Here is an 86,282-nt window from a genome sequence, read left to right on the forward strand (position 1 = left end):
GCAGAACAAAATGGCGTGGGGGCGGGGCGAAAGCGCGCAAAATGCTGCGCTCCACCTCTAGACTGTTATTCTGTCAGAAGCGGCATTGAGCGGATACCGGGATGGAAACGAGAAAAATCGACAATTTCGAGCTTCAGCTTGTTCCCATGCAGGAGGAACACATTCCCCGCCTGCACGAGCTGTCGATTGCAGTAAACTGGCCGCATCGGCCGGAAGACTGGGCCGTGGCGCTGGCTCTTGGCGAAGGTGTCATCGCCTTTGATGAAATCGGCCGTCCGGTCAGCTCTGCCATGATGTTTCCGCTTGGCGAAGGTGTTGCGAATATCGGCATGGTCATCACCTCGCCGCGCCTGCAGAACCATGGCGCCGCTCGTTGGCTGATGGATGAAATGCTGCAACGGACACAAGGCAAGGTCCGGCGGCTGAATGCCACCAAGGCGGCCTACAATCTCTATCTGTCCATGGGATTCCAGCCTTTTGCGCTGGTGCTGCAGCATCAGGGCACGGCCATTGCCCTTGCGGGGGAAGACGCCCGTGTGCGACTGATGACGGAGACGGATGCGGCCGGGATCATCGAGACGGACAAACGCGGTTTCGGCTCGGATCGAAGCCCGGTGATCGAACATCTGCTGACCCTCTCGGAAGCGATGGTTCTCGAGGAAAACGGCAGGATCAACGGTTACGCCCTGTGTCGCCGGTTTGGCCGGGGGCATGTCCTCGGCCCGGTCGTGGCGGCAAGCGAGGAAGATGCGGTCGCGCTCATCCGCCCGCTGATCGCCCTCCATGAGGGCAACTTCCTGCGCATGGACACCCGCCATCCGAACGGGCCGCTGCAGGCGGCACTCGAACAGGCAGGCCTTGCCCTGTTTGATCACGTGACGACGATGCAGCTGGAACCGATCGGCAAATCACCGCAACTGACTGTATTTGGCCTCGCCAATCAGGCGCTGGGATAGCGCAATCCGATCGGATCCGTCGAAAGGCTGCCATCTGCTTTTCTGCACTGGCTGGAACACAAACTGCCCGATACTATGCATGGGATGGCTCACCGGCCGGATAACGCAAGGGAACGCACGTGAAGCTTGACCGCATCGACATTCGGATTTTGCACGAGCTGCAGAAGAACGGCCGCCTGACCAATGTCGAACTTGCCGAACTCGTACATCTGTCGCCGAGCCCGTGCCTGATGCGGGTGAAAAAACTGCAGCAGGTGGGCTATATCACGGGCTATTCCGCCCATATCGATCTCACCAAACTAGGCCCGACCGTCACGGTCTTTACCGAAGTGACGCTGAGCAACCACCGCCAGAACGATTTTTCACGCTTCCAGCAGGCGATCGAAAAGGTGGAGGAAGCGATCGAGTGCCACCTGATTTCCGGAGGCTACGACTATCTTCTGAAATTCGTGACGGCCAGCATTTCCGATTATCAGGAACTGATGGAGCGCCTGCTCGAGGCGGAGATCGGCATCGACAAATATTTCAGCTTCATCGTGATGAAATCGCCCTTCGTGAAACATCACCTGCCGCTGCGTACGCTTTTCCCGGATAATTGACCCTCCAAGCCCGCCGGGTGACCCGGCAGGCGCAGTTGGTGGTGCAACAGGTCAGGCGATCCGCTCGCTGACCGCGTTGGTGATTTCATCCGTCGAATTCTGGCCCGGCGTGGTGCCGATGCCCGCTGCCGTCGTGGCTTCGATTGCGGCCATCACACGGACGGCTGAAGCCGTCTCGCCCAGATGTTCCAGCATCATTGCCGCCGACCAGATGGTGGCGATCGGATTGGCGATGCCGAGATCGGCGATATCCGGTGCCGAGCCATGCACCGGTTCGAACATCGACGGCGCACTGCGGTCCGGGTTGATGTTGGCGGAGGCCGCAAACCCAAGCCCACCCTGAATGGCCGCACCGAGATCGGTCAGAATGTCACCGAACAGGTTGGAGGCCACGACGACGTCAAGCGTTTCCGGCGCCATGACGAAACGGGCGGCAATCGCATCCACATGGTAACGCGACACCTCGACATCGGGATATTCGGCGGCAAGCTGGTCGGTGACCTCATCCCAGAACACCATCGAGTATTTTTGCGCATTCGACTTGGTGACGGAAGCCAGTTTGCCGCGACGCTTGCGGGCCTGTTCGAAACCGAAGCGCAGAATGCGTTCGACACCTGTGCGGGTGAAGATGGAGGTTTCGACCGCCACTTCATCGGCCGTTCCCTGATGCACGCGGCCACCGGCACCCGAATATTCGCCCTCGGTATTTTCGCGGATGCAGAGAATATCGAATTTTTCAGCCCGCAATGGCCCGACGACGCCGGGCAGAAGCCGGTGCGGCCGGATATTGGCATATTGGGTGAAATTTTTGCGGATCGGCAGAAGCAAACCGTGCAGCGAAACCGAATCCGGCACTTTCTGCGGCCAGCCGACGGCGCCGAGCAGGATGGCGTCGAAACCGCGCAATGTCTCAATGCCGTCTTCCGGCATCATCCGGCCGGTTTTCAAGAATGTGTCGCAGGACCAGTCGAACCACGTCGCTTCGAGCGCCGCACCATCCAGTGCGCAGGCCTCGGAAATGACCTGCCACGCCGCCTGCGTGACCGGAGTTCCGATCCCGTCGCCGGGGATTATTGCAATCTTGTGAGCGCCCATCCGTCTCTCCTCATGTCTTTGCGGCAAAGGTCGCAGACCTGCCCGTGATTTGCTGCCGGTCTTTTCTGAAAGCGCAGCATATTCTGCCCGGCATCGGAAAAGAACCGCAGGATCGTCCGCGCCCAACGTTGCACATATGGGAAAAGACGAAAGGGTGTTTTCATGCTTGGGCTTTCCGATGCCAACCTGTTTCGAACCGGCTGCCTGATCGGCGGCGAATGGCGTGATGCGTCGAATGGCGCGCGCATGGCGGTGGTCAATCCGGCCAACGGCGAGGTGATTGCGCAGGTGCCGGACAACACGGCCGACGATACGGCGCAGGCGATCGCCGCCGCCGAAAAGGCGCTACCCGAATGGCGTGCCCGTCCGGCAGCAGAGCGTGCCAAGCTTTTGGAGCGCTGGTCGGCCTTGTTGGCCGAACATACCGAAGATCTGGCCCGGATCCTGACATTGGAACAGGGCAAGCCGTTGTCCGAAGCGCGCGGCGAAATCGCCTATGGCAATGCCTTCATCAAATGGTTTGCCGAGGAGGCGCGCCGCATCGGCGGCAGCACCATTCCGTCGCCAACGGCTGGCCGCCGCATCATGGTGATGAAGGAGGCGGTCGGTGTCTGCGCCATCATCACGCCGTGGAATTTTCCCAATGCGATGATCACCCGTAAGGTGGCGCCGGCTCTGGCGGCCGGCTGCACGGTCGTCATCAAACCCTCTGATTTTACGCCACTTTCGGCGCTTGCTCTCGCCGTTCTGGCGGAGCGCGCAGGCATTCCGGCCGGCGTGATCAATGTGCTGACCGGCAAGCCGGAAGCAATCGGCGGCGTGCTGACCGCAAGCCCGGTCGTGCGAAAACTGTCCTTCACCGGCTCGACCCGCGTCGGTTCGCTTCTGATGCAGCAATGCGCCGGCACGGTGAAGCGCCTGTCGTTGGAACTCGGCGGCAATGCGCCTTTCATCGTGTTTGATGATGCCGATCTCGACCTTGCCGTCGAAGGCGCGCTGCAGTCGAAATTCCGCAATGGCGGCCAGACCTGCGTCTGCGCCAACCGCATCCTTGTTCAGTCCGGCGTCTACGATGCCTTTTCGGAAAAACTGGCGGCGCGGGTCTCGGCCATGAAGGTCGGTGATGGTTTGACGGATGGCATGGATATCGGCCCGATGATCAATTCGGCAGCGGTGGAGAAGATCAACCGCCATGTCGCCGATGCGCTGGCGAAGGGCGCGAAGGTCATTTCTTCGGCCGCTTCCGGGCCGGAAGGCGCGCAGTTCGTGACGCCCGTTGTCCTCAGCGGCGCCAATACGGACATGATGCTGGCGCAGGAGGAAACATTCGGGCCGGTGGCACCGCTTTTCCGCTTCGAAACGGAAGATGAGGCGATCCGCATCGCCAACGACACGCCATTCGGTCTGGCCTCGTATTTCTACACCCGCGATCTGGCACGCGCTTTCCGCGTCGGAGAAGCGCTCGAGACCGGCATGGTGGGCCTGAATACCGGCCTGATCTCCACGGAAGTGGCACCCTTCGGCGGCGTCAAGCAGTCGGGGCTGGGACGTGAAGGCTCGATGCTTGGTATCGACGAATATCTCGAAACCAAAACCTTCCATATCGGCGGGCTTTGAGAGGGGCGAGTGAACATGTCCGTTCAGGAAATTCTGGCTGATCTCGTTGCCATCCCCTCTCTACCGGGTACGCCTAATACGGTGATCACGGAGTGCCTGCGCTCACACCTTCAGTATGCCGGGGTAGAGGTGACCGTGTTGCCGGGACCTGAAGGTGACCGCGCCAACCTGTTCGTGACGATCGGCCCGCGTGACAGGCCGGGCTACATACTCTCCGGCCACAGCGATGTCGTTTCGGTCGACAATCAGGTCTGGACGACCGATCCGTTCCGCCTTGCCGTCGATGATGGCAGGCTGACTGGCCGTGGCACCACGGACATGAAGGGCTTTCTCGCCTGCATGCTGGCCATGGTGCCGGAATTTGCCGCCATGCCGTTGCGACGGCCGGTGCATCTGGCCTTCTCCTACGACGAGGAAATCGGCTGTCGCGGCGTCGGGAACATGATTTCCCGCCTGCCTGAGCTTTGCGCACCACCTGCCGGCGCCATCATCGGTGAGCCGAGCGGCATGCGGCCCGTCCTGTCGCACAAAGGCAAACAGTCGCTGGAACTGAGCTTCACCGGCAAGGCCGGCCATTCGTCCAATCCATCGCTTGGCGAAAATGCCATCTATGCCGCAGCCGACATGCTCATGCACATTCGCAGCATGGCCGAGAGCATGGAGCGCAACGGGCCGTTCGATGCACGTTTTGTGCCCGCGCATTCCACCTGTCAGGCCGGCGTGGTGCGCGGCGGTGCGGCGGTCAACATCATTCCCGACAGCGCCGAGATTCAGTACGAAGCGCGAGCGATCCCCGGCATTGATCCGCGTTCGCTGAGTTTGTCGATCATCGAGCGTATCGAGGTGCTGAATGCCGAGGCGCAGGCGGCGGGCCGTGCTCTCTCTGCCACATGGCGGGAGACCTCCAGCTATCCGGCCCTGCCACCGTGTGCCGATCGCGGTTTTGTCGAACTGATGGAAAATCTGAGCAGCAAGCCGTCGGTCCAGGCCGTCAGTTATGGCACCGAGGCCGGGCTTTATCATCAGGCCGGCATTGCCTCGATCATCTGCGGGCCGGGCGATATTGCCCGCGCGCATGGGCCGGATGAGTTCATTCTTCTGTCCGAACTCGAAGATTGCCTGGTTATGCTGCGCGGTCTCGGTGCAGAATTGTGCCGTGATGCCTGAACCTCAAAGGAAGCCGTTTTCATGACCAATGATGTTACCCAACGAGTCCTCGACCATGCCGGTTTCCGGCAGGCGCTCGACCATATCGACGCCGGCTATGACCGTTTTGTCGAAGAGCTGATCACGCTCACCGAAATCCCCGCACCGCCTTTCAAGGAAGAGCGCAAAGCGGCGACCTATCTGGAAATGATGCGGCAAGCCGGGCTGGAGGACGTCGCGAGCGACGAAATCGGCAATGTTTGTGGTCTCATCCGTGGCACCGGCAATGACGGTTATCTTGTCGTCGCTGCTCATCTCGACACGGTCTTCCCCGAAGGCACCGATGTCACCGTTCGCCGCGAAGGCACGAAGCTTTTTGCGCCCGGCATCGGCGACGATACGCGCGGCCTATCCGCCAATCTCACCCTGATGCGGGCGATCAAGCAGTCGGGCATCCGTCCGAAAAAGACCATCCTCTTCGTCGGTGATGTCGGCGAAGAAGGCAAGGGCGACCTGCGCGGCATCCGCCATCTGTTCGCAGAAGGAAAATATCGCGACCGTATCGATGCCTTCGTTTCCGTGGATGGGCCTGAGACGGCGCGTATCGTCAACCAGGCGGTCGGCTCGTATCGCTACCGCGTCACTTTCGATGGTCCGGGCGGCCACAGCTACGGCGCCTTCGGCACGGTCAACCCGGCTTATGCGATGGCGGAAGTGCTGACCGGTCTTTCGAAACTGCATCTGCCGAAGGAGCCGAAAACCACGGCAACGCCGTCCGTGTTCGGTGGTGGCACCTCGATCAATGCAACACCGGAAAACGTGTGGTTCGAGCTGGATCTGCGTTCCGTTTCCCAAACCGAACTGGACCGGATAGACGGTGAATTCCATGCCATGCTGGGAAAGGCGGTGGAGGCCGAAAACGCCCGCGCGGATACCACGGCCGGCGAGGTCACGGTGGAGGCCAAGCGCATCGGCCATCGCCCGGCAGGCGCTGTTGCCGCCAATGCGCCGATCATCACCTCCAGCATCGATGCGGTAAAGGCTTTCGGCTTCGAACCACGCCTGATGGCATCGTCGACCGACGCGAACATTCCAATCAGCCTCGGCGTCCCGGCCGTCTGCATCGGCTCGGGTGCCGGACCGCATACCGGTGGCCGTGTCCATTCGGTGGAAGAATGGATCGATGTGGAACGCGAAGGCCAGCTGAAGTCACTGCATGCGCTTCTGGCCGTCGTTCTCAGCATCACCGATCTGGAAGACTGACCGATATTTTCGCTCCGTCCGCCTGTTCGGGGCGGGCCTTATTTTGCAATGGAGAAGCCATGACCTTCCAGATCCTGTCCTATCCGGGCCGTGTCGAAACCTTTCGCAGGATTTTTGGCCGCGACATGCCGGAGGTCGGTTTTGCCGGTTCGGTGGAAGAGGCCGATCCGGCGGATGTCCGTTACCTGATGGCCTGGACCTTTCCGGATAATCTCGCCACGCGCTACCCCAATCTGGAACTGATCTTTTCGACCGGTGCCGGCATCGACCAGATAACCGGCGTGGACATCCCGCCGGGTGCAAAATTGGTGCGGATGATCGAGGAAGGTGTCACCACGCTGGTGCGTGATTATGTGGTCATGGGTGTGCTCGGCCTGCATCGCGATCTGCCGGCCTTTCTGGCGCAGCAGCGGCAGGAAGTCTGGAAGACGCGCGATTTCGTCTGGCCCGACCAGCGGCAGGTCGGCATTCTGGGCCTTGGTGAACTCGGCATGGCGACGGTCCATGCGCTGCGCCCCTTCGGTTTCAATCTGGCGGGCTGGAGCCGCACGCAAAAGACCATCGAAGGTGTCGATTGTTATCATGGTGCCGATGGCTTGGCGGCCATGCTGGCAAAGACCGATATTCTCGTCTGCCTGCTGCCGCTGACGGCGGAAACGCGGCATATCCTCAATGCCGAACTGTTTGCGCAACTGCCCAAGGGGGCCGGTCTCGTACACGCCGGGCGTGGCGGCCATCTCGATCAGGATGCGCTTCTCGATTCGCTCGACAGCGGTCACCTTTCCGGCGCCTTCGTGGATGTGACCGATCCCGAACCCTTGCCGACAGGTCATCGTCTCTGGTCGCATCCGCATGTGGTGCTGACGCCGCATATCGCCGGCCACAGCCGACCGGAAAGTGCAGCCGAAGCAACCATCGCCAACATTCGTCGGCACCTTGCCGGAGAACTGCCGAAGGGCGTGGTGGATATCCGGCACGGTTATTGATTTCGCGGGCGGCGGGCGGCGGGCGTGACTGCTTTTCTGGCAGCAAAGCCCGCCGCATTCGCCAATCTTGGCAGAATATGCGGCTGTAGCCGCCATCCCCAGTGACCTTCACTGGTCAAGCCATGTGACATTCGGGCTTCTCGCAGCGGAGGCATCATGAAGACCCTCAACCCTTCCGATATCACCATCGTCGATCTCGGCCCGGCTGACGCCGCCGAGGCACAGCGCCTGTCGCTGCAGGAAGCCTGGCCGCATCGTCTGGAGGACTGGCAGTTTCTGCTGGACATCAGCAAGGGTGTCGGCGCTATCTGCAACGGCAAGCTGGTCGGCACGGCACTTTTGACGCCCTATGGCGAAACCGGAGCCACCTGCAACATGATCATCGTCGATCCGGCCATGCGTGGCCTCGGATTGGGGAGGAAGCTGGTCGAGAGGCTGTTGGAAAAAGCCGGTGATCTCGAATGCCGGCTGATCGCCACGGAAGCGGGCCTGCCGCTTTATGAAAAGCTCGGTTTCGTCGCGACAGGCAAAATCCGCCAGCACCAGGGCGTGGTGACGGCCAAACTCTCCTTCGTCGGCGTCATCGATGCAACACCGGGCGATCTGGATGATCTGGTCGCGCTCGACAGGGTAGCGCTCGGTCTGGACCGCAGCGCGCTGGTGGCAAAGTTGATCGACAAACAACCGTTTCTGCTGTTGCGCGATAAAAACGGTCTGCGCGGTTTTGCCTCCTGCCGTCCGTTCGGGCGCGGTCATATTCTCGGGCCTCTGGTGGCGCGTGATGATGAAGCCTTCAAAATTCTCCTCACCGCCTCAATCGCGCGACATCACGGAAAATTCCTGCGCGTCGATCTGACCGATGCCGCGGCCGCTGAGGTTGCTGTGGTCGAAGCAGCTGGCCTTGCAAAAGTCGGCGGCGGTGTCGCCATGACGCGACCGGGCATTCGAAGCGCAGAGCCTGTCGGTGATGCACGCGTCTATGCGCTGGCGGCGCAGGCCCTGTGCTGATTTCTTCCTGATTTGAAAGCAAAAAAAGACCCGGAAACATCGGTGTTTCCGGGTCAAGTCGTTGGGGAGCTTGGGCTATGCGCCGACTTCAGCCGACGATGACGTAGATTTTTCGGACGGTCTCGATGGTCTTCCAGATGCCGACATAACCCGGCTTCATCATGAAGCTGTCACCCTTGCGGAAAATGCGCGGCTCCTGGCCCTGTTCGGTCAGCTCGACGACCCCTTCCAGCAGGTGGCAGAACTCGAATTTTTCGCCCTTGATGGAATGGTTGGAGCCGGGTGTGGCTTCCCAGATACCAGTGATGACTTCGCCGTTACGGGCATCGTCGAAGGCCCAGGTGCTGTAGGTCGGGTCGCCCTCAACCAGCTTTTCCGGGTCGCATTTGCGTGTGACCGGGGTTCCGAGCTTGGACTGGTCGAATTTGATGAGAAGGCTCATGTATCGCTCCTGAGATAAATTACTGGAAGCGGTCGAGCGCCTTGTAATAGGCGCCGACCAGAGGAAGAAACCAGGGCTTGCCGAAATGGCCGGGAACTGCGTTCCAGGCGAGGCCATCCCAGGGATTGCGGTTGATGCGGCCGGTCATCAGATCGGCCATGATCTCGCCCATATGGGTAGCAAGCTGTGCGCCGTGGCCGGAATAACCCATGGCGTAGTAAAGGCCCTCGGCCTCGCCGGCGCGCGGATAACGGTCCTTTGTCATGTCGACCATGCCGCCCCAGCAATAATCGATGTCGATATCGGCCAGATGCGGAAAGATTTTTGCCATGCTGTCGCGCAGGATAGCGCCAGCCTTGGCATCGGAGCGTTGATCGGAGGTCGCGGAAAATCGCGCCCGCCCGCCCCAGATCAGCCGGTTGTCCGGCGCCAGCCGGAAATAGTTGCCGACATTCATAGTGTTGACGTAGGTGCGCTGGCCCGGAACGGTGGCAGCGACTTCCGCATCCGTCAGCGGCCTTGTGGCAATGAGAAAACTGCCGACCGGGATGATGCGGCGGCGGAAGAATGGGAAGGCTGCGGTCGTATAGGCACCGGTTGCCAGCAGCACCTTGCCCGCAAGAATATCGCCGCGTGGTGTCTTTAGTCGCCAGGCATTGCCTTCGCGCTCGCGCGCCGTCACCGGTGTCTTTTCGTGAATGACGGCGCCATGGCGGGCGGCGGCGGTGCCAAGCCCGCTGACGAACCGCCCCATATGCATCATCGCGCTTTTGGTCTGCAGCATGCCGCCGTGAAACGCGTCCGAGCGGACCTCGTTGACGAGATCGGCGCGGCTGAGCATTGCCGTTTCGGGATCGGCATCCTTGTTCAGCGCTTCGAAATTGCGGGCAAGGCCTTCATAATGCGCTGGTTTGGACGCGAGCTTCAGCTTGCCGGAGTGGCGGAAACTGCAGTCGATATTTTCGTCCGCAATGATCCGCTCGATCGTGGCGATACCATCGTCGAAGGCTTTGTAGATTGCGCGCGCCTTGTCCGGGCCGAACGTTTCACGGGCATGGCCATAGCTGTGGGCGATGCCGTTGTTGAGATGTCCGCCATTGCGGCCGGATGCGCCGAAGCCTACGGTCTCAGCTTCGAGCACGACGACGGAATGCCCCTCCATGGCCAGTTTGCGTGCAGCACCCAGCCCGGTAAAACCTGCGCCGATGACGGCGTAATCGAAACAGCCGCCGACGGCATCTTTCGATGCCGCGGCGAAAGCGGGAGCCGTATCGTGCCAGTAGGAGAGGTATTTCATCTCACATCCTCAAAGGCCGAAGACGCCGGGCAGACCGCCGATGTCCTTGATCTCGGTATATTCGTAGAATGGATTGGCCGGCTCGTGTTTGCGGTTGACCCAGACCTTTGACTTGATGCCGAGGTCATGCGCGGTCATCAGGTCGTAGCGGAAGGACGAGGAGACATGGGTGATGTCTTCCGGGCCGCAACCGAGAACGTCGAACATGTACTCAAAACCGTTCATCTGCGGCTTGTAGCTGCCGGTCTCTTCAGCGGTGATCACCTTGAAGAAAGGCGCGCCGAGCTTTTCGACATTGGACATGATCTGGCTCTTCATCGCGTTGGAGAGGATGACGAGCGGGATTTCCTTGGCAACGGCTGCAAGACCTGCCGGAACATCCGCATGCGGGCCCCAGGTCGGTACCTCCTCGTAGATTCGGATTGCGTCTTCCGGCTTGAAGGTCACGCCGTGCTTTTTGCAGGTGCGTTCGACGGCATTGTGCACCACCTCGGCATATGGCTTCCATGCGCCAAGAACCTCGTCGAGGCGGTAGGCGGAAAAGCTCTTAATGAAAACGAGCATGTCCGGCTCGGACAGGTCATCGCCGTAGATGCGTCGCGCGGCGCCGGCCATGTCGAAATTGGTGAGCGTGCCGTAACAATCGAAAGTGACGAACTTCGGCCGAAAAGTCATGGCGGGAATTCCTGTGTTGCGAACATTGGCGAGCCTTGTCGGCTCCTGCACCAAATCCTATGGGGCGTCTCGAAGATGGACCCGCCGCATTGAGGGGCGGCCGAAGCACAAAACACCGTATGTCGTGGTCGCGGCGACACGATCTTGCGGGAAGGTGATGCGCTCGCCGCGGGTGCCGAAAGCCTTGCCGCCGCCGCGGCGGCATATCCTTCGGCGCGGTTGACGACGAACAGCGCAATCTTTCGTCGCGGCCGGTCAATCAACCGAACAGTGCGCGATCCGGGCCGGATAATCGGGGCAAATCAAAGGTCCTCAGTGCGTTCCTGAACAAAGCAGGCAGCGCCCAACAACCGGAAATGATCATGCTGTCCAATTCCCTCGTCGAACTCGATCGCCGTCACCTTATTCATCCGGTCGCCAGCTGGCGCGGTCATGAAGCAGCCGGCGTACGCGTGCTGACCTCGGGGCAGGGCGCCACGGTGCGCGATGCGTCTGGCAAGGAACTGATCGACGGATTTGCCGGGCTTTGGTGCGTCAACGCCGGTTACGGGCAGGAAAGCGTCGTTGAGGCGGCAATGAAGCAGATGCGTGAGCTACCTTATGCCACCGGCTATTTCGGCCTCGGTTCGGAGCCAGCCATCCGGTTGGCCGCGCGTCTGGCCGACCATGCGCCGGGTGACCTGAACCATATCTATTTCACGCTCGGCGGTTCGGATGCCGTCGATAGCACCGTGCGCTTTGTTCGTTATTTCTGGCACGCGCGCGGCCTGCCGCAAAAGGATCAGTTCGTGACGCTAGAATACGGTTATCACGGATCATCGACAGCCGGTGCCGGCCTCACCGCCATCCCCGCCTTCCATGCCGGTTTCGGCGTGCCTTATGACTGGCAGCACAAGATCCCATCGCCTTATCCCTATCGCAATCCGGTGGGTGAAAACCCGGCCGACATAATCGCGCAGTCGAAAGCGCAACTGCTGGCCAAGGTCGAGGAATTGGGTGGACCTGAGCGGGTCGCCGCATTTTATGCCGAACCTATCCAGGGCTCGGGTGGCGTCATCGTGCCGCCAAAAGGCTGGATGAAGGCGATGCGTGATCTTTGCGCCGAACTCGACATCCTGTTCGTTGTTGATGAGGTCATCACCGCCTTCGGTCGCACCGGTCCGCTGTTTGCCTGCAGCGAAGACGATATCGTGCCGGACATGATCACTACGGCAAAAGGTCTGACGTCGGCCTATGTGCCGATGGGCGCCGTCTTCATGTCGGAAAAAGTCTATCAGACGATTGCGGACGGTGCCGGTAAGGCGGCCGTTGGCCACGGTTATACCTATTCCGCCCATCCGGTTTCCGCCGCTGTCGGCCTCGCGGTGCTCGATCTCTACGAAGGTGGCCTGCTCGAAAATGGCCGGCGCATGGGCGAACGCCTGCAGGCGGGCCTGCATTCGCTCAAGGACCATCCGCTGGTCGGCGACGTGCGTGGCCGTGGCATGCTGGCGGCGATAGAACTGACCACCGACAAGGCCAAGAAGACACCGCTGCCGGCAGCTTCGGTGCCTTCGACGCGCATCTTCGATCGCGCCTGGGATGCCGGCCTCGTCATCCGTGCCTTCGCCTGGGGCGTCATCGGGTATGCGCCGCCCTTGTGCTGCACTGAGGCGGAGATTGACGCCATCATTGAGCGTACGCGCAATGTGCTCGATCTGACGCTCGAAGATCCGGATGTCCGCGTCGCGTTGCGCTGATCCCGTCGAGCCAATGATGCGGCAGTCCATTTGCCGTCTCAAAACCTTTTCCGCCGTGACCCTGTTCCCGTCATGTCCTAATCACACTGCCTGTATTCCTCGGAGAGCTTCATGCCCGCGCCACTGATGACGATTGCCACCGGAACAGATATGCCGGCCCGCGCTGATGTGGTGGTGATCGGAGGCGGTATCGTCGGCACGTCCATTGCCTATTATCTGGCGCGATCAGGCGTCAGCGTCGTGCTCCTGGAAAAGGGCCGGATTGGCGCCGAGCAATCGAGCCGCAATTGGGGTTGGTGCCGGCAGCAGAACCGCGATGCGCGCGAACTGCCGATGGCGACCAAGAGCCTTGAACTCTGGGATGCGCTGGCTGCCGAGATCGGCGAAGATGCCGGTTTTCGCCGCTGTGGCCTGACTTACCTTTCAGACAGCGAAAGCGAGATTGAAGGCTGGGCAAAGTGGCGTGAATTCGCCATCACCCAAGGTGTGCGCACTTTCATGCTCAGCCCTCAGGAAGCGTCGGAACGCGGCAGGGCAACGGCCAAAGCGTGGAAAGGCGGCGTCTTTTCGCAGGATGACGGCATTGCCGACCCTTCGCGCGCCGCCCCGGTTCTGGCGCTTGGTGTCATGAAATTCGGCGGTGTGGTGCTGCAGGAATGTGCGGCCCGTGGCATCGAGTTGTCGGCCGGCCGGGTCAGTGGCGTGGTGACGGAGAGGGGCACGATCGCCACCTCGCAGGTCGTCGTCGCCGGTGGCGCATGGGCCTCGTCGTTCTGCCATCAGATCGGTGTCGGCATGCCGCAGGCATCGACCCGCTCGACCATCCTCTCCGTCGGTCCGGGCAATGCGGGCGATATTCCGCCGGCGCTGCATACCAAGGAGGTTTCTGTGACGGCGCGTGGCGATGGCGGCTGGACACTCGCGGTGTCCGGTCGCGCACAGCTTGATCCGACACCGCAGAACATTCGTTATGCGAAGGCATTCCTGCCGATGTTCACCCGCCGCTGGGGCAATCTGTCGGCCGGCAGCCTGCAGGGCTGGGGGTGGGGTCACGAAACCCGCCGCATCTGGAAGCTCGACCGCCCGACGCCGATGGAGCAGGCCCGCATTCTCGATCCCAAACCGAACCGCGCGATTGCCGAGGACACGCTGGCGCGCGCCCGAAAACTGCTGCCGGGTCTTGGCCACAATCCGGTGCAGGCGACCTGGGCGGGTTATATCGACAGCACGCCGGATGGCGTGCCGGTCATCGGACCGGTGGAACATGTTCCGGGTTTCATGATTGCAGCCGGTTTTTCCGGCCATGGTTTTGGCATCGGCCCGGGCGCCGGTTTGCTGGTCGCTCAGATGCTGACCGGCCAGCAGACTTTTGTCGATCCTGCGCACTATCGGCTGGAGCGGTTTTCCCAGTCGTCATGGGGCAAGGTTTCAGAGTTCTAATCTGTTCTTGCCTCGACAAACTCCCGCGGTGGCTCCGCTCTAAAAGGTTGGAGCCATGAGGTAGTGACCAACACCCCACACGTCACCATCGTCATGACCGAAGAGGCCGGCCGTTGCCAGGAAGAACAGCCGCCAACGACGTATCCAGAGAGAAGCATCCTTGCCGTAAACCTGCTCGAAGATTGGCCTTATATGATCGATTTCGCGGTCGAAGTTTGCAAGCCAGTCGAGCGCTGTCCGGCGGTAATGCACACCAGACCAGCGCCATTCCTGGTCCACCTTGAAAAGATCGCCGAAGCGGTGCGGCAGGTCATGCGCGGGCATGATGCCGCCGGTAAAGAAATGATGGGCGATCCAGTCGGCCGGATCGTCGTGGTTGAAGCGATAGGAGCGGTTCTTGTGCGTGAAGACGTGCAGAAAAAGCCGACCATCCGGCTTCAGCCAGCCGCGCACGCGTTCAAGCAGGCCTCTCCAGTTCGACATGTGCTCGAACATTTCAACGGAGATGACGCGGTCGTAGCCTTCGGTCGTTGAAAAGTCGTTCATGTCCATGGTGAGGACCGTCAGGTTGGCAATCCCGCGCCGCTGCGCCTGCTGCAGAATGAATTCTCGCTGTGATGCCGAATTTGAAACAGAAGTGATATTCGCCTTGGGGAAATGTTCCGCCATGTGAAGTGACAGCGAACCCCATCCGCAGCCGAGTTCCAGAATGCGCATGCCATCCTCAATCGCCGCATGCGTAACGGTCTTGGCAAGCGCATGACTTTCAGCTTCGGCGAGTGTCGTGTCGGGCGTGGGATAGTAGCAGCACGAGTATTTTCGCTGTTGTCCCAGCACCAGCGAAAAGAACTCGGCCGGGACTTCGTAATGCTGGCGATTTGCCTCATCCGTGTGGGTGGCAATGGGGAAACTGCCCATGGTCTCCGCAAACGTCCTTTCGGCGTCGTCCGGTGTGGCGGCCAGTCGCCGTTTCGTGCGGCCACAGAGGAAATCGATGCCCGCTAGCGTCATGCTGTCGGAAAGCGGCGTGCGCTCGGCTGCGTTGATGGCAAAGGCCAGCATGTTCAATTGCGTATCTCCTCAAGGTCATGATGGTCGGATTTACGGGGGCCGGGAAAAAAGGCGTTGACGCGATGTTGCAGCGCCCGGAATTTTTCGCCACGGGAGCGCAGCATGTGCTCTTCCAACGGCGGAATGCCGGAGACATGCACCAGCAGCCAGTACATCATCATCGGCGCCAGCACTGCGATCCAGCTCCAAGCCGTGCCGGTCACCGCGATCGGCAACCAGCCGCACCAGAACAGCCATTCGAAGAAATAGTTGGGGTGGCGGGAATAGCGCCAGAGCCCGGTCTCGCAAACCTCGGTCTTTGCCTCTGGCGTCTTGCGGAATTGTGCAAGCTGGCGATCGGATATGGTCTCCCCGTAAAGAGCGATGGCTGCAATGCCAAGCCCTGCGAAATCGAGCGGACCGGGGAAGGGGGCATTGTTTGTTGCGGCCAGATAGACCGCAACAACAAGAATGAAAGCGGCAAGTGCCTGGATCTGCAAAAACAGAAAGAGCCTCAGAGCGGCCCTGTCGCCCCATTCCTCGGCAAGCTTCGCGTAACGCGGATCCTCGTCGTGACTGCGGGTTCGTGCGCCGATATGGCTGCCGAGCCTCAGCGACCATGCGGCAATCACCAGGAATACGGCCATGCGTCGGCCAAAATCGCCATCCGCCAACAGGGCGCCGGTCATGCCGCCGATCCCGACGGCAAAAGACCAGATCGTGTCGATCCAGCCGCTACGTCCTGTCCAGCGCTGAACGGTCCATGCGGCGGTCATGGCAAGTGACAATCCAACCGCAAGGCCGACAAGAAGAAGCATATCCATTCACTGCCTTATGTTTGGGCCGCATGTGTTTGGGCCGCATGCCTGGCGATTTTTCTCGCCCATGACCGCAACTACGCGGAACGGAGCCAAATGGTTTCGCGTTGGCGCACAAAATCTCTACTGAGCCGACAAAAACCGGGCCCGATGAAACTTATTGCGACCGATGCTCGTCAGTAATTGAAAGCAGGCGATGAATGACAGACGAAATCGGCGAGGGTTCTATGACATTTCACGAGACCGGCAGCGGTGGGGACCGCTTGAACATAGCGGTTGTCGGCAGCGGCATTTCAGGCCTTTCCGCGGCCTGGCTTCTTTCCCAGCGCCATGACGTCACCGTTTTCGAAGCCGCTGACCGCATCGGCGGCCACAGCAATACGGTTGAGTTTGAAACGGCTGCGGGACCGGTCGCGGTCGATACCGGCTTCATCGTTTATAACGAGGTTACCTATCCCAACCTGACGGCGATGTTCAGCTTGCTGGCGGTGCCCACCGCCGCCTCTAACATGTCCTTTGCCGTATCGCTCAACGAAGGCGATTTCGAATATTCCGGTGGTACCGGGCTTGGGCTTTTTGCGCAGCGCTCGAATATCGTCAGTCCGCGTTTTTGGTCGATGATGCGCGATCTTTTGCGCTTCTACCGCAATGCCCCGCGCGATCTCGAAACGATGAATGGCATTTCGCTGGATGATTATCTCGACCGCAACGGTTATGGCCGTGTCTTTCGCGAGGATCACCTTTATCCGATGGCCGCTGCGATCTGGTCGACGCCTGCGGTGAAGGTCGGCGAATATCCGGCGGCCAGTTTCGTTCGCTTTTGCCGTAACCACGGGCTTTTGGAACTGTGGGATCGTCCCGTCTGGCGCACTGTCAACGGCGGAAGCCGGGAATATGTGAAGCGGCTGACCCGGACATTCGCAGACCGGATTCTCCTTTCCACACCTGTCGCGGCCATTCGCCGTGGCGAGGGCAAGGTCGACATTCACGATATCCATGGCAGGCAGCATCAGTTCGATGATGTGGTGATCGCCACTCATGCGGATCAGGCCCTGCGGTTGTTGTCGGATGCCAGCGAGCGTGAAAAACGCATTCTCGGAGCCTTCCGTTATTCCCGCAACGAAGCGGTACTGCATGGCGATACCAGCCTGATGCCAAAACGGCGGGCCGCATGGTCAAGCTGGAACTACGTTGCCGATACGCGCAGGACGACGGGCGAGGACGGGCAACAGCCGTCGATCACCTATTGGATGAACCGATTGCAACCGTTGGGAACTGCCCCGCCGACCTTCGTCACGCTCAACCCTTCAAAGCAGCCGCGCGAGGACACCGTCATCCGCCGCGAGGTTTATGAACATCCGATCTTCGACCTCGAAACGGACAAGGCGCAGCAGGACATCTGGACGCTTCAGGGTGTACGTAACACTTGGTTTTGCGGCGCGCATTTCGGATCCGGTTTCCATGAGGATGGCATTCAGGCAGGTTTGGCGGTTGCCGAAGATCTGGGCGGCGTCAGGCGTCCTTGGCAGGTGGTGGAGGAAAGCGCCCGTATCGTTCGCAAACCCGTGACGAGGCCTTCGCGCCAGCCATTTGCTGAGGTGCCGGCCGAGGTGTCGGTATGAGCGCCGTGCTGAAATCGGCACTTTTCCCCGGCCATGTCACGCATGCGCGGCTTAAGCCGAAGGAGCACAAACTCGCCTATCGTATCTATTCGCTGCTTCTCGATCTCGACGAACTTGGTGAACTCGATCGAAAACTGAAACTGTTTTCGATCGATCGGTTTAATCTGTTCTCTTTTTGCCGGAAGGAGCGTGGCGACCGCTCGGGTTCCGATCTCAAGATTCAGGTCGAACGATCCATGCGCGCTGTCGGGGTGGAGCCGGACGGCGGACCGATCCGTCTCCTGACCATGCCGCGATTACTGGGCTGGGCCTTCAATCCGCTGAGTGTGTTCTTTTGTTACGGTCACGATGAAAACCTGCGGGCGATCCTTTGGGAAGTCGACAACACGTTTGGCGAACGCCATGGCTACATGATCCCGGTCGAGGGGGACGGTGGCGAAATCGTCCAGCATTGCAACAAGACTTTTTACGTGTCGCCCTTCATGGACATGGACCTTCGTTACACGTTTCGGGTTCAGCCTCCGACTGAAAAACTTTCCATCCGTATCGAGACATTTGATGCCGACGGTCCAGTGCTGACGGCACGGCATCTGGCCAAACGGACGGAGCTGACCGATGCCGCATTGCTGAAGGCATTTTTCGCAATTCCATTCCTGACGCTGCGTGTGGTCGGCGGCATTCATTGGGAAGCGCTGAAAATCTGGCTGAAGGGTGTGGGTCTGCGTATTCGCCCCAAACCTCCGGCGGTGCCGGTGTCCTACGTTCTCCGCGCGCCCTCCAACCGCAATTCATCTCCAAGCAAGGTCGAAATGAATGAGCCAGTCTGACGATTTTTCCGAGATGATGTTTGCCGCACAGGATGCGCCGGTCCCGCTGGGGCTGGGCGGGCGCGTGACGGAAAAGCTGATCCGCAATCTTCTTCACGGCCATCTCAAGGTGGTGTTGCCATCCGGCGCCGTGGTGCAAAAGACCGGGCCGGAACCCGGTCCCGACGCCACTATCGTCATGCGCCGCTGGCGTGCGCTGAGGCGGCTTGTGACCGCTGGCGATATCGGTTTTGCAGAAGGGTTCATTGATGGTGACTGGACGACGCCGGATTTGACGGAGCTGATCCGCCTTGCGGCCCGCAATGACGAGGCGCTGGCGCCGGCCATTGACGGCCATGTGTTCATGCGGCTCGCAAATCGCGTCAGCCATCTTTTGAATGCCAACACCAAGCGTGGAAGCCGCCGCAATATCGAGGCGCATTACGATCTCGGCAACGATTTCTACAAGGAATGGCTCGATCCCTCGATGCTTTATTCCTCCGGCATTTTTGATGAGAACACGACGACGCTTGAAGCCTCGCAGCGTAAAAAGCTTGATCGCATCCGCGAAAAGCTTGATCTCGAAGGTGGGGAAAGCGTGCTGGAAATCGGCTGCGGCTGGGGCGCGCTTGCCACCGATCTTGCTGCCCGTGCCGAAGCGAATGTGACCGGTATCACGCTTTCGCCATCGCAGCTGAACTGGGCAAGGACTGCAGTTGCCGACAGTGGAATGGCGTCACGGGTCGATTTGCGATTGCAGGATTACCGCGATGTTCGTGGACAGTTCGACCGGATTGTTTCTATCGAGATGTTCGAAGCCGTCGGAGAGGCCTACTGGCCGGGCTATTTCGACACGTTGAAACGCTGCATGAAATCCGATGGCCGTGCGGTATTGCAGATCATCTCGATCGAGCCAGCCCGGTATGAGGCTTATCGCGGCAAGGCCGATTTCATTCAGAAATACGTCTTTCCGGGCGGTTTTCTTCCCTCGGATGACGCCTTGGCGGCGGCTGTCAACACAGCGGGCCTGAAGCTTTGCGAAGTCGAGCATTTCGGCAAGTCCTATGCTCGCACGCTGATGGAATGGCGCATTCGTTTCCTCGCAGGCTGGCCAGCCATCGCGGCGCAGGGGTTTGACGAGCGCTTTCTCCGTTTGTGGCTTTATTACCTCTGCTACTGCGAGGCCGGTTTCGAGGAAGGCAGCATCAATGTCGGGCTTTATACGATCGAACACGCCTGAGCGTGTAGGGAGGAGGCTGAGATGAGAACTGTGATCATGATCTCCGTGCTTCTGGCATCCGGTTATGCCGGCATGGCTCATGCTGCCGACTATGATGGCGAATGGGCAAGAGGTGACGGAAAGGCGCGCGTTCTGGTCGCGCCATGCGGTTCGGATATCTGCGCCACCAATACCTGGATCAAACCCGGCACGCCGAAGGAGAAAAAGGGCGACAGACTGGTGATGACGATCAAGCGGGATGCCGATGGTGTGTATTCGGGTAGCGCTTTCGATCCGCAACGCGACATGACCTACAAGCTGACCTTGACCGTCAACGGCAACAGCATGACCACAAAAGGCTGCGTCGTTGCGGGGCTAATTTGCAAAGGCGTCGACTGGACGAAGATCGCCGATACAGCAAAAAACGGATTATGAGGAGAAAACGATGAAAACCTACGCCACCGCCTATATCGTTGCGGCAATCGTATTCCTCGTCGTCGATTCCGTCTGGTTGAGTACGATGGCGGACCGCCTGTACCGGCCAGTCATGGGCGACATGCTGGCGCCGAAATTCCGCCTTGCGCCGGCAATCGTGTTTTATGTGCTGTTTATCGCCGGCCTGACCTTTCTGGCCATCCGCCCGGGTCTTATGGCGCAATCGGTGTGGACGGGTGTCATCCACGGCGCGGTTCTCGGCTTCATTGCCTATGCGACCTATGATCTGACCAATCAGGCCACGCTGAAGAACTGGTCGACGTCCCTGACAATCGCTGACCTGATTTGGGGCACATTCGTTTCTGCCCTTGCTGCTGGAGCGGGCACTTGGGCCGCATTGCGGTTCATCGGCCCACCGAGCGCCTGACGGTGTCTTAAAGCGCGGGTTTAGCTGCCGCTTCCATGTGGTTTTGAGAGTAATCCGCCTGCTGCCCCGATAATCGCTGGCGATACCTTTCTTTTGCAGCGACCAGGTGCGCGCGCATGGCATCGCGCGCGGCATCGGCATCACCGGCTGAAATCGCCTGCAATATGCGCAGATGTTCGCGTTGCAGGCCGCCGAGATAATCGGGTGAAAGAACCTCCACTGAATACCAGGGAGAACTGCGGTCACACGGAATGGTCCGGTCGCCCAGCGCGTCGAGAATTTCGACGTAAAACTCGTTATTGGTGGCAGCGGCAATCTCTCGGTGAAAGGCAAAATCCGCCTTGCCTGTCGGTTCGCCCTGTTTCAGCAGCGCTTCGAATTCGAAAAACGCTTCCTGGATGCGGGCTTCCTGCGAGGGACTGCGGCGCTGGGCGGCAAGACCGGCGCTCTCGATTTCTATGCCCATGCGCACTTCCAGAACATTGACGGCGCGGCTGATGCGGTTTCCCATGTCTGCGGTGATCGCGCTGATCTTCAGCGTCGGGTTGTCGATGACGAAAACGCCTGCGCCGTGGCGCACTTCCACCATGCTGTCGGCTGCAAGCGCCGCCACGGCCTCGCGCACAACCGTGCGGCTGACGCCAAACAACTCGGTCATGCGGGTTTCCGTCGGCAGTTTCTCGCCGACGGGATAATCGCCGGCGAGAATTTGTGCGCGCAATTGCTGCGCAACATTTTCGAAGAGTTTTGGTCTTCGCTCCACACGCATATCCGCAGTGTTTGCAGGCATCGTTTCTCTCCCTATCGGAAGACGCTCGGCAGCCAGAGCGAGAGGGCGGGGATGTATGTCACGAGCATCAGCACCACGAGGCCAGCACCATAGAAAGGCCAGATCGAGCGCATGGCCTCCCACACGGATATCTTACCCACCGCGCAGGCAACGAATTGCACCCCTCCCACCGGTGGCGTATTGAGGCCGATGCCGTAGTTGAGGATCATGATCACACCGAAATGTACCGGGTCGATGCCATAGGCGACGGCGATCGGCAGGAAGATCGGCGTAGTGATGATGATCGTCGGGCCCATGTCCATGAACGTGCCGAGCACCAGCATGATCACGTTCAGGAGAAGCAGGATCATGATCGGGTTGTCGGACAGCGTCTGCATCCATGCGACCAGCGTTGCCGGCACGCGCAGGAAGGCCATCAGCCATGAGAAGGATGCCGCGCAACCGATGATCAGGAGAACCATGGCGGTGGTGCGCACCGCACCCATGGTGGCATGCACGAAATCCTTCCAGCTCAGCTGGCGGTAGATCAGGAGCGTGACTAGCAGCGCGTAGATGACGGCGATGCAGGAGCTTTCCGTGGCGGTGAAAATGCCGGAGCGCACGCCGCCGAAGATGATGGCGATCAGCAGCAGGCCCGGGATCGCGACCGCAAAAAGATGCAGCGCTACCATCAGGCCGGGAAACGGTTCGGTCGGATAACCGCGCTTGCTGGCAACGATATAGGCTGTCACCATCAGCACGGCGGCAAACAGCAGGCCGGGAATGACACCGGCGGTAAACAGGTCGGCGATGGAAATTTTTCCACCGGCCGAGATCGAGTAGATGATCATGTTATGCGATGGCGGCAGGAGCAGAGCAATCAGCGCCGCCATCGAGGTGACGTTGACGGCATAGTCGGCACCGTAACCACGCGCCTTCATTTGCGGGATCATTAGACCGCCAACGGCTGCGGCTTCAGCAACAGCCGAGCCGGAAATGCCGCCGAACAGGGTGGAGGTGAGGATGTTCACCTGTCCCAGTCCGCCGCGCAAATGTCCGACGATCGAGGCCGCGAAGGCGACGATACGCCCGGCAATGCCGCCACGCACCATCAGGTCACCGGAATAGATGAAGAAAGGAATGGCGAGCATGGAAAACACGCTCATGCCGGAATTCATGCGCTGGAAAACCACCAGCGGCGGCAGGCCCATATAAACGACGGTCGCGAGGCTGGAAATGCCGAGGCAAAACGCGATCGGCGTGCCGATCAGCATCAGCAGCGTGAATGTGCCGAAGAGGATCCAAAGTTCCATTCTATCATTCCCCCTTCGCCGAGCCGGGCAGGTTCAGCCGGGCCGCGTCCTTGCGAACGTCTTCGATATTTTCCAGTTCGACCGCGATTTCGGTCGGCGCCATTTCGTCCAGGGCCTCATCGATGGGGGCGCCGAGCGCGCGGGCGACAACGCGTTCCAGCGCAAACAGGGTGATCAGCACGCCACCGCCGACGATGGGCACGTAATCCCACGCGCCGGATATGCCGAGCGCCGGCATTGTGGTCGCCGCCGTGAGGCTGATGAGACTGCCGCCATACCAGACCATGCCGATGCCGAAGGCCAGGATGACGAGGTCGGAAATCATCCGCAGCCACTTCTTGCCGGCCGGCGGCAGCACATAGAGCAGCACGTCGAAACCCATGTGATTGTTCTCGCGCACGCCGACGGCTGCGCCGAGAAAGATGAACCAGCTCATCAGGATCACCGCGCCGGGTTCGGTCCAGCTGGGGGAATCGTTAAGCACGTAGCGGCAGAAAACCTGCCAGGCGACGATGGCCGTCATGGCGACGAGACCGATACCGGCAAGGTAAAGCACCAGCGTATTGAGCTTGGTGAGAATGGGCAGGCCAGTTCTTAGGTGGGCAGACATAGGTAAGCGTCTCCTGACCTTTCCGGCTGACGGAAGGGTTGGACAAAGGTCCGGCATTCGGTGTTGCGGAAACGGTGATCCCACCCCGTCCTGATGGACGGGGTGGGATCAGAAATTACTTGGTGGCCTGAACGTCGGCGACGAGCTTCTTCAGTACGTCATCCTTGACGTGCTTGTCGTAGACCGGCTTCATCGCGTCGATAAAGCCCTGCTTTTCGACCTCGTTGATCTGGGCGCCCGCCTTTTCGACGGTGGCACGTGATTCACCGGTTTTCTTGGCCCAGAGCTCACGCTGCTTGGCGACGCTGTCCTTGGCGGCCTGCTTGAACAAGGCCTGATCTTCCGGTGTCAGCTTGTCGAAGGCGGCTTTGTTCATGACGAACACTTCCGGCAGGATCGTATGCTGATCCTCGGAGAAATATTTGGCGACTTCGAAATGCTTGGCGGTGTCGTAGCTCGGATAATTGTTTTCCGCACCATCGATGACGCCGGTTTCGACCGAGGAATAGACCTCGCCGTAGGGCATCGGCGTGGCGTTGGCGCCGAGCGCTGCCGTCATGTCGACAAAGATGTCGGACTGGATGACGCGGAATTTCAAGCCCTTCATGTCGGCCACGGTCTTGATCGGCTTTTTCGAATTGTAGAAGGAGCGCGAACCGGCGTCATAAAAGGCCAGAGCGACAAGGCCTGCCGGCTCGAATGCCGCCTTGATCTGGTCGCCGATCGGGCCGTCCATCACCGTGTGCATGTGTTCTTCCGAGCGGAAGATATAGGGGAGCGCCGGCACGATGGTTTCCTTCACGGTGCCGTTGAACGGCGCCATGGAGACGCGGTTGAGTTCGATCACGCCGGAGCGAACCTGCTCGATCGTATCCTTCTCCTCGCCGAGCTGCGCCGAGTGATAAACCTCGACGGAATAACGACCGGCGGTGCGTTCCTTGATCAGTTCGCCGAAATATTTGACGCCTTCGACGGTCGGATAACCGTCCGGATGTGTGTCGGACGATTTCAGCACAGTCTGCGCCGCCGCCGTTCCCAGCATCAGCAGCGAAGCCACCGCAACGCCGGACAACAATTTGGTGATATGCAACATATTCTCCTCCCAGATCGCGGGCGCCGCCCGCTGTTGCGCTTCAGAAAAAATCACACGCCTATCCGGCATCACGACATGTCTATCGCAAAGCAGTTACGCATCGGCAGTGGATTTTTCAGCCGTTCCTCCTACGGTTGAAACATATTGGTAGAAGGCAAAATTGATCATGTCAACATATCAAAAAGTATCAGATGTATGATGACTTTTCGGTCGCACAGTCCCTGTTGCGTCGATAGTGTAAATCCGGACTGAAACGACGACAGGGAGGGTTCTCAGTGACTGTTTCCACCCGAATGCGCACCGCCATCATCGGTCTTGGCATGGCCTCGCCGCAGCATGCGCAGAGCCTGCTTGAACTCAAGGATGAGGTCGACGTGGTGGCAGCATTCAGCCCGAGCTCGAACCGGCGCAGCGCCTTTGCAGAACGGTTCGGCCTGCCGGTCGTGGAGAATGTCGATGTGATTTTCAATGATGCATCGATCGACTACATCATCATTCTCACACCGCCAAATACACATCTGGAACTGGTGCAAAGGGCAGCGGATGCCGGCAAACATGTGCTGCTGGAAAAACCGCTCGACGTGACGCTCGACCGCTCGCAACAGATCGTCGATATAGCCGCCAGAGCAAATATTAAGCTCGGCGTTGTGTTTCAGCGCCGTTTCCGCCGCACCTTTGCCGAGACAGCCAAACTCTTGGCCGAGGGAGAATTGGGCGAGATCGTTTCCGTTTCCATGCGGCTCAGCAACTGGCGGCCGCAAAGCTATTACGACGAACCGGGACGAGGTACGATTGCTCGTGATGGCGGCGGCGTGTTGCTGACGCAGGCAATCCACACCATTGATCAGATGATCACGCTTGCGGGCCTGCCAGCCGAGGTTGCCGGCTTCGCGGTCACGAGTGCCGTACATCGTATGGAAACAGAGGATCTTGCGCATGCCATCATGCGCTTTGAAAACGGCGCGATCGGCTCCCTCAGCGCCACGACCTCCGCCTATCCCGGATATCCGGACGAGATTGAAATACTAGGTACGAAAGGCTCAGCGCGGATGGGCAGCGATTCCGGGACGATAGCTTTGATGGACGGTCGCAAAATAGAGTTGACCGACAGCACCGATGGCGGAGGCACGGGTGCCGATCCCATGGCCTTTTCGCATCAAAACCACCTCGCTCTGCATCAAGCTTTTCTGGCTGCCTTGCGTGACAATCGCGAGCCGATAGCTTCCGCAACAGAGGCATTGAAGGCGCATCGCTTAATCGCGGCAATCCTGCAGGCTTCCAGCGAAGGAAAAACGGTGGCAGTCTGACCGGTTCGATCAGTCGGCAAACTCCGGTTCGGTGCGCATCAGCTGGCGACGAATGCTTTCCATGTGCAGACGTGCGCTTTCAGGGTCGCCTTCGCGCATTTCCAGATAGGTTTTCTGGGCGATGTCTGCCGGCACCGCCTTGAGTTCGCGGCCGGTCGACATGGCGAGCAACTGTACCTCGGCGGCACGCTCCAGATAATAGAGATCGTCATAGGCTTCGGCGATGGTCGGGCCGACCACCATGACGCCGTGGTTTTTCAGGAAAACGATATCGGCATCCCCCATAGCGCGGGCAATGCGCAGGCCTTCGCTGTCATCCAGCGCAAGGCCATTATAGTTTTCATCGATGGCCGTGCGGCCATAAAATTTCAGTGCGGTCTGACCGGCCCAGACAAGCGGTTCGCCTTCCAGCATGGAAAGCGCCGTTGCGTAGGGCATATGCGTGTGGAAGGCGGCGGTGGCGCGTGGCAGGGTCTTGTGAAGCTGGGCGTGGATGTAGAAGGCGGTTGCCTCCGGTTTGCCGCTGCCGGCAACCACATTGCCGTTGAAATCGCAGACGAGAAGCTGGGAGGCGGTGATTTCCGCAAATGCCCAGCCGTATGGGTTCACCAGAAACAGGTCTTCGTGGCCGGGCACGACGGCGGAGAAATGGTTGCAGATGCCTTCTTGCAATCCGAGTTTTGCCGCCATTCGGAAGGAGGCGGCGAGATCGATGCGCGCTTCGCGGATGGCATTGCTGTCCAGCGTGAGATTGCGCAGAACGGCTGGCGTGGAGACGGTTTTCAGTTCGTGAGCCATGGCATTCTCCTCGATCGAAATTACCGATGAACGGCGAGTGCGTTGTCGTAGAGGGAACAGAATTCGGCCGACACATCCGATGCGATGGACGCAATCAGCGGCGACAATCGCGAGGACGGATTGTCGAGATAAACGGCGAAATAATCGGTTGCTGGGAACGGGTGGCGGACATTGAGCACTTTCAATGTGCCGAGCCTGAGTTCGTTCTGGATGACGATGGGCGGCAGAACTGCGATGCCGATGCCGGCGGCGACCATGCTGATCGTCGTTGCCAGCGAATTGGAATAATGCACCACACCCTGGCCGAGCGAATTGGTCGGCAGATACTCGACCATGCGCTTGTAGGCCTGCGTGCCGACTTCATAGGAGATGATCGGGTTCAGCATCAGATCGGCGCGGGTCATCGCGTCGTCATCGGAGGGAAAGGCGCTGTTGGCGATCCAGAACATGCCGAGCGTACAGAGATCGACGATCCTGAATTTTTCCAGTGCAGGGCCGTGAAAACCCAGAATGATGTCGAGTTCGCGCTTTTCGAGTTTTGACAGGATGGTCTGTGAAGCGTCGGTGGTGACCGATACACGCACGCGCGGAAATCGCTGTTTCAGCGTTTCCATGATGCCGGGGAGAATGGCCAATGCCATCGAAGGAACGAGGCCGATGCGCACGGTGCCTTCGACCGTTTCGGGTGGCGCAACATCCGCGACAAGGCGATTGTAGCGGGCGATGATGTCGCGCGCGCCGGAGACGAAGGAGCGACCCTCGCGGGTCAGGTGCACATCACGCGTATCGCGTTCGAAAAGGCGGATGCCGAGTTCCTGCTCGATGGCCGATATGCGGTTGGAAATGGCAGCCGGGGTAATGTTCATGCGGTCGGCGGTAACGCGAAAACTTCTTAGTTCCGCAAGCCAGACCACGGTTTCAAGGAAACGAATATTCATCGCGTGAACGCGCCTCACCGTTTTATCGACCGATCATGCGCATTATTCGCGTCCAGATTGTCGTAAGCTGTTGTTTTACACAGACTATGTTCCCGGTCGCCACGTTACACCGTGAAGACGATATGGCAACGCCGGGTCGGTAGAGTTTGCTGTTTCATCGCAAAAAGAAGGCCCGGATTTTTGCCCGGACCTGGTTTGTCAAAAAGCTCAGGCGAGCTTGGCCAGAACCTTGGCGGTGGCGCCGGTCATGTCGCCGAGTTTCTGCACCTTGTCGCGGACGCTTGCCTCGCGTTTCTTGCCGGTGTCCTGACGTTTCAGCGCTTCTTCGGAAACGGCACGCACCTCATCACGCGGGATGACGAGAACGCCGCTTTCGTCGGCGAGAATGGCGTCACCCGGCATCACCACCGCACCGCCGCAGCTGACTGGAATGTTGAAGCCACCACCGAGATCGTAAAGCCGTGTCGTGATCGGCGAGAGGCCACGCGACCACATGGGGAAATCCGAATCCTGAATTTCCGTGAGGTCCGTGCAGGGGCCGTCGACGATACCGGCAACCGCGCCGGATGCTTTTGCCGCAACGGTGACACCGCCGCCCCAGCAGGCGTATTTGTCATCGCCCAGACGGTCGACGACAAGAATGTCGCCCGGTCGCAGCTGGCCGGTGGCGTGGTGCAGCAGGGTCGAGTCCGGTCCGGCGATGGCAAGCGTCACGGCGGTGCCGACAACACGGCGGCCGGGAAGCAGCGGCTGGATCTGCCGGTCCATGAAACCCATCAGCCGCCAATGGCCGACCGTTGCGGTTTCGACGCCGGAGAGAAGATCGAGATCCTCCTGGGGGACCTGCTCGGGCATGTCCTTGATGACGTACATGATCGAATTCTCCTTTATTTACGCGCAGGCGAGGCGGCGATGCTGGGTCATCGGGATGAGGTTGCGAACGCGCTTGATTTCTTTCGGCTCGATGCGGGCGGTGACATAACCGACCGGATCGGAGGCGCGGGCAATCGTGTGGCCCCATGGGTCGCAGACCAGCGAATGGCCGTAGCAGGCACGCTTTTCACCGTTGACGGTAACGCTACCGGTCTGGCCGCAGGCGGCGAAATAGGTCTGGGTTTCGATGGCGCGCGCGCGGGCCAGCACTTCCCAGTGGTCCTTGCCGGTCTGCAGGGTGAAGGCGGCGGGCAGCACGATGACGTCGCAGCCGGCCTTTTCGAGCTGCAGGAAAAGTTCGAAGAAACGGATATCGTAGCAGATGGCGCAACCGATCTTCATGCCGTCGATTTCATAGGTGACGATATCCTCGCCCGGCTTGACGGTGGCGGATTCCTTGTAGGCCGTGCCATCGGGTGCCACGATGTCGAACATGTGGATTTTTCGGTAGGCGGCCACTTCCTTACCTTCGCGGTCGAAGACGAAGGAGGTGTTGTAGATGCGGTTTTCGCCCTCGACCTTTTCCATGATCGTGCCGGCATGGACAAAAACCTTGTTATCGCGGGCAAAATCCTGCGCCATCGTGTAGGCTGCACCACCGGCCGGTTCGGCCAGTGCCAGTTTTTCTTCGGTCGTGGTGCCATAGACTTCGAAATATTCCGGCAGGACGATCAGGTCCGGCTGGTCGTTTTTCAGGGCTTCCGTCATCAGATCTTTGGTGATCTTCAGGTTGGCTGCGCGGTCCTGCTGCGGGTTGGTCTGGATCAGGCTGATTTTCATGGATAATTCCTCCAAATGCGATGTCGCTCAGGCGACGATCTTTTCCTGCTTGAGTGCGTTGATAGTGGACATGATGCCGGCGCGAAGAGTCATGTTCTGGGTGGCGACGACCAGCATTTCGGCGCCTTCTTCCAGCGCGAAGGTGCGCTCAGCAGGCGTCCAGGCAGGCATGATCCATTTTTTGCCAGCGTCGCGCGCGGCTTTGGCGATGCGGGAGAGGTCGCGGCGGTCTTCATCGTTGAAGGCGTAGGCGCCGCGGCCGCAGGCAAGTGCCAGATCGGACGGGCCGGGGAACAGGCCATCGACCGTTTCGAGCGCTGCGATCTTTTCGACATCGGCGAGGCTCTCGGCCGTTTCGATCATTGCGTAGCACTTGGTGCGCTTGTTTTCCTTCTCGAACGCGTCGGAAGACGGGCGGGCGTAACCGAACACGCGGCCACCGGCATAGGAGCGGATGCCGAGCAGCGGGTATTTGGCAGCCTTGGTCACTTCGCGAGCGTGATCGACGCCGAGAATATGCGGCAGGATGACGCCGTCGGAGCCGAAATCGAGGGCCTGCTGGATGGCTTCGGTGGTCGGCGCGATCACCTTGGTCAGGGCCGGGATGCCGAGCGATTTGGAAAAGGCCAGGAACTGGTCGAGTGTGGCGAGATCGAACGTGCCGTGCTCGAGTTCGATGACGAGTTGGCTGACGCCGCAGGTCTTGGCGATTTCCAGAAAGCCGAAATGCGGCTGCGACATCCAGAGCGCGATATTGTCCATTTCAGGTGTCTCCATTGCAATTTCAGTCACTTGCCGATGGTCTTCGACAGGCCAAGCGTACGTTCGATCAGGAAGATGATGAGAAGGGTGGCGGCGACGAGGACAACGGACACGGCGGCTGTCATCGGGTCGGTCTGGCTTTCGACATAGTCGAAGATCTCCACCGGCAGGGTGCGTAGGCGCGGCCCGGTGATGAACAGCGAGATCACAACTTCGTCGAAGGAGAGAAGGAAGGAAAGCGCGGCACTGGCGATGAAGCCAGGCATCATCAGCGGCAGAGTGATGCGGCGAACCACCGTGAAGGGCGAGGCGCCGAGCATGGTGGCCGCATCCTCCACCGATGGCGGCAGGGTGGAAAATGCCGTCAGCATGATGCGGATCACGTAAGGGGTAGTGATGATCAGATGCGCGATGATGAGGCCGGTATAGGTGCCGAGCAGGCGGGCCTGCACGAAGACCAGAAGGATGGCGAGGCCAAGCACGATCGAGGGTAGGAGAAGCGGTGCCGTGAACAGGTTCAGCAAAAACTCGCGGCCGATGAACTGGCGGCGGCGGATGGCAAACGCGGCGGGCACGCCGGCGGCAAGGCCGAGGATCGTCACCGTGACGGCGATTACAAAGCTGATCCACAGCGCCTGGGCAAAACCGGCATGAGAGAACATCGCGGCATACCAGCGAAGGCCCCAGCTTTCCGGCGGGAAAGTGATGTAGCTGTCATTGCTGAAAGACAGCGGCAGCACGATCAGGATGGGCGCGAGCAGGAAGAGATAGATGCAGGCGACGAGGAGCCTGAACGGAATGGTCAATTGGCCGATCATGTCAGGTTCCTCCTTAATCGAAGCGCTTGACGACGCGGGAATAGACCGCGAGCGCAAGGCCGAAGATGATGAGCACGATGACGGAGATTGCTGCAGCCGTCGGCCATTCCAGCTGGATCACGGCCTGGTCGTAGATTTCGGTCGCGAGCAGGAAGACGCGTCCGCCGCCGAGCAGCTTCGGCGTGATGAACGAGCTGATCGACAGCACGAAGCAGAGCAGGCAACCGAGCGCGATGCCGGGCGCAGTCAACGGCAGGATCACGCGGCGGAAGCGCGTCCAGCTGTTGGCGCCGAGCGAGGCGGCTGCCTCCTCATAGACGTTTTCGAGGCGACCGAAGCCTGCGATCAAAGACAGCGCCATATAGGGGATCAGCACCTCGACCATGCCGATGAAGACACCGAGCGTGTTGTTGGTGAGGCGCAGCGGGCTATCGATGATGCCGGATGACATCAGGATGCCGTTGAACACGCCCTGATCACCCAGAATGACCATCCAGCCATAGGTGCGCACGACGCTGCTGACGAGAAGCGGCGAGACGGTGATGACGAACAGCATGTTGCGCCATTTTGGCGAGACGCGGTGCAGGAAAAGCGCGATCGGATAGGCGCAGCACAGCGTGATCAGCGTGACGCCGAAACCGAGCAGCAGCGAGTTCGAGACAAGCTCGATGCTGAAACTGTCGGTGAAGAAATCGGCGTAGTTTTCCAGCGTGTAATTGTTGGTCAACACGCCGCCGCTGCGGCTTTCGATGAAGGAAATCATGCCGAGCCGGATGACCGGCAGGACGAAGGCGACAAAGTTGATGATCGCCATGGGAAGAAGCAGCGCGATCAGCAGAAAGGGAAATTTTCTGCGGGATGCGGGCGCTTCGGCAATCGGGACGGATGAGGTGATCGCTGCCATCATTCAGCTCCCGAACACCTGCATGTCCTGCGGCTTCCACTCACAGAGAAGCTTTTCGCCGCTCTGAAAGCTGTGGCCGGCACTGGCGGTGTGAACTTCGGTGGTGAGCGTATTGCCGCCGATATCGATGTCGTATTGCACGACGTCGCCGATATAAGTCACGCGGGTCACCTTGCCGTGGGCGGCATTGGTGGCCATGCTGACCAGCGAGCGGTCGCGGCTTGGCGTCAGGCTGATGCGGTGCGGGCGGATGGCGGCTTTCGCCTTGCCGGCGGTGAGGCCGCGGGTGTTGCAGGGGTAAACCGATGCGCCGATGCGCACCCGGTCGAGCGCTTCGATCTCGCCGTCAAGAATGTTTGTGCGGCCTACAAAGTCGGCGACGAACAGATCTTCGGGGCGCTCATAGATGTCTTCCGGCGTGCCGAGCTGGGCAAGTTTTCCGCGATGCATGACACCGACGAGATCGCACATGGTTAGCGCCTCCACCTGATCGTGGGTGACGAAGACGGTGGTGATCTGCAGGCGCTGCTGGATCTCGCGGATTTCGATGCGCATGTCGTCGCGCAGTTTTGCGTCGAGGTTGGACAGCGGTTCGTCGAGGAGGAGAAGACGCGGGCGGATGACGAGGGCGCGGGCAAGCGCCACGCGCTGCTGCTGGCCGCCGGACATTTCCTTCGGTTTGCGCTCGCCGTAGCCGGGAAGTCGCACCATTTCCAGCGCTTCCTCGACACGGTCGCGTGCTTCAGTGCGGCCGACACCGCGCATTTCGAGGCCGAAGGCGACGTTCTGCGCTACCGTCATATGCGGAAACAGCGCGTAGTTCTGGAACACGAGGCCGATATCGCGCTTGTGCGGCGGCTTGTGGGAAATGTCGTCACCGTCGATGGTGATCTTGCCTCTGGTGATGTCGAGAAGGCCGGCGATCATGCGCAGAGTCGTCGTCTTGCCGCAGCCGGAAGGACCGAGAAGGCCGAGCAGCTTGCCTTTCGGCACGTCGATATCGAGATCGTCGACGGCCATGTAATCGGCGCCGTAGCGCTTGGTGATGCCCTTCAGCTTGAGAAAGGCCTGATCGCCGGTGTTGGTTTCGGCGGCCGGTGTTTCCTGGCGCAGTTCCTGAGTTTGCATGTCTTCACCATTTGCGGATTTGAGGTCGTCTAGGGTGAGGAGAACAAGGCCCCCTCACGATGGCGTGCGTGCTCGATCACGCGTGGGAGGACGCGTGCCGCAGGGTCTTTTCTGGAGGAGGACGGAGTCCGGGCCATGAGCGGCCCGGACTGTCTTGCTTAGCGCCCGGCCGGGATGATCTTGCGGCGCCAGGGCTGCAGAATGTCGTCGCGCATGTCGCCGATCGTCATCCAGTCGACGGGGATCAGCTTTTCACGCTGGGCCGGGTCCATCATCGGAATGCGCTTGGCGGTGGCTTCATCCACCTGCGTCTTGGTGTTCACCGGTGCGTAGAACATCGCCTTGGCGAATGCCGCCTGTGCTTCCGGGCCGATCGCATAGTTAATGAAGGTCTGCGTTGCCTCGGACTCCGATGCCTTCTCGATGGCGCTGACGACGTTGATCTGCGAGGCCGTGCCTTCGCTTGGGCCGACGGAGCCCATGCGGCCCTCGGTCTGGTCGAAATAGAACTGCGAACGGGCATTCCAGCCGATTGAAACCGTGGCGGTGCCATTCGCGACCAGCGTGTAGGCGTCCGGCTTCGGCTCCCAGGTTTGAACGCGCGGTGCCAGTTCCACCAGCTTGTCGACGCCGGGATCGATCGTGTTCTTGTAGTCCTGCTCACCGGCAAGACGGTTGGAAATGATCGTCAGCAGGATCGCCTGAATGTCGCCACCACCCTGCGCCGGCAGTACGACTTTACCGGCCTGTGCCTTGTCCCACAGTGTTTCCCAGCTGGCCGGCGCGGTCGGGAAAGCCTTGGAATTGTAGATCAGCGTCAGCGTGTCATAGGTCAGCGGAATGGCGGCGCCGCCCAGATCCTTGCCGATGTCGGAGACGTCGGCGTAGTTCGGCAGTTTAGAGGTATCGAGATCGGCGACGAGGCCTTCCTCCTTGGCGATCTTGGCGACCGACAAGTCGTAGATCACGGCGTTCACCTGCGGCGCATCACGCTGGGCGCGCATGTTGCCAAGCGAGGTGGCGGCGTTCTGGACGCCGTAATAGGTCACCTTGATGTCGGGATGGGCTTTCATAAAGGGCTCGATGACAGCTTTCTTGTAATTGTCTTCGAACGGACCGCGGTACCCCATGACGGTAATATCGGCGGCGTTCGCATAAGCTCCCGACAGCATTGTCGCTGCGAAAAGCGTAGCGGAAAGGACATGTGTGGAAATGCGTTTCATATCGGTATTCCCCTTGTCAGCTTTTGGCCTTGCTTGTTGTTGAGGGAACGATAGGCAGCGTGCCGGGAGGGGTCCAACGACTAAAATCTACCGAGTGATTAGAAATTCTTTCTGAAAAGCAGCCTGCATTTTGAGGCAATAAATCGCCATTTAATCCATTTAGGAAATAATTATTTTCTATAAATACGCGTTTTTGATGTGATTGTTGGGATGGTTTTCTTATCTGCCGGCAGCGGTCGCATGTAACTGAATGCTCGCACTGGTGTTTTTATCGCGATGCAAAACCCTTTTTGATTGTATTTCTTCGCAGTCGCATCAAGAAATACCTTGAGAAGGAAAGCCCGCACGATAGCATGCAGACATCGCAGTTAAACTGCACGCAATGCGGAGTGCCCCATGACCACCCAATATATGCTTCTCACCGGCGCCAGCCGCGGTATCGGGCACGCTACGGTGAAGCTTTTCATGGAGCATGGCTGGCGGATCCTGACCGTGTCGCGGCAACCGTTTTCGGAAGAATGCCGTTGGCCTTCCGCCCGCGAAAGCCACATCCAGGCGGATCTCGAGGATCTCGACAGCATTGACGCACTGGCGGCGATTGTCCGTGAGCGCCTGCCTTCAGGCAAGCTGGCGGCGCTGGTCAACAATGCCGGCATCTCTCCCAAGGGGCCGGGCGGATCACGCCTTGGTGTGACCGATACGGATGCCGCCACATGGTCCCGCGTGCTCAACGTCAACCTGATCTCGACGGCGCTTCTCGCCCGCGCGCTGATGCCGGAACTGAAGGCCGCGCAGGGATCGATCGTCAATGTCACCTCGATTGTCGGATCGCGCGTACATCCGTTCGCGGGCGTCGCTTATGCGGCATCGAAGGCGGGCCTTGCAGCCCTGACCCGTGAAATGGCGCATGAATTCGGCCCGATGGGCGTTCGCGCCAATGCCATCGCACCGGGTGAGATCGACACCGCCATCCTGTCTCCCGGCACGGCGGATCTCGTCAGCGCGCAGGTGCCGATGAACCGGCTGGGCACGACGCGCGAAGTGGCGCAGACCATCTATTTCCTCTGCACAGAGGCGTCCTCCTACATCAATGGCGCGGAAATCCACATCAACGGCGGCCAGCACGTCTGATTGCTGGCAAGTGCACTGGCAGGACAAGCGGGAGCAATGACCATGATAAACAACGCCGCCGCACGCGTGCTGGGTGCTGAACTGGAAACCGGCGCCATTGCCGTACCGCCGGATCAGGCGGAACGGATTGCGCTTGATCATTATGGTCTCACCGGCAAGGTCGAATGGCTGTGGGGCGAAAAGGACAGCAATTATCGGCTGACGCTCGAGGATGGCACGGGCTACCTGCTGAAAATCCTCAACCCGGCCGAAGATCCGAACGTCACTTCGATGCACAGCAAGGCGCTTTTGCATGTGGAGGCGATGGATCCCGGCATTCCTGTTCAGCGCATTATCCGCACAAAGGAAGGCGCTGCCGATTTCCGTTTCGTCGCCGATGATGGTGGCGAGCGCGGTGTGCGCATGGTGACGTTTGTGCCCGGCATGGCGCAGCGCACGGCATCGCATTCGCCGCTTCAACGCGAGAAGATTGGCGTGTTGCTGGGGCGCATGCAGAAGGCGCTCAAGAGTTTTTCGCATGAGGCGGCATCTCATCGCATCACCTGGGACATGACCCATGCGATGGGCATGCGCGATCTTTTGCCGGCCTTCACCGATGCTCGTGAACGCGCAAGGCTGGAAAAGGCGATCAATGATTTCGAGGCGGAGATCGTGCCGGTGATTGGGGCATTGCCGGCGCAGGTGATTCATAACGATTTCAACATGGAAAACATTCTGGTCGATCCCGACAGACCGGATGATGTTACCGGCATCATCGATTTCGGTGACATGGTGTTTGCGCCTAATCTCTTCGATGTCGGCGTGGCGGCCGCCTATCAGATCGGTGCCGAGGCTGAACCGGTCGAAGCGATGTGCGATCTCATCAGAGGGTATCGCAGCCAATGCACCCTGTCCGATGCCGAAATCGATCTCGTTTATACCGCCGCCGTGATGCGGTTGGTCATGCGTCTAGCCATTCCGCAATGGCGGGCAAAACTGTTTCCCGAGGATGCGGAGCGTTTTACCATCCGCAGCGCCAGCGTTTGGGAACAGTTGGCAAGGCTTGACGCCATTCCGAAGTCGCAGGCAATCGATCGATTGCGCGCGGCGGACCGATAAGGACAGACACGATGAACAAGCCCGTTTCGGATAAGCCAGCCGCCACCATGGTCAACGGTTTTGATGCCGCCCGGCTCGGCAGCCTGCCGGAGCGTGAGCGCAAGCTGATCGAACGGCGGCAGGCGCTGCTCGGGCCGTCCTATCGGCTGTTTTACGAAACGCCGGTGCATGTCACACGCGCCGAAGGTGTGTGGCTGTATGGGCCGGATGGCGAAGCCTATCTCGATGCCTATAACAATGTGCCCTCGGTCGGTCATTGCCACCCGCATGTGACCCAGGCAATCGCGCGGCAGGCGGCGGAACTGAACACCCATACGCGTTATCTCGGCGAACAGATTCTTGATTATTCCGAACGGCTGCTGGCGACATTTCCGGCCGGGCTCGACCGAGTGATGTATACCTGCACCGGTAGCGAGGCGGTCGATCTGGCGCTCAGGCTGGCGCGCTATTACACCGGCGGCACCGGCATCATCATCACGGAAAACGCCTATCACGGCGTCACCACTTCGGCGGCCGAAATCTCGCCGTCGCTGGGCTCCAACATGCCGCTTGGCCAGCATGTGCTGACCGTGTCGGCGCCGGATACCTATCGCGCCGAGGGGCGCGATGTCGGCGTGGCGTTGGCAGAGGATGTGGCCAACGCGATCGCGCATTTTCGCCGTCGCGGCATCACGCCGGCGGCCTTTATCGCCGATGGCATCTTTTCCACCGACGGCATTTTTGCCGATCCGGCCGGTTTCCTGAAACCCGTCGCAGGCCTGCTGAAGGACGAAGGCGTGCTTTACATAGCCGACGAAGTGCAGCCGGGTTTCGGACGTCTGGGTTCGCATATGTGGGGTTTCATGCGCCATGGCATCACGCCGGATATCGTGGTGATGGGCAAGCCGATGGGCAATGGCATGCCGATTGCGGCCGTTGTAATGACATCGGAAATCCAGGAGCGGTTCGGGCAGGATATCCGCTATTTCAATACGTTCGGCGCCAATAATGTTTCGATTGCCGCCGCTTCCGCCGTGCTGGATGTGATCGAGACCGAAGGTCTGATGCAGAATGCGCGAGCGACCGGTGATTACATGTTGGAGGGCATGCGCAAACTGCAGGAAAAATTCCCTGTGATCGGCGATGTCAGGGGGGCGGGCCTGTTTCTCGGGCTGGAATTCGTGACGGACCCCGCCAGCAGGACGGCGGATGGGGCACTTGCGTTGAAGGTCGTTAATGCGCTGCGTGATCGGCGGGTGCTGATCAGTGCATCGGGCGGCCAAGGCAATGTGCTGAAAATCCGTCCGCCACTGCCGTTTACCCGAGACAATGCCGATGTGTTTCTCGGGGCGCTGGAAGACGTGCTTTCGGAGATCGACTAGAGCTTTTCACGAGATATGCAAAGGCTCTGGTAATAAGGCAGAATCCACCCTTGGTGATCTTCGATTTTCAAAAAACGCCCGCACTCTGCGGGATATGTGGTCGGGGCACTGAAAGCTGCCTCGTAATTTAGTTAGTAATTGACACCTCTCAGTGCCCCGTTCGACGGTTTTTGTCCGCGACTTCGGTTCCTCTGCAAACGCCATCCCGGTGTTTCCACCGACCGGCGATCATGTGTGCCGCACAGGCACGCCCGGCGCGCTCTTTCGGGCTTCAGAAACGGTTCGGGTTTTGACCAGCTTGCCGTTTCCCCCGTGTCGCCGGAGGGGAACCAGTTTCCGCGAACCCCAATGATGGAGACTTACGTCTTTTCTCCACCACCAGCGCCGGCTCCAACTCGCCGGGACGCCTTCCGGTGTATCCACGATGGAGCGGGAGAATTGTAGGCATGGGTTTTGGGAGGGTGGACGAAGTCGCTGCCAACTATTTTACAAGTGTTTGATTCGGTTTGAATATATTTTTAGGAAGAGCAGTTTTTTCTTCGAAAATGTTCTGTTTGCGACATCTTGATTGCTTATGGGATGGGCAAGGCTGATATCGGCCCTATGCGGTCGTTTGACGCGCGGACAATCGCCCATCTGACCTGATCGTCAGAACCGGGTGGGCGACGTTTTCGTTATTAAAAATGACGGCGGGTGGCATATTCTGCGACCCTCCAAAACTTGGTCGCAGAATTGAAATCTCAATTGGGAGATTTTTGAAACCGCAGATAGGTAACCGAAGCGGCCGCCCACATCATAATTGAATAACAGATTACGGCTACTGATCGTTTGCGATCGACAAATATTCTTCCAGAACATTGGCGCGCTCGCAGAGACGAAAAAGTTCTTTCTGCATGACTTGAAAACTACTCACCGTTTCGCTGCCATAGAGTGATGACTCAACAGTTTTGCTGGTGTTGTGGAAATCGAGCCAGGCGCGCTCGGCGCGGATCAGATTGTCCTTGGCCGTGCCACGCTGCTGACTGAGCAGTGAATTATAAGCAGCGTTCAATCGCGCGTCTTGTCGTTTCGTCTCCGCAGATTGACATGCAGCGAGAGCGATGTTGTCTGATTCCGCCTTTTCAACGCATCCATAGAACACATTGCTAATGCCTGTGGGCGCTTGACGTTTGATGACCTGAGCGGTGCTTTCATACGCCAGCGCGCCAGAGCCATACGCAGATAGGGCGAGGCTGAGGATGAACATCGTGTTTGCTGTTTTCATGCGATACAAACCTGGATGGGCCAAAAGGGTTGAAACAAAGTTTTTTCTCAGGCGCACGAGTAGCGTCACCGGTACTGCGATAAGCGATAGCGATTTCACCCGTATCGACTCGCTGGTAGGGCGTTGCCTGAAAGAAAGCAACCAAAACAGTAATTAAAAATTGCTCTTATTGGGTGCCAAGCGGAAGACCGCAGTCGGCCCAAAGCAGCCATTGGGCGCTGACTCTATTTGCCAAGCGGTAAGGGACGGTTTTGAACGACCGTTTTCATGACAAGTGTTGAGTTCAGCCGAAGTATGGACGGGAGGGCGGTAAGCTTGTCGTCGTAGAGCATTTGAAATGTCTCCAGACTTTGGCTCACCACATGCAGCATGTAGTCGGTGTCGCCGAACAGGCGCTGCGCCAGAACAATTTCATGAATAGCAGAGACCGCTTGTTCGAATACTTCTACGGAATCTCGGTTCACTTCACGCAAGGTGACAAACACAATTGCCGAAAAATCCAGTCCAACTTTTGCTGAATCCAAGTGTGCGCTGTAGCCTTGGATCACCCCGGACTGCTCAAGCGCCCGCACACGTCTATGGCACGGCGATAGGCTAAGGCTGACCTTCGTCGCTAGGTCGGTCAGCGATAATCGGCCGTCGACTTGTAGCTCGGCAAGAATCTTCCTATCGAATTCATCCAACGCCAAAATTCTTTCCTCCAATCGCAAATCCAAAGAAGATATAGGAAGTTCATTTCTCGATCCAGCTGATATCTTCCAATCAAGGAGATCAGGATGGAAGTTTCTACCGTTGCAGCCTTCTGGGCGATATCAATGTTGTTTGTTATCACCCCAGGAGCAGATTGGGCCTATGCAATAACGGCCGGATTGAGTAACCGTGCCGCCACTCCCGCCGTTGGCGGACTGCTGACAGGTCATCTGGTTGCCACTATCGCTGTCTCTGCTGGCGCTGGAGTGCTCATTAGCAGCATACCGCACGCGATGGCGACCCTGACGATAGCTGGTGCAGCCTATCTGCTCTGGTTGGGGATAGGCATGCTTCGTCATCCCCCAGTACCTGGCACTGGGAATGCACAAGTTCAGACTACGTCAGCGAGTTGGGCCTTGAAAGGCTTTGGTGTCAGCGGCTTGAACCCAAAAGTTTTTCTGCTTTTCCTGGCAGTTTTACCGCAATTCTCTGAGCCGTCTGCTGTCTTGCCTGTCTCTGTGCAGATGGCTGTTTTGGGGCTTGTTCACGTGTTCAACTGCGCCGTCGCCTACACATTAGTGGCTGCATTCGCAAATGCAGTCCTGCGATCACGCCCCGAAGCTGCCCGCGTCGTTAGTCGATTGTCTGGAGCGGCCATGGTTGGCATCGCCGTTCTTTTGACCTTCGAGCAAATGCACTGACGATCTGGCTTGTGCACGCCATGTCTTACAATTCAAACCTAAGGAAATCACGATGCTCGAGAACATTCTCAACTCCGAAATCGCCGCTGAAGCGGAATTAGGCATGAAAATCGCCATTGTCCTCAGGGACGACCTGGAAGCCTGGCAGAGGCTTAACGTGGCGGCATTTACAATCAGCGGTGTTGGAGCGCTGGATGGGGCCACGGGCAAGAATTACAACGATGCTTCCGGAAACACCTATCTTCCCATGTTCAAAGACCCTGTTCTGGTTTTTGGAGCCGATGCCTCAGAGATGCTACGTACAGCCGACCGAGCAAGATCGAGACAGGTGAGCTTTTCGATATTTACGCGTGATCTCTTCGGCACTTTCAACGATGACGACAACCGCGCCGCTGTTGCCCGTGTTGCCGGACCTGAACTGGATATCGTCGGCCTCGCGTTCAGGTGCGAGCGTAAGACCGCCGATAAAGTCCTGAAAGGCTTGAAGCTGCTTAAATAGCCCTCAAACAATCTCTGCATTGAGGCTGGTTTCGGATTCTCCGTATTGGACGGATATCTGATCGACGTCCGCTATTGGCGCGAAGCGGAACGCGGCAGTCGCCCCGGAGCGGCCGTTCAAGATGGATCACTGTATAACCGAAATAGAACGAGAGGCGACGCAGAGGTTTTGGAACGGTTTTCGCAAGAAGCACCAGTGCTGCGATTGGGCTGTTGCAAGGACACTGCATAATCTGGGTACATTCGCTGTTTTCCTGTAATCGCACCTAGAACTCCAGCCGGCAGGCTTCTTCTTCCCTTGGTTGCATGTCCCAATAATCGTGGCCATCCTTGTCTTCGTTCTCAAAAAGACCCTCGATGAAGGCGCGGAATGAAGGGGCCTGCCGGCAGAGATAGTCATTCTCGGAAGACGACCAAGCTCCGCCGAGATTGTGCACCCAGCTATAGACGTGGCCATGATCGTCCGGTCGGAGCGACAGGATCAGTTCGATAAGACCGGGGTCTCTACCGATGACTAGGCATTGCTTCGGAAGCCGGTCACCAAGTTCTGCGCGCCAGGTCACGACCCGGTCCCAATCATTGATGGGGTCAACGAAATGCTCTGTCGGATTTGGCGCGTCGCCTGGCTCACGCGCCGTATGCGTGAACATGAGTGGGTAGACCCGACCGCCATTGTATCGCGTCATGAAGGCGCGATAATCTTCTGGGAGGCGGATGCCACTCGACTCTTCCCAAGCCTCTATGGCGTCGCAAACGGTCTTATCTGCCCACCCGCCTCGAAGCGGCTTGATCCATCGTTCAGTCATTGAAATCCCATAGCTTGTCCGACGCCAAGCTCGCGAGCGTCCTAAGCGAAAACTCCCGCTCTCAACCACGCGAACAAAAAATTGAAGTGCCACCAGCCGATCTATTCCATGAAAGGATAGGGTGGCTGCTGACTATCGCAACCATCCGAACCGGAAAATCAGCGTGTAGAATGTTCGGAGCGACTATATGTCCGCTTGTGGTGCATTGCTGCCCACGCGGCGGGATCAGGCAGGTTTTAACGTCCCCGTCTTTTCTATTTAACGGAAGCCGGCGGAGCGACCGCGAGCCGGATAAGAAACATTTTGCGGCGTGCTCCGACGGACGCAACCGGATGAGCCGCAAACCTACCGCATCCCCGCCGGGGCGCTGACAGATCGCCGCTCCACCACATGACAGGCAAGCTCGATGCGGCGTGACAGCGCCGGCACGCCGGAACAGAGATCGCGCAGCAGATCGACCGACGTCATGCCGATTTCGCGCATGGGAATATGCACGGTGCTGAGTGGCGGATTGAGGAAGGCCGCCTGCGGCAGGTCGTCCATGCCCATCACCGACACATCGTCCGGCACGCTGTAACCCGCCTGTTGCACAGCCATCATCGCGCCGGCCGCAAGGCTGTCGCCGGCGGTGAGGATGGCGGTGAAATCAAGGCCATTGGCTGCGATGCGGTCGGTGATTGCCTGTGTGGCCAGTTCCGGCAGCCAGTCATCGACGGTGACGGTCATGTCCGGTGTCGGGGTGATGCCGCGATGGCGAAGCGCATCCCAAAAACCTTCCTGGCGGCGTTCGATCGTGCGGCGGCCGGGGCGCATCAGGAAGAGGATGCGGCGGTGGCCAAGATCGAGCAGCCGGTCGGTGGCAAGCTGTGCTGCCGAGCGGTTGCAGGGGGTGACGCTCGAAAGCCGCATATGCGGATCGTCGCCATTGATCAGCACGACAGGTTTGTCGAAGGCGCGGGTGGCGGCCAGCATGCGTTCGTCATCGACCGTCAGGAACAGAAGGCCCGTCACGTCGGGGTCGCTGCCGGCCTCGTCGAGCACGGAGCGTTCGTCGCTGGCATCGGCAATCGGGCGGGTGATGATGTCGAGGCCGAGCATTTTTGCGCGGTCGCGCGCGCCTTCCAGAACATGCAGGGTGAACTGGTTGCGCACGTAATCGATCATCGCCGCACTGGAGGCGGCGATCATGATCTTTTTGCCGGGAACGGGCGCGGGCATTGGATAGTTGGCGTCTTTTGCGGCTTCGAGAATGCGCTGGCGGATATCGTCGCGCACGCCTTTTTCGCCGGTGAGGGCACGCGACACCGTGCTCAGCGAAACGCCGACTTTTTCAGCGATATCTTCCAGCCGCACACGCCGGCTTTTCTTGCCGCGCTTGTTGGGAATTGCTGCGTCCGCCATCGGTTCTCTCCGGTAATCGTCACCAGACTGCAAAAAATTTTCAGATTGCGCAATCGTAAATCCGGTGTTTACATCCGATCACCGCTCGGGAGAAGCGGATTGGAGGACTGCCTTCGCAAGAGGGTGGAAGGAGGAGTGACGATGGGCCTTTCAGCCCGGCATATCCGTGAAAAACTCGATCTGCTCGTCACCGGCATGACCGGTCTGCGCGATGACGGTCGTTTTCACGAACCCAATCTCGATGGCTCGGCCGGCGATTACATTTCCTTCGATAGCTGGGAATGGCCGCAGGGCGTCGGCCTTTATGGCCTGATCCGGATGTGGCAGTTCACCGGCCGCGACGACCTGAAGGTGCTGATCGAGAATTGGTATGCCGCCCGTATCGAGGCTGGCCTTCCCAAACTCAATGTGAATACGACGGCGCCGATGCTGGGTCTTTCGGTTCTGTGGCGCGAAACCCGCGATCCGCGCTGGAAGCCGGTGCTGGATGCGTGGGCGAACCGCGCCGTCACCGAAATGGGCCGCACGCGCGAAGGCGCTTTTGCGCATCACGTGTCCGACAAGGTCAATGACGACGAGCTTTGGGACGACACGCTTTATATGGTGGCGCTGTTTCTGGCCTCCTATGGTCAGGCCAGCGGCCGGACCGAACTGGTCGATGAGGCGGTCAAACAGTTTCTCGTCCATACCCGCTATCTCGCCGACAGGAAGACGGGCCTGTGGTTCCATGGCTGGACCTTCCAGGGACACCACAATTTTGCGGAAGCCCGCTGGGCACGCGGCAATGCCTGGATCACCGCCGGCATGCTGGATCTTTTCGATCTGGCCGACTTGCCCGTGGCGGTGAAAGACTTTTTGACCGGCGTTCTGGTGGCGCAGGTGGATGCGCTTCTCGCCCTGCAGACCGGATCGGGCGCATGGCGCACCTTGCTGGACGACCCGACTTCCTATGAGGAAATTTCCGCGACGGCCGGTTTCGGTTATGGCCTGCTCAAGGGGCATCGGCTGGGGATTGGAACACGGGAATGGCGAGAAGCCGGTTTGCGAGCCGTCGAGGCGCTTCTCGCCAATATCGATGACACAGGCACCGTGCTGAACGTTTCCTACGGCACCCGCATGGGCCATGACCTGCAGTTTTATCGCGACATCCCGATCCAGCCCACCGGTTATGGGCAGGCGCTGGCGATCCTCTGCCTGTCCGAGGCGCTGCGCCATGTCGAAGGAGACGCTACATGACGATGAAGGTTCTGTATGGCGCCGGCCCGGATGACATCAAGACATTCGATACCGCACGGCTGCGCAAGGAATTTCTGGTCGAGGACCTTTTTCGTCCGGGTGAGGTGAGCTTTACCTATACCCATGTCGACCGGCTGATCCTCGGCGGTGCTGTGCCGGGTTTGACGGCGCTGACCTTCGGTTCGGGCGAGGAGATCGGCACGCCTTATCTCCTGTCGGCGCGTGAAATGGGCATTGCCAATCTCGGCGGTACCGGCACGATCACGGTGGATGGCCAGAATTTCGAGCTGGAAAACCGAGACATTCTGTATATCGGTCGTGGTGCGCAAAAAATTTCGGTCGCCAGCCATTCGGCGGAGACGCCGGCGCGGTTCTACATGAACTCGGTTCCGGCCGGTGCCGATATCCCGCATCGGCTGATCAAACGGGCAGAATCCAAGCCGCTTGATCTCGGCGAGGCAAAGCGTTCCAACAAGCGGAATTTGCGGATGTATATCCATCCGCAGGTGGCGCCCTCCTGCCTGCTTTTGATGGGTATTACCGATCTGGCCGAAGGTTCGGTCTGGAACACCATGCCGCCGCATCTGCATGAGCGGCGCATGGAAGCCTATTGCTACTTCGATCTCGCGCCGGAAGAGCGTGTCATCCACCTGATGGGGCGTCCGGACGAAACCCGGCATCTGCTGGTCAAGGATCTTGATGCGGTGCTGTCGCCGGCATGGTCCATCCATATGGGCGCCGGCACGGATGCCTATGCTTTCGTCTGGGGCATGACCGGCGAAAACCAGGAATATAACGACGTGGCCCCGGTGGCCCTCAGCGAACTCAGATAAGGCGGCAGGCGAGCATGAACCCGCAACAGAACTGGATGCGCAAGACATTGAGGCCGGGCGACGCCCTGCGTTACTGGCAGCTTGGCCGCATCGCCGAGGAACGGTTCGACGTGGCCGACGCGCCGATGAAGGGCGAGATGGATCCGTTCTTCTTCCTCACCAAAGTGAAGAATTTCATTCCGCACGAATATCCCTGCCGCACGATCTTTGCACAAACCTATCGCGGCAAACGGCCGGATGTGCGCGGCGAATTCGAGGCGTCGCGCTGGTGGCTGCCTTTCGGTTCGCCACGGCTCGATCTCTCCGGTTTCTGGTTCCGCCCGACGCGGCTCGCCACATGGACGCGCACCTATATCGAGGCTGAAACGGCGGGGACCGCAAAGATCCGGCTCGGCACCTGCGGCGGCGCGGTTCTGTGGCTGAACGGTTCGGAAGTGGGCTGGATGGCGCCCTATAGCCGCAATCTCGAAGCCAAGCAGGAATTCGAGCTGGAGCTGACCGCCGGTCTGAACGAGATCGTGCTGTTCTTCGATGATCTTGCCGAACGTGACGCCCGTTATTTCTACCAGTTCGATTATCTCTCCGGTCCCGTCGCCAATGTCGCCCTGCCGGTTCCCGTGGAAGGCTCGGTTGCGGACAGTCTGGAAGGGGCGCTGGATGGCATGCATCTCGACCGCCAGCATTATTTTGGCGGCGATATTACCGTGAAGTTTGCCAAGGCGCTGCCGATTGAGGCCAAGGTGAATGTCGCCATCGAAGGCGATTTCATGTCGCGCGAGCGTTTCGATTACGATTTCGAACTGGCCGCCGGTGTCGCCACGCTCAATGTTGGCGCATCCGAAAATGCGCCGGCGGACTTTCGCCATCTGCGTGTGACGCTGGATGCCGGTGGTTTTGTTGCCTCGCGCTCCGTCGGCGTGGAAATCTGCCATGCGGCGCGTCAGGGTGATGCCTCGGCTTCGCTGGAGCAGCGTATCACCGACACGCTGACCGAAGTGTCCGATTATTCCGAGCGCGATACGGTGCGCGCTTTTGCCCGGTTGGCCAGCGGTCGTGGTGGTGCCGATACCGACGCGATGATCGAGGAAATCCTGCCGTCGATCGAGGATTGCCACGACTGCGCCGATTTTTCGCTGGTGCCGCTGATCTGGTCGCGAACCACATGGGGCGGCGATATCAACGAAAAGACGCGCGCCCGCATCGATGCCGCCATTCTCAACTATCGTTACTGGATGGATGAGCCGGGCAATGATGTGCAGTGGTATTTTTCGGAAAACCATGCGCTGCTGTTCCACACCTCGGCTTATCTCGCCGGTCATCTTCTGCCCGACGCCACGTTCGTTCGTTCCGGTCGCAAGGGTTCGGAGCAGGCGAAAGTAGGTGCTGCGAGAGTGCGGGCATGGCTCGATCATTTCGAACACTGGGAAATGGCGGAGTTCAATTCCGCACCGTATTTCCCGATCGACCTCAAGGGCCTGACGGCGCTGGCGGCACTGTCTCCGGACAAGGATATCGCCGATCGCGCCAAGACCGGCATCGTGCGGCTTGCGGAGATCATCGCGCGTTCTGCCCATCATGGTATGGTGACGGCGGCGCAGGGGCGTTCCTACGAACACACGCTGTGTGCAGGTCGTTCGCTGGAACTGTCAGCCGTTTCCCGTCTGCTCTGGGGCAAGGGTTTTTACGGTCGCCGCGTGCATTGCCTGCCGCAGATGGCTGTATGCCTGCGCGACCATGGACTGGTCATCCCGGAAGAATTTGCAGCGATTGCCGATCATCAGGGCGATCAGCATCAGGAATGGCGCTTTGCGCAGGGCGAAAAATCCTTTGCCGCGCTCTATCACTACAAGGGCAAAAATTTCGCCATGGGCTCGACGGTGCATTACCGCTGGGACGAATGGGGTTATCAGGAGACCGTGCTGCACCTGCGCATCGGGAACAAGCCGGAAGCCGCGATTTGGATCAACCATCCGGGCGAGACGATCCAGTTCGGTTACGGGCGTCCGTCATACTGGGGCGGTTGCGGCACCATTCCGCGCGTGCAGCAATATCGCGGGCTGGCCGTTCTGGAGTTCACCACATACGAGGAACAGCCGGACTTTACCCATGCCTGGTTCCCGGTGGCCGAGTTCGATGAAAGTCGCGTTTCGGGCAGTCTGGCACTCGCCCGCTCGGGTAACGGCGCGGTGCTTTTGCGCGCCGGATCCGAGCTTCATGCGACGACGGAAGGCCCATCTGCCGGTGCCGAACTGCGGCAATACGGGCAGAAAACCCGCTGGATCGTGCGCGTCTGCGAGGCAGGTGACCTCACTTCCGTGGAAAACCGGTTCGGCGACCTTGCGGCCAAGCATGCAACCGATGGTACGATCGTTGTCGAAGATCCGGAATATGGTAGCGTGCGCTTCCTGTCCGATGGCAGCGTCGAGGCGGAAGGCCGCGTCATCGCGCGGTCGGACTATAGTGTAAAGGGCGAGGCAGAACTGCTTCAGGCCTGAGGCGCCGAAACTGGCGTCAAAGTCGAGAGCGCATCGCAAGCCTGAATGTCGGGCCGGTGCTTGGGTGGTGAACGGACGGGTTGGGAGGCCTTAGTCCATCAGAGGAGGAAAATGCGCATGAAGACCAGATCGCTTCTTACGGGCCTCGCGCTCGCACTTCTTGCCTCGACGTCGGCCCATGCCGGTGACGTGCGCATCATGTGGTATTCCGATGGCGTCGAAGGCGAGGTGATGAAAGACCTTGTCGGGCGTTTCATGAAGGAAAACCCCGGCATCAACGTCATCCTCGACAATGTCGCCTATAGCGTCATCAAGGAACAGCTGCCGGTGCAGCTGGAAGCCGGCAATGGCCCGGATATCGCCCGCGTCACCGCCATCAAGGAACTGTCCAAACATTGGCTGGACCTGCGCCCGCTGGTGAAGGACGCCAAATATTGGGACGACAATTTTGGTCTGCAGGCCGACTGGATGCGCCCGGATGGGTCCAACCAGATTTCCGGTTTCATGACGCAGATCACGCTGACCGGCGGTTATGCCAACAAGACGCTGTTCGATCAGGCCGGCGTGCCGATCCCCGGCCCGAAGGCGACCTGGGAAGATTGGGCTGCGGCATCCAAGAAGGTACAGGAAAGCCAGCAAGTGCCGTTCGCCATGGCGATCGACCGCTCCGGCCATCGCATCACCGCACCGCTTCTCTCCTATGGCGCCAACTATATCGGCTCTGACGGCAAGCCTGCGCCGCTCGACAAGGGCGCTCGGGATTATCTGACGAAATTCGTTGGCTGGGCTGAAGACGGCACCGTCAGCAAGGACGTCTGGGTATCCGCCGCCGGCAGCACCTATCGTGCGGCCGCTGACGATTTCATCAACGGACAGCTCGCTTTCTATTATTCCGGTTCCTGGCAGGTGGCGAACCTTGCTACCAAGATAGGCAACAATTTTGACTGGGTGGCTGTCGGCAGCCCCTGCGGCCCGGCCGCCTGCACCGGCATGCCGGGTGGCGCAGCGCTGGTTGCGGTGAAATACACCAAGAACCAGAAGGACGTGGCTGTCGTCATGGACTGGTTCGCGCAGGAAAAGATCGTCAAGGAATTTTCCGAGCGCACGCTGTTCCTGCCCGGTCACAAGGGTGTGGTCGACAAGGGCGGTCTCGACTTCAAGTCGGACAATGCGCAGGCGAAAACCGCGCTCAACGTGTTCGTCGACTCCACCAAGACGACATCGGAAGCCGCGCTGAAACTGCCGGGCTGGCGCTGGTCCGACACGGTTTATGCGGCAATCGTTACCCGTATCGGCCAGACGCTGGCGGGCGAAATGAAGATCGATGATGCGTTCACGAGGATCGATTCGGATATCGCCCAGAAGGTGAAGGATGCGGGTAGGTAACCGCATCATCTACGGCTAAGAAGCTGCCCCTCACCCAAAGCGCAGCTTGCTGCGCTCCACCTCTCCCCGCATGCGGGGAGAGGGGACGTGCCCCGCTTACTGTCCGGAAATTGGGGCACAAAGGTGCCACAACGCCCTTCTCCCCGTCAGAACGGGGAGAAGGTGGCGGTAGCCGGATGAGGGGCCAATCACGAAACGCGAAGTCGGCGGGAGATCAAGCAAAGCATGACAACACCATCTCTCTCCAGCCTCATCATGGCACCCATCAATGCCGTCATGCGCATCATCGATGCGCCGCTGCGTCGCCTGCAGAAGGCGACCGGTATCGGTGGCATGGCGGCGTTTTTCCTGGCGCCGAACATGCTGATCTTCGGCATCTTTGTGCTGCTGCCTCTCGTCATCAACTTCGTCTACTCGATGACCGGTGGCACCGCGTTTTTCCTCTCCGAGCGCGATTTTATCGGTGGGGCGCAATATTCCCGGCTGTTCGAGTGCCAGAACTATCTCGATCCGATGTCGTGCCAGGAAGATGCCTTCTGGACTGCGGTCGGCAACACGTTCTGGTTTGTGGTTCTACAAGTCTCGCTGATGATCCTGACGGCGCTGATCACGGCGCTCATCCTCAATCGCGAGCTTGCCGCGCGGTCCTTCTGGCGTGCGGTGTTCTTCTTCCCCGTGCTTCTGTCGCCGGTGGTTGTCGGCCTGATCTGGAAATGGATCCTGCAACGGCAGGGCCTGCTCAATTTCGGTCTCTACCAGTTCGGCATGGACCCCTATACCTGGCTGACCGACCGCGACTGGACCTTTGCCGCGACGATCGGGGTTTCGATCTGGGCGCATATGGGTTTTTACGCGCTGATCATTCTGGCCGGCCTTCAGGCGATCCCCAAGGATCTCTATGAGGCGGCGGAAATGGACGGCACCAGACCGGCCCGCGTTTTCTGGCGTATCACCCTGCCGCTTCTGGCGCCGAACCTTCTGGTCGTCGTGGTGCTGGCGCTGATCAAGTCGGTTCAGGTGTTCGATGAAATCTACGTGCTGACCGGCGGCGGACCGGGTACCAGCACGCTTTTCCTGACCCAATATATCTATGAAACCGGCTTTGCTTCGGCACTGCGCAATCCGGGTCTGGCGGCGGCCGCTTCCATCCTCATGGGCACTGTTCTGGTGGTGCTGACGCTGATCCAGCTCGGCATCGGCAAACGCGGCGAAAACAAGGGGAAACGCTGATGGGAAATGTTGCGCGTTTCATCCTGCGCCGGCGAGGCGCCCATGGTAGCGGCAAGGGCTGGCATTGGACCGATATCTTTACCTGGGTCTGGCTGATCGGCGGGTTGATCATCATGTTCGGTCCGGCCGTCTGGCTGATGTTTTCCTCGCTGAAGACACCGGCGGCGCTCGCCGAATTTCCGCCGTCGATCTTGCCCTATGTCACCAGCCAGGCGACGGTGGAAGGCTATGACAAGCCGTTGATGCTCTACGACGCCAAGATGCCGGACGGTTCGACGCGGGTTCTCGCTGAAGTACGACGCATCGGGCTGGTGGCGCAGATGGTCGATCCCAAGGCGCCGGGAGACATCGTCAAGGTCAATATCAACGACCGTTCGCCGGTGCGGATCATGTCGTTTGCCACCAACAACTATACCGAACCCTTCGTGCATTTCGATTTCCTGCGTTATCTCTGGAACTCGGTTTTCGTGACGGTGGTGGCGACGGTGATCACGCTCGTGGTCAATTCCATGGCCGCATTCGCGCTGTCGAAATACGAGTTCAAGGGGCGGTCGGTCGCCATGCTGGTGATCCTCGCGACGCTGATGGTGCCGCTGTCGGTGATCATGGTGCCGCTTTATTCGATCATCTCGACGCTTGGCCTGTTCAACAGTCTCTGGGGTGTGATCCTGCCGACGGTGGCGACACCGACTGGGGTGTTCATCCTGCGGCAATACATGCTGACCATTCCCGATGAATTGCTCGATGCGGCGCGCATGGACAAGGCGTCGGAATGGCAGATCTACTGGCGCATCGTGCTGCCGTTGACCGCGCCCGCTCTTGCGGTGCTGGCGATTTTCTCGGTCGTATGGCGCTGGAACGACTTTTTGTGGCCTCTGATCGTGCTGTCGCGGCGTGAGCTTTACACCCTGCAGGTGGGTCTCAGCATCTATTCCGGCGAACTCAATGTGCAATGGCACTTCATTCTGGCGATGACCGTCGTCACCATGATTCCGGTCGTGCTGGTCTTCATCTTTCTGCAGCGTTTCATCACCACCGGCATTGCCGGCACCGGCCTGAAGTAAGGGACAACGATGGGCGAAATCAAACTCACCGACGTCAAGAAATCGTTTGGCGCACTCGCGGTCCTCAAGGATATCGACCTGCATATCAAGGATGGCGAATTCGTCGTTTTTGTCGGCCCGTCCGGCTGCGGAAAATCGACGCTTCTGCGCACCATTGCGGGCCTTGAAAAGGTTTCCGGCGGCGAGATCCAAATCGACGGCAAACGCGTCAACGAAGTCACGGCAGCCGATCGCGGCCTTGCCATGGTGTTCCAGTCCTATGCGCTCTATCCGCATATGAGCGTGCGCCAAAACTTGGCTTTCGGGCTGGAAAATTCCAATATGCCGAAGGCCGAGATTACCGAGCGTATCAATGAAGCGGCGCGCATGCTGGAGATCGAGGCCTATATGGATCGACGTCCCGGCCAGCTTTCCGGCGGCCAGCGGCAGCGCGTCGCCATCGGCCGTGCCATCGTGCGCCGCCCGACGGCTTTTTTGCTGGACGAGCCTCTGTCCAACCTCGATGCCGAATTGCGTGTTTCCACCCGTGCGGAACTGGCGGCGCTGCATGGCCGGCTGGGGTCCACGATGATCTATGTCACCCACGATCAGGTGGAGGCGATGACGCTTGCGCATCGCATCGTGGTGATGCGCGCCGGTCAGATCGAACAGGTCGGCACGCCGCTCGAGCTTTACAACGAGCCGGCCAACCGGTTCGTCGCCGGTTTTATCGGCGCGCCGCACATGAACTTCTTGAAGGCCGATGTGGTGGAGGTTTCAGGCGAGTTGGCGTCCCTGTCCGTCGCCGGGGGATATCGTGTTCAGGTCCGGCTTGGCCAGGCAAAGCTTAATTCCGGTCAGAAGGTGACCGTGGGTGTGCGGCCGCAGCATCTGGTTGTCAGCAATGATCCGCTGAGCCCGTCGGTCAAGGTGCGTCTGGTCGAGGCGCTCGGTTCCGAGACCGTCATCCATGGCGATATCGCGGGCGAAAAAATGCTTGCGGTCCTGCCGGGACAACAGCGTCTCAATGCTGGCGACGAGGTCCGTTTCGATCTGACGACACCGCCATTGCATGTCTTCGATGACAACGGTTTCCGTTTGTTGACGTATGCAGGTCAGCTGACCTGAGACGGGCGGGCTGAAAAAATCAGGATGTTCGGGTGAAATGTCCGAACATGCCGCGCGAAAAGCAGAGTGGATCGCCCTCGCGCTCTGTCACCTGCAGCACCTCGCCGATGATGATGGTGTGATCGCCTGCGTCATGTGCTGCCGAGCGGCGGCAATCGAGCCGGACGAGAACCTGCTGCAGGATCGGAACGCCGTTTTGTGAGCGTGACCACGGCATGGCGTCAAAACCGCTGCCGCCGCGCGTAAACGCGGAGCAGAGGTGAACCTGTTCGGCCGCCAGCACATGGACTGCAAAATGATCGGCCTGCAGGAAGAGGGGATGTTTGGAAGCGCTTTTTGCCGGCGACCACATGACGAGCGGCGGATCGAGCGAGATCGAGGCAAAGCTGTTCACCGTCATGCCGATCGGCATGTTACCTGCCATGGCTGTCACCACCGTGACGCCGGTGGTAAAGGCGCCCAGCGCATGTCGGTAGGCGCGCTGGTTCGAAGGATCGGGAACAAGCACGGTTTCCGCGGGGCTCGGGGCGGTGAAGGCCATGTTCATCGACGTTCTCCGATGCCGAGCGGTGTTGCTGGCGTTTCGGACGGCACGCGTCCATAAGCGTGTGGCAGCGAACAGGTTTTCAGCTGTGGCAGGACCTTGGTTCCAAAATGCTCGGCTTCGTCCAGATGCGGGTAACCGGAAAAGATGAAGGCGTGGATGCCCATCCTTTTGTAGGCCTCGATTTCGGACAGAACCTGATCCGTTGAGCCGACGATGGCGGCACCACAGCCGGAGCGGGCGCGGCCGATGCCGGTCCAGAGGTGGCGTTCTACATAACCGAACTGGTCCGCCAGTTCGCGCGCCTGCGCCTGATGCGATACGCCGAGCGAGATGCTGTCATGCGCGCGTTCGCGGATCAGTTTTCCGTATTCGTCATCCAGTTTCGAGACGAGATGGTCGGCGTATTCGCGGGCTTCCTGCTCGGTATCGCGCACGATCATGTGGACGCGCAGACCGTAATCCAGCACCCGTCCGTGTGCTTCGGCGCGGGCATGCACGGCGCGCATGCGCTCCGCCAGCTGTTCCTTCGGCTCCGGCCACATCAGGTAGACGTCGCATTGCGCCCCGCAAAGCTCCAGCGCATCCGGCGAATAACCGCCGAAATAGAGCAGCGGCCCGCCATTCTGCTGGTAGGGGCGGGCAGGTTCGGTGGAAACGCCCTTGAACTGGTAGATCTCGCCGTCGTGATCGATCGTGTCGCGGGTCCAGGCCTGTCGCAGGATCTGCACGACCTCATGGCTGCGGCGATAACGATAGGCGCTGTCGGCCACTTCGCCGGGAAAATCCGAGCTGATGACATTGAGCGTCAGGCGGCCTTTCAGCATGTGGTCGAGCGTGGCGACGGTGCGGGCAAGCATGATCGGCTGCATTTCGCCGCAGCGGATCGCCGCCAGCATGTTGATGTTCTGCGTGATCGGCGCGCAGGCAGCCACAAAGCTCAGCGTGTCCTGCCCGACCTGATAGGAGGAGGGGCAGAGAATGTTGCGAAAGCCCAGTGTTTCCGCTTTTTTCACGATAGCGGAACAGTGTTCGAAGCTGGAGCGCAGGGTGCCATCGGGCACGCCGAGAAAGGCGTAATCGTCCGAGCAGAGCGCGGAAAACCAAGAAATTTCGGAGGCGTCGAGATCGGCGGATCGGACTGGCACAACGGTCATCGGAATTCTCCTCCCCGAGACGATTGCCTATTGCGTAACATCGCGGTTGATGTAAATCAATAGTGTATCAATTTGGCTGCGCGTGGATGGGAGAAGGCATGCAGCAGACATCCGGCAGCTTGCCGATCTATCTGCAGATCACCGAACTTCTGATCCGCGACATCGCCAGCGGCCGACTGATCGATGGCGAAAAGCTGCCGCCGGAACGGGAGATGTCGGAGAAGCTCGGTATCGCCACTGGCACCTTGCGCAAGGCGCTGGCGGAGTTGCAATCGCGCGGAATGCTGGAGCGGGTGCAGGGCTCGGGCAATTATGTGCGCGCCGTCAGCGATCCGAAAAGCGTCTATGCGATGTTCCGGCTGGAATTGCTGGAAGGTGGCGGGCTGCCGACGGCAGACATTCTGGATGTGAAGCGTCTGCCAAAACCTGCGGAACTGCCGGAGTTCGGCGCGTCACCCGAAGGCCATCGTATCCGCCGTGTCCGCCGGTTGTCCGGCAAAGTGGCGGCGCTGGAGGAAATCTGGCTGGACGGCGATTACGTCGAAACCATCAGCGCGCAAGACCTGTCTGAATCGCTTTACCTCTATTACCGCGGCGTGCTCGGGCTGTGGATCATGCGGGCGGAGGACAAGATCGGTCTCGATCCGGTGCCGGATTGGGCGCCTGAAATTTTTGGACGCCGGGCGGGAGAGCCGGCGGTGCAGGTTTTGCGCATCAGCGAAGCGCAGGATGGAAAACGGGCGGAGGTTTCGCGCACATGGATCGACCATTCGGTCGCCCGTTATGTGTCGCGGCTGAAATGAGGATGGAGGAGAAATGGCAGTGCATTACGGCGTGATCGGCTGCGGCATGATGGGGCAGGAGCATTTGCGCAATCTGGCGCTGCTGCCGGATGCGGAGGTGGTGGCGATTTTCGAACCGGATGCGGTCATGCGGGCCAAGGCCGCCGACGTCGTTCCGAATGCGCGTTTGGTCGGGTCGGTTAAGGAGCTTCTGGCCATCGAGGTTATTGATTGCCTGCTGATCGCCAGTCCCAATCATTTTCATCTCGGCCAGCTGGAGGAAATCGCTGCGATCCGGCCGTTGCCGGTTCTGGTCGAAAAACCGCTGTTTACCGGTGCCGACGACATGGCCCGTATCGAAGCCTTGCGCGAAAAATATCCGGCGCCAATCTGGGTGGCGATGGAATATCGTTACATGCCGCCGGTGGCTCGGTTGATTGCCGAGGCGGAAGCAGCGACGGGTGGCATTCGTATGCTGACCATTCGCGAGCACCGTTTTCCCTTTCTGAAAAAGGTTGGCGACTGGAACCGGTTCAACAGCCGGACAGGCGGAACGATGGTGGAAAAATGCTGCCATTTTTTCGATCTGATGCGGCTGATCCTGAAATCCGATCCGGTGCGCATCATGGCGTCGGGCGGGCAGGCGGTGAACCATGCCGACGAGCGATATGATGGTCTGCAGCCGGATATCTGGGACCATGGTTACGCGATGGTCGATTTTGCCTCCGGTGCGCGCGCCATGCTGGAACTCTGCATGTTCGCCGAAGGATCGCGGTATCAGGAGGAGATTTCGGCCATTGGACCGAACGGCAAGATAGAATGCAAGGTGCCGGGGCCGGGACGGTTCTGGCCGGAGCATCTCGGGGCACCGCCGGTTGCCAAGGTGATTGTTTCGCCACGCGAGCCTCAGGGGCCACGTGCCATCGACATCCCGGTCGATCCGGCTTTGCTGGATGCCGGCGACCATAACGGCTCTACCTTCTACCAGCATCAGCGCTTCTTGCGCGCCGTGAGAGGCGAAGGCCCGGTGGAGGTGACCGTGGAAGATGGAAAATGGGCGGTGCTGATGGGACTGGCCGCCCAGCAATCTTCAGAGACCGGGCAGGCCGTCACATTTCGGGCGACACAGGCCTAGAAAAACCTGCGATTCACCTCTGCGGAAATCATCGGCACGGCAACCGCCGCGGCCGGGGGCAGACGCAGCATCTGCATGATTTTTCCAAGCGCGAAAGTCACGCCGACCGTTGCCGCGATCTTCAGCCATGGCTGAAGATTATCCGGCGAGGGAATGGATGCCGCCGTGGATTGCTGGGATTCCAGACGCCGTTTCAACTCGGCAACCTCCTGACGCAGGGCGCGAATATCGTCCAGCGGGTTTGAGGCAGCCGGTTTCCTGGACATTACGGTCTTGCGCGGCGTCGCGGCCTTGGCTGCTCGCGCCTTCGGACGCGACTGTGGCTTAACAGCGGTGGGCGGAGCGGTTTCCTGCGGTCTTTTCATATCGTCCTCTTTGTCATTCAGTGCTGGCAAGCCTGACGACGAGCAATCAACCCGAACCCGGCGTCGTGCTGTCTTCGCTGTCGTCGGAAAGCGAACCGGTGCCGGGCGTCTTTTCTTTGTCGGTCAGGTGCGGCTTGGCATGCGGGCCGGCCGGCGGGCTGTCGGCCTCCGGCACCTTGCGGTCGGTTTCCTCGATGGCCTTGCGGGCGCGTTCGTCCTTGCTCATCGTCTAATCCTCCTGATGCGACTGCGAACCAACAGTCGTGTTCCAATTGCGGTCCGCGAAATAGTTTTCTCAATGAAAACGCAAGCCCGACGGTCGGGTTCCCTGCCTTCTCGAAGAGCGACATCAACGGCGATCGGGATGCAGGAGCGCTATTAAACATTATTAAGAGTGGGATATCCATTCTGAGTTGTAGTCATGTTTGGTTGGAGTATTCCCTAGAGTGCACTCAGCGGATTGCTTTTGCTGTGATGGGTTGCCGAAATCCCCGGCGTTTTGCGGGGGTCGGCGGAGCAGTCCGTGGAGCGGGCGGTTGTGCGTCAGGTTCGTTTCGTGAGGGCAATTCACCAACCGAACAAAGGGGAGAAGACCAATGACTTCAAAAAATTGCTGCTGGATTATCGTGGCGACCACGGGCTGCACGACGGACAATGTTGCCGCCGTGGCTGCCCCGTCCGAAAGCTGCTGCTGGATCGTACTCGCGACGACCGGCTGCTCGACGGACGATGTGACCGTATCGAATGCAATCACTGCGCATACAAGCGTCGAGGATGACTGCTGCTGGATCGTTCTTGCCACCACAGGTTGCTCGACGGACGCATCAACGGTCAATGCGCTCCAGGGCTCACGCAAGTCCGTTGCGGGCGATTGCTGCTGGATCGTGCTTGCCACGACCGGTTGCTCCACCTGACCGGCATCAAAACCTGCAGAGGGCGCCGAAAAGCGCCCTCTTTCACCATGGTCTGAGATGATCGGCGGCGGTTCTGGTTCGTACAATGTATACAATTGACAACATTCACGAATTCTTGCGCGAGCAGCGGCTCGTTTCGAATGCCAGTTTCATGAACGGCGATTACGAAGCCACGTCGGTGACCCGGCGCAATCGCAATATCCAGGTAACGACCCTTGCCGAGGGAAACTATCTCATCAAGCAGGCTCTGGATCCCAATTCGGAAAATGGCAAAACGCTGTGGACCGAAATCCTGTTCTACAACTATCTTTCCGAAAACCCTTCGGAATTTTCCGGTTACGCCGTGTCGTCACGGTCGATCGAAGGGGACGGGCGGCTGCTTGTGCTCGATTTTCTCAAAGACGCAAAGCCGCTGTGGCAGCATTACAGATCGCGTGGACCGGACAATCTGCCCTTCGCCACGATTGGCGCGCTGGGAAAGCTGCTTGCCGTTTTCCACCGGACATTCTCGCTGGAGGGTGATCGGCCAGTCATTCCGCCGGCCTTCCTGTCCCGCGCTTTGCCTTTCGGCCTGCAGGTCAACCGCCCGAAGCCGCAGGTCACCGGACATATTCGCCAGGGCGGGCTGCAATACCTGAGAAGCCTGCAGGCCGACCATGACGTGATGCAGCAGTGGGAAAAGACCGCCGCCATGTGGAGGCACGACGCCATCATTCATGGGGATGTGAAACTCGACAACATTCTCGTTGTCGGTGCGTCCGGGGACGGCGAGGGCAAGGGATCCACGGATATCCGCCTGGTTGATTGGGAACTGGTGCAGATTGGTGACCGGGCATGGGATGTCGCCGGCGTCTTTCAGGATTTCGTTTTCTGGTGGGCGATTTCCATGCCCGAGGGCTTATCCGCAAAGGAGATGGTGCAACAGGCGGCATTTCCGATCGCCAAGCTGAGGCCGGGCATGCGCTGCTTCTGGAACGCCTATCGGGAAAACCTGCCGCAACTGCCTTCGGATCAGGTGTCCTTTCTGCAGAAAACCGTCCTTCTATCGGGCATACGCATATTGCAGACGGCCTATGAGGTCGCATCGAAGTTCGAAAACCTGCCGCCAATTGCAGAAGTGCTGATGGGAATAGGCAAAAGCGTCCTGCGCAAGCCGGAAGAAGCCGCGGAAAGCCTTTTTGGGATCGAACCGGAGGTCTCGTCATGAATGCCCTGATCGATCCTCGTGACGACGTGGCAAAGGTCATGAATGCCGTCGAAATCCTGTCGCATGGTTTCTACCGGATCGACGGCATAGAGCGTGATCTTGCAAAGATAAAAGTTCTCGATCCCTCCAAAAACGCGGCTTTGGCAACCTCGGGAAACGACGCGCCTGAAGAACTGCTGCGCAAGGTCCTGACAACCGACATCTATAACCGGCTCTACAACAGGGCGGAGGCCAAGTTTCCGCGTCTTGACGCTGACATGCTCGGAGATTTTGTAAATCATCTGTCGCAGGCCAATTGCGGGGAGGGCGCCTGGCAGGATGGATGGAGCCTGTTGGGAGAAGATCCGCAGACGAAAGAAATGGTCCTCCGATTTGATGGGGTGATGTTCTGGGCGCAGAAGGAGGCCGTTCGACTTTCTGCCGACGGTGAAGGCTGCCGGGTGAGGGCCGGCAAGGAACACAGGTTCCTCAATGCGCATTTCTACATGGCGCTGGGTGATACCTGCGTTGACGCCCTTGGTTCGCAACCGGGGCCCTTGTTGCGCTTTTTCTGGCACCTGACGGCCGAAGCCGCGATCGACTATATCGCCGCGATCACGAAGGTACTCAATCAAGCCGGTATCTGTTTCCGGACCAAGGTGCTTTCTTCCCCGCACGAATACAATCGTTCGGATGCGGGCGTGCTTTATATCCATGCAGCATAGCTTGGCCAGGCCATGCCGCTTGTCCTTTGCGTTTATGAAAAAATCGCCTCTCGCATGTCGGCAAGCGTACCGCTGTTCACGCGCGCCATCGCACCGGGCCTGGCTTTTGCGGAGGATCCCGGAAGTGGCGACAGTTTCGGGATTTCGAGATCCATGCTGATGGCCGATATCCTGATCGCAAATGCCTTCGTCTCCCGTGAGGCTGACCCTGACCGATTGATGCTCGATGCCTTTCGCGCTGCAGGCCTGCTGCCCAGACGACCCTATGCGCCCGAAGCGCATCTGGAACACTATGAAACGCTGATCATTGGAGCCCTGAAGGAATGGAGCGGCCATGAAAATCGACAGGCTTGAGGCATTCCTGCCCGCCAATGCGAGCAAGGGTTTGCTCGATGAGGCCATCCGCATCGGTGACCACCTCGTGGAAACGGCAATTCGGCAGGATCACGCCTTGCCTTGCAACTGGATGGGCCGGCGTGACATCGAAGATGCCGAGATTGCACGGTATTCGAAACGAACCGTAGCCTTGAGCCCCGAACTTTATAGTGGCTCTGCCGGAATAGCGTTGTTCCTGGGTGAGCTTTATGCCGCCACCGGAAAGGCGGCTTATGCGCAGGCCGCGTTCGGTGCCTGGCTGCGCTCGTGCCACTACATGAAGACAAACGATTTTCCGGCCTCTCCGATTTCCTTTTACGCAGGCGATCTCGGGCTGATTTACATCGGTGCCCGCCTGATCGACCAAGGGGCGGCCCCGATGGGGATCGCCATGGGTGAGATCACAGCAATGGAAACGCGGCTGTGGGAGGGGCTTTGTGTCAAGCATTCGCTGGATCTGATCGGCGGCAATGCTGGTGCCATTCCCGTGCTCCTTTATTTGCAGAAACGTTTTCAGCGCGCGGCTTACGGTGAGCTCGCCCGGAAATGTGCGGAGGAGATCGTCGAGAGAAGCCAGTGGCATGACGGGATGTGCTTTTGGACGTCGGAAAAGATTCATGGTGTCGAGTTGCAAAACCCGCCGCTGACCGGATTTTCGCATGGGGCGACCGGGCTTGCGATCGGTCTGCTGGAGGCGTTCCGGGCTTTCGGCGAGGAAACCTTCCTTCACCACGCGCGCGGCGCTTTCAATTTCGAGGACAGCCTCTTCAACGCTGATGTCGGCAACTGGGTCGATACTCGCCAGCCGCATGCCAAGAAGGATGGCAAGATTGTCGGTACGTTTCGACATGCATGGTGTCATGGGGCGCCGGGCATAGGGCTTGCCCATCGCAGGGCAGCCGAGCTGGATACGGTGCGGGCGGACTATCACGAAGCCCTGTCCAATGCCGCGGTAGAGGCAACATTGACGGCGCTGGAGGCACGGTCGCAATCGGTCGAGGCCGACGTTACGCTTTGCCATGGGAGCCTAGGGCTTTCGGATATCATTCTGGAGCACGGACTGCGCAGGCGCGACGAGGCGCTGATTGTGGCGGCCCGCACGGCGAGCCTGCGTATCCTCTCAAACCGGTTTTCGCTGAAGTCGATGCCTTCCGGCCTTCAGGCTGGAGGGTATAGCCCATGCCTGATGGTGGGGCTTGCCGGTATCGGCCTACATTGTCTTCGTCTTGAAGATCCGGCCATCGGATCCATCTTGCTGCCAACCTCGGAAACCTGCGAGGTCAGGAAGGCGCGTCATGTCTAGCTGCCGGTATCAGGGACGCGGCACGACTTTGGGCCGTCCTCCAGATGCCGGATAATCTCGCCAAGTCCGTCCTCGCCGCCGATCATCTCGACCGGACGACAGCCGAGCGCGTCATTGTCACCATGCAGCCAGTCGCGCGCTAGCGCCTCGTCGCCGGCATGTCTGAGCGTGCGAAAAAGCCGGATGAGCAGAAGCGCGCGGTCGCAAGGGCCTGTACCCTTGCGCAGGAGCTGATCCAGTCGCGTCATGTCGATGGCATGCGTTTCGCTGACACCGATCGTGGCGGCAAATGTCGCGGTATCGAGACCGAGCCTTTCGGCCGCGATCACCGCCGCCTGTGTCATGATCTGCGCTTCCGAAATGATTGGTGCGCGTTTGCGACTATCCAAAATCCGTCTCCCTGCCCGCGTTCTGAATGGCGCAAATGCGAGTGTGATTCAATGTTTTCGCACGCATCAGAGGGCTCGCATGAAAGCCGTTGACTTCATCCGTAATCGGGCGCATGCCACCGCCATGGCGGAGCCCGACCGGGCGCCGTTCTTTCAAAGGACAACCGAGATGAACCCCGACAGTCGAAGTTCGACGTCACCATACCGACCCGTCTCTCTGGTTCCCTGACCTCCTGCGGTCATGGCTCCCGGGGAACCGATGGTCCCCGATAGGAGCTGACATGCTGCGCATCCATGCCCACGACCTTGATCGCCTCGTCACCGTCGCCACCGATCCGGTGGAACTGCCGGTTGCCGATGCTCTTACCAATGCCGTCTGGTACGATCTGGTCGAACCGACTGCCGAAGAAGAGCGCCTTGTCGGGGAGCTGCTCGGTATCGCCGTGCCGACTGCCGACGAGATGGAGGATATCGAACTTTCCGCCCGTCTCTATCAGGAGAGCGGCGCCGAGTTCATGACCATGACCGTGCTGACCCGCCCCGATGCAGGCGCACCGCGAAAAGTGCCGGTCACCTTCATCATCAAGGGCCAGGTCCTCGTCACCGTGCGCTATTCCGAGCCGCGGCCGTTCGATGCCTTCATGGCGCGCGCCCGCCGTGGCGGCGGTGGCGGTGTCCATTGTGGTTACGGCGAACTGGTGATGACCGGTCTCGTCGAAGCCATCATCGACCGCATGGCCGATACGCTGGAGCGGCTGGGCAACGATATCGACCAGATTTCCCGCGATGTTTTCGAGACCAAAACCGCCAAGGCCGACAAGAAGACCCGTGACCTGCAGGAACTGATGCGCGAAATCGGCCTGAAGGGCGAGTTCATCACCGTCGTGCGCGAAAGCCTCGTCAGTGTTTCGCGTGTTGTTGCCTATTATTCGGCGATCGATGGCGTGGATCGCAAACTGCCGAAGGAAGTGCGTCAGCGCCTGAAACTGCTGCAGCGGGATGCGGCTTCGCTGGGAGATCATTCCGCCTTCCTGTCGGGCAAGATCAATTTCCTGCTGGATGCGACGCTTGGCCTGATCAATCTCGAGCAGAACCAGATCATCAAGATCTTTTCGGTGGCGTCCGTGGTGTTTCTGCCGCCGACGCTGGTTGCTTCGGTCTATGGCATGAACTTCGCTTTCCAGCCGGAACTGCAGTGGCATTACGGGTATCACATGGCGTTGGCGATGATGGTTGTCTCGATGGCGCTGCCCTTCCTGTATTTCAAGCGCAAGGGCTGGCTGTGATGCCATGAACAGGATGCGAGGGGACTTGTTGCCGCCAAGCAACGCCCTTCGCGCCTTCTTGGCTGTACTTGACCATATAAGTCTCCGACCTGACTTGACCTTGGCGCTATAAGCGCCAAATGCGCCGGTATTTGAATAATCCGTATATCAGGGGTCAAAATCCATGCGGTCTTTTCTGTCGAAGGCGCTTGCCACGGCTGCCATTGCCATTCTCATGCAGGGGCCGCTTGCGGCGCCGATCCTGCTGCCCGCGACCGCTTTTGCGCAATCTGCGACCGCGGCCGAAGACGTCGCGTCCGACGAGGCGATCGACAAGATGAACACCTATGTCGATTTTCTCAACCGCTCGCTGCGCGCATCGGAATCGCTGCAGCGTTACGAAAGCTGGGTCGACATGAAAAAGGGCCCGACCGGCAAGGAGCGCAACGTCTACGGGCTTTATTCGCTCTATGACGTTCGCGACAAGATCGCTGCCGTCGAGGAGGCCGCCAAGGCCGAGCCGAAACTGCCGGAACTCGATGCCGCCATGCTGGCCTATGCGCAGACTTACCAGCAACTGGCGCCGGTGATCGAGAAGGCCAACAAATATTACGAGCGACAGGACTACAAGTCCGACAAGATGGAAGGGGCCAAGGCTTTCCACAAGGAGATCGCGGCGCTTGCCCCCGTCTTCGAGGAGCACCGCGAGGCTGCCGATGCGGCGCTGCGCGTGGAAAAGGTCAAGGTCGATCTCGCTTCGCTGAACGCGCTGGAAAAGGCGGAAGGCAAGAAGTCGCGCTGGCATGTGCGCAATGTCATGCTGCGCGCCGAAGCGATCATGGAACTGCTGCCCAGCAACGAAAAGCCTGTGGTCGACATGGTCGCCTTCAAGCCGGTGCTGGATGCCTATGCGAGTGCCGTGCGCGAATTCGATGATTACGCCATCGAGCATCCGGACAGTTTTCACGTGTTCGAATCCGCTCCGGCTTCGCTTCTGTCGAAACTGCGCGACATCGATGAAAAACTGCAAAAGGCAAAGGGTGACGCCCGCAAGGGCGCCAGCCGCGATCTCGACTGGCTGGTCAACGACTACAACATGATGGTGACCACCTCGCAGTCCGCGACGACGTTTGCCAAGGATTGATATCGACGGCCACACGGCGGCACGTTTTTGTGCTGCCGTGTCCTGTCACGGTCGTCAGGGGCAACGCTTCACAACCCGGAAGATCGAAAACTCACCTTTTGACAGGTCGTAATCGAACTTTCCGTAAGATGTCATGTTGGTTTCGTCGGTAAAACGGGTGAAGCTTTTTCCATCTTCCCATTCGGGTTTGAATATACCCTTGACCAGTTCGATGCCGACCTTGCTGCCGCGTACATAGGTTATGCGCCAGCATGTGCCTGCATAATCAGGCGGCGGCTTTCTCACCACGACATCCCGGTCAGTATCGAAATCGCGGAAAGGCACGATAAAAGCGCCTGATACAACAATGCCTTCGGCATGAACCGGCCCGGCCAGCGTCATGCAAGACAGGGAAATGCCAAATCCCGCCGCAAGTGCCGACCATGGCATGCTTCGCTGTCCAAGTGAACGGTGAGATCTCTGGTTCTCCATGGAAAAATCTGCCCCTTCTATCTTCCGTCGATGGATAGATGGAGCAGGCTTTTGCGGATGCCAGTAAGGCGATGTGGTTGCCTGGTCTTCAGTTGCTGCCGACTGTCGGCTCGAAATCCGGCAACAGCTTGCACGCCTCGTCATAGGTTTTGCGCTTTTCCTCGCAAAGCGCCGCCACCGATTGTTTGGTCGGCTTTTCACCTTTGTCGATCCAGTTCAGCATGGATGAAAATAGTGCCGCATATTGCGGTGTCGACAGTTTTGAGTGTTCGGCCTCGTCGGAAAAATTCTGGACAAGCAGATCACCATTGCCGGCGCGTTCGACCGTCTGGCGATAGATCGCCTCATGATCGACGAAAACGGTTGGATCGTCCTTGGCGTGGAGCGTGATGGTCGGGGCGACGATCTGTCCGGTGAGATCGGCATCATAGGCCATGGCCCGACGCGCCTCCAGATCGGCGGTGAAACGTTCGACGCCCTTGTTCAGTGCCGCGTCGTCGTCGGATCCCTTGTATTCAACCTTGGAATTGTCGAACGGTTTTTTGCCGTCGAGACGGCGCCAGACGATGTCCGAGAAAAGGCCGGTCGCCCAGGAGAGATGCGCAACAAAAGTCTTTTCCGGCACATGCGTGACGGCGAGAATGTTTTTCAGGTTTTTTGTCTGTTCCTGCGTGCGTTTGTCGGGGCTAAGCGACAGGCCGGTGCATTCGTCGACGCGTTTTTCCAGCTCCTTGCGTTTCATCGTTTCGCCTTTTGGCAGACCCTGCCAGACGGGATATTGCGCCTCATCGGCACGCGGATGGTTTTTGCAATAATACTGGTAGACGGCGCGCAGATCTGCCCGGAAATCATAACCACGGCTGCCGCCGGCCAGCAGGCCGCTGGTCAGCACGATGCCGTCGTAGTTTTTGGCGCCGCGCCAGTCGAGCGCGTAAAGCTCGGCGGTCTTGGCCGCGACATTGCCGCCCCAGGACTGGCCGTGAAGAAGCACGTGTTTTGGCTTGCCAAGCAGCCGGATGGCGATGCGGCGGACATTGTCGGTATCGGCTGCCGCCATGCGCACGCCATAGCCTTGGCGGCGATAGTTGGAGCCGGCCCAGGCGTAACCTTCCTGAACGGTGACGGCGAAACGTTCCAGATCTTCCACCGGATCATCCGGTTTCGGCTTGGCCGTGCGTGGGCCGCCATGGGCATGCACGACCAGCGTGCCGTTCCAGTTCTTTGGTTTGGCAATCCAGTAATAGGCGCCGCGCGCGTCTTGGCCGGCAAAACATTCGGTGCCCGCCGGGAGTACTTCCGGGCAGTCTTTTGATGTCGGTTCTGTGCCGCGACGTTGCTGGGCCTCGGCCGGCAGGGCGTTGACGGCGCCGAGCACGAGCGACGGTAAAAGCAGTGTGGTGAAACGCATGAAAAACTCCTCCTGACCCAGCCCACGGATGAAATTATGGCGATGGGCAGGGGAGGCAACGGGCGGTGGGTCGCGAAACTAAGCGAACAAGCGAGCCTTGGCGCGAGTGGGTCATTTCCTTCCCAAACACAAAACGGGACGGGTGGTTTCCCACCCATCCCGCCTTGAAAAGCATTGAGATCGGGGAATTACTTGTCCCAATCCGGAGCCAGATGGCCGGGATTGACGATGCGGCCGTCGGCGCGGGCGAGCTTGTGCACGGCCGCCATTTCCTCTTCCGACAGGGCGAAATCGAAAATCTCGAAATTTTCCGGTAGTCGGCTTTCGGTGGCGGTCTTGGAAAGCGCGATCACGTCCTTCTGCTGCACTGCCCAGCGCAGCACCACCTGTGCAGCGGTCTTGCCATGCTTTGCGCCGATATCCTTCAACGCCTCATCCTTCGGCACGGCGCCATCGGCCATCAGGTAATAGGCGGTTAGCGACATGCCGGTCTTGGCGGCCTCGGCCAGCACCTTGGACTGGTCGAGATAGGGGTGGTATTCGACCTGATTGTTGACGATGGGCGCGTCGGAAAGTTTTACGGCTTCCGCCATCAGTGCCGTCGAAAAGTTCGACACTCCGATGTTTTTTACCTTGCCGGCTTTGCGCAATTCGTTAAGCGCGCCGATGCGCTCAGTCAGCGGCATTTCGCTCTGCGGCCAATGCAGAAGAAGCAGATCGACATAATCGGTCTTAAGCTTCTTGAGGCTTTCGTCGACCGAGGCGATGAAGGCGTCGTGGCCGACACGGTCGACCCAGACTTTTGTAGTCAGAAAAATATCCTGGCGCGGGATGCCGGAATTGGCCAGAACATCGCCGACCGCCTGTTCGTTCTTGTAGATCTGGGCTGTATCGACATGGCGGAAACCAAGTTTTAAGGCCTGCGGCAGGATGCGGTGAACGTCGTCATCCGGCATGCGGAAGGTGCCGAAACCGAGGGCGGGGATGTTGGCGCCGTTTGCGCTGACACTGTGCATAAAAAACTCCTTTGAAAAGGAAGCCCGGCAGGACGCCGGGCTGGATGAGACCCTTTTTACATGGGTCTTTTGACCTGTGGTTCAACCGCAATCTTTTGCGGTTCAGCCTGATATCGGCGGGTTGAGGCGGGCAAAACCCTCCTGCCGGTGGTAGGGAAAATGCGGATAGGGCGGGGTGACGGCGCTTGCCGCATCGAGCCGGGTGATCTGCTCCGTCGTCAGCGTCCAGCCGACGGCGCCGAGGTTTTGACGCAACTGTTCCTCGTTGCGCGCGCCGATGATGACCGACGAGACTGTCGGTCGGGAGATCAGCCAGTTAAGCGCCACCTGCGGCACGCTCTTGTTCGTTTCAGCGGCAATCTCTTCCAGCACATCGACAACGCGGTAGAGATGTTCGTCATCCACCGGCGGGCCAAAACTGGCGGTCTCGTGCAGGCGGCTTTCTGCCGGAATGGGTTTCGAACGGCTGATCTTTCCCGTCAGCCGGCCCCAGCCGAGCGGGCTCCAGACCAGTGCGCCAAGACCCTGATCCTTACCGAGCGGCATCAGGTCCCATTCGTAATCGCGACCGATCAGCGAATAATAGACCTGATTGGCGACATAGCGCGTCCAGCCGTGTTTTTCGGCCGCGGCCAGCGATTTCATGATCTGCCAGCCGGAAAAGTTCGAGACGCCGATGTAACGCAGCTTGCCGTCCTGCACGAGGCGGTCGAGCGTCGAGACGACTTCCTCCACCGGTGTCGAGGCGTCGAACGCGTGCAGTTGAAAAATGTCGATATGGTCGGTGCCGAGCCGTTTCAGCGATGCGTCCACGGCGCCGATCAGGCGGGAGCGTGACGAACCCCAGTCATTCGGCCCGTCGCCGGTCGGCAGGCTGGCTTTTGTCGAGATCAGCACCTCGCCGCGCCGGCCCTTGATTGCCTGTCCCAGCACTTCTTCGGAAGCGCCGCTGGAATAGACGTCGGCGGTATCGAACAGACTGACGCCGGCTTCGAGGCAGATATCGACAAGGCGGCGGGCTTCTTCCACGTCTGTATTGCCCCAGGCACTGAAGAGCGGGCCGGAACCGCCGAACGTGCCGGCGCCGAAGGAGAGGACCGGCACTTTCAGGCCGGATTTGCCGAGATTACGGTATTCCATGACGGTGATCCTTTCTGAATTTATTCGGCCGGTGAAAGCCGGGTGGCATTGCCGTCGGTGCGGCGGTCGAGGCGCATGGCGGCAAGTGCCACGGCAAGAGCGACGATCGGCACGAGACCGGCGACCAGAGTCACGGAGCCGAGGCCCGGCCCGTGGTCGATGACGGCGCCGCCAAGCCATGCACCGATGGCGTTTCCGAGGTTGAAGGCGGCGATGTTGAAGGAGGAGGCAAGGCCTTGGCCGGCGCCTTCCGCCTGTTTCAGAACCCACATCTGCAGCGGTGCGACGGTGGCAAAAGCGGCTGCACCGAACAGGCCGATGGCGATCACCACCAGAACCGGCTGATGAAGTGCGGCCGTCATCGCCATCAGCACGGCGGCAAGCGCCACGAGGCTGCCGATAATGGTCGGGCCGAGATGTCGGTCAGCCAGCCAGCCGCCGAAAAGGTTGCCGATCACGAGGCCGCCGCCGAAAACGAGGAGGATAGGCGAGACGGCGCTTTCCGAAAAACCGGTGATCTCGGTCAGGATAGGCGCGATATAGGTGAAGGCGGCAAACACGCCGACCCAGGAGAGGACGGTGGTCAGAAGACCGAGAATGACACCACGGCGGCCGAGCACGGCAGCGACGCCCTGCGAGGTTTCTTCTGCTGTATCCGAAGGTTTATCCTTGGGCACCAGAAGCGCGATCACGGCAAGGGCGAGAATACCGATGAGGGTGACGGCCCAGAAGGTGGCGCGCCAGCCATAGGCCTGGCCGAGCCATGTGCCGAAAGGCACGCCAAGAATGTTGGCGACGGTGAGGCCGGTGAACATGATGGCGATGGCGGATGCCTTCTTGTTGGGTGCGACAAGGCCGGTGGCAACCACCGAACCGACACCGAAGAAGGAGGCGTGTGCGAAGGCGGTGAGCACGCGGGCGGCCATCAGCGTCCAGTAATCGGGCGCGAGCGCACAGGCGAGATTGCCGATCGTGAAGACCACCATCAGCGCCAGCAGCAAGGTTTTTCGCGGCATCTTGCCGGAGATGGCGGCGAGAACAGGGGCGCCGATGACGACACCAAGTGCATAACCGGAGATCAGAAGGCCGGCGGCGGAGATGGAGACACCGAGATCCTTGCTGACATCGATCAGCAATCCCATGATGACGAATTCCGTGACGCCGATGCCGAAGGCACCGGCCGTCAGGGCGTAAAGAGCGAGAGGCATTTTTCATGTTCCTTGGGAGGAGGGCTGTTTGATGCGTCGCAATATCGTCGCGAAGGACTTGCACCGGTAGCGGCACAGGCGGATAATCATTTGTGAATTGAAGTCACAGGTGATGCGATGGACAACCGTGCCGGCGAAATGGAAGTGTTTGTTCTCGCGGCCGAGCTGAAAAGCTTTTCTGCGGCCGGACGGAGGCTGAAGCTGTCGCCATCGGCGGTCAGCAAGCTGGTGACACGGCTGGAGGATCGGCTCGGCACCCGTCTCGTCGTGCGCTCCACCCGTTTGCTGCAATTGACGCCGGAGGGGGAGACCTATCTTGCCCGTGCTTCCCGCATTCTTGCCGAAATCGCGGATACGGAAGCGGTAGTGGCCGGTGGCGGGCGCATGCGGCCACGTGGACCTTTGTCGGTCAATGCTTCCGTCGGTTTCGGCGAACATCAAATTCTGCCGATGATACGCGATTTCCAGATGCAGTTTCCGGAAGTACAGCTGGATATTACCCTGACCGACGACACCGTGGACCTCATCCGCGAACGTGTCGATATTGCCATCCGCCATGGACCCTTGCGCGATTCATCGCTGATGGCACGGAAACTCGGACAGAGCCGGCAGGTGGTGATCGCCTCGCCGGATTATGTGCGTGAACACGGTGCCCCGAAAACCCCCGACGATCTGCTGCACCACAATTGCATCAACTTCAATTTCCGGCGTGCCGTCGAAGGCTGGCCGTTCCGCGATCCCAAAACAGGCAAGGTGGACGTGCGCCCGGTGGCCGGCGGCCTGAAGGCGTCGACCGGGTCGATCATCCGGCAACTCTGCCTTGATGGTCTGGGTATCGGTCGCGTCGGGCGTTTTCATGTCGAGCCGGATATCGAGAACGGGCGGCTGGTCGTGCTGCTTGAGGATTTCAATCCCGAGGATATCGAGGAAATCCACGCGGTTTATGCCGGCCACGAACATCTGGCCGTGCGTATTCGCGCATTCATCGATTTTCTGGCGAGAAGACTGCAGGGCTGACGTCCTGCAGTCTTCTCGATGCGGAATCTCAGCCGGCCTTCTGCGACCTGTCTTTCGAAAACAGCAGGATTCCCTTCTGCATGGCGACGAAGGAAAAGAGCAGGATGCCGATCAGGATCTTTGTCCACCAGCTGGAAAGCGTGCCGTCGAAGGTGATGTAAGTCTGGATCAGGCCCTGGATGGCAATGCCGATAAAAGTTCCGGCCACGAAACCGACACCGCCCGACAGAAGCGTGCCGCCGATTACCACGGCCGCGATCGCATCCAGTTCCACGCCGACTGTCGCCAGCGAATAACCGGCGGAGGTATAGATCGAATAAACGATACCCGACAGACCGGCGAGAAGACCGGACACCGCATAGATGGCGATCGTCGTGCGGGCGACATCCACGCCCATCAGTTTTGCGGTCGCAACACCGCCGCCGAGTGCGTACACGTTTGCGCCGAAGCGGGTGCGATGAGCGATGACGATGCAGACCAGAAAGGTGACGATCATGGCCGCGCCGATCAGCGTAAAGCGACCGCCGCCGGGAAGCCGCAGATACCAGTCCTGCAAGGTTTCATAGAATGGATGTTTGATCGGGATGGAATCGATCGACACCACGAATGCGAGACCGCGCGCCAAAAACATGCCGGCCAGCGTGACGATGAAGGCCGGCATGTCGAGATAGTGGATGATCGCGCCCATGAGTGCGCCGAAGGCGGTGGTCATCACCAGCACGATCGCGAAGGCCAGCAGCGGATGGATCGATGTCGTTGCGAGGATCATCGCCAGAAAGATGCTGGTAAAGGCGATGACGGAACCGATGGAAAGGTCGATGCCGCCCGACAGGATGACAAAAGTCATGCCGACGGCCGCGATGCCGAGAAACGCATTGTCCGTCAGCAGATTGCCGATGACACGCGTGGAAAACATGGGCGGAAACTGAAAGGTGCTGGCGATATAGGCGATGATGAAGATCGCGAGCGTCGCAAGAAGCGGCAGGTAACGCTGGCTCATTGTTGCGCTCCTTTCGGGGCTGCGACGGGGGCCGGGCGCGTTCTGTTGACGAAGCTCAAAAGCGTTTTGGCTTCCGGTGACTGGATGATGAGGATCACCACTACGATCGCGGCCTTGATGATCAGGTTGAACTGCGGCGGAAAGCCGGAGAGCAGGATGCCGGTGTTTATCGCCTGAATGATCATCGCGCCGAGCAGCGAGCCGATAATGCTGAAGCGGCCGCCGAGCAGTGACGTGCCGCCGACCACGACGGCGAGGATCGCATCCAGTTCCAGCCAGAGCCCGGCATTGTTGGCATCGGCACCACGGATATCGGCCGCAATGGCAACGCCTGCGATCGAGGCGCAGATGCCGGAGAGGATATAGGCGGCGATCAGCAGGACCGGCGCGTTGACGCCGGCCAGCATGCTGGCGCGCCGGTTGATGCCGACCGCTTCGATCAGCATGCCGAGCGCCGACCGGCGTAGAACGAGGGTGACGAGAGTTGCAAACACCACCCAGATGACGATGGGCACCGGCAGGCCGAGGAAGGCGCCGCTGCCCACGAATGCCAGTGAGGGATCGTCGAAAGTCAGGATGGCGCCCTCGGTGATCAACTGGGCGATACCGCGTCCCGCCACCATCAGGATCAGGGTTGCGATGATCGGCTGGATATTGAGAAAGGCGACAAGCACGCCGTTCCACAGTCCGCAGATCACGCCGACACTGAGGGCCAGGAAGAGCGTGGTGGCGATTGGCTGTCCCTGTACACTGGCGGAAGCCGCGACTGCGCCGCAGATTGCCATGACAGCGCCGACCGAAAGGTCGATACCCTTGGTGGCGATCACCACCGTCATACCTATGGACAGGAGTGCGACGGGTGCGCCGCGGTTGAGGACGTCGATAAGGCTGCCATAGGCGCGGCCGTTCTGGAATGTCAGGCTGAAAAAGGCGGGAAAGACAAGCCAGATCAGAAAGAGGATCGCGCCGAGCGCAATCAGCTGGGGCGCCAGTCGGCGTAAAAGAGAAACCCTGTCACTCATGCGACCTGTGACCTCTCTGGTTGTGATGGCCGGGCTGCGATGGCGTTGATGATGTGGGTGGTGGTGATCTCCTCGTCGCTCAGTTCCGCCACATGCTGGCGGTCGCGCAGCACGAGAACGCGCGAGGAATAGGTGACCAGCTCGTCGAGTTCCGAGGAGATGACCAGTAGCGACATGCCATCCGCGCAGAGGTTTTCGATTAGACGGATGATCTCTCCATGCGCACCGACATCAATGCCGCGCGTGGGTTCGTCGAGGATCAGGAATTCGGGATTGGTGGCGAGCCAGCGGGCGAGAATGGCTTTTTGCTGGTTGCCGCCGGAGAGCAGGCGGATGGATTTTTCACGATCGGTGGTGCGGATGTCGAGCGCCTTGATGTATTGATCGGCCAGCGCGTTCTGCTGCGTGCGGGAAACCGGCTTCCACCAGCCTTGGCGGGCTTGCAGGGCGAGCGCGATGTTTTCACGTATCGAAAGGTCTCCGACGATACCATCGACCTTGCGGTCTTCGGGGCAAAAGCCGAACCGCCTTGCGATGGCGGCGCGTGGGGAGTTTACCGAAACCACCGAGCCATCGATTGTGGCTTTCGAGCCGCTATCCGGTGCCTTCAGCCCGAACAGCAGTTCTGCGGTTTCGGTCCGACCCGAGCCGAGAAGCCCTGCAATGCCGACCACTTCGCCGCGATGGACTAAGAGGTCGAAGGGTTTGATCGTGCCCGCCTTGCCGTAGTTTTCGAACCGGTATCGCGGCTCGGAAAGCTGTTCGGATTTCCGGTGCGAGGATTTCGAGAGTTCCTGTAATTCGTGCCCCAGCATCAGGGTCACGAGTTCCTGTCTCGGCAGCGTTGCCGTTTCGCGCGTGGCCACCAGCCGGCCATTGCGCAGAACGGTGATGCGATCGGAAAGCGTATAAACCTGTTCAAGGAAATGGGTGATGAAGATGATGCCGAGACCCTTGGCTTTCAGGTCGCGAACGATGGCGAACAGCATCTCAACTTCCCTGGCATCGAGGCTGGCCGTCGGTTCGTCCAGGATCAGCACCTTGCCGGACAGATCGACTGCACGGGCTATGGCGATCACCTGCTGCACGGCCACCGAATAGCTGTCGAGGCTGGCGGAGACATTGATGTCGAGCCCGTATTTCGCCAGCAGCGCGCGGGCATTCTCCTTCATCGCGCTCGACCGGATGAGGCCGAAGCGGCGCGGCTGACGTCCCAGAAAGAGATTTTCGGCCACCGACAGGTTCGGCAGCAGGTTCACTTCCTGATAGACCGTGCCGATGCCGAGTGCCTGCGCGCAGAGCGGGTTTTTCGGGTCGATCGGCTCGCCGTCAAGCGTCACCGTGCCGCCATCGCGGCGATAGGCGCCGGTCAGGCATTTGATCAGAGTCGATTTGCCGGCGCCGTTTTCACCCAGCAGCGCGTGAACCTCTCCCCGCCGCAGGGAAAAATTCACGCCATCGAGAGCCTTGGCGCCCGGAAAGATCTTGGTGATCCCGGTTGCCGATAGAATTGCGTTGTCGTCCATACGAAATGCCTCCTCCCCGAGTTCCGTCGATCTGCTTTGGTGCAATCGTTCAGGTCGGTGGCGGCTTCTGGCCGTAATAGGCGTTCGGGCCGTGTTTGCGCTGAAAGTGTTTGGTCAGCAGTTCCGTCTCGATCTGCGGCAGGGATGGCGCCAGTTGCAGCGACATGATCGCCATCTGTGCGATACATTCCACCGCAACGGCGACTTCGACGGCTTTCGCGACGCTCACACCCCAGGTGAAGGGTGCATGCCTATTCACCAGCACGCCGGGCAGATCGAGCGGATCGATATTGCCGATACATTCGACGATGACATTGCCGGTTTCCCATTCATAGGCGGTGGAAATTTCCTGCGGCGTCATCTTGCGGGTTACCGGAACGTCGCCGTTGAAATAGTCGGCATGCGTGGTGCCGAAGATCGGGATGGCGCGACCGGCCTGCGCAAAGGCGGTGGCGTGCGAGGAATGGGTGTGCACCACGCCGCCGATCTGTGGATATGCTGTCAGCAGCCGCCGATGTGTCGGCGTGTCGGAGGAGGGATTGAGTTTGCCCTCCACTCGTTCGCCCTCGAAATCGACGATCACCATGTCTTCCGGGCGCAGATCGTCATAACCGACCCCACTCGGCTTGATGGCGAACACGCCACGCTTGCGATCCACCGCACTGGCATTGCCGAAGGTGAGGTTGATCAGTCCTTTGGCGGGAAGCGCGATATTGGCCTCGTAGGCTTCCCGTTTGAGTTCCTTGTAATGCGCCATGGTCTCAAGCCCGGATGCCGCGTGCGAAGTGGTAATAGACTTCGTTGTTGCGCAGATCCTGCTTGAAGGCGGACAGAGTCGTATCGTCGTTGATCACCGCCAGTTCGATGCCGGCAATGGTGGCGAAATCCTCCAGCATCTCGGTGGTGACGTCGTAGCTGTAGGCGGTGTGATGCGCGCCGCCGGCGAGTATCCAGGCGGCAAGCGCCGTCTTGAAATCCGGTTTGCATTGCCAGACGGCGCGCGCCACCGGCAGTTTCGGCAGGTCGGGATGGTCGATCGATTGCACCTCGTTGACGAGCAGGCGGAAGCGATTGCCGAGATCGATCAGCGTCGCATTGAGGGCCGCACCCTTCACCGAATTAAAGACCAGACGGACCGGGTCATCCTTGCCGCCGATGCCGAGTGCGTGGATCTCGACGCTTGGTTTTCCCGCCGCGATCGTCGGGCAAACTTCCAGCATGTGCGAGCCAAGCACCGCTTCCTCGCCTTCTGCGAGATTATAGGTGTAATCCTCCATGAAGGAGGTGGCGCCGCTCATGCCTTCACCCATCACTTTCAGGGCGCGAACGAGGGCGGAGGTTTTCCAGTCGCCTTCGCCAGCAAAACCGTAACCCGATGCCATCAGACGCTGCGGCGCCATGCCCGGCAACTGGGTGAGGCCATGCAGGTCCTCGAATGTGGTCGTGAAACCCTTGAAGCCACCGGCTTCGAGAAAACGGCGAAGCCCGAGTTCCTGACGTGCATTGTAGAGCAGCGCGTCGTGCTTCGGACCGGCCTTGCGCAGTGCCGGGACAACCGAATAGAGCGTTTCATAGTCTGCGGCGAGAGCGGCGACATCGGACTGGCTGACGGCGTTGATCGCGGCGACAAGGTCTCCAATACCAAAACCATTGACCGAAAAACCGAAGGCCATTTCGGCGGACACCTTGTCGCCATCGGTGACAGCCACATACCGCATGTTGTCGCCAAAGCGGCAAAAGCGGCCGCCCTGCCAGTCATGCCAGGCGCGCACGGCCCGCATCCAGGCATCGATCCGCGTATGGACTTCCGGATCGGACCAATGACCGACCACGACCTTGCGACCGAGGCGCAGGCGCGTGTGCAGGAAGCCGGCTTCCCGGTCGCCGTGGGCGGCCTGATGCAGGTTCATGTAATCCATGTCGATGGTCGACCACGGGAGATCGCGTTCGAACTGGGTGTGGAGATGCATGAACGGCTTGTTGAGCTGCGTCAGGCCTCTGATCCACATCTTCGCGGGCGAGAATGTGTGCATCCATAAAATCAAACCGGCGCATTCTGGATCGGCATTGGCCTTGATGCACAAATCGGCGATTTCGTCCGTCGTCTTCACGATCGGCATCGAAACGATCGGCAGAGGGAACTTACCCGCCGCATCCAGCTCCGAGGCGATTTTCTGCGCATTGTCGGCGACCTGCTCCAGCGTTTCAGGCCCGTATAGATGCTGGGAACCGCAGACAAACCAGATCTTTGCCGGTTTCAAACCAATGATTGTCATTTCTTGCTCCATATGTCTTGTGGCGCAGCGCGCCTTATCTGTTTGCCGCGTGTTTCAGGTCGATCAGGTCCTTCATCAGGCGGGTCAGATCCGCCGATGGTTCAAGCCCGCCAAAGCTGTCGTGAAGTTGCCGGTAGAGCGCGTAGAGCCGGTCATAGGTCTCGCGGTTTTCGGCGATCGGCACATATTGCGCTTCCCGAACCGAGGTCATCGCCTCCTGCGCGACGGTAAAGCTGGGATGGAATTGCGCCATCACGGATGCGGCGACGGCCGCACCGAGCGCGCAGGTCTGGCTGGATGTCGCAACCTGCATGACGCAGCCCGTCACATCGGCATAGATCTGCATCAGCATCGGGTTCTTTTCGGCAATGCCGCCGGTGCAGACGACGCGATCGATCTTCACCCCGTTTTCGCGAATACGCTCGATAATGGCGCGGGCGCCAAACGCGGTCGCCTCCACCAGCGCGCGATAGATTTCCGCTTTCGATGTATGCAGCGTCTGGCCGAGAATGAGACCCGACAGTCGCTGATCGACCAGAATCGTGCGGTTGCCGTTGTTCCAGTCGAGCGCGAGCAGTCCCGACTGGCCCGGCTTCAAGTCCTGCGCTTCGCGGGTGAGTTCCGCATGCAGGTCCTTGGAACCATCGCAGATTTCCTCGACCCACCATTTGAACAGGTCGCCGACTGCGGATTGCCCGGCCTCGATGCCGTAAAACCGTGGCAGGATGGAGCCCTCGACAATGCCGCATATGCCCGGAATTTCGGCCACACCGTGATCGACGGGAACCATGGCACAGTCGCAGGTGGACGTGCCGATGACCTTGACCAGCGTGCCTTCCCTGATGCCGCTGCCGATCGCACCGTAATGCACGTCGAAGGCGCCAATCGCGATCGGAATGCCCTCCGGCAAGCCGAACTCCGCCGCCCACTCGCCGCAGAGCCAGCCTGCAGGGCTTGAGGCATCCTGCGCCCAGTCATAGAGCCTGTCCCGCAACGCTCCAATCTTCGGGTCGAGCATGGACAGGAATTCCCTGTCGGGCAGGCCGCCCCATTTCCGGTTGTAAAGCGCTTTGTGGCCGGCCGCGCACATGCCGCGCTTGATGCGCTGCGCGTCCTTCTTGCCGGCCAGAATCGAGGGTATCCAGTCCGCCAGTTCCACCCATGAATAGGCGGCATCGAAGACATCGGGCGCGACATTGAGGCAATGCCAGATCTTTGCCCACCACCATTCGGAGGAATAGGTCGAGCCGCATATCGCGATGTAGTGCGGGCGATGTTCGGCAGCGATGCGGGTGAAATCTTCCGCTTCCTGCCAGCTGGTGTGATCCCGCCAGAGCCAGCAATGCGCGTTGAGATTGTCGCTGAAGCGCGGATCGAACGCGAGCGGTACATTGTGTTCGTCGATCGGCAGCGGGCTGGAGCCTGTCGTGTCGACGCCGATTCCAACGATCTGATCCCGGCTGAATGCGGGATCGCGCTCCGCTTCCACGAGCGCCTGTGAAACCGATTGGCGCAGGCCGAGAAGGTAATCCCGCGGGTTCTGCCGGGCGAGAAGATCATTGCCCTCATCGAGCAGAATTCCCTGCCTGCCGCTCGGATAATCGACGACGCCCAACCCGAATTCCTTGCCGTCAGAGCAGCGAACCACGATTGCGCGGACGGAATTCGTCCCAAAGTCTATGCCGATAGAAAACATCTGAAACCGTCTCGAATTTGAAAATTGAAGTCAGCCGAAAACCGGGCGGCTCGACGAGGAGCCACCGCGAATGTTTTGATGTGAGAGAAGCGCTGGAGCGCTGGCCAGGGTCATCGGTCCCGGGAGGTGGCCGATGACCCTCGTTTGGAGCGTGTTTAGTACCCGAGGCCCTTTTTCAGCTCGTAGACCTTCAACGGTTCATCCTGCTGGGTGAAAAGCTTGGATTCCGTCTGGATCCATTTTGCCGGTTCTTTCTTGCCCTTGAGGAAGGCATCGAGTGCGTCGAAGGCCGGCCCCGCCATGTTCGGCGTCAGTTCGACGGTGGCGTTGGCCTCACCGGCAGCAAGCGCCTTGAAAATGTCCGGAACGGCGTCGATGGAGACGACAAGGATGTCCTTGCCCGGTTTGAGCCCTGCTTCCTTGATCGCCTGAATGGCGCCGACGGCCATGTCGTCGTTATGAGCATAAAGCGCGCAGATGTTCTTGCCGCCGTTTTCGGCCTTCAGGAAACTTTCCATGACTTCCTTGCCCTTGGCGCGGGTGAAGTCTCCGGTCTGGCTGCGAACGATCTTGAAATTGCCATGCGCCTTGATCGCGTCGTCAAACCCCTTCTTGCGATCGATCGCCGGGGACGAGCCGGTCGTGCCTTGCAGTTCAACGACATTGCAGGGCTTGTCGCCAACGGTTTTGACAAGCCAATCGCCGGCCACCTTGCCTTCGTAGACGGTGTCAGACGTGACGGCGGTGAAATAAAGCGACTTGTCGCTATCGACCGTGCGGTCCAGAAGCACGACAGGAATTTCGGCTTCCTTGGCTTCGGAAAGTACCGCATCCCAGCCCGTTGCGACGACTGGCGCAATCAGGATCGCATCGACGCCCTGCGCGATAAACGAGCGCACGGCCTTGATCTGGTTTTCCTGCTTTTGCTGGGCATCGGAGAATTTCAGGTCAATGCCGCGCTTTTCGGCTTCCTGCCTGGTCACGGTCGTTTCGGCGGCACGCCAGCCGGATTCCGAGCCGATCTGTGAAAAGCCAACCGTTAGTCCGGCAGCCTGCGCACTTCCAAGCGCGGTGCCGGCCAGAAGCGCGACACAAGCGAAGCTGGTCCAGTATTTCATCGTCCTCTCCTCCATAATTGCCGATCCCTTCGGTAATTATGGAGAAATAATCATACTATTCGTTCGCCAAATAGTAGATCTGTCAATTCACTCATCGTTAAAGTTGCGACATTTTGTCTACGTTTCTCATGCCATGGCGTGAGTGACTTTTGAGGTTTGCGGCGGACGTGGGAAAAAAATCGCCCGGCTGGGATCGACATCGTAATGCGGTTCGAATGTTGTTGCGTCCGCAGCAAGTTGCGCAACGGATTCGAGAATGAAACGCACCTTTTCGTCGGGCAGAAGCACACTGAAGTTGAGACGGATGAAGCCTGGCTTGCTGATTTCGTCACCGGAGAGAATTGCCTGTCTTATTGCCTCCGATTGCTCGGTGTCGATTGACAGGAGGCGATGGACATAGGGGCCTGCGCACGCGCAACCGCCGCGCGCCTGGATGCCGAAGCGATCGCTGAGCATTCGGGTAACCAGTTGCTGATGAACATAGCCTCCGATGCCGTTTCTGACCCGGAAGGAAAAGATCGGCAGCCTTTCGGCATCAGCGGATCCAAGAATCTCGATCTGCGGGATATCTTTCCACGCGTGGCGGGCACGATCAACGAGTTCACGATTGCGCGAAGCCATGCGTGCGGCACCGATCGCATCCTTGACGATGAAGGCAAGGGCGGCGCGAATGTCGCCAACGACATTGGGCGTCCCGGCCTCCTCGCGGGCTTCGACATTGTCGCTGTAATCATGGGCCAGCGGAGACACGAATTTCACGGTTCCACCGCCCGGCCATGATGGCTTTTGCGTCGCAAGCGCATCACGACGCAGGATCAGCACGCCGGAGGCCCCCGGGCCACCAATAAACTTATGCGGCGATACGACGATTGCATCGATCTGCTTGTCAGGGGCAGGAGACATGGCGATCGGTAAATAGGGGCCGCCGCCTGCGTAATCCCAGATCATTTTTGCACCGGCCGCCTTCACCATGGCCGTGATCCTGGCCACGTCGCTGACGATGCCGGTAATGTTCGATGCTGCCGACATGGCACAGATCGTCAACGCGGCAGTATTGTCTTGAAGCGCCTTGGCGAGCAATTCCAGGTCGGGGCCGCCTGCGGCATGCTCATCGATCTCGATGAGTTCCGCGCCACTTTCCCGCCAAGGCAGAATGTTGGAATGATGTTCATAAGGCCCGACGATCACCCGGACATGACGACCCGCCGCCACAGCATCGGAAACGCCAAAGAGCTTGACGAGCCGATTGATGCCCGAAGTGGCGCCCGACCCGGTGAATATCACTGCGTGTTCATTTTTGGCGCCGCAGGATTTGCCGATCACCGCACGGGCTTCCCGCCGCAGACGGGTCATGAACCCTCCGCAATAGGAGGCTTCCGTATGGCTGTTGGCGTAATACGGCAGGACTTCATCAAGGATAAAGCGTTCGACCTGATGCAGCGCGCGTCCGGAAGCAACATAATCCGCATAAACCAGCAGCTTCTCACCATAGGGGCCGGCGATCTTTGCCTTTGAGCCGACGAGCCCGTCATTCAGCGACACGATCACATCGCCTCTACCAAGGCTTTGGCGAAAGTTTTCCAGAGGTGTTGCTGTCAATGCGGTCACTGGGCTGGCGGCGTCCACGGTCAATCTCCTCAATACCGAAATTGACAGCAATCATATCCCGGTTCAGGATCAAACGCGGTCTTATTTATAACGAATCTTCCGGGAAATTGGGTCATATGAACGATGCTAATGTCAAAATAGATGATTTTGATATGAAGATTCTGAGTTTTCTTCAAAAGGATGCCAGTCTGTCCCAGCGTGAACTGGCCGAGAGGATAGGTCTCTCGCAAAATGCATGCTGGAGGCGATTGCAGCGGCTACAGGAACTCGGCTTGATCGGCGAGGCGCATAGTACGATCGACCTCAAGGCATTGGGTTTCGATCTCACGGTCTTCGTGATGATCCGCACACGCCATCATTCCAAGGAGTGGAGTGAGGGTTTCCGTGCCCATGTTGAGCGTTTGCCGGAGGTGATCGATTTTTATCGCATCGGCGGCGACTGGGATTATCTGATCAAAGTCGTGACCAAGGGCATGTCAGGTTACGATGCCTTCTACCAAAAGCTTATCACCGACTTCGATCTGGCGACCGTGACCGGCTTCTTCTCCATGGAGGCGATCATCAACAATCGCCCGGTCGATCTGATGCGATTGAGATAGTTCGCCGGACGGCTACGGACGGATTTTTCTCCGCCCCAACAAAAAGTTGCCACCTGACAATTCCTGCTTTTACGGATTTCCCCGAAGATCATGTTTCGATCGTAAAATCCTATCGATACGATCGATAAATACGAATTAAGCCGATCGATCTCGTGCGCTAGGAACGTTGTCGGGAAGAGATTGCCACCTGCCAGCCGGACCATACATTGCATGGATGACCCGGCTTACCCATCGCTCCGCTTTAAACCGGAAACGATGGGGCCGGCGCTGCGTTTCCCCCATAGTGCTTGTCCGAGCAACCAAGGAGAATGTCATGGACACGAAAACAGACACCACGGGCCAGTGTCCCGTCGCACATGGTGCCACCCCGCGTGGCCACTCCAACCGCGACTGGTGGCCGAACCAACTGAACGTGCAAATTCTCCATACCCATTCCTCGCTCTCCGATCCGCTCGGTGAAGCATTTGATTACGCGGAAGAATTCAAGAAGCTAGATCTCGAGGCTGTGAAGCAGGATCTGCATGCCCTGATGACCGACAGCCAGGATTGGTGGCCGGCGGATTTCGGCCATTATGGCGGCCTTTTTATCCGCATGGCATGGCATTCGGCCGGCACCTATCGCATTACCGATGGACGCGGCGGCGCCGGCATGGGCCAGCAGCGTTTTGCACCGCTCAACAGCTGGCCGGATAACGTCAATCTTGACAAGGCTCGCCGCCTTCTGTGGCCGATCAAACAGAAATACGGCAACAGCATTTCCTGGGCCGATCTTCTGATCCTCACCGGCAATGTCGCTCTGGAATCCATGGGCTTCAAAACCTTCGGTTTTGCCGGCGGTCGTGCCGATGTCTGGGAACCTGAAGAGCTCTATTGGGGACCGGAAGGTACCTGGCTGGGTGACGAGCGCTACAGTGGCGAGCGTGAGCTTTCCGAACCACTCGGCGCCGTGCAGATGGGTCTCATCTACGTCAACCCGGAAGGCCCGAGCGGCAATCCTGATCCGCTTGCATCCGCCCGCGATATCCGTGCCACCTTTGCCCGTATGGCGATGAATGACGAGGAAACCGTGGCGCTGGTGGCCGGTGGCCATACGTTCGGCAAGACGCATGGTGCCGGCGATCCGTCCTTTGTCGGCATCGATCCGGAAGGCGATGAACTGGAAGCGCAGGGCCTCGGCTGGAGCAGCAAGTTTAACAGCGGCGTCGGCCGTGATGCCATCGGCAGTGGCCTCGAAGTCACCTGGACGCAGACACCGACCCAGTGGAGCAATTACTTTTTCGAAAACCTCTTCGCTTTCGAATGGGAACTGACGAAAAGCCCGGGCGGCGCGCATCAGTGGGTGGCCAAGAACGCCGAAGCCTCGATCCCGGACGCTTTCGATCCGTCAAAAAAGCAGCTGCCGACCATGCTGACCTCTGACCTGGCGCTGCGTGTCGACCCGATCTACAAAAAGATCTCGCGCCGTTTCCTCGAAAATCCGGCGGAATTCGCGGACGCCTTCGCCCGCGCCTGGTTCAAGTTGACCCACCGCGACATGGGGCCGAAAGCGCGTTATCTCGGGCCTGAAGTGCCGGCTGAAGATCTGATCTGGCAGGATGTCGTGCCGGCCGTCGATCATCCTTTAGTCGATGAAGTCGATATCGCTTCGCTGAAGGAAAAGGTGCTTGCGTCCGGTCTTTCCGTGCAGGAACTGGTGTCGACCGCATGGGCTTCGGCCTCCAGCTTCCGCGGTTCCGACAAGCGCGGCGGCGCCAATGGCGCGCGTATCCGCCTTGCGCCGCAGAAGGACTGGGAAGTCAACCAGCCGGCGCAGCTTGCCAAGGTTCTGGGCGTGCTCGAAGGCATTCAGCAGGCGTTCAACGCGGTACAGACCGGCGGCAAGAAGATTTCGCTGGCTGACCTGATCGTGCTGGCCGGTGCCGCCGGCGTCGAAAAGGCGGCAAAGGCCGGTGGTCACGACATCGTCGTGCCGGTCACGCCGGGGCGCGCCGATGCATCCGATGCGCAGACGGATGTGGAGTCTTTTGCGGCCCTTGAGCCGCGTGTCGATGGTTTCCGCAACTATGCGAACGAAAAACGCATCCAGTTCATGAAGGCCGAAGAAGCGCTCGTCGACCGCGCGCAACTGTTGACGCTGACGGCACCGGAAATGTCAGTGCTTATCGGTGGCCTGCGCGTGCTCACCGTCGGTCAACCGAAACACGGCGTGTTCACAAATCGGCCGGAAGCCCTGACAAACGATTTCTTTGTCAACCTGCTCGACATGGGCACCGTCTGGAGCCCGCTTGCCGGGTCAAACGGTCTTTATGAAGGCCGTGATCGCAAAAGCCACGAGCTGAAATGGACCGGCACGCGCGTCGATCTGATCTTCGGTTCGCACTCGCAGTTGCGTGCCATTGCCGAAGTTTATGGCCAGTCGGATACGAAGGGAAAGTTCGTTCGTGACTTCGTGTCGGCCTGGAACAAGGTGATGAACGCAGACCGTTTCGATCTTCTCTGATCGATAACCCCGCCCGGACGCGCACCCCTGGCGTCCGGGCATTTCTTCATCGCTCATCTGATATTCTTGTATTTCAGTCTGGACGATAGTTTTCTCATTCGTCATATTCGCCCCGCGTCCTACAAGGAGGGGGTTCGAGCAGGCGCTTGTACGCGCGCCGCTTTTCGTTTCTTCCTCGCGTGCCCTTTGCAAAGCGATTCGGAGACGAGATGTCCGCTTACCCAGCATACCGGTTCCATCGGCGCGCTTTTGCGAATACGTCGTCTTCCGGACAGGTCGCGACCATATGACCACCAATCGTACTGGTCTTGCCATTGCCATCATGGTTCTGGCGGCATGCCTCAACAGTCTCGATGCGGTGATCGTTCGCCTTCTGGCAGGCCAGGTGCATCCGTTGATGATAGGCTTTTTCCGCTCGTTTTTCGGCCTCATCGCGGTGATGCCGTGGATCATCCGTGGCATCGATCTCAAGGCATCACCCTTCCGCACCCTGCATGCTCTACGCGCCGGCTTGAAACTGCTGGCCTTGGTCTGTCTTTTCGTGGCTTTTGCCCATGCTCCGCTTGCCGATGCGACGGCCATCAACTTTACCATGCCTATCTTTCTGGTTCTGGGCGCATGGCTGTTTCTTGGAGAAAAGGTCGGTCGCGGAAGCATTTTTGGTGTCATTGCCGGGTTCGTCGGTGTGATGATCATCATCCGGCCAAGCGGCGATCAGGGCTTTGATCCCTGGCTGCTGTTTGCGCTGGCCGGCGCCGTCCTGACCGCTTCAAGCCAATTGCTTCTGCGCCGCATGGCTTTGCGAGACACGACCGACCGGCTGGTGGCATGGAATCTCATCACCATGGTGCCGCTGGGACTGATTATCATGTTGCCGGTCTGGTCCATGCCTACATGGACTCAACTAGGGCTGCTTGCGCTGCAAGGCGTGCTTGGAGCTTTCAATATGGCCATCATCACCCGGGCCTTCGCCATGGCCAATGCCAGCGTGCTGGCGCCTCTGGATTTTCTTCGCCTGCCCGTTGTGGCGCTAATGGCGTTTCTGATCTTTTCAGAAATTCCAATCATTCAGATGTGGATCGGCGCTGCCGTGATCATTGGTGCGACCATTGTCGCAACCGGCGGGGGGGCGCGGCGTCGCAGTCGATAACGATGCGGCGATGGCGTCCACCATCGCCGCATCATCGGGTTTACCTTAAGCAGCTTGATGGGCTTTTTCGGGATTGAACCCGTCGGCATTGTCAAACACGCCCATGAAGCCCGGAACCGTTGCTTCGCGCGCCCAGTCGCGCTGGAGTTCGCAATACATCTGAACGCGGCTGATCAACTTGGCTCCAGCTTGTTCGACGCGGCGCAACGCTGCCTCGTGTGCAGCCAGCGAAGTGCCGCCGACCGCATCCACGGGAACATAGACCTCGTAGCCTTCTTGCATTGCGTCAAGCGCTGGAAAGGTCAGGCAGGCTTCTGTCCAAAGCGCCGTCATGATGAGTTTGCGGCGACCGGCCGCCTTGACGGCCTGCTTGAACTCGGTGTCCTCCCAGCTGTTGATCGAGGTTCTGTCATAGGTAGGCAGGTGGCCGATCACCTCCTGCAGTTCCTGGATCGGGGGCTTGTTGCGGCCGGTTTTGACATTCACGGTCGAGTGGATGATCGGCAGATTGTAATTCACTGCTGCCTTGACCGTGCTGACGATATTGAAAACCAGTTCGTCGCGTGGAATTGAACGGATCGACGAGACCTGGATCGGTTGATAGTCAATGATGATGAGTGCGGAATTTTCCGGTGTCAGAAGGATATCGGTGTTCGGGTTGCGGATTGTTTCACTCGTCATGATAGGTCCTCCTTTTATATATTCGCGCTGAAAATGGGCGAGATGCATCATCAAGTGAAAAGGGCAGCGCGTAGCTTTGGCAGGCAACGACGCTGCCGTATTGGCGGTCAGTCCTTGATGATGCTGGGCCGGCTTTGCGCTGGAAACGTTAGCGCGGCATCAACGGTCGCTGTAGTCGCGATATTTGGAAAACTGTGTCACGTGAAGAGGAACGCGGATGTAGCGTCGCTGCCCTTGACAAGTCGGGCCTGCACACCGGTCGATATGACGCCGCAAGAGTCACCGACAACACAACAACTGGGCATGTATCGATACCGGTTCGGTGTTCCCCGATGCGGGACACACTGTTCCCGCCGTCCACGCTAGCGGTGCCTGGACGGGGATGGCAGTCTCGATTTTTCAAGTAATCGCGGTCGATCATCTATCGGCCAGCTGAAAAACCACGGAGGAATTGGCATGGAAAGCAAGACCGAAGAACAACATGTCGAGCGGGAAGATGGCCCAGCGAAGGGGCGATATCGTGTTGCGATCGGCCAGGACGAAGCCGAGATGACCTATAGTCGTGCAGGCAAAGGCCGCATCATTATAGATCATACCTTCGTTCCCGCCGCTCTACGTGGCCAGAAGGTCGGAGAACGGCTGGTTCGCCAGGCGGTGGAGGATGCCCGGAGCGAGGGGATTGCCATCATCCCCTTGTGCCCATTTGCGAAGGCGCAAATGGAGCGCCATCCGGAATGGCAGGACGTTCTTTCGCGATAACTGCGGTCTGTTTGGTATCGCGCAGACGCACTGCCGTCCTATGTCGTCGCGAAACGGCAAGCACAGGATTTCCATCCTCGACCCAATCGGTGCTTAGCGTTTGTCCGCGGTTTGAAAACAGTTTGCGCAATCCATGGTTGCGGTGATAATTTTCGCGTATTGTCGTGAAAGCCGGCTCGAATGATGATGTGGTGGGAGAGGACGTCAGTATTTGGATACCGATGATCTGCGAACGTTTCTCGAAGTCGCCGATGCAGGTGGCGTTGCGCCCGCAGCACAGCGGCTCGGCATCTCAAAATCGATGGTGAGCCGTGGATTGGGCCGGCTCGAAACGGCACTCGGCGCGCCGCTTCTGGTGCGCACCACGCGGGGCATGTCGCTAACCGAAGCCGGTATGACATTCTACCAACACGCAACCAAGGTTTGCTACGAGATTCATGTCGCCAAACAAACGATCCTGCCCGCCGGGGAATTGCGCGGGCTTTT

General features: G+C 59.3%; 82 protein-coding genes and 1 pseudogene. 41 read left to right on the forward strand and 42 right to left on the reverse strand.

Going from position 1 to position 86,282, the window contains the following annotated elements:
• The first annotated feature begins 101 nt into the window (after positions 1–101).
• Both GAO09_RS13380 and GAO09_RS13385 read left to right on the forward strand, forming a co-directional pair.
• Positions 102–956: a GNAT family N-acetyltransferase gene (locus tag GAO09_RS13380; protein ID WP_153354500.1), complete on the forward strand. Its 855-nt coding sequence runs from the start codon at positions 102–104 to the stop codon at positions 954–956.
• 119 nt (positions 957–1,075) lie between these two features.
• On the forward strand, positions 1,076–1,555 hold the full coding sequence (locus GAO09_RS13385) for an Lrp/AsnC family transcriptional regulator (RefSeq protein WP_324184898.1): 480 nt from the start codon (positions 1,076–1,078) through the stop codon (positions 1,553–1,555).
• Between the two features lie 51 nt (positions 1,556–1,606).
• On the opposite strand, the gene GAO09_RS13390 is transcribed toward GAO09_RS13385, so the two are convergent.
• A complete protein-coding gene (locus tag GAO09_RS13390; RefSeq protein ID WP_153354501.1) occupies positions 1,607–2,650 on the reverse strand; it encodes a tartrate dehydrogenase in 1,044 nt (347 codons plus the stop codon).
• A 162-nt stretch (positions 2,651–2,812) separates the two neighbouring features.
• Between GAO09_RS13390 and GAO09_RS13395 the strand changes: the two genes are divergently transcribed.
• The 5 genes from GAO09_RS13395 (at position 2,813) to GAO09_RS13415 (ending at position 8,670) form a co-directional block, all read left to right on the forward strand.
• Positions 2,813–4,267, forward strand: coding sequence for an NAD-dependent succinate-semialdehyde dehydrogenase (locus tag GAO09_RS13395; protein WP_153354502.1), 1,455 nt, complete (start codon positions 2,813–2,815; stop codon positions 4,265–4,267).
• Positions 4,268–4,282: 15 nt separating this feature from the next.
• The gene (argE, locus tag GAO09_RS13400) at positions 4,283–5,434 is read left to right on the forward strand and encodes an acetylornithine deacetylase (protein WP_153354503.1); all 1,152 of its coding nucleotides are present in this window, start codon (positions 4,283–4,285) and stop codon (positions 5,432–5,434) included.
• Positions 5,435–5,455: 21 nt separating this feature from the next.
• Positions 5,456–6,676 carry a M20/M25/M40 family metallo-hydrolase gene (locus GAO09_RS13405; protein ID WP_153354504.1) on the forward strand — a complete coding sequence of 407 codons (1,221 nt, stop codon included), beginning with the start codon at positions 5,456–5,458 and terminating at the stop codon, positions 6,674–6,676.
• 59 nt (positions 6,677–6,735) lie between these two features.
• On the forward strand, positions 6,736–7,662 hold the full coding sequence (locus GAO09_RS13410; RefSeq protein WP_153354505.1) for a 2-hydroxyacid dehydrogenase: 927 nt from the start codon (positions 6,736–6,738) through the stop codon (positions 7,660–7,662).
• Between the two features lie 156 nt (positions 7,663–7,818).
• Entirely contained in the window at positions 7,819–8,670 is an 852-nt protein-coding gene (locus GAO09_RS13415) for a GNAT family N-acetyltransferase (RefSeq protein ID WP_153354506.1), read from the forward strand.
• 88 nt (positions 8,671–8,758) lie between these two features.
• Here GAO09_RS13415 and GAO09_RS13420 read toward each other — a convergent pair whose 3' ends face one another.
• Genes GAO09_RS13420 through GAO09_RS13430 form a run of 3 tightly spaced genes read right to left on the reverse strand, consistent with a single transcriptional unit; the run spans position 8,759 to position 11,084 of the window.
• The gene (locus GAO09_RS13420; RefSeq protein ID WP_153354507.1) at positions 8,759–9,112 is read right to left on the reverse strand and encodes a cupin domain-containing protein; all 354 of its coding nucleotides are present in this window, start codon (positions 9,110–9,112) and stop codon (positions 8,759–8,761) included.
• Between the two features lie 19 nt (positions 9,113–9,131).
• The gene (locus GAO09_RS13425) at positions 9,132–10,409 is read right to left on the reverse strand and encodes an NAD(P)/FAD-dependent oxidoreductase (RefSeq protein WP_153354508.1); all 1,278 of its coding nucleotides are present in this window, start codon (positions 10,407–10,409) and stop codon (positions 9,132–9,134) included.
• 9 nt (positions 10,410–10,418) lie between these two features.
• Positions 10,419–11,084 carry a haloacid dehalogenase type II gene (locus tag GAO09_RS13430; protein ID WP_153354509.1) on the reverse strand — a complete coding sequence of 222 codons (666 nt, stop codon included), beginning with the start codon at positions 11,082–11,084 and terminating at the stop codon, positions 10,419–10,421.
• Between the two features lie 362 nt (positions 11,085–11,446).
• On the opposite strand from GAO09_RS13430, the gene GAO09_RS13435 reads away from it, so the two are divergent.
• Both GAO09_RS13435 and GAO09_RS13440 read left to right on the forward strand, forming a co-directional pair.
• Positions 11,447–12,823, forward strand: a complete 1,377-nt coding sequence (locus tag GAO09_RS13435) for an aspartate aminotransferase family protein (protein ID WP_153354510.1) — start codon at positions 11,447–11,449, stop codon at positions 12,821–12,823.
• A gap of 111 nt (positions 12,824–12,934) precedes the next feature.
• Positions 12,935–14,263 carry an NAD(P)/FAD-dependent oxidoreductase gene (locus GAO09_RS13440; protein WP_153354511.1) on the forward strand — a complete coding sequence of 443 codons (1,329 nt, stop codon included), beginning with the start codon at positions 12,935–12,937 and terminating at the stop codon, positions 14,261–14,263.
• Between the two features lie 39 nt (positions 14,264–14,302).
• Here GAO09_RS13440 and GAO09_RS13445 read toward each other — a convergent pair whose 3' ends face one another.
• Both GAO09_RS13445 and GAO09_RS13450 read right to left on the reverse strand, forming a co-directional pair.
• On the reverse strand, positions 14,303–15,331 hold the full coding sequence (locus GAO09_RS13445; RefSeq protein ID WP_153354512.1) for an SAM-dependent methyltransferase: 1,029 nt from the start codon (positions 15,329–15,331) through the stop codon (positions 14,303–14,305).
• Positions 15,328–16,137 (reverse strand): DUF1295 domain-containing protein, encoded by an 810-nt coding sequence (locus GAO09_RS13450; protein ID WP_153354513.1) that lies wholly within the window; start codon positions 16,135–16,137, stop codon positions 15,328–15,330. The genes GAO09_RS13445 and GAO09_RS13450 overlap by 4 nt, the downstream gene beginning before the upstream one ends.
• Positions 16,138–16,358: 221 nt before the next feature.
• Here GAO09_RS13450 and GAO09_RS13455 point away from each other — a divergent pair, with 221 nt between their 5' ends.
• From GAO09_RS13455 to GAO09_RS13475, 5 genes are read left to right on the forward strand one after another with little or no spacing between them, the layout of a single operon-like run.
• Entirely contained in the window at positions 16,359–17,753 is a 1,395-nt protein-coding gene (locus GAO09_RS13455; protein WP_153354588.1) for an NAD(P)/FAD-dependent oxidoreductase, read from the forward strand.
• A complete protein-coding gene (locus GAO09_RS13460; RefSeq protein ID WP_153354514.1) occupies positions 17,750–18,580 on the forward strand; it encodes a DUF1365 domain-containing protein in 831 nt (276 codons plus the stop codon). The genes GAO09_RS13455 and GAO09_RS13460 overlap by 4 nt, the downstream gene beginning before the upstream one ends.
• 16 nt (positions 18,581–18,596) lie before the next feature.
• A complete protein-coding gene (locus GAO09_RS13465) occupies positions 18,597–19,799 on the forward strand; it encodes a class I SAM-dependent methyltransferase (RefSeq protein ID WP_410767906.1) in 1,203 nt (400 codons plus the stop codon).
• 21 nt (positions 19,800–19,820) lie between these two features.
• Positions 19,821–20,213: a DUF2147 domain-containing protein gene (locus GAO09_RS13470; protein WP_235938113.1), complete on the forward strand. Its 393-nt coding sequence runs from the start codon at positions 19,821–19,823 to the stop codon at positions 20,211–20,213.
• Between the two features lie 10 nt (positions 20,214–20,223).
• Complete coding sequence (locus GAO09_RS13475; RefSeq protein ID WP_153354516.1) at positions 20,224–20,640, forward strand: DUF2177 family protein; 417 nt, start codon at positions 20,224–20,226, stop codon at positions 20,638–20,640.
• Positions 20,641–20,647: 7 nt separating this feature from the next.
• On the opposite strand, the gene GAO09_RS13480 is transcribed toward GAO09_RS13475, so the two are convergent.
• The 4 genes from GAO09_RS13480 to GAO09_RS13495 all read right to left on the reverse strand — a co-directional run bounded on the left by GAO09_RS13480 (position 20,648) and on the right by GAO09_RS13495 (position 24,425).
• The gene (locus GAO09_RS13480) at positions 20,648–21,430 is read right to left on the reverse strand and encodes a FadR/GntR family transcriptional regulator (RefSeq protein ID WP_209018709.1); all 783 of its coding nucleotides are present in this window, start codon (positions 21,428–21,430) and stop codon (positions 20,648–20,650) included.
• An 11-nt stretch (positions 21,431–21,441) separates the two neighbouring features.
• Positions 21,442–22,722, reverse strand: coding sequence for a TRAP transporter large permease (locus tag GAO09_RS13485; RefSeq protein WP_153354517.1), 1,281 nt, complete (start codon positions 22,720–22,722; stop codon positions 21,442–21,444).
• Positions 22,723–22,726: 4 nt separating this feature from the next.
• A complete protein-coding gene (locus GAO09_RS13490) occupies positions 22,727–23,332 on the reverse strand; it encodes a TRAP transporter small permease (RefSeq protein ID WP_153354518.1) in 606 nt (201 codons plus the stop codon).
• A gap of 115 nt (positions 23,333–23,447) precedes the next feature.
• Complete coding sequence (locus tag GAO09_RS13495) at positions 23,448–24,425, reverse strand: TRAP transporter substrate-binding protein (RefSeq protein ID WP_153354519.1); 978 nt, start codon at positions 24,423–24,425, stop codon at positions 23,448–23,450.
• A 293-nt stretch (positions 24,426–24,718) separates the two neighbouring features.
• On the opposite strand from GAO09_RS13495, the gene GAO09_RS13500 reads away from it, so the two are divergent.
• Positions 24,719–25,732, forward strand: coding sequence for a Gfo/Idh/MocA family protein (locus GAO09_RS13500; protein ID WP_153354591.1), 1,014 nt, complete (start codon positions 24,719–24,721; stop codon positions 25,730–25,732).
• 9 nt (positions 25,733–25,741) lie between these two features.
• Here GAO09_RS13500 and GAO09_RS13505 read toward each other — a convergent pair whose 3' ends face one another.
• The 9 genes from GAO09_RS13505 to GAO09_RS13545 all read right to left on the reverse strand — a co-directional run bounded on the left by GAO09_RS13505 (position 25,742) and on the right by GAO09_RS13545 (position 34,016).
• Positions 25,742–26,530: an aldolase gene (locus GAO09_RS13505; RefSeq protein ID WP_153354520.1), complete on the reverse strand. Its 789-nt coding sequence runs from the start codon at positions 26,528–26,530 to the stop codon at positions 25,742–25,744.
• Positions 26,531–26,550: 20 nt separating this feature from the next.
• A complete protein-coding gene (locus GAO09_RS13510) occupies positions 26,551–27,468 on the reverse strand; it encodes a LysR family transcriptional regulator (protein WP_153354521.1) in 918 nt (305 codons plus the stop codon).
• Between the two features lie 207 nt (positions 27,469–27,675).
• The gene (locus tag GAO09_RS13515; protein WP_153354522.1) at positions 27,676–28,341 is read right to left on the reverse strand and encodes an RraA family protein; all 666 of its coding nucleotides are present in this window, start codon (positions 28,339–28,341) and stop codon (positions 27,676–27,678) included.
• Positions 28,342–28,359: 18 nt separating this feature from the next.
• A complete protein-coding gene (locus GAO09_RS13520) occupies positions 28,360–29,181 on the reverse strand; it encodes a carbon-nitrogen hydrolase family protein (RefSeq protein ID WP_153354523.1) in 822 nt (273 codons plus the stop codon).
• A 27-nt stretch (positions 29,182–29,208) separates the two neighbouring features.
• Entirely contained in the window at positions 29,209–29,943 is a 735-nt protein-coding gene (locus GAO09_RS13525; protein WP_153354524.1) for an HpcH/HpaI aldolase family protein, read from the reverse strand.
• A gap of 26 nt (positions 29,944–29,969) precedes the next feature.
• Positions 29,970–30,761 (reverse strand): ABC transporter permease, encoded by a 792-nt coding sequence (locus GAO09_RS13530; protein WP_153354525.1) that lies wholly within the window; start codon positions 30,759–30,761, stop codon positions 29,970–29,972.
• 13 nt (positions 30,762–30,774) lie between these two features.
• Positions 30,775–31,665 (reverse strand): ABC transporter permease, encoded by an 891-nt coding sequence (locus GAO09_RS13535; RefSeq protein ID WP_153354526.1) that lies wholly within the window; start codon positions 31,663–31,665, stop codon positions 30,775–30,777.
• Positions 31,666–31,668: 3 nt separating this feature from the next.
• Complete coding sequence (locus tag GAO09_RS13540; RefSeq protein ID WP_153354527.1) at positions 31,669–32,793, reverse strand: ABC transporter ATP-binding protein; 1,125 nt, start codon at positions 32,791–32,793, stop codon at positions 31,669–31,671.
• Between the two features lie 158 nt (positions 32,794–32,951).
• Positions 32,952–34,016, reverse strand: coding sequence for an extracellular solute-binding protein (locus GAO09_RS13545; RefSeq protein WP_153354528.1), 1,065 nt, complete (start codon positions 34,014–34,016; stop codon positions 32,952–32,954).
• A 396-nt stretch (positions 34,017–34,412) separates the two neighbouring features.
• Here GAO09_RS13545 and GAO09_RS13550 point away from each other — a divergent pair, with 396 nt between their 5' ends.
• The 3 genes from GAO09_RS13550 to GAO09_RS13560 are packed head-to-tail and all read left to right on the forward strand — an operon-like array spanning position 34,413 to position 37,606.
• The gene (locus GAO09_RS13550; RefSeq protein WP_209018710.1) at positions 34,413–35,147 is read left to right on the forward strand and encodes an SDR family NAD(P)-dependent oxidoreductase; all 735 of its coding nucleotides are present in this window, start codon (positions 34,413–34,415) and stop codon (positions 35,145–35,147) included.
• A gap of 36 nt (positions 35,148–35,183) precedes the next feature.
• Entirely contained in the window at positions 35,184–36,245 is a 1,062-nt protein-coding gene (locus tag GAO09_RS13555; RefSeq protein ID WP_235938115.1) for a phosphotransferase, read from the forward strand.
• 11 nt (positions 36,246–36,256) lie between these two features.
• Entirely contained in the window at positions 36,257–37,606 is a 1,350-nt protein-coding gene (locus GAO09_RS13560) for an aspartate aminotransferase family protein (RefSeq protein ID WP_410767820.1), read from the forward strand.
• A gap of 817 nt (positions 37,607–38,423) precedes the next feature.
• Here GAO09_RS13560 and GAO09_RS13565 read toward each other — a convergent pair.
• Positions 38,424–38,969, reverse strand: coding sequence for a lysozyme inhibitor LprI family protein (locus GAO09_RS13565; protein WP_209018711.1), 546 nt, complete (start codon positions 38,967–38,969; stop codon positions 38,424–38,426).
• Between the two features lie 125 nt (positions 38,970–39,094).
• Positions 39,095–39,559: an Lrp/AsnC family transcriptional regulator gene (locus tag GAO09_RS13570; protein ID WP_209018712.1), complete on the reverse strand. Its 465-nt coding sequence runs from the start codon at positions 39,557–39,559 to the stop codon at positions 39,095–39,097.
• An 87-nt stretch (positions 39,560–39,646) separates the two neighbouring features.
• On the opposite strand from GAO09_RS13570, the gene GAO09_RS13575 reads away from it, so the two are divergent.
• Together GAO09_RS13575 and GAO09_RS13580 are read left to right on the forward strand one after the other, a co-directional pair.
• Positions 39,647–40,261 (forward strand): LysE family translocator, encoded by a 615-nt coding sequence (locus tag GAO09_RS13575; RefSeq protein ID WP_153354529.1) that lies wholly within the window; start codon positions 39,647–39,649, stop codon positions 40,259–40,261.
• Positions 40,262–40,313: 52 nt separating this feature from the next.
• Complete coding sequence (locus GAO09_RS13580) at positions 40,314–40,760, forward strand: DUF2000 domain-containing protein (RefSeq protein ID WP_209018713.1); 447 nt, start codon at positions 40,314–40,316, stop codon at positions 40,758–40,760.
• A gap of 265 nt (positions 40,761–41,025) precedes the next feature.
• On the opposite strand, the gene GAO09_RS13585 is transcribed toward GAO09_RS13580, so the two are convergent.
• Both GAO09_RS13585 and GAO09_RS13590 read right to left on the reverse strand, forming a co-directional pair.
• On the reverse strand, positions 41,026–41,565 hold the full coding sequence (locus GAO09_RS13585) for an SMI1/KNR4 family protein (RefSeq protein ID WP_153354530.1): 540 nt from the start codon (positions 41,563–41,565) through the stop codon (positions 41,026–41,028).
• 345 nt (positions 41,566–41,910) lie between these two features.
• Positions 41,911–42,966 carry a LacI family DNA-binding transcriptional regulator gene (locus tag GAO09_RS13590; RefSeq protein WP_153354531.1) on the reverse strand — a complete coding sequence of 352 codons (1,056 nt, stop codon included), beginning with the start codon at positions 42,964–42,966 and terminating at the stop codon, positions 41,911–41,913.
• 141 nt (positions 42,967–43,107) lie between these two features.
• Between GAO09_RS13590 and bglB the strand changes: the two genes are divergently transcribed.
• From bglB to GAO09_RS13625, 7 genes are all read left to right on the forward strand, one after another.
• On the forward strand, positions 43,108–44,202 hold the full coding sequence (gene bglB / locus GAO09_RS13595) for a beta-galactosidase BglB (protein ID WP_153354532.1): 1,095 nt from the start codon (positions 43,108–43,110) through the stop codon (positions 44,200–44,202).
• A complete protein-coding gene (kduI, locus tag GAO09_RS13600) occupies positions 44,199–45,035 on the forward strand; it encodes a 5-dehydro-4-deoxy-D-glucuronate isomerase (protein ID WP_153354533.1) in 837 nt (278 codons plus the stop codon). The genes bglB and kduI overlap by 4 nt, the downstream gene beginning before the upstream one ends.
• Positions 45,036–45,049: 14 nt before the next feature.
• On the forward strand, positions 45,050–47,530 hold the full coding sequence (locus GAO09_RS13605; protein WP_153354534.1) for a hypothetical protein: 2,481 nt from the start codon (positions 45,050–45,052) through the stop codon (positions 47,528–47,530).
• 117 nt (positions 47,531–47,647) lie between these two features.
• Positions 47,648–48,916, forward strand: a complete 1,269-nt coding sequence (locus tag GAO09_RS13610) for an ABC transporter substrate-binding protein (RefSeq protein ID WP_153354535.1) — start codon at positions 47,648–47,650, stop codon at positions 48,914–48,916.
• A gap of 225 nt (positions 48,917–49,141) precedes the next feature.
• Positions 49,142–50,146 carry a carbohydrate ABC transporter permease gene (locus tag GAO09_RS13615; protein ID WP_153354536.1) on the forward strand — a complete coding sequence of 335 codons (1,005 nt, stop codon included), beginning with the start codon at positions 49,142–49,144 and terminating at the stop codon, positions 50,144–50,146.
• Positions 50,146–51,210 carry a carbohydrate ABC transporter permease gene (locus tag GAO09_RS13620; protein ID WP_153354537.1) on the forward strand — a complete coding sequence of 355 codons (1,065 nt, stop codon included), beginning with the start codon at positions 50,146–50,148 and terminating at the stop codon, positions 51,208–51,210. Before GAO09_RS13615 ends, GAO09_RS13620 begins: the two co-directional genes overlap by 1 nt.
• Positions 51,211–51,219: 9 nt before the next feature.
• The gene (locus tag GAO09_RS13625; protein ID WP_153354538.1) at positions 51,220–52,317 is read left to right on the forward strand and encodes an ABC transporter ATP-binding protein; all 1,098 of its coding nucleotides are present in this window, start codon (positions 51,220–51,222) and stop codon (positions 52,315–52,317) included.
• Positions 52,318–52,336: 19 nt separating this feature from the next.
• Here GAO09_RS13625 and GAO09_RS13630 read toward each other — a convergent pair whose 3' ends face one another.
• Positions 52,337–52,864, reverse strand: coding sequence for a flavin reductase family protein (locus tag GAO09_RS13630; protein WP_153354539.1), 528 nt, complete (start codon positions 52,862–52,864; stop codon positions 52,337–52,339).
• Positions 52,861–54,018, reverse strand: a complete 1,158-nt coding sequence (locus tag GAO09_RS13635; RefSeq protein WP_153354540.1) for an LLM class flavin-dependent oxidoreductase — start codon at positions 54,016–54,018, stop codon at positions 52,861–52,863. The genes GAO09_RS13630 and GAO09_RS13635 overlap by 4 nt, the downstream gene beginning before the upstream one ends.
• Positions 54,019–54,116: 98 nt before the next feature.
• Between GAO09_RS13635 and GAO09_RS13640 the strand changes: the two genes are divergently transcribed.
• Positions 54,117–54,821 carry a GntR family transcriptional regulator gene (locus GAO09_RS13640; protein WP_153354541.1) on the forward strand — a complete coding sequence of 235 codons (705 nt, stop codon included), beginning with the start codon at positions 54,117–54,119 and terminating at the stop codon, positions 54,819–54,821.
• 13 nt (positions 54,822–54,834) lie between these two features.
• A complete protein-coding gene (locus tag GAO09_RS13645) occupies positions 54,835–55,935 on the forward strand; it encodes a Gfo/Idh/MocA family protein (protein WP_153354542.1) in 1,101 nt (366 codons plus the stop codon).
• Here the strand turns inward: GAO09_RS13645 and GAO09_RS13650 are convergent.
• Entirely contained in the window at positions 55,932–56,300 is a 369-nt protein-coding gene (locus tag GAO09_RS13650) for a hypothetical protein (RefSeq protein ID WP_153354543.1), read from the reverse strand. The two genes, GAO09_RS13645 and GAO09_RS13650, sit on opposite strands and share 4 nt — an antisense overlap.
• Before the next feature lie 46 nt (positions 56,301–56,346).
• Entirely contained in the window at positions 56,347–56,526 is a 180-nt protein-coding gene (locus tag GAO09_RS13655; protein WP_153354544.1) for a hypothetical protein, read from the reverse strand.
• Between the two features lie 370 nt (positions 56,527–56,896).
• Between GAO09_RS13655 and GAO09_RS13660 the strand changes: the two genes are divergently transcribed.
• From GAO09_RS13660 to GAO09_RS13680, 4 genes and pseudogenes are all read left to right on the forward strand, one after another.
• Complete coding sequence (locus GAO09_RS13660; protein WP_153354545.1) at positions 56,897–57,214, forward strand: hypothetical protein; 318 nt, start codon at positions 56,897–56,899, stop codon at positions 57,212–57,214.
• Between the two features lie 85 nt (positions 57,215–57,299).
• On the forward strand, positions 57,300–58,421 hold the full coding sequence (locus GAO09_RS13665; RefSeq protein WP_153354546.1) for an aminoglycoside phosphotransferase family protein: 1,122 nt from the start codon (positions 57,300–57,302) through the stop codon (positions 58,419–58,421).
• A gap of 257 nt (positions 58,422–58,678) precedes the next feature.
• A pseudogene (locus GAO09_RS30080) lies at positions 58,679–59,479 on the forward strand (T3SS effector HopA1 family protein).
• Positions 59,460–60,803, forward strand: a complete 1,344-nt coding sequence (locus tag GAO09_RS13680) for a lanthionine synthetase LanC family protein (RefSeq protein ID WP_153354549.1) — start codon at positions 59,460–59,462, stop codon at positions 60,801–60,803. Before GAO09_RS30080 ends, GAO09_RS13680 begins: the two are co-directional and overlap by 20 nt.
• Here the strand turns inward: GAO09_RS13680 and GAO09_RS13685 are convergent.
• Positions 60,800–61,192 carry an antitoxin Xre/MbcA/ParS toxin-binding domain-containing protein gene (locus GAO09_RS13685; protein ID WP_153354550.1) on the reverse strand — a complete coding sequence of 131 codons (393 nt, stop codon included), beginning with the start codon at positions 61,190–61,192 and terminating at the stop codon, positions 60,800–60,802. The two genes, GAO09_RS13680 and GAO09_RS13685, sit on opposite strands and share 4 nt — an antisense overlap.
• 281 nt (positions 61,193–61,473) lie before the next feature.
• Here GAO09_RS13685 and GAO09_RS13690 point away from each other — a divergent pair, with 281 nt between their 5' ends.
• Positions 61,474–62,478: a magnesium transporter CorA family protein gene (locus GAO09_RS13690; RefSeq protein WP_153354551.1), complete on the forward strand. Its 1,005-nt coding sequence runs from the start codon at positions 61,474–61,476 to the stop codon at positions 62,476–62,478.
• A 163-nt stretch (positions 62,479–62,641) separates the two neighbouring features.
• The gene (locus GAO09_RS13695) at positions 62,642–63,601 is read left to right on the forward strand and encodes a YiiG family protein (protein WP_235938117.1); all 960 of its coding nucleotides are present in this window, start codon (positions 62,642–62,644) and stop codon (positions 63,599–63,601) included.
• 54 nt (positions 63,602–63,655) lie between these two features.
• On the opposite strand, the gene GAO09_RS13700 is transcribed toward GAO09_RS13695, so the two are convergent.
• From GAO09_RS13700 to GAO09_RS13720, 5 genes are all read right to left on the reverse strand, one after another.
• Positions 63,656–64,030, reverse strand: coding sequence for a hypothetical protein (locus GAO09_RS13700; protein WP_153354552.1), 375 nt, complete (start codon positions 64,028–64,030; stop codon positions 63,656–63,658).
• Between the two features lie 130 nt (positions 64,031–64,160).
• The gene (locus tag GAO09_RS13705) at positions 64,161–65,480 is read right to left on the reverse strand and encodes an alpha/beta hydrolase family protein (RefSeq protein ID WP_153354553.1); all 1,320 of its coding nucleotides are present in this window, start codon (positions 65,478–65,480) and stop codon (positions 64,161–64,163) included.
• Positions 65,481–65,668: 188 nt separating this feature from the next.
• Positions 65,669–66,496 (reverse strand): aldo/keto reductase, encoded by an 828-nt coding sequence (locus tag GAO09_RS13710; protein WP_153354554.1) that lies wholly within the window; start codon positions 66,494–66,496, stop codon positions 65,669–65,671.
• Between the two features lie 102 nt (positions 66,497–66,598).
• Positions 66,599–67,636, reverse strand: coding sequence for an aldo/keto reductase (locus GAO09_RS13715; RefSeq protein ID WP_153354555.1), 1,038 nt, complete (start codon positions 67,634–67,636; stop codon positions 66,599–66,601).
• Between the two features lie 20 nt (positions 67,637–67,656).
• Complete coding sequence (locus GAO09_RS13720) at positions 67,657–68,844, reverse strand: MFS transporter (protein WP_153354556.1); 1,188 nt, start codon at positions 68,842–68,844, stop codon at positions 67,657–67,659.
• Positions 68,845–68,961: 117 nt separating this feature from the next.
• Between GAO09_RS13720 and GAO09_RS13725 the strand changes: the two genes are divergently transcribed.
• Positions 68,962–69,861, forward strand: coding sequence for a LysR family transcriptional regulator (locus GAO09_RS13725; RefSeq protein ID WP_153354557.1), 900 nt, complete (start codon positions 68,962–68,964; stop codon positions 69,859–69,861).
• 28 nt (positions 69,862–69,889) lie between these two features.
• On the opposite strand, the gene yjfF is transcribed toward GAO09_RS13725, so the two are convergent.
• The 8 genes from yjfF to GAO09_RS13765 form a co-directional block, all read right to left on the reverse strand.
• Positions 69,890–70,861 (reverse strand): galactofuranose ABC transporter, permease protein YjfF, encoded by a 972-nt coding sequence (gene yjfF, locus GAO09_RS13730; protein WP_153354558.1) that lies wholly within the window; start codon positions 70,859–70,861, stop codon positions 69,890–69,892.
• The gene (locus GAO09_RS13735) at positions 70,858–71,883 is read right to left on the reverse strand and encodes an ABC transporter permease (RefSeq protein WP_153354559.1); all 1,026 of its coding nucleotides are present in this window, start codon (positions 71,881–71,883) and stop codon (positions 70,858–70,860) included. The genes yjfF and GAO09_RS13735 overlap by 4 nt, the downstream gene beginning before the upstream one ends.
• The gene (ytfR, locus tag GAO09_RS13740; RefSeq protein WP_153354560.1) at positions 71,880–73,409 is read right to left on the reverse strand and encodes a galactofuranose ABC transporter, ATP-binding protein YtfR; all 1,530 of its coding nucleotides are present in this window, start codon (positions 73,407–73,409) and stop codon (positions 71,880–71,882) included. The genes GAO09_RS13735 and ytfR overlap by 4 nt, the downstream gene beginning before the upstream one ends.
• Positions 73,410–73,458: 49 nt before the next feature.
• Positions 73,459–74,166, reverse strand: a complete 708-nt coding sequence (araD, locus tag GAO09_RS13745) for an L-ribulose-5-phosphate 4-epimerase AraD (protein WP_153354561.1) — start codon at positions 74,164–74,166, stop codon at positions 73,459–73,461.
• Positions 74,167–74,170: 4 nt separating this feature from the next.
• Positions 74,171–75,685, reverse strand: a complete 1,515-nt coding sequence (gene araA, locus GAO09_RS13750) for an L-arabinose isomerase (RefSeq protein ID WP_153354562.1) — start codon at positions 75,683–75,685, stop codon at positions 74,171–74,173.
• Between the two features lie 34 nt (positions 75,686–75,719).
• Positions 75,720–77,381 carry a ribulokinase gene (locus GAO09_RS13755; protein WP_153354563.1) on the reverse strand — a complete coding sequence of 554 codons (1,662 nt, stop codon included), beginning with the start codon at positions 77,379–77,381 and terminating at the stop codon, positions 75,720–75,722.
• A 155-nt stretch (positions 77,382–77,536) separates the two neighbouring features.
• Positions 77,537–78,499, reverse strand: a complete 963-nt coding sequence (gene ytfQ / locus GAO09_RS13760; RefSeq protein ID WP_153354564.1) for a galactofuranose ABC transporter, galactofuranose-binding protein YtfQ — start codon at positions 78,497–78,499, stop codon at positions 77,537–77,539.
• A 126-nt stretch (positions 78,500–78,625) separates the two neighbouring features.
• Positions 78,626–80,125, reverse strand: a complete 1,500-nt coding sequence (locus GAO09_RS13765; RefSeq protein WP_324184907.1) for an aminotransferase class V-fold PLP-dependent enzyme — start codon at positions 80,123–80,125, stop codon at positions 78,626–78,628.
• Positions 80,126–80,223: 98 nt separating this feature from the next.
• Between GAO09_RS13765 and GAO09_RS13770 the strand changes: the two genes are divergently transcribed.
• From GAO09_RS13770 to GAO09_RS13780, 3 genes are all read left to right on the forward strand, one after another.
• On the forward strand, positions 80,224–80,706 hold the full coding sequence (locus GAO09_RS13770) for an Lrp/AsnC family transcriptional regulator (protein ID WP_153354600.1): 483 nt from the start codon (positions 80,224–80,226) through the stop codon (positions 80,704–80,706).
• 313 nt (positions 80,707–81,019) lie between these two features.
• Positions 81,020–83,206: a catalase/peroxidase HPI gene (gene katG, locus GAO09_RS13775; protein WP_153354565.1), complete on the forward strand. Its 2,187-nt coding sequence runs from the start codon at positions 81,020–81,022 to the stop codon at positions 83,204–83,206.
• A gap of 286 nt (positions 83,207–83,492) precedes the next feature.
• A complete protein-coding gene (locus GAO09_RS13780; protein WP_153354566.1) occupies positions 83,493–84,356 on the forward strand; it encodes a DMT family transporter in 864 nt (287 codons plus the stop codon).
• Between the two features lie 45 nt (positions 84,357–84,401).
• Here GAO09_RS13780 and GAO09_RS13785 read toward each other — a convergent pair whose 3' ends face one another.
• Positions 84,402–85,037, reverse strand: a complete 636-nt coding sequence (locus GAO09_RS13785) for a hydrolase (RefSeq protein ID WP_153354567.1) — start codon at positions 85,035–85,037, stop codon at positions 84,402–84,404.
• Positions 85,038–85,493: 456 nt separating this feature from the next.
• Between GAO09_RS13785 and GAO09_RS13790 the strand changes: the two genes are divergently transcribed.
• Positions 85,494–85,796 carry a GNAT family N-acetyltransferase gene (locus tag GAO09_RS13790; RefSeq protein WP_153354568.1) on the forward strand — a complete coding sequence of 101 codons (303 nt, stop codon included), beginning with the start codon at positions 85,494–85,496 and terminating at the stop codon, positions 85,794–85,796.
• Positions 85,797–86,007: 211 nt separating this feature from the next.
• The coding region (locus tag GAO09_RS13795; protein ID WP_153354569.1) for a LysR family transcriptional regulator at positions 86,008–86,282 on the forward strand (275 nt) is incomplete at its 3' end.

Source organism: Endobacterium cereale (assembly GCF_009617585.1).
Taxonomy (GTDB): Bacteria; Pseudomonadota; Alphaproteobacteria; order Rhizobiales; family Rhizobiaceae; genus Neorhizobium; species Neorhizobium cereale.

What these genes read in the sequence shown, in the direction of transcription:
- yjfF (WP_153354558.1), bottom strand. Translation starts at nt 70,861, where the DNA reads ATGAGCCAGCGTTACCTGCCGCTTCTTGCGACGCTCGCGATCTTCATC.
- GAO09_RS13555 (WP_235938115.1), top strand. Translation starts at nt 35,184, where the DNA reads ATGACCATGATAAACAACGCCGCCGCACGCGTGCTGGGTGCTGAACTG.
- GAO09_RS13690 (WP_153354551.1), top strand. Translation starts at nt 61,474, where the DNA reads ATGCTGCGCATCCATGCCCACGACCTTGATCGCCTCGTCACCGTCGCC.
- GAO09_RS13590 (WP_153354531.1), bottom strand. Translation starts at nt 42,966, where the DNA reads ATGGCGGACGCAGCAATTCCCAACAAGCGCGGCAAGAAAAGCCGGCGT.
- GAO09_RS13500 (WP_153354591.1), top strand. Translation starts at nt 24,719, where the DNA reads ATGCGCACCGCCATCATCGGTCTTGGCATGGCCTCGCCGCAGCATGCG.
- GAO09_RS13720 (WP_153354556.1), bottom strand. Translation starts at nt 68,844, where the DNA reads ATGCCTCTCGCTCTTTACGCCCTGACGGCCGGTGCCTTCGGCATCGGC.
- GAO09_RS13410 (WP_153354505.1), top strand. Translation starts at nt 6,736, where the DNA reads ATGACCTTCCAGATCCTGTCCTATCCGGGCCGTGTCGAAACCTTTCGC.
- GAO09_RS13420 (WP_153354507.1), bottom strand. Translation starts at nt 9,112, where the DNA reads ATGAGCCTTCTCATCAAATTCGACCAGTCCAAGCTCGGAACCCCGGTC.
- GAO09_RS13460 (WP_153354514.1), top strand. Translation starts at nt 17,750, where the DNA reads ATGAGCGCCGTGCTGAAATCGGCACTTTTCCCCGGCCATGTCACGCAT.
- GAO09_RS13520 (WP_153354523.1), bottom strand. Translation starts at nt 29,181, where the DNA reads ATGAAAATCAGCCTGATCCAGACCAACCCGCAGCAGGACCGCGCAGCC.
- GAO09_RS13630 (WP_153354539.1), bottom strand. Translation starts at nt 52,864, where the DNA reads ATGAACATGGCCTTCACCGCCCCGAGCCCCGCGGAAACCGTGCTTGTT.
- GAO09_RS13625 (WP_153354538.1), top strand. Translation starts at nt 51,220, where the DNA reads ATGGGCGAAATCAAACTCACCGACGTCAAGAAATCGTTTGGCGCACTC.
- GAO09_RS13785 (WP_153354567.1), bottom strand. Translation starts at nt 85,037, where the DNA reads ATGACGAGTGAAACAATCCGCAACCCGAACACCGATATCCTTCTGACA.
- GAO09_RS13485 (WP_153354517.1), bottom strand. Translation starts at nt 22,722, where the DNA reads ATGGAACTTTGGATCCTCTTCGGCACATTCACGCTGCTGATGCTGATC.
- GAO09_RS13425 (WP_153354508.1), bottom strand. Translation starts at nt 10,409, where the DNA reads ATGAAATACCTCTCCTACTGGCACGATACGGCTCCCGCTTTCGCCGCG.
- GAO09_RS13465 (WP_410767906.1), top strand. Translation starts at nt 18,597, where the DNA reads ATGTTTGCCGCACAGGATGCGCCGGTCCCGCTGGGGCTGGGCGGGCGC.
- GAO09_RS13635 (WP_153354540.1), bottom strand. Translation starts at nt 54,018, where the DNA reads ATGACCGTTGTGCCAGTCCGATCCGCCGATCTCGACGCCTCCGAAATT.
- araA (WP_153354562.1), bottom strand. Translation starts at nt 75,685, where the DNA reads ATGACAATCATTGGTTTGAAACCGGCAAAGATCTGGTTTGTCTGCGGT.
- GAO09_RS13735 (WP_153354559.1), bottom strand. Translation starts at nt 71,883, where the DNA reads ATGAGTGACAGGGTTTCTCTTTTACGCCGACTGGCGCCCCAGCTGATT.
- GAO09_RS13790 (WP_153354568.1), top strand. Translation starts at nt 85,494, where the DNA reads ATGGAAAGCAAGACCGAAGAACAACATGTCGAGCGGGAAGATGGCCCA.
- GAO09_RS13705 (WP_153354553.1), bottom strand. Translation starts at nt 65,480, where the DNA reads ATGCGTTTCACCACACTGCTTTTACCGTCGCTCGTGCTCGGCGCCGTC.
- GAO09_RS13550 (WP_209018710.1), top strand. Translation starts at nt 34,413, where the DNA reads ATGACCACCCAATATATGCTTCTCACCGGCGCCAGCCGCGGTATCGGG.
- GAO09_RS13455 (WP_153354588.1), top strand. Translation starts at nt 16,359, where the DNA reads ATGACATTTCACGAGACCGGCAGCGGTGGGGACCGCTTGAACATAGCG.
- GAO09_RS13535 (WP_153354526.1), bottom strand. Translation starts at nt 31,665, where the DNA reads ATGGCAGCGATCACCTCATCCGTCCCGATTGCCGAAGCGCCCGCATCC.
- GAO09_RS13435 (WP_153354510.1), top strand. Translation starts at nt 11,447, where the DNA reads ATGCTGTCCAATTCCCTCGTCGAACTCGATCGCCGTCACCTTATTCAT.
- GAO09_RS13665 (WP_153354546.1), top strand. Translation starts at nt 57,300, where the DNA reads ATGTATACAATTGACAACATTCACGAATTCTTGCGCGAGCAGCGGCTC.
- GAO09_RS13505 (WP_153354520.1), bottom strand. Translation starts at nt 26,530, where the DNA reads ATGGCTCACGAACTGAAAACCGTCTCCACGCCAGCCGTTCTGCGCAAT.
- bglB (WP_153354532.1), top strand. Translation starts at nt 43,108, where the DNA reads ATGGGCCTTTCAGCCCGGCATATCCGTGAAAAACTCGATCTGCTCGTC.
- GAO09_RS13640 (WP_153354541.1), top strand. Translation starts at nt 54,117, where the DNA reads ATGCAGCAGACATCCGGCAGCTTGCCGATCTATCTGCAGATCACCGAA.
- kduI (WP_153354533.1), top strand. Translation starts at nt 44,199, where the DNA reads ATGACGATGAAGGTTCTGTATGGCGCCGGCCCGGATGACATCAAGACA.
- GAO09_RS13490 (WP_153354518.1), bottom strand. Translation starts at nt 23,332, where the DNA reads ATGTCTGCCCACCTAAGAACTGGCCTGCCCATTCTCACCAAGCTCAAT.
- GAO09_RS13655 (WP_153354544.1), bottom strand. Translation starts at nt 56,526, where the DNA reads ATGAGCAAGGACGAACGCGCCCGCAAGGCCATCGAGGAAACCGACCGC.
- GAO09_RS13480 (WP_209018709.1), bottom strand. Translation starts at nt 21,430, where the DNA reads ATGCCTGCAAACACTGCGGATATGCGTGTGGAGCGAAGACCAAAACTC.
- GAO09_RS13680 (WP_153354549.1), top strand. Translation starts at nt 59,460, where the DNA reads ATGAAAATCGACAGGCTTGAGGCATTCCTGCCCGCCAATGCGAGCAAG.
- GAO09_RS13415 (WP_153354506.1), top strand. Translation starts at nt 7,819, where the DNA reads ATGAAGACCCTCAACCCTTCCGATATCACCATCGTCGATCTCGGCCCG.
- GAO09_RS13695 (WP_235938117.1), top strand. Translation starts at nt 62,642, where the DNA reads ATGCGGTCTTTTCTGTCGAAGGCGCTTGCCACGGCTGCCATTGCCATT.
- ytfR (WP_153354560.1), bottom strand. Translation starts at nt 73,409, where the DNA reads ATGGACGACAACGCAATTCTATCGGCAACCGGGATCACCAAGATCTTT.
- GAO09_RS13430 (WP_153354509.1), bottom strand. Translation starts at nt 11,084, where the DNA reads ATGACTTTTCGGCCGAAGTTCGTCACTTTCGATTGTTACGGCACGCTC.
- argE (WP_153354503.1), top strand. Translation starts at nt 4,283, where the DNA reads ATGTCCGTTCAGGAAATTCTGGCTGATCTCGTTGCCATCCCCTCTCTA.
- GAO09_RS13515 (WP_153354522.1), bottom strand. Translation starts at nt 28,341, where the DNA reads ATGTACGTCATCAAGGACATGCCCGAGCAGGTCCCCCAGGAGGATCTC.
- GAO09_RS13780 (WP_153354566.1), top strand. Translation starts at nt 83,493, where the DNA reads ATGACCACCAATCGTACTGGTCTTGCCATTGCCATCATGGTTCTGGCG.
- GAO09_RS13645 (WP_153354542.1), top strand. Translation starts at nt 54,835, where the DNA reads ATGGCAGTGCATTACGGCGTGATCGGCTGCGGCATGATGGGGCAGGAG.
- GAO09_RS13470 (WP_235938113.1), top strand. Translation starts at nt 19,821, where the DNA reads ATGAGAACTGTGATCATGATCTCCGTGCTTCTGGCATCCGGTTATGCC.
- GAO09_RS13660 (WP_153354545.1), top strand. Translation starts at nt 56,897, where the DNA reads ATGACTTCAAAAAATTGCTGCTGGATTATCGTGGCGACCACGGGCTGC.
- GAO09_RS13575 (WP_153354529.1), top strand. Translation starts at nt 39,647, where the DNA reads ATGGAAGTTTCTACCGTTGCAGCCTTCTGGGCGATATCAATGTTGTTT.
- GAO09_RS13475 (WP_153354516.1), top strand. Translation starts at nt 20,224, where the DNA reads ATGAAAACCTACGCCACCGCCTATATCGTTGCGGCAATCGTATTCCTC.
- GAO09_RS13770 (WP_153354600.1), top strand. Translation starts at nt 80,224, where the DNA reads ATGAACGATGCTAATGTCAAAATAGATGATTTTGATATGAAGATTCTG.
- GAO09_RS13755 (WP_153354563.1), bottom strand. Translation starts at nt 77,381, where the DNA reads ATGTTTTCTATCGGCATAGACTTTGGGACGAATTCCGTCCGCGCAATC.
- GAO09_RS13440 (WP_153354511.1), top strand. Translation starts at nt 12,935, where the DNA reads ATGCCCGCGCCACTGATGACGATTGCCACCGGAACAGATATGCCGGCC.
- GAO09_RS13615 (WP_153354536.1), top strand. Translation starts at nt 49,142, where the DNA reads ATGACAACACCATCTCTCTCCAGCCTCATCATGGCACCCATCAATGCC.
- GAO09_RS13715 (WP_153354555.1), bottom strand. Translation starts at nt 67,636, where the DNA reads ATGGAATACCGTAATCTCGGCAAATCCGGCCTGAAAGTGCCGGTCCTC.
- GAO09_RS13495 (WP_153354519.1), bottom strand. Translation starts at nt 24,425, where the DNA reads ATGTTGCATATCACCAAATTGTTGTCCGGCGTTGCGGTGGCTTCGCTG.
- GAO09_RS13510 (WP_153354521.1), bottom strand. Translation starts at nt 27,468, where the DNA reads ATGAATATTCGTTTCCTTGAAACCGTGGTCTGGCTTGCGGAACTAAGA.
- GAO09_RS13395 (WP_153354502.1), top strand. Translation starts at nt 2,813, where the DNA reads ATGCTTGGGCTTTCCGATGCCAACCTGTTTCGAACCGGCTGCCTGATC.
- GAO09_RS13450 (WP_153354513.1), bottom strand. Translation starts at nt 16,137, where the DNA reads ATGGATATGCTTCTTCTTGTCGGCCTTGCGGTTGGATTGTCACTTGCC.
- GAO09_RS13610 (WP_153354535.1), top strand. Translation starts at nt 47,648, where the DNA reads ATGAAGACCAGATCGCTTCTTACGGGCCTCGCGCTCGCACTTCTTGCC.
- GAO09_RS13620 (WP_153354537.1), top strand. Translation starts at nt 50,146, where the DNA reads ATGGGAAATGTTGCGCGTTTCATCCTGCGCCGGCGAGGCGCCCATGGT.
- GAO09_RS13545 (WP_153354528.1), bottom strand. Translation starts at nt 34,016, where the DNA reads ATGAAACGCATTTCCACACATGTCCTTTCCGCTACGCTTTTCGCAGCG.
- GAO09_RS13605 (WP_153354534.1), top strand. Translation starts at nt 45,050, where the DNA reads ATGAACCCGCAACAGAACTGGATGCGCAAGACATTGAGGCCGGGCGAC.
- GAO09_RS13725 (WP_153354557.1), top strand. Translation starts at nt 68,962, where the DNA reads ATGGACAACCGTGCCGGCGAAATGGAAGTGTTTGTTCTCGCGGCCGAG.
- GAO09_RS13530 (WP_153354525.1), bottom strand. Translation starts at nt 30,761, where the DNA reads ATGATCGGCCAATTGACCATTCCGTTCAGGCTCCTCGTCGCCTGCATC.
- GAO09_RS13580 (WP_209018713.1), top strand. Translation starts at nt 40,314, where the DNA reads ATGCTCGAGAACATTCTCAACTCCGAAATCGCCGCTGAAGCGGAATTA.
- GAO09_RS13700 (WP_153354552.1), bottom strand. Translation starts at nt 64,030, where the DNA reads ATGCCATGGTCGGCACTTGCGGCGGGATTTGGCATTTCCCTGTCTTGC.
- GAO09_RS13380 (WP_153354500.1), top strand. Translation starts at nt 102, where the DNA reads ATGGAAACGAGAAAAATCGACAATTTCGAGCTTCAGCTTGTTCCCATG.
- GAO09_RS13585 (WP_153354530.1), bottom strand. Translation starts at nt 41,565, where the DNA reads ATGACTGAACGATGGATCAAGCCGCTTCGAGGCGGGTGGGCAGATAAG.
- GAO09_RS13405 (WP_153354504.1), top strand. Translation starts at nt 5,456, where the DNA reads ATGACCAATGATGTTACCCAACGAGTCCTCGACCATGCCGGTTTCCGG.
- GAO09_RS13560 (WP_410767820.1), top strand. Translation starts at nt 36,257, where the DNA reads ATGAACAAGCCCGTTTCGGATAAGCCAGCCGCCACCATGGTCAACGGT.
- GAO09_RS13540 (WP_153354527.1), bottom strand. Translation starts at nt 32,793, where the DNA reads ATGCAAACTCAGGAACTGCGCCAGGAAACACCGGCCGCCGAAACCAAC.
- GAO09_RS13710 (WP_153354554.1), bottom strand. Translation starts at nt 66,496, where the DNA reads ATGCACAGTGTCAGCGCAAACGGCGCCAACATCCCCGCCCTCGGTTTC.
- GAO09_RS13390 (WP_153354501.1), bottom strand. Translation starts at nt 2,650, where the DNA reads ATGGGCGCTCACAAGATTGCAATAATCCCCGGCGACGGGATCGGAACT.
- GAO09_RS13650 (WP_153354543.1), bottom strand. Translation starts at nt 56,300, where the DNA reads ATGAAAAGACCGCAGGAAACCGCTCCGCCCACCGCTGTTAAGCCACAG.
- katG (WP_153354565.1), top strand. Translation starts at nt 81,020, where the DNA reads ATGGACACGAAAACAGACACCACGGGCCAGTGTCCCGTCGCACATGGT.
- araD (WP_153354561.1), bottom strand. Translation starts at nt 74,166, where the DNA reads ATGGCGCATTACAAGGAACTCAAACGGGAAGCCTACGAGGCCAATATC.
- ytfQ (WP_153354564.1), bottom strand. Translation starts at nt 78,499, where the DNA reads ATGAAATACTGGACCAGCTTCGCTTGTGTCGCGCTTCTGGCCGGCACC.
- GAO09_RS13525 (WP_153354524.1), bottom strand. Translation starts at nt 29,943, where the DNA reads ATGGACAATATCGCGCTCTGGATGTCGCAGCCGCATTTCGGCTTTCTG.